Origin of the sequence: Agrobacterium sp. ST15.13.015 (assembly GCF_027871645.1) — a bacterium.
In the GTDB taxonomy this organism is placed as follows: domain Bacteria; phylum Pseudomonadota; class Alphaproteobacteria; order Rhizobiales; family Rhizobiaceae; genus Agrobacterium; species Agrobacterium leguminum.
Window position 1 is genome coordinate 167,164 of sequence record NZ_JAQAHF010000002.1, and the last position, 112,512, is coordinate 279,675.

Annotated in this window: 113 protein-coding genes and 6 tRNA genes (2 of these 119 cut by a window edge); 80 read left to right on the forward strand and 39 right to left on the reverse strand. The window is 59.4% G+C overall.

The features are described from left to right. Together PIB16_RS04020 and hemB are read right to left on the reverse strand one after the other, a co-directional pair. A protein-coding gene (locus PIB16_RS04020; protein ID WP_035217820.1) for an RDD family protein crosses the window boundary here: on the reverse strand, window positions 1-326 show its 5' portion. Its footprint begins 133 nt before the window's first position; 326 of the gene's 459 nt are visible here — the first part of the coding sequence; its start codon is at window positions 324-326; the stop codon falls past the left edge of the window. A gap of 97 nt (window positions 327-423) precedes the next feature. Further along, a complete protein-coding gene (gene hemB, locus PIB16_RS04025; RefSeq protein WP_269830780.1) occupies window positions 424-1,437 on the reverse strand; it encodes a porphobilinogen synthase in 1,014 nt (337 codons plus the stop codon). Between the two features lie 174 nt (window positions 1,438-1,611). On the opposite strand from hemB, the gene PIB16_RS04030 reads away from it, so the two are divergent. The 12 genes from PIB16_RS04030 (at window position 1,612) to PIB16_RS04085 (ending at window position 13,970) form a co-directional block, all read left to right on the forward strand. Then, complete coding sequence (locus PIB16_RS04030) at window positions 1,612-2,049, forward strand: DUF6163 family protein (protein ID WP_003496683.1); 438 nt, start codon at window positions 1,612-1,614, stop codon at window positions 2,047-2,049. A gap of 234 nt (window positions 2,050-2,283) precedes the next feature. Further along, entirely contained in the window at window positions 2,284-2,793 is a 510-nt protein-coding gene (gene ldtR, locus PIB16_RS04035) for a transcriptional regulator LdtR (protein ID WP_026363448.1), read from the forward strand. A gap of 366 nt (window positions 2,794-3,159) precedes the next feature. Further along, on the forward strand, window positions 3,160-4,491 hold the full coding sequence (locus PIB16_RS04040) for a L,D-transpeptidase family protein (protein ID WP_003520799.1): 1,332 nt from the start codon (window positions 3,160-3,162) through the stop codon (window positions 4,489-4,491). Window positions 4,492-4,689: 198 nt separating this feature from the next. Continuing rightward, complete coding sequence (glyA, locus tag PIB16_RS04045; protein ID WP_020809946.1) at window positions 4,690-5,979, forward strand: serine hydroxymethyltransferase; 1,290 nt, start codon at window positions 4,690-4,692, stop codon at window positions 5,977-5,979. 12 nt (window positions 5,980-5,991) lie between these two features. After that, a complete protein-coding gene (gene nrdR, locus PIB16_RS04050) occupies window positions 5,992-6,471 on the forward strand; it encodes a transcriptional regulator NrdR (RefSeq protein ID WP_003496675.1) in 480 nt (159 codons plus the stop codon). Between the two features lie 2 nt (window positions 6,472-6,473). Beyond that, entirely contained in the window at window positions 6,474-7,718 is a 1,245-nt protein-coding gene (gene ribD / locus PIB16_RS04055) for a bifunctional diaminohydroxyphosphoribosylaminopyrimidine deaminase/5-amino-6-(5-phosphoribosylamino)uracil reductase RibD (protein WP_271045040.1), read from the forward strand. Beyond that, window positions 7,718-8,329, forward strand: a complete 612-nt coding sequence (locus PIB16_RS04060; protein ID WP_059752541.1) for a riboflavin synthase — start codon at window positions 7,718-7,720, stop codon at window positions 8,327-8,329. The genes ribD and PIB16_RS04060 overlap by 1 nt, the downstream gene beginning before the upstream one ends. Before the next feature lie 294 nt (window positions 8,330-8,623). Beyond that, the gene (locus PIB16_RS04065) at window positions 8,624-9,256 is read left to right on the forward strand and encodes a LysE family translocator (protein WP_271045041.1); all 633 of its coding nucleotides are present in this window, start codon (window positions 8,624-8,626) and stop codon (window positions 9,254-9,256) included. A 131-nt stretch (window positions 9,257-9,387) separates the two neighbouring features. Beyond that, complete coding sequence (locus tag PIB16_RS04070; RefSeq protein WP_003520804.1) at window positions 9,388-9,867, forward strand: 6,7-dimethyl-8-ribityllumazine synthase; 480 nt, start codon at window positions 9,388-9,390, stop codon at window positions 9,865-9,867. A 4-nt stretch (window positions 9,868-9,871) separates the two neighbouring features. Continuing rightward, window positions 9,872-10,369, forward strand: coding sequence for a transcription antitermination factor NusB (nusB, locus tag PIB16_RS04075; RefSeq protein WP_004441180.1), 498 nt, complete (start codon window positions 9,872-9,874; stop codon window positions 10,367-10,369). A 20-nt stretch (window positions 10,370-10,389) separates the two neighbouring features. Continuing rightward, a complete protein-coding gene (locus PIB16_RS04080; protein WP_271045042.1) occupies window positions 10,390-11,613 on the forward strand; it encodes an MFS transporter in 1,224 nt (407 codons plus the stop codon). Window positions 11,614-11,831: 218 nt separating this feature from the next. Next, window positions 11,832-13,970 (forward strand): sodium-translocating pyrophosphatase, encoded by a 2,139-nt coding sequence (locus tag PIB16_RS04085; RefSeq protein WP_271045043.1) that lies wholly within the window; start codon window positions 11,832-11,834, stop codon window positions 13,968-13,970. 76 nt (window positions 13,971-14,046) lie between these two features. Here PIB16_RS04085 and PIB16_RS04090 read toward each other — a convergent pair whose 3' ends face one another. Further along, complete coding sequence (locus tag PIB16_RS04090) at window positions 14,047-14,577, reverse strand: outer membrane protein assembly factor BamE (RefSeq protein WP_003520808.1); 531 nt, start codon at window positions 14,575-14,577, stop codon at window positions 14,047-14,049. Window positions 14,578-14,848: 271 nt separating this feature from the next. On the opposite strand from PIB16_RS04090, the gene PIB16_RS04095 reads away from it, so the two are divergent. The 8 genes from PIB16_RS04095 (at window position 14,849) to PIB16_RS04130 (ending at window position 20,598) form a co-directional block, all read left to right on the forward strand. Then, complete coding sequence (locus tag PIB16_RS04095) at window positions 14,849-15,388, forward strand: ubiquinol-cytochrome C chaperone family protein (RefSeq protein WP_142844845.1); 540 nt, start codon at window positions 14,849-14,851, stop codon at window positions 15,386-15,388. A gap of 8 nt (window positions 15,389-15,396) precedes the next feature. Beyond that, window positions 15,397-15,960, forward strand: a complete 564-nt coding sequence (locus tag PIB16_RS04100; RefSeq protein WP_174035885.1) for a YceD family protein — start codon at window positions 15,397-15,399, stop codon at window positions 15,958-15,960. A 98-nt stretch (window positions 15,961-16,058) separates the two neighbouring features. Beyond that, entirely contained in the window at window positions 16,059-17,120 is a 1,062-nt protein-coding gene (gene plsX, locus PIB16_RS04105; RefSeq protein WP_271045044.1) for a phosphate acyltransferase PlsX, read from the forward strand. Between the two features lie 4 nt (window positions 17,121-17,124). Next, window positions 17,125-18,096: a beta-ketoacyl-ACP synthase III gene (locus PIB16_RS04110; RefSeq protein WP_271045045.1), complete on the forward strand. Its 972-nt coding sequence runs from the start codon at window positions 17,125-17,127 to the stop codon at window positions 18,094-18,096. Between the two features lie 244 nt (window positions 18,097-18,340). Further along, a complete protein-coding gene (locus PIB16_RS04115) occupies window positions 18,341-18,679 on the forward strand; it encodes an integration host factor subunit alpha (RefSeq protein ID WP_003502236.1) in 339 nt (112 codons plus the stop codon). 274 nt (window positions 18,680-18,953) lie between these two features. Then, the gene (locus tag PIB16_RS04120; RefSeq protein WP_003520813.1) at window positions 18,954-19,487 is read left to right on the forward strand and encodes a MerR family transcriptional regulator; all 534 of its coding nucleotides are present in this window, start codon (window positions 18,954-18,956) and stop codon (window positions 19,485-19,487) included. A 163-nt stretch (window positions 19,488-19,650) separates the two neighbouring features. Next, window positions 19,651-20,379, forward strand: coding sequence for a nuclease (locus PIB16_RS04125; RefSeq protein WP_125145913.1), 729 nt, complete (start codon window positions 19,651-19,653; stop codon window positions 20,377-20,379). 133 nt (window positions 20,380-20,512) lie between these two features. After that, window positions 20,513-20,598: transfer RNA gene (locus tag PIB16_RS04130), tRNA-Leu, on the forward strand. Between the two features lie 10 nt (window positions 20,599-20,608). On the opposite strand, the gene PIB16_RS04135 is transcribed toward PIB16_RS04130, so the two are convergent. Continuing rightward, window positions 20,609-21,139, reverse strand: coding sequence for a DUF4142 domain-containing protein (locus PIB16_RS04135; RefSeq protein ID WP_125145914.1), 531 nt, complete (start codon window positions 21,137-21,139; stop codon window positions 20,609-20,611). A gap of 253 nt (window positions 21,140-21,392) precedes the next feature. Between PIB16_RS04135 and PIB16_RS04140 the strand changes: the two genes are divergently transcribed. The 8 genes from PIB16_RS04140 (at window position 21,393) to PIB16_RS04175 (ending at window position 31,286) form a co-directional block, all read left to right on the forward strand. Next, window positions 21,393-23,897 (forward strand): heavy metal translocating P-type ATPase, encoded by a 2,505-nt coding sequence (locus PIB16_RS04140; protein WP_271045046.1) that lies wholly within the window; start codon window positions 21,393-21,395, stop codon window positions 23,895-23,897. Window positions 23,898-23,909: 12 nt separating this feature from the next. Continuing rightward, window positions 23,910-24,920 (forward strand): 2Fe-2S iron-sulfur cluster-binding protein, encoded by a 1,011-nt coding sequence (locus PIB16_RS04145; protein WP_142844902.1) that lies wholly within the window; start codon window positions 23,910-23,912, stop codon window positions 24,918-24,920. Window positions 24,921-24,931: 11 nt separating this feature from the next. Beyond that, complete coding sequence (gene cueR / locus PIB16_RS04150; protein ID WP_065654034.1) at window positions 24,932-25,420, forward strand: Cu(I)-responsive transcriptional regulator; 489 nt, start codon at window positions 24,932-24,934, stop codon at window positions 25,418-25,420. Window positions 25,421-25,492: 72 nt separating this feature from the next. Next, a complete protein-coding gene (locus tag PIB16_RS04155) occupies window positions 25,493-26,437 on the forward strand; it encodes an ABC transporter permease (RefSeq protein ID WP_271045047.1) in 945 nt (314 codons plus the stop codon). Further along, window positions 26,427-27,332 (forward strand): ABC transporter permease, encoded by a 906-nt coding sequence (locus PIB16_RS04160; RefSeq protein WP_271045048.1) that lies wholly within the window; start codon window positions 26,427-26,429, stop codon window positions 27,330-27,332. The genes PIB16_RS04155 and PIB16_RS04160 overlap by 11 nt, the downstream gene beginning before the upstream one ends. Before the next feature lie 139 nt (window positions 27,333-27,471). After that, a complete protein-coding gene (locus PIB16_RS04165) occupies window positions 27,472-28,539 on the forward strand; it encodes an ABC transporter ATP-binding protein (protein WP_271045049.1) in 1,068 nt (355 codons plus the stop codon). A gap of 12 nt (window positions 28,540-28,551) precedes the next feature. After that, entirely contained in the window at window positions 28,552-29,562 is a 1,011-nt protein-coding gene (locus PIB16_RS04170; RefSeq protein ID WP_078054051.1) for an ABC transporter ATP-binding protein, read from the forward strand. A 230-nt stretch (window positions 29,563-29,792) separates the two neighbouring features. Then, window positions 29,793-31,286: an ABC transporter substrate-binding protein gene (locus PIB16_RS04175; RefSeq protein ID WP_271045050.1), complete on the forward strand. Its 1,494-nt coding sequence runs from the start codon at window positions 29,793-29,795 to the stop codon at window positions 31,284-31,286. A 430-nt stretch (window positions 31,287-31,716) separates the two neighbouring features. Here the strand turns inward: PIB16_RS04175 and PIB16_RS04180 are convergent, their stop codons facing one another. Beyond that, window positions 31,717-31,971, reverse strand: a complete 255-nt coding sequence (locus tag PIB16_RS04180; protein WP_003521591.1) for a heavy-metal-associated domain-containing protein — start codon at window positions 31,969-31,971, stop codon at window positions 31,717-31,719. A 106-nt stretch (window positions 31,972-32,077) separates the two neighbouring features. Continuing rightward, complete coding sequence (locus PIB16_RS04185; RefSeq protein ID WP_271045051.1) at window positions 32,078-33,535, reverse strand: TrkH family potassium uptake protein; 1,458 nt, start codon at window positions 33,533-33,535, stop codon at window positions 32,078-32,080. An 80-nt stretch (window positions 33,536-33,615) separates the two neighbouring features. On the opposite strand from PIB16_RS04185, the gene ilvA reads away from it, so the two are divergent. From ilvA to PIB16_RS04200, 3 genes are all read left to right on the forward strand, one after another. Next, a complete protein-coding gene (gene ilvA / locus PIB16_RS04190) occupies window positions 33,616-34,890 on the forward strand; it encodes a threonine ammonia-lyase (protein WP_065654028.1) in 1,275 nt (424 codons plus the stop codon). Window positions 34,891-34,960: 70 nt separating this feature from the next. After that, window positions 34,961-35,272 carry an HlyU family transcriptional regulator gene (locus tag PIB16_RS04195; RefSeq protein ID WP_065654027.1) on the forward strand — a complete coding sequence of 104 codons (312 nt, stop codon included), beginning with the start codon at window positions 34,961-34,963 and terminating at the stop codon, window positions 35,270-35,272. Window positions 35,273-35,389: 117 nt separating this feature from the next. Continuing rightward, window positions 35,390-36,655, forward strand: a complete 1,266-nt coding sequence (locus tag PIB16_RS04200) for a GGDEF domain-containing protein (protein WP_220318390.1) — start codon at window positions 35,390-35,392, stop codon at window positions 36,653-36,655. 43 nt (window positions 36,656-36,698) lie between these two features. Here PIB16_RS04200 and PIB16_RS04205 read toward each other — a convergent pair whose 3' ends face one another. Beyond that, the gene (locus PIB16_RS04205; RefSeq protein ID WP_003521585.1) at window positions 36,699-37,316 is read right to left on the reverse strand and encodes an FMN-dependent NADH-azoreductase; all 618 of its coding nucleotides are present in this window, start codon (window positions 37,314-37,316) and stop codon (window positions 36,699-36,701) included. A 149-nt stretch (window positions 37,317-37,465) separates the two neighbouring features. On the opposite strand from PIB16_RS04205, the gene PIB16_RS04210 reads away from it, so the two are divergent. Together PIB16_RS04210 and PIB16_RS04215 are read left to right on the forward strand one after the other, a co-directional pair. Then, window positions 37,466-38,434, forward strand: coding sequence for a LysR family transcriptional regulator (locus tag PIB16_RS04210; RefSeq protein ID WP_078054048.1), 969 nt, complete (start codon window positions 37,466-37,468; stop codon window positions 38,432-38,434). Window positions 38,435-38,705: 271 nt separating this feature from the next. Next, window positions 38,706-39,248 carry a DUF2087 domain-containing protein gene (locus tag PIB16_RS04215; protein WP_271045052.1) on the forward strand — a complete coding sequence of 181 codons (543 nt, stop codon included), beginning with the start codon at window positions 38,706-38,708 and terminating at the stop codon, window positions 39,246-39,248. Between the two features lie 172 nt (window positions 39,249-39,420). On the opposite strand, the gene PIB16_RS04220 is transcribed toward PIB16_RS04215, so the two are convergent. The 3 genes from PIB16_RS04220 to PIB16_RS04230 form a co-directional block, all read right to left on the reverse strand. Further along, window positions 39,421-41,409 (reverse strand): bifunctional 2',3'-cyclic-nucleotide 2'-phosphodiesterase/3'-nucleotidase, encoded by a 1,989-nt coding sequence (locus PIB16_RS04220; RefSeq protein WP_271045053.1) that lies wholly within the window; start codon window positions 41,407-41,409, stop codon window positions 39,421-39,423. A 207-nt stretch (window positions 41,410-41,616) separates the two neighbouring features. Further along, window positions 41,617-41,952, reverse strand: coding sequence for a PilZ domain-containing protein (locus PIB16_RS04225; protein ID WP_003502271.1), 336 nt, complete (start codon window positions 41,950-41,952; stop codon window positions 41,617-41,619). Between the two features lie 97 nt (window positions 41,953-42,049). Beyond that, entirely contained in the window at window positions 42,050-42,517 is a 468-nt protein-coding gene (locus PIB16_RS04230) for a DUF1203 domain-containing protein (protein WP_271045054.1), read from the reverse strand. Between the two features lie 164 nt (window positions 42,518-42,681). Between PIB16_RS04230 and PIB16_RS04235 the strand changes: the two genes are divergently transcribed. Together PIB16_RS04235 and PIB16_RS04240 are read left to right on the forward strand one after the other, a co-directional pair. Next, a complete protein-coding gene (locus PIB16_RS04235) occupies window positions 42,682-43,569 on the forward strand; it encodes a DUF4344 domain-containing metallopeptidase (RefSeq protein WP_121490405.1) in 888 nt (295 codons plus the stop codon). A 55-nt stretch (window positions 43,570-43,624) separates the two neighbouring features. Then, complete coding sequence (locus tag PIB16_RS04240) at window positions 43,625-44,269, forward strand: dihydrofolate reductase family protein (protein WP_174013782.1); 645 nt, start codon at window positions 43,625-43,627, stop codon at window positions 44,267-44,269. A 113-nt stretch (window positions 44,270-44,382) separates the two neighbouring features. Here PIB16_RS04240 and sseA read toward each other — a convergent pair whose 3' ends face one another. The 4 genes from sseA to PIB16_RS04260 all read right to left on the reverse strand — a co-directional run bounded on the left by sseA (window position 44,383) and on the right by PIB16_RS04260 (window position 49,170). Continuing rightward, window positions 44,383-45,804, reverse strand: coding sequence for a 3-mercaptopyruvate sulfurtransferase (gene sseA / locus PIB16_RS04245; RefSeq protein WP_078054044.1), 1,422 nt, complete (start codon window positions 45,802-45,804; stop codon window positions 44,383-44,385). Between the two features lie 16 nt (window positions 45,805-45,820). After that, window positions 45,821-46,558: an alanyl-tRNA editing protein gene (locus PIB16_RS04250; protein ID WP_065654018.1), complete on the reverse strand. Its 738-nt coding sequence runs from the start codon at window positions 46,556-46,558 to the stop codon at window positions 45,821-45,823. Between the two features lie 12 nt (window positions 46,559-46,570). Further along, entirely contained in the window at window positions 46,571-47,608 is a 1,038-nt protein-coding gene (locus PIB16_RS04255) for a cysteine synthase A (protein WP_003521575.1), read from the reverse strand. Between the two features lie 122 nt (window positions 47,609-47,730). Beyond that, a complete protein-coding gene (locus PIB16_RS04260; RefSeq protein ID WP_271045055.1) occupies window positions 47,731-49,170 on the reverse strand; it encodes a cryptochrome/photolyase family protein in 1,440 nt (479 codons plus the stop codon). 188 nt (window positions 49,171-49,358) lie between these two features. On the opposite strand from PIB16_RS04260, the gene PIB16_RS04265 reads away from it, so the two are divergent. The 3 genes from PIB16_RS04265 (at window position 49,359) to PIB16_RS04275 (ending at window position 50,878) form a co-directional block, all read left to right on the forward strand. Beyond that, window positions 49,359-49,628, forward strand: coding sequence for a DUF982 domain-containing protein (locus PIB16_RS04265; protein WP_271045056.1), 270 nt, complete (start codon window positions 49,359-49,361; stop codon window positions 49,626-49,628). Window positions 49,629-49,763: 135 nt separating this feature from the next. Further along, window positions 49,764-50,321 (forward strand): methylated-DNA--[protein]-cysteine S-methyltransferase, encoded by a 558-nt coding sequence (locus PIB16_RS04270; RefSeq protein WP_125145989.1) that lies wholly within the window; start codon window positions 49,764-49,766, stop codon window positions 50,319-50,321. 113 nt (window positions 50,322-50,434) lie between these two features. Next, window positions 50,435-50,878 (forward strand): TIGR02594 family protein, encoded by a 444-nt coding sequence (locus PIB16_RS04275; protein ID WP_080817213.1) that lies wholly within the window; start codon window positions 50,435-50,437, stop codon window positions 50,876-50,878. Window positions 50,879-50,947: 69 nt separating this feature from the next. Here PIB16_RS04275 and PIB16_RS04280 read toward each other — a convergent pair whose 3' ends face one another. Then, complete coding sequence (locus tag PIB16_RS04280) at window positions 50,948-51,187, reverse strand: hypothetical protein (protein ID WP_142844860.1); 240 nt, start codon at window positions 51,185-51,187, stop codon at window positions 50,948-50,950. A gap of 170 nt (window positions 51,188-51,357) precedes the next feature. On the opposite strand from PIB16_RS04280, the gene PIB16_RS04285 reads away from it, so the two are divergent. Beyond that, complete coding sequence (locus PIB16_RS04285) at window positions 51,358-51,747, forward strand: DUF2934 domain-containing protein (RefSeq protein ID WP_080856236.1); 390 nt, start codon at window positions 51,358-51,360, stop codon at window positions 51,745-51,747. A gap of 101 nt (window positions 51,748-51,848) precedes the next feature. Here PIB16_RS04285 and PIB16_RS04290 read toward each other — a convergent pair. After that, window positions 51,849-51,923: transfer RNA gene (locus PIB16_RS04290), tRNA-Asn, on the reverse strand. 176 nt (window positions 51,924-52,099) lie between these two features. Between PIB16_RS04290 and PIB16_RS04295 the strand changes: the two genes are divergently transcribed. Further along, window positions 52,100-52,378, forward strand: coding sequence for a hypothetical protein (locus tag PIB16_RS04295; RefSeq protein ID WP_065654012.1), 279 nt, complete (start codon window positions 52,100-52,102; stop codon window positions 52,376-52,378). A gap of 3 nt (window positions 52,379-52,381) precedes the next feature. On the opposite strand, the gene PIB16_RS04300 is transcribed toward PIB16_RS04295, so the two are convergent. Then, window positions 52,382-53,026, reverse strand: coding sequence for an exopolysaccharide biosynthesis protein (locus PIB16_RS04300; protein ID WP_271045057.1), 645 nt, complete (start codon window positions 53,024-53,026; stop codon window positions 52,382-52,384). Window positions 53,027-53,537: 511 nt separating this feature from the next. Here PIB16_RS04300 and PIB16_RS04305 point away from each other — a divergent pair. From PIB16_RS04305 to PIB16_RS04335, 7 genes are all read left to right on the forward strand, one after another. Continuing rightward, entirely contained in the window at window positions 53,538-54,125 is a 588-nt protein-coding gene (locus PIB16_RS04305; RefSeq protein ID WP_059752579.1) for a YqaA family protein, read from the forward strand. 138 nt (window positions 54,126-54,263) lie between these two features. Then, entirely contained in the window at window positions 54,264-54,818 is a 555-nt protein-coding gene (locus tag PIB16_RS04310) for a dual specificity protein phosphatase family protein (RefSeq protein WP_271045058.1), read from the forward strand. Between the two features lie 298 nt (window positions 54,819-55,116). Next, a complete protein-coding gene (locus PIB16_RS04315) occupies window positions 55,117-56,229 on the forward strand; it encodes an ABC transporter substrate-binding protein (protein ID WP_271045059.1) in 1,113 nt (370 codons plus the stop codon). Window positions 56,230-56,341: 112 nt separating this feature from the next. Next, window positions 56,342-57,394, forward strand: coding sequence for a FecCD family ABC transporter permease (locus PIB16_RS04320; protein WP_078054036.1), 1,053 nt, complete (start codon window positions 56,342-56,344; stop codon window positions 57,392-57,394). Next, window positions 57,391-58,212: an ABC transporter ATP-binding protein gene (locus PIB16_RS04325; protein ID WP_271045060.1), complete on the forward strand. Its 822-nt coding sequence runs from the start codon at window positions 57,391-57,393 to the stop codon at window positions 58,210-58,212. The genes PIB16_RS04320 and PIB16_RS04325 overlap by 4 nt, the downstream gene beginning before the upstream one ends. Beyond that, the gene (locus PIB16_RS04330) at window positions 58,209-58,664 is read left to right on the forward strand and encodes a pseudoazurin (RefSeq protein ID WP_271045061.1); all 456 of its coding nucleotides are present in this window, start codon (window positions 58,209-58,211) and stop codon (window positions 58,662-58,664) included. The genes PIB16_RS04325 and PIB16_RS04330 overlap by 4 nt, the downstream gene beginning before the upstream one ends. Window positions 58,665-58,737: 73 nt before the next feature. Then, window positions 58,738-59,235, forward strand: a complete 498-nt coding sequence (locus PIB16_RS04335; RefSeq protein ID WP_271045062.1) for a ferritin — start codon at window positions 58,738-58,740, stop codon at window positions 59,233-59,235. A gap of 69 nt (window positions 59,236-59,304) precedes the next feature. On the opposite strand, the gene PIB16_RS04340 is transcribed toward PIB16_RS04335, so the two are convergent. From PIB16_RS04340 to PIB16_RS04350, 3 genes are all read right to left on the reverse strand, one after another. Further along, window positions 59,305-59,508 (reverse strand): hypothetical protein, encoded by a 204-nt coding sequence (locus PIB16_RS04340; RefSeq protein WP_271045063.1) that lies wholly within the window; start codon window positions 59,506-59,508, stop codon window positions 59,305-59,307. A 103-nt stretch (window positions 59,509-59,611) separates the two neighbouring features. Continuing rightward, complete coding sequence (locus PIB16_RS04345) at window positions 59,612-59,872, reverse strand: hypothetical protein (protein ID WP_065654007.1); 261 nt, start codon at window positions 59,870-59,872, stop codon at window positions 59,612-59,614. 138 nt (window positions 59,873-60,010) lie between these two features. Continuing rightward, a tRNA-Pro gene (locus PIB16_RS04350) sits at window positions 60,011-60,087 on the reverse strand. A gap of 218 nt (window positions 60,088-60,305) precedes the next feature. Here PIB16_RS04350 and PIB16_RS04355 point away from each other — a divergent pair. After that, window positions 60,306-60,842: a DUF1269 domain-containing protein gene (locus PIB16_RS04355; RefSeq protein ID WP_080856241.1), complete on the forward strand. Its 537-nt coding sequence runs from the start codon at window positions 60,306-60,308 to the stop codon at window positions 60,840-60,842. Window positions 60,843-60,909: 67 nt separating this feature from the next. Here the strand turns inward: PIB16_RS04355 and PIB16_RS04360 are convergent, their stop codons facing one another. The 6 genes from PIB16_RS04360 to uppC form a co-directional block, all read right to left on the reverse strand. After that, entirely contained in the window at window positions 60,910-61,560 is a 651-nt protein-coding gene (locus PIB16_RS04360; protein WP_271045064.1) for a hypothetical protein, read from the reverse strand. 172 nt (window positions 61,561-61,732) lie between these two features. Then, on the reverse strand, window positions 61,733-61,882 hold the full coding sequence (locus PIB16_RS04365; protein WP_104679367.1) for a hypothetical protein: 150 nt from the start codon (window positions 61,880-61,882) through the stop codon (window positions 61,733-61,735). Window positions 61,883-61,961: 79 nt separating this feature from the next. Beyond that, complete coding sequence (gene uppF, locus PIB16_RS04370; RefSeq protein WP_059752598.1) at window positions 61,962-63,203, reverse strand: polysaccharide biosynthesis O-antigen ligase family protein UppF; 1,242 nt, start codon at window positions 63,201-63,203, stop codon at window positions 61,962-61,964. After that, window positions 63,200-64,753, reverse strand: coding sequence for a polysaccharide biosynthesis glycosyltransferase UppE (gene uppE, locus PIB16_RS04375; RefSeq protein WP_271045065.1), 1,554 nt, complete (start codon window positions 64,751-64,753; stop codon window positions 63,200-63,202). The genes uppF and uppE overlap by 4 nt, the downstream gene beginning before the upstream one ends. 224 nt (window positions 64,754-64,977) lie before the next feature. Next, a complete protein-coding gene (gene uppD / locus PIB16_RS04380; protein ID WP_161987838.1) occupies window positions 64,978-66,120 on the reverse strand; it encodes a polysaccharide biosynthesis type 4 glycosyltransferase UppD in 1,143 nt (380 codons plus the stop codon). 16 nt (window positions 66,121-66,136) lie between these two features. Beyond that, window positions 66,137-66,709: a polysaccharide export protein UppC gene (gene uppC / locus PIB16_RS04385; RefSeq protein WP_003502309.1), complete on the reverse strand. Its 573-nt coding sequence runs from the start codon at window positions 66,707-66,709 to the stop codon at window positions 66,137-66,139. 210 nt (window positions 66,710-66,919) lie between these two features. Here uppC and uppB point away from each other — a divergent pair, with 210 nt between their 5' ends. Next, window positions 66,920-69,175, forward strand: coding sequence for a polysaccharide biosynthesis protein UppB (uppB, locus tag PIB16_RS04390; protein WP_271045066.1), 2,256 nt, complete (start codon window positions 66,920-66,922; stop codon window positions 69,173-69,175). A gap of 18 nt (window positions 69,176-69,193) precedes the next feature. Here uppB and uppA read toward each other — a convergent pair whose 3' ends face one another. Together uppA and PIB16_RS04400 are read right to left on the reverse strand one after the other, a co-directional pair. Then, window positions 69,194-70,420: a polysaccharide biosynthesis GNAT family N-acetyltransferase UppA gene (gene uppA / locus PIB16_RS04395; protein WP_271045067.1), complete on the reverse strand. Its 1,227-nt coding sequence runs from the start codon at window positions 70,418-70,420 to the stop codon at window positions 69,194-69,196. A 97-nt stretch (window positions 70,421-70,517) separates the two neighbouring features. Continuing rightward, window positions 70,518-70,730 carry a DUF2842 domain-containing protein gene (locus tag PIB16_RS04400; RefSeq protein ID WP_271045068.1) on the reverse strand — a complete coding sequence of 71 codons (213 nt, stop codon included), beginning with the start codon at window positions 70,728-70,730 and terminating at the stop codon, window positions 70,518-70,520. 143 nt (window positions 70,731-70,873) lie between these two features. Between PIB16_RS04400 and PIB16_RS04405 the strand changes: the two genes are divergently transcribed. Then, complete coding sequence (locus PIB16_RS04405) at window positions 70,874-71,977, forward strand: COX15/CtaA family protein (RefSeq protein WP_271045122.1); 1,104 nt, start codon at window positions 70,874-70,876, stop codon at window positions 71,975-71,977. Between the two features lie 6 nt (window positions 71,978-71,983). On the opposite strand, the gene PIB16_RS04410 is transcribed toward PIB16_RS04405, so the two are convergent. From PIB16_RS04410 to PIB16_RS04445, 8 genes are all read right to left on the reverse strand, one after another. Then, window positions 71,984-72,826, reverse strand: coding sequence for an aminoglycoside phosphotransferase family protein (locus PIB16_RS04410; RefSeq protein ID WP_271045069.1), 843 nt, complete (start codon window positions 72,824-72,826; stop codon window positions 71,984-71,986). 10 nt (window positions 72,827-72,836) lie between these two features. Beyond that, window positions 72,837-73,769 carry an N-acetyl-gamma-glutamyl-phosphate reductase gene (gene argC / locus PIB16_RS04415; protein ID WP_271045070.1) on the reverse strand — a complete coding sequence of 311 codons (933 nt, stop codon included), beginning with the start codon at window positions 73,767-73,769 and terminating at the stop codon, window positions 72,837-72,839. 70 nt (window positions 73,770-73,839) lie between these two features. Continuing rightward, window positions 73,840-74,793, reverse strand: coding sequence for an agmatinase (speB, locus tag PIB16_RS04420; RefSeq protein WP_003521541.1), 954 nt, complete (start codon window positions 74,791-74,793; stop codon window positions 73,840-73,842). Next, window positions 74,793-75,086: an XRE family transcriptional regulator gene (locus PIB16_RS04425; protein WP_271045071.1), complete on the reverse strand. Its 294-nt coding sequence runs from the start codon at window positions 75,084-75,086 to the stop codon at window positions 74,793-74,795. The genes speB and PIB16_RS04425 overlap by 1 nt, the downstream gene beginning before the upstream one ends. A 28-nt stretch (window positions 75,087-75,114) precedes the next feature. Continuing rightward, window positions 75,115-75,480: a type II toxin-antitoxin system RelE/ParE family toxin gene (locus tag PIB16_RS04430; RefSeq protein WP_020811160.1), complete on the reverse strand. Its 366-nt coding sequence runs from the start codon at window positions 75,478-75,480 to the stop codon at window positions 75,115-75,117. Between the two features lie 117 nt (window positions 75,481-75,597). After that, window positions 75,598-76,065: a 30S ribosomal protein S9 gene (rpsI, locus tag PIB16_RS04435; RefSeq protein ID WP_271045072.1), complete on the reverse strand. Its 468-nt coding sequence runs from the start codon at window positions 76,063-76,065 to the stop codon at window positions 75,598-75,600. Between the two features lie 3 nt (window positions 76,066-76,068). Next, the gene (gene rplM / locus PIB16_RS04440; protein ID WP_003502335.1) at window positions 76,069-76,533 is read right to left on the reverse strand and encodes a 50S ribosomal protein L13; all 465 of its coding nucleotides are present in this window, start codon (window positions 76,531-76,533) and stop codon (window positions 76,069-76,071) included. 252 nt (window positions 76,534-76,785) lie between these two features. Continuing rightward, entirely contained in the window at window positions 76,786-77,622 is an 837-nt protein-coding gene (locus PIB16_RS04445; RefSeq protein WP_080856254.1) for an EamA family transporter, read from the reverse strand. Window positions 77,623-78,528: 906 nt separating this feature from the next. Between PIB16_RS04445 and PIB16_RS04450 the strand changes: the two genes are divergently transcribed. From PIB16_RS04450 to PIB16_RS04465, 4 genes are all read left to right on the forward strand, one after another. Continuing rightward, window positions 78,529-78,963: a CoA-binding protein gene (locus PIB16_RS04450; protein WP_125145969.1), complete on the forward strand. Its 435-nt coding sequence runs from the start codon at window positions 78,529-78,531 to the stop codon at window positions 78,961-78,963. Window positions 78,964-79,037: 74 nt separating this feature from the next. After that, window positions 79,038-80,321: an O-acetylhomoserine aminocarboxypropyltransferase gene (locus PIB16_RS04455; protein WP_142844873.1), complete on the forward strand. Its 1,284-nt coding sequence runs from the start codon at window positions 79,038-79,040 to the stop codon at window positions 80,319-80,321. Between the two features lie 153 nt (window positions 80,322-80,474). Further along, entirely contained in the window at window positions 80,475-80,987 is a 513-nt protein-coding gene (locus PIB16_RS04460) for a hypothetical protein (RefSeq protein ID WP_271045073.1), read from the forward strand. A 114-nt stretch (window positions 80,988-81,101) separates the two neighbouring features. Further along, the gene (locus tag PIB16_RS04465; protein ID WP_059752625.1) at window positions 81,102-81,443 is read left to right on the forward strand and encodes a cupin domain-containing protein; all 342 of its coding nucleotides are present in this window, start codon (window positions 81,102-81,104) and stop codon (window positions 81,441-81,443) included. 38 nt (window positions 81,444-81,481) lie between these two features. On the opposite strand, the gene PIB16_RS04470 is transcribed toward PIB16_RS04465, so the two are convergent. Then, window positions 81,482-82,735 carry a cytochrome P450 gene (locus PIB16_RS04470; protein WP_271045074.1) on the reverse strand — a complete coding sequence of 418 codons (1,254 nt, stop codon included), beginning with the start codon at window positions 82,733-82,735 and terminating at the stop codon, window positions 81,482-81,484. A gap of 83 nt (window positions 82,736-82,818) precedes the next feature. Beyond that, on the reverse strand, window positions 82,819-84,066 hold the full coding sequence (locus tag PIB16_RS04475) for a GGDEF domain-containing protein (RefSeq protein ID WP_065653992.1): 1,248 nt from the start codon (window positions 84,064-84,066) through the stop codon (window positions 82,819-82,821). Window positions 84,067-84,516: 450 nt separating this feature from the next. On the opposite strand from PIB16_RS04475, the gene clpP reads away from it, so the two are divergent. From clpP to PIB16_RS04500, 5 genes are all read left to right on the forward strand, one after another. Beyond that, on the forward strand, window positions 84,517-85,149 hold the full coding sequence (gene clpP / locus PIB16_RS04480; protein ID WP_003521529.1) for an ATP-dependent Clp endopeptidase proteolytic subunit ClpP: 633 nt from the start codon (window positions 84,517-84,519) through the stop codon (window positions 85,147-85,149). Between the two features lie 293 nt (window positions 85,150-85,442). Beyond that, on the forward strand, window positions 85,443-86,720 hold the full coding sequence (gene clpX, locus PIB16_RS04485) for an ATP-dependent Clp protease ATP-binding subunit ClpX (protein WP_059752638.1): 1,278 nt from the start codon (window positions 85,443-85,445) through the stop codon (window positions 86,718-86,720). Window positions 86,721-87,134: 414 nt separating this feature from the next. Next, window positions 87,135-89,552 carry an endopeptidase La gene (gene lon / locus PIB16_RS04490; RefSeq protein WP_078054020.1) on the forward strand — a complete coding sequence of 806 codons (2,418 nt, stop codon included), beginning with the start codon at window positions 87,135-87,137 and terminating at the stop codon, window positions 89,550-89,552. A gap of 288 nt (window positions 89,553-89,840) precedes the next feature. Continuing rightward, a complete protein-coding gene (hupB, locus tag PIB16_RS04495) occupies window positions 89,841-90,116 on the forward strand; it encodes a DNA-binding protein HupB (protein WP_003502360.1) in 276 nt (91 codons plus the stop codon). 353 nt (window positions 90,117-90,469) lie between these two features. Next, entirely contained in the window at window positions 90,470-92,668 is a 2,199-nt protein-coding gene (locus PIB16_RS04500; protein ID WP_271045075.1) for an esterase-like activity of phytase family protein, read from the forward strand. 662 nt (window positions 92,669-93,330) lie between these two features. Here the strand turns inward: PIB16_RS04500 and PIB16_RS04505 are convergent. After that, window positions 93,331-93,406 (reverse strand) — tRNA-Val (locus PIB16_RS04505). Window positions 93,407-93,447: 41 nt separating this feature from the next. Between PIB16_RS04505 and PIB16_RS04510 the strand changes: the two genes are divergently transcribed. The 21 genes from PIB16_RS04510 to PIB16_RS04610 all read left to right on the forward strand — a co-directional run. Beyond that, a complete protein-coding gene (locus PIB16_RS04510; protein ID WP_271045076.1) occupies window positions 93,448-93,753 on the forward strand; it encodes a hypothetical protein in 306 nt (101 codons plus the stop codon). 98 nt (window positions 93,754-93,851) lie between these two features. Beyond that, window positions 93,852-93,928 (forward strand) — tRNA-Asp (locus PIB16_RS04515). Between the two features lie 39 nt (window positions 93,929-93,967). Beyond that, window positions 93,968-94,044, forward strand: a tRNA-Asp gene (locus tag PIB16_RS04520). A 436-nt stretch (window positions 94,045-94,480) separates the two neighbouring features. Then, a complete protein-coding gene (locus tag PIB16_RS04525) occupies window positions 94,481-94,846 on the forward strand; it encodes an NADH-quinone oxidoreductase subunit A (RefSeq protein ID WP_003496469.1) in 366 nt (121 codons plus the stop codon). After that, the gene (locus PIB16_RS04530) at window positions 94,837-95,421 is read left to right on the forward strand and encodes a NuoB/complex I 20 kDa subunit family protein (protein ID WP_003521524.1); all 585 of its coding nucleotides are present in this window, start codon (window positions 94,837-94,839) and stop codon (window positions 95,419-95,421) included. Before PIB16_RS04525 ends, PIB16_RS04530 begins: the two co-directional genes overlap by 10 nt. A gap of 20 nt (window positions 95,422-95,441) precedes the next feature. Further along, window positions 95,442-96,044 (forward strand): NADH-quinone oxidoreductase subunit C, encoded by a 603-nt coding sequence (locus tag PIB16_RS04535; protein ID WP_003496465.1) that lies wholly within the window; start codon window positions 95,442-95,444, stop codon window positions 96,042-96,044. Then, the gene (locus tag PIB16_RS04540; RefSeq protein ID WP_271045077.1) at window positions 96,041-96,469 is read left to right on the forward strand and encodes a GFA family protein; all 429 of its coding nucleotides are present in this window, start codon (window positions 96,041-96,043) and stop codon (window positions 96,467-96,469) included. The genes PIB16_RS04535 and PIB16_RS04540 overlap by 4 nt, the downstream gene beginning before the upstream one ends. 1 nt (window position 96,470) lies before the next feature. After that, window positions 96,471-97,661: an NADH-quinone oxidoreductase subunit D gene (locus tag PIB16_RS04545; protein WP_003496461.1), complete on the forward strand. Its 1,191-nt coding sequence runs from the start codon at window positions 96,471-96,473 to the stop codon at window positions 97,659-97,661. Further along, on the forward strand, window positions 97,661-97,921 hold the full coding sequence (locus tag PIB16_RS04550) for a hypothetical protein (protein ID WP_065653988.1): 261 nt from the start codon (window positions 97,661-97,663) through the stop codon (window positions 97,919-97,921). The genes PIB16_RS04545 and PIB16_RS04550 overlap by 1 nt, the downstream gene beginning before the upstream one ends. Before the next feature lie 16 nt (window positions 97,922-97,937). Further along, a complete protein-coding gene (locus tag PIB16_RS04555; protein WP_271045078.1) occupies window positions 97,938-99,035 on the forward strand; it encodes an NADH-quinone oxidoreductase subunit E in 1,098 nt (365 codons plus the stop codon). A 10-nt stretch (window positions 99,036-99,045) separates the two neighbouring features. Continuing rightward, the gene (gene nuoF, locus PIB16_RS04560; protein ID WP_020012329.1) at window positions 99,046-100,350 is read left to right on the forward strand and encodes an NADH-quinone oxidoreductase subunit NuoF; all 1,305 of its coding nucleotides are present in this window, start codon (window positions 99,046-99,048) and stop codon (window positions 100,348-100,350) included. 149 nt (window positions 100,351-100,499) lie between these two features. Further along, on the forward strand, window positions 100,500-102,581 hold the full coding sequence (gene nuoG, locus PIB16_RS04565; protein ID WP_125145962.1) for an NADH-quinone oxidoreductase subunit NuoG: 2,082 nt from the start codon (window positions 100,500-100,502) through the stop codon (window positions 102,579-102,581). 13 nt (window positions 102,582-102,594) lie between these two features. Continuing rightward, complete coding sequence (nuoH, locus tag PIB16_RS04570) at window positions 102,595-103,641, forward strand: NADH-quinone oxidoreductase subunit NuoH (protein WP_003521518.1); 1,047 nt, start codon at window positions 102,595-102,597, stop codon at window positions 103,639-103,641. A gap of 36 nt (window positions 103,642-103,677) precedes the next feature. Next, complete coding sequence (gene nuoI, locus PIB16_RS04575) at window positions 103,678-104,169, forward strand: NADH-quinone oxidoreductase subunit NuoI (protein WP_003496449.1); 492 nt, start codon at window positions 103,678-103,680, stop codon at window positions 104,167-104,169. A gap of 136 nt (window positions 104,170-104,305) precedes the next feature. Beyond that, window positions 104,306-104,920 carry an NADH-quinone oxidoreductase subunit J gene (locus tag PIB16_RS04580; RefSeq protein WP_003521517.1) on the forward strand — a complete coding sequence of 205 codons (615 nt, stop codon included), beginning with the start codon at window positions 104,306-104,308 and terminating at the stop codon, window positions 104,918-104,920. Between the two features lie 28 nt (window positions 104,921-104,948). Continuing rightward, window positions 104,949-105,257 carry an NADH-quinone oxidoreductase subunit NuoK gene (gene nuoK, locus PIB16_RS04585; protein WP_003521516.1) on the forward strand — a complete coding sequence of 103 codons (309 nt, stop codon included), beginning with the start codon at window positions 104,949-104,951 and terminating at the stop codon, window positions 105,255-105,257. Between the two features lie 7 nt (window positions 105,258-105,264). After that, a complete protein-coding gene (gene nuoL / locus PIB16_RS04590; protein ID WP_065115441.1) occupies window positions 105,265-107,262 on the forward strand; it encodes an NADH-quinone oxidoreductase subunit L in 1,998 nt (665 codons plus the stop codon). After that, entirely contained in the window at window positions 107,262-108,773 is a 1,512-nt protein-coding gene (locus tag PIB16_RS04595) for an NADH-quinone oxidoreductase subunit M (RefSeq protein WP_142844881.1), read from the forward strand. The genes nuoL and PIB16_RS04595 overlap by 1 nt, the downstream gene beginning before the upstream one ends. A gap of 18 nt (window positions 108,774-108,791) precedes the next feature. After that, window positions 108,792-110,234 (forward strand): NADH-quinone oxidoreductase subunit NuoN, encoded by a 1,443-nt coding sequence (gene nuoN, locus PIB16_RS04600; protein WP_078054275.1) that lies wholly within the window; start codon window positions 108,792-108,794, stop codon window positions 110,232-110,234. Window positions 110,235-110,260: 26 nt separating this feature from the next. Further along, a complete protein-coding gene (locus PIB16_RS04605) occupies window positions 110,261-111,001 on the forward strand; it encodes a biotin--[acetyl-CoA-carboxylase] ligase (RefSeq protein WP_065653982.1) in 741 nt (246 codons plus the stop codon). A gap of 201 nt (window positions 111,002-111,202) precedes the next feature. Further along, on the forward strand, window positions 111,203-112,512 hold the 5' portion of the coding sequence (locus PIB16_RS04610; RefSeq protein ID WP_003521510.1) for a ribonuclease J. The gene runs 358 nt beyond the window's last position; the window shows 1,310 of its 1,668 coding nt (coding positions 1-1,310); its start codon is at window positions 111,203-111,205; the stop codon falls past the right edge of the window.

The window sequence follows — 112,512 nt, forward strand, 5'->3', positions numbered from 1 at the left end:
GTCGACAGCAGGAAATCGATTCGCCGCCCGTCCATCCGCGCCATGGCGATCCCCATCGCCCGCATGCCGGGGGTCGCCTGCGAGGGGCCGCCGAGTGTCATGCCGAAATAAAGCACCGCAACGATGACGAACAGCGCCGGATAGAGGAAGAAGCCGAGGCCGAGGGTAATCACGCCGAGGAAGAAGACGATGACCGCGGCCGGAATGCACAGCAGGAGAACGATCGCATAATCGATCAGGAACGCGAAGACCCGCCGGCTCAGGACGCCGCTATAGGCGCGCCAGTCATCCGGTGCGGCATAGGTGGGGTTCTGGTCGAGGCTCATCGGTCGTTTTCTCCTGAGAAGGCATGACAGCGCGGCATGAGTGCCGTGTCAGCAGACAATATGGGAAGAAAACGACCGAATACAATAAGTGCGGGTCTTAGCCCTTTGCCAGTTTACGTGCGGCCTCGATAGCGAAATAGGTGAGAACGCCATCGCAACCGGCACGCTTGAAACAGAGAAGCGTTTCCATCATCACGCGTTCGCCATCGATCCAGCCGTTCATCGCGGCTGCCTTGATCTGGGTATATTCGCCGGACACCTGATAGGCGAAGGTCGGCAGGCCGAAATTCTCCTTCAGCCGCCAGCAGATGTCGAGATAGGGCAGGCCGGGCTTGACCATCAGCATGTCGGCCCCTTCCTCCACGTCGAGGGCGGCATCGCGGATCGCCTCCATGCCGTTGGCAGGGCTGATGTAATAGCTGTTCTTGTCGCCTTTCAGCAGTCCGGCCGTGGAGATGGCCTCGCGATAGGGACCGTAATAACCGGAAGAGAATTTCGTCGCATAGGACATGATGCCGACATTCTGGTGCCCGGCGGCATCGAGACCCCGACGGATGGCGCCGATACGGCCATCCATCATTTCCGATGGAGAAATAATGTCCGATCCCGCTTCCGCCTGAAGGATCGCCGCCTTGACGACCTGTTCTACCGTCTCGTCATTGACGATCTCGTCGCCGCGCAGAATGCCGTCATGACCGTGGCTGGTGAAGGGATCGAGCGCGACATCGGTGATCATGCCGATATTGGGAACGGCTTTCTTGACCGCGATAGTCGCCTGATTGATGAGATTATTCGCCTCGAGCGCGTTGGAACCGGTCTCGTCACGCAGCTCCATTTCGATGTTCGGGAAGGTCGCGATTGCCGGAATGCCGAGATCGGCGGCTTCTTTCGCGGCTTCGACCAGTTTGTCGACGCTCATCCGGTTGACGCCCGGCATCGCCGGAATGGGATCGAGAATATTGCTGCCCGGCACAATGAAGACCGGCCAGATGAGATCGTCGACGGTGAGGCGGCTTTCCTGCACCAGACGGCGCGTCCAATCCGCCTTGCGATTGCGCCGCATGCGACGATGGCCGGTGATCTCGTCGACCAGATGCGTTTTGTCCTGCATGTAAGAATGTCCTTCGATCAAATTTGGAAAGCTGCATAGCATGAAGCTTGGCCCATGCGAATGCGACAATCTTCCCTCATCGGCGTCCTGCGATGACGATGATGCTTTGACAAGGCAGGCGGCGGGATTCAATATGGGCTGGTCGCCCGTTCGTCGAGACCGTATCTTCCGGCCATGGAACCTGATTCTCAACCTCTGCCGAAACGCCCGCTTACCGAAATCCTCTTTCTGGTCTTCATGAGGCTGGTCGCGGTTTCCTGTTTCTGGTTCGGCCTGCAATATTGGGCGATGCTGACGGGCTATTCGCTTGGGGGCCATGGGCGGTTCGATATGCTGAACCTGCCCTGGCGCGTGGCCGGTAGTGCGCTGGCCGTTATTTTCCCTGTTGCAGCACTCGGTCTATGGCTCGGGGCCTCCTGGGGCGCGGTCATGTGGGTCATGGGCGCGGGTGCGCAGATCGCCATGTATAAGGTGTGGCCGCATATCTTCGGCGCCAACACGCTCGTACCCGTCATGCACGGCCTTGTGGCAACCATTTATATACTATTCCTGGTCGCTTTCTGGCTGGATCAGCGCCAGAATGAAGAACGCGCAAGAATTGATTTACCATAAGAATAAAGCAATTCGGCCTGATTTTGGGCCGCATTTCATAGCTAAGTCATTGATTTATAATAGATGACCTTGGACCATTCCCGCTTCGCCACAAGTTGGGCCCTCCGGGGAAAATGCAGGTAACCATTTGTTAATCGTAGCTTTTAAGTAGAATTTTATGCGCATTGATTAGGTTCTCACTCAAGGCGGGAGACAAACAAACACACCGCCAAACAAAACAGTGAGGCAGTCATGATCAATAGCAAAGTTAAGCCCCAGGCCGTTGTTGCCGATGCACATGAAGATACCATCCGCTCGCTCTACATGGAGTCGCTGCACCTGGTGGAACGTCTCCACCGCCGCCTCCTCGATGTCATCAAGGATGAATTCGACCGTCAGGGTCGCGATGACGTCAACGCCGTTCAGGCCCTGCTGCTGTTCAACATCGGCAATTCCGAACTGACGGCCGGCGAGCTTCGTTCGCGTGGTTATTACCTCGGCTCGAACGTCTCCTACAACGTCAAGAAGCTGGTCGATCTCGGTCTCATCAACCACCAGCGCTCGCGTGTCGACCGCCGCTCGGTCCGCATCAGCCTGACCGAAAAGGGCCAGGAAATCGCCGAAACGGTTGCCCGCCTTTATGAACGCCACGTCGGCTCGATCGAAAAGGTCGGTGGCATCGGCACCGGCGAGTTCTCCGAAATGAACAAGCTGCTGCAGCGCCTCGATCGCTTCTGGAACGACTCGATCGCTTACCGCCTGTAATATCGCGACGATTTCACTGTTTAAGCCGGGAGCATCCTTTTGCTCCCGGCTTGCGGATTCCGCGTCTGACGTTTTTGCGTGTCAAGCCCAGCCCTTCTTTGAGCCTTCGCCCTGTTTCTCAGGCGAACAAAGCTTCGTGAGAATAGGGCCGTGACACGAATCGGCCATATTGATATGGGACCGGCAAGGGCGAAGGAGCCGGCTGTTTCTCCTGCTGTCGCGGCAAGTCCCGACTGTTCTGCCAGACAATAGCGCCCAGCGGATGGGTGTTGAGTATCACCAGCCGGCAGACACGTTGTACGTGTTTGTTAATCATATTGATTTAGGCATTGTTGAGAATGCCGAAGAGAGTGGCTGGTAGGTAGAATGACAAAGAAATCCGTTTCCGATTCCGTATCGCGCCGCGCGCTTCTGCGTTCGGCCGTTTCCGTTGGCGCCGCCGCGCTTGCCGCGCCGGCCTTTGCGCAGAACGCGCTCAACGATCTCATGGGCTCTTCGCGTCGCGGCAACTGGGATGACCAGTTCGACGCCAATACGTCGCGTTCGGCCGTGGGCGTCGTTTCCAACAATCCGGTTCTCGGACGCGAAGCGCCGGTCTACATGCAGCAGGCGATCATGCAATATCAGCAGATCGTGCAGAATGGCGGCTGGCCGGAAGTGCCGGCATCCCAGCAGCGTCTCCAGATCGGTGTCTCCGATCCTTCCGTACAGGCGCTTCGCCAGCGACTGATGGTGTCCGGCGACCTGCCGCGCGAAGCCGGCATTTCCAGCGCCTTCGATAGCTACGTCGATGGCGCGCTGAAGCGTTTCCAGGCCCGTCATGGCCTTCCGGCCGATGGCGTCAGCGGCGAATACACCACGAAGGCGCTCAATGTTTCCGCGCAGATCCGTCTGGCACAGCTGCAGACCAACCTCGTTCGCATCCAGTCCATGTCCGGCGATCTCGGCCAGCGTCACCTGATGGTGAATATCCCGGCTGCCGCTATCGAAGCCGTTGAAAATGAACGCGTCGTGCTGCGCAACACGGCCGTCGTCGGCCGCGCCAGCCGCCCGACGCATGTGATCAATTCCAAGATTTACGAAGTCATCCTCAACCCTTACTGGACCGCGCCGCGCTCGATCGTCGAAAAGGACATCGTGCCGCTGATGCAGAAGGACCCGACCTATCTGGAGCGGAACAACATCCGCCTCATCGACGGCAAGGGACAGGAAGTTTCGCCGACCGCAGTCGACTGGTTCGCGCCCAAGGCGCCGAACCTGATGTTCCGTCAGGACCCCGGCAAGATCAACGCCATGTCGTCCACGAAGATCAACTTCCACAATCCGAACAACGAATATATGCACGACACGCCGCAGCAGGGCCTGTTCAACAAGCTGATGCGTTTCGAATCCTCCGGCTGCGTGCGCGTGCAGAACGTGCGCGACCTGACGAGCTGGCTGCTGCGCGACACGCCCGGCTGGTCGCGTCAGGAAATGGAACGCGTCATCGCCACCCGCGTCAACACGCCGATCAAGCTGGCGCAGGAAATCCCGGTCTATTTCGTCTACATCACCGCCTGGTCGGCGAAGGACGGCGTGGTGCAGTTCCGCGACGACATCTATGAAAAGGATGGCAACGCCGAACTGGCGCTCAACACCACGAGCGGCATGGAACAGCCCGCCGGCCCGGTGGATGACGATCTGTTGCCGCGCAACTGATCCGGCATCGCCGCCATTTCATTCCATCACCATGAGCCGCACCTTCGGGTGCGGCTTTTTTCTTGGCGATTTTCTGAAAACATCTGTCGTTTTTTGTCGCAACGTCGCAGTTTGACGGGCAAATCTCGCTGCCCGTATTGCTCTTGTCGGGGCAGGGCGCTAAGACGCCATCGCATTACTGTTTCAGGAGCCTTCACCATGTCGAACACAGATGCTTTCTTCTCCCGTCCGCTTGCCGATGTCGATCCGGAAATTTTCGGCGCGATCGAGAAGGAACTGGGTCGCCAGCGCCACGAGATCGAACTGATCGCCTCGGAAAACATCGTTTCCCGCGCCGTGCTCGAAGCGCAGGGTTCGATCATGACCAACAAATATGCGGAAGGTTATCCGGGCAAGCGTTATTACGGCGGCTGCCAGTTCGTCGACATCGCTGAAGAACTCGCCATCGAACGCGCCAAGAAGCTGTTCGGCGTCAACTTCGCCAACGTCCAGCCGAACTCCGGTTCGCAGATGAACCAGGCCGTGTTCCTAGCGCTCCTGCAGCCGGGCGATACCTTCATGGGCCTCGATCTGAACTCGGGAGGCCACCTGACGCATGGTTCGCCGGTCAACATGTCCGGCAAGTGGTTCAACGTGGTCTCCTACGGCGTGCGTGAAGGCGACAACCTGCTCGACATGGACGAGGTGGAGCGCAAGGCCAAGGAACACAAGCCGAAGCTCATTCTCGCCGGCGGCACCGCCTATTCGCGTGTATGGGACTGGAAGCGCTTCCGCGAAATCGCCGATGAAGTTGGCGCCTACCTGATGGTCGACATGGCCCACATCGCCGGTCTCGTCGCCGGTGGCCAGCATCCGTCGCCGTTCCCGCACTGCCATGTCGCCACCACCACCACGCACAAATCGTTGCGCGGCCCGCGCGGCGGCATGATCCTCACCAATGACGAGGATCTGGCCAAGAAGTTCAACTCGGCCGTTTTCCCCGGTCTGCAGGGCGGCCCGCTGATGCACGTCATCGCCGCCAAGGCGGTCGCCTTCGGCGAAGCGCTGAAGCCCGAGTTCAAGGACTATGCCGCTCAGGTCGTCAAGAACGCCAAGGCGCTGGCTGAAACGCTGGTCGAAGGCGGTCTGGATGTCGTCTCCGGCGGCACCGACAACCACCTGATGCTGGTCGATCTTCGCAAGAAAAACGCCACCGGTAAGCGCGCGGAAGCAGCGCTCGGCCGCGCTTACATCACCTGCAACAAGAACGGCATTCCTTTCGATCCGGAAAAGCCCTTCGTCACTTCCGGTGTCCGTCTCGGCACGCCGGCCGGCACGACGCGCGGTTTCAAGGAAGCGGAATTCCGCGAAATCGGCAAGCTGATCGTCGAGGTTCTCGATGGTCTGAAGGTTGCCAATTCGGATGAGGGCAATGCCGCCGTCGAGGCTGCGGTGCGTGAAAAGGTCGTCGGCCTGACGGACCGTTTCCCGATGTATCCGTACATGTAAGGAAAGAACACGATGCGCTGCCCATTCTGCGGTTCCGAAGACACACAGGTCAAGGACTCGCGCCCGGCGGAGGACAACACCTCCATCCGCCGGCGGCGCATCTGCCCCGATTGCGGCGGCCGCTTCACGACCTATGAGCGCGTGCAGTTGCGCGAGCTGATGGTCATCAAGAAAAGCGGCCGCAAGCTGCCCTTCGACCGGGAAAAGCTGGTGCGATCCTTCGAGATTGCGCTGCGCAAGCGCCCGGTCGATCGCGACCGGATCGAGCGTGCCGTCTCCGGCATCGTTCGCCGCCTGGAAAGTTCGGGCGAGACGGAAATTCCCTCGGAAGAAATCGGCCTGCAGGTTCTCGAAGCGCTGAAGAGCCTCGATGACGTGGCCTTCGTGCGTTACGCCTCGGTCTATCGCGATTTCAGCCATGCCGAGGATTTCGAAAACGTGATTGCCGAAATCAACGCCAAGATCGCCCGCGATACGGACGCCGGAGTCTAGCCGTGACCACCCGTGCCGATGACGAAAGATTCATGGCCCGGGCAATCGAGGTTTCTCTCCGCCATCAGGGTCAGACGCTTACCAATCCCTCCGTCGGCTGCGTGCTCGTCAAAGACGGAAAAATCATCGCCGAAGCCGTGACCGCCATTGGCGGCCGCCCCCATGCCGAACGGCAGGCGCTGGAAATCGCCGGGGAAGCGGCGCGCGGCGCCACCGCCTATGTGACGCTCGAACCCTGCTCGCACTGGGGCAAAACCCCGCCCTGCGCCAATGCCCTGGTGGAATACGGCGTCGCCCGCGTCGTGGTGGCGGTGGATGACCCGGACGAGCGTGTTTCAGGCCGTGGTTATACGATTTTACGGGATGCCGGTATTGTCGTGGAAACCGGCCTGTTGCGGGATGAGGGTAAGAGGGCGCTGGCCGGTTACCTCACGCGTCAGGTGAAAAAACGCCCGCATGTGATTCTGAAGCTTGCCGTTTCCGCCGATGGCATGATCGGCAGGAAAGGCGAGGGGCAGGTGGCGATTACCGGTCCCGAGGCTCGCCATGCCGTGCATGAGCTTAGGGCGCGTTGTGATTGCATCCTCGTCGGTATCAGGACCGCCATTGCGGATGATCCTGAGCTGACGGTGCGAATAGCCGGTCTCGGGGATCGTTCGCCGGTTCGCATCGTGCTGGATCGGCAGTTTGAGTTGCCGCTGACATCGAAGCTGGTGAAGACAGCGCGGGAGGTGCCGGTGATCGTTGCGGCGTTACCCCCCTCTGCCCTGCCGGGCATCTCCCCCTCAAGGGGGGAGATCGGCAAGGGGCTGGCCGCTCGCTCAAATTTCGACTCCACCTCTCATTCGTCAACCTTCAAGGTCAGGCAAGGCAGCGCCCCATCGATCTCCCCCCTTGAGGGGGAGATGCCCGGCAGGGCAGAGGGGGGTAGCCCCGAACACCGCCGCCAACTCCTCACCGACGCCGGCGTCCAGATTCTCGAAGCCCCAACGCTCGAAAACCTCCTCCACATCCTCGCCGAAAGCGGCATGTCGGAACTTCTGGTCGAAGGCGGTGCCTTTGCCGCAAAATCATTCCTTGAAGCGGGGCTGGTGGACCGTATCATGCTGTTCGAAAGCCCGGTGGTGATCGGTGAGGGCGGCATTGAAACGCCGCTCAACCGTGCCGATATTCCGGGCGACTATGCTCTGGTAAGCGAGACCGCCTACGGGCCGGATCGCTGCTTCGATTATGAAAGGCCGATTTGATGTTTACCGGAATTGTCACCGACGTCGGAACCGTGTCCGAGCTGGAAGCCCTGGCCGAGGGCGTGCGTCTGCGGGTGGCGACAAATTACGACCCCAAAACCATCGATATGGGCGCGTCCATCTCCCATGGCGGCGTCTGCCTGACGGTGACGAGACTGCCGGAAGATGGCAGCAATGAGCGCTGGTACGAGGTCGAGGCCTGGGAAGAGGCGCTGCGCCTGACGACGATTGCCGGCTGGCAAAAGGGTACCCACGTCAATCTGGAGCGGGCGCTCAAGATCGGCGATGAGCTTGGCGGCCACATCGTTTCCGGCCATGTCGATGGCAGGGCGGAAATCCTTTCGGTGGAGCCGGAAGGTGAGGCGGTGCGCATTCGCCTGCGCGCGCCGGAGCATCTGGCGAAATTCGTGGCCCCCAAGGGTTCCGTGGCGCTCGACGGCACTTCGCTCACCGTCAACGCCGTCGAAGGCACGGATTTCGACGTGCTGCTGATCCGCCACACGCTGACTGTCACCACCTGGGGCGAACGCCAGCCGGGCGATTTCGTGAATTTCGAAGTCGATACCATGGCGCGTTATGCCGCTAGGCTTGCGGAATTTCCGTCAGCGTAATGTGACGAGCTTCGGAGAGGAGACGCACCGACGCCTCCTCCGTCATTCCGGCCTTGAGCCGGAATCCAGCCAGGCCAAGTCTTTGGGATGAAAGAACTTTTCCCGCCGCGCAGACGCGCGTTGTCTGGATTCCGGCTCAAGGCCGGAATGACGGAAAGGGAGTGGCCAACACCTGAAATCGCGGCATATTGCAATTGTTCTCATGCACCGCTTCCGATGAAGCTGGAAACGCTATAGGACTTTTTAGGCCGTTTGATATCGACCGCGAGCCAAACGGGGTAGGGGAAATACATCATGCCGTCCTTCGAACTGCTGACAGCCTTTTTTATAACCACCGCCTTGTTCGCCTATATCCCCGGTCCGGCCATGCTTTATGCGGCGGCGCAGACCATGGCGCGCGGACGGTTTGCCGGGCTGATGGCGGTGCTTGGAATCCATGTCGGCTGCTATTTCCACATCTTTGCCTCTGCGGCAGGGCTTTCGGTGCTGTTTCAGGCCGTGCCGTGGCTTTATCTCGCCGTGAAGCTCTGCGGCGCGCTGTATCTTGTGTGGCTCGGCTTCTCGATGCTGCGCAGCAAGCTCGAAGGCGAGGCGGTCAATCTGACCATCGAGCCGAAATCGGCGCGCCGCGCCTTTATCGACAGCATCATCGTCGATGTTCTCAATCCGAAGACAGCACTGTTCTTTCTGGCCTTCCTGCCGCAATTCGTGGACCCTGCGGCAGCCTTTCCGGTCTGGCTGCAATTGCTGATCCTCGGCATTGCCGTCAATTTCATTTTCTCCTCGGCCGATCTCGTCGGGGTGCTTCTCGCGGGCGCCATGGTTGGGCGTTTGAAGCGTTCCGGCACGGTGCAGGTGCTCGCCCGTCGCGTTGCCGGAACGGTGCTGATGGGGCTTGGCGTCCATCTCGCCTTCCAGAAAACCTGATTGTCGCGGAGCCGGGCCGGGTGGTGTAAAACCCGGCCAAATGCCTTGCAGACGCGGCCCCTTGCGCCGCTGACACATGAAATTACTTGCCAAAAATGGCCAGCCGTGGTTTGACCGCCGCAAAAGCCGGTATGATCCGGCATCAAGCTTTTCAGGAAAATATCATGTCCAAACCCCATCTTCTTATCGTGGAAGCACGTTTTTACGACGATATGGCGGATGCCCTTCTCGAAGGCGCGAAATTCGCGCTCGATGAAGCCGGCGCCACCTATGACGTCATCACCGTTCCCGGTGCGCTGGAAATCCCCGCCGCCATCGCCATGGCGCTTGACGGTGCTGACAATGACGGCACGGAATATGACGGTTTCGTTGCGCTTGGCATGGTAATCCGTGGCGAGACCTACCACTTCGACATCGTTTCCAACGAATCCTCCCGCGCCCTGATGGATCTCGCCGTCAGCGAATCGCTGCCGATCGGCAACGGCATCCTCACCGTCGAGAATGACGAGCAGGCATGGGCACGTGTGCGTCGTTCCGACAAGGACAAGGGCGGTTTTGCAGCGCGTGCGGCGCTGACGATGATCGAGCTGAAGAAAAAACTGGGTGGCTGAACGTATGTCGAATGTTGAAAATGGCGGCGAACCGCGCCAGCCTTCGGTAAAGCCCGCCAACCAGCGCGGCGCGGCCCGCCTTGCGGCCGTGCAGGCGCTTTACCAGATGGATGTCGGCGGAACCGGCGTCATGGAAGTCGTGGCCGAATACGAGGCGCACCGTCTCGGGCAGGAAGTCGACGGCGATACCTATCTGAAGGCCGACCCGTCCTGGTTCCGTTCCATCGTTTCCGGCGTCGTCCGCGATCAGACGAAGATCGACCCGCTGGTGCGCTCCGCCCTTCTGGAAGACTGGCCGCTGTCGCGCCTCGATGCCACCGTGCGCGCCATCCTGCGTGCCGGCACTTTCGAGATTCTCGAGCGCAAGGACGTGCCGGTCGCCGTCATCGTCACGGAATATGTTGAAATCGCCCGTGCTTTCTTTGAGCATGACGAGCCCAAGCTGGTGAATGCGGTGCTTGACCGCATTGCCAAGCAGGTGCGCGGCGAGGCAAAACGCTGAAATAAAAAGGTGAGGAAGAGATGAGCGCGGTTTCCGTCCCCGGACTTGAAGTTCAACTGGACGAGGCGAAGCGCAACGTCTTTCTCCTCACCATCGCGCAGGCGATCATGGGATCGGCTGCGCCCTTAAGCTTTTCGGTCGGCGCACTTGCCGGCTATCAGCTGCTCGGCGCGGATAAGTCGCTGGCGACCGCGCCTCTCACCGGCTTCAATATCGGCGTTGCGCTTGGCGCGATCTGCGTGGCGGCCGCATCCCGCTTCCTTGGCCGCAAGGCAGGCTTCATGGTCGGCGCGCTGATGTGCTCCATCGGCGGCGGCATTGCCGCCGTGGCGCTCTTCCGTTCGGATTTCTGGTTGTTTGCCGTCGGCCTGCTGCTGATCGGCATTTCCGGCGGTTTTACGCAAAAAATCCGTTTCGCCGCAGCCGACGCCTCTCCATCCTTTTACAAGCATAAGGCGATCTCCTGGATTTTGGCCGGCGGCATCATTTCCGCCATTGTCGGGCCGCAACTCGCCATCTTCGGCAAGGATTTGCTTGCGCCGGTCACCTTTGCCGGCGCTTTTCTGGCGCTCGTTCCGCTCGGCCTCGTTTCGATCGCCATTCTGGCGTTTCTGAAACTGCCCGACCCCAAGGCTGCGGCCGCCCATGTCGAATCCGTAAGGCCGCTGTCGGAAATCGTCCGCACGCAGCGCTTCGTCACCGGCATGATCTGCGGCATCGGTTCCTATGCCCTGATGACCTTCATGATGACCGGCGCACCGCTCGCCATGGTGGTCGGCTGCGGTTTCCCCACCGAACTCGCCACGCTCGGCATCCAGTGGCACGTGCTCGCCATGTTCGGCCCGAGCTTCTTCACCGGAATGCTGATTTCCCGATTCGGTGCGGAAAAAATCGTGGCAGTCGGCCTGATCGTGCTGATGGCCTGCGCCATCGTTGCCCATATGGGCATAGAGCTGTGGAATTTCTGGGCGGCGCTCATCCTGCTCGGCCTCGGCTGGAATCTCGGTTTTATCGGCGCAACCGCCATCATCACCTCCAGTTACCGCCCGCATGAGGCGGACAAGGTGCAGGGTTTCCACGATATCGTGCTGTTTGGCACCGTGGCGCTGTCATCCTTCTCTTCCGGCAAGGTGTTTACGGCCTGGGGCTGGTCGGTGATGAACCTCGTCATCTGGCCGGTTGCCGGGCTTTGCCTTCTGCTTGTCCTGTCGCTCGTCCTGACAAGCCGCAAAAAAGCAGCCTGAGTCGCGCGCCGCACTCTACTCCTTTCAAGTTTCAGGCAAATTTGTGGGCTTGACGCGGCACCTCGCGCCAACGCAATCTCCGCTCCGAGGACATTTTTCCTTGGGAGGGGAACAAATGCCCAAGACGGGATTTGGGACAGGCCGTCCGCATCTCCCTGCACAAGGTTTCGCCACGCCGGGGAGGGAGTGAGACCCGGCCTTTTGGGAGGTAAGTGCGCATGACCGTAATACCCATAGTAATTTTATGCGGTGTCCTGTCCGTGGTTTACGCGGTATGGGCCACCAAAAGCGTTCTCGATGCCGATCAGGGCAACGAGCGTATGCGTGAAATAGCAGGTTTTATCCGTGAAGGTGCGCAGGCTTATCTCACCCGTCAATATCTCACCATCGCCATCGTCGGACTGATAGTCGCCATTCTGGCCTGGTATCTTCTGTCATCCATGGCAGCCATCGGCTTCCTCGTCGGCGCGGTGCTTTCAGGCGTCGCCGGCTTCGTCGGCATGCATGTCTCCGTGCGCGCCAATCTGCGCACCGCGCAGGCCGCCTCGCACAGCCTTTCTGCCGGTCTTGATATCGCTTTCAAGTCGGGCGCCATCACCGGCATGCTGGTGGCGGGTCTCGCGCTTCTCGGCGTCTCCATCTATTATTTCATCCTCACTTCGGTGATGGGCCATCCGGCCGGATCGCGTGAGGTGATCGATGCGCTGGTGTCGCTCGGCTTCGGCGCATCGCTGATTTCCATCTTCGCCCGCCTCGGCGGCGGCATCTTCACCAAGGGTGCCGATGTCGGCGGCGATCTCGTGGGCAAGGTGGAGGCCGGCATTCCCGAGGACGACCCGCGCAACCCCGCAACCATTGCCGACAATGTCGGCGACAATGTCGGCGATTGCGCCGGCATGGCGGCTGACCTCTTCGAGACCTATGCCGTCTCTGTCGTCGCGACCATGGTTCTCGCCGCAATCTTCTTTGCCGGAACGCCGATACTGGAAAGCGCCATGGTCTATCCGCTGGCGATCTGCGGCGCCTGCATCCTGACCTCGATTGCCGGCACCTTCTTCGTGAAGCTCGGCACCAACAATTCAATCATGGGGGCGCTCTACAAGGGCCTCATCGCCACCGGCGTCTTCTCGGTTGCCGGTCTTGCAGTCGCCACTCATGCGACGGTCGGCTGGGGAGTGGTGGGCACGGTGGCCGGCATGGAAATCACCGGCACCAATCTCTTCTTCTGCGGATTGGTCGGTCTTGTCGTGACGGCGCTGATCGTCGTCATCACCGAATATTATACCGGCACCAACAAGCGGCCGGTCAACTCCATCGCCCAGGCGTCTGTCACCGGTCATGGCACCAATGTCATCCAGGGCCTTGCGGTTTCGCTGGAATCGACGGCGCTGCCGGCCATCGTCATCGTCGGCGGCATCATCGGCACCTACCAGCTCGGCGGCCTGTTCGGCACCGGCATCGCGGTCACCGCCATGCTCGGCCTTGCCGGCATGATCGTGGCGCTCGACGCCTTCGGCCCGGTCACGGACAATGCCGGCGGTATCGCCGAAATGGCCGGTCTCGATCCTGACGTTCGCAAGGCGACCGATGCGCTGGACGCCGTCGGCAACACCACCAAGGCCGTCACCAAGGGTTATGCCATCGGTTCGGCCGGTCTCGGCGCACTGGTGCTGTTCGCCGCCTATGCCAATGACCTTTCCTATTTCGCCGCCAATGGCGATACCTATCCCTACTTCAAGGACATTGGCGAGATTTCCTTCAGCCTCGCCAATCCTTACGTGGTTGCCGGCCTGCTGTTCGGCGGCCTCATCCCCTATCTCTTCGGCGGTATCGCCATGACGGCGGTGGGCAAGGCGGCAAGCTCGATTGTCGAGGAAGTGCGCCGCCAGTTCCGCGAAAAGCCCGGCATCATGGCCGGAACGGAAAAGCCTGATTACGGCAAGGCCGTGGACCTGCTGACACGGGCGGCGATCAAGGAAATGGTCATCCCGTCGCTCCTGCCGGTTCTGGCGCCGCTCTTCGTTTATTTCGGCGTGCTGGCCATTTCCGGCTCCAAGGCGTCGGCCTTCGCGGCCCTTGGCGCATCGCTGCTCGGCGTCATCATCAACGGCCTCTTCGTGGCGATTTCCATGACCTCCGGTGGCGGTGCGTGGGACAATGCCAAGAAGAGCTTCGAAGACGGTTTCATCGACAAGGACGGCGTGCGCCACGTCAAGGGTTCGGACGCCCACAAGGCGTCGGTGACGGGCGATACGGTCGGCGATCCCTACAAGGATACCGCCGGTCCGGCCGTCAACCCGGCGATCAAGATCACCAATATCGTGGCGCTGCTGCTGCTGGCGGTTCTTGCCCACTGAGGGCTTGGGTTCCGACAAATGAAAAAGGCCCGGGGAGCGATCCCCGGGCCTTTGAATTTTCCGTTTCTTCTTCCGATCAGGGGGTGTTGTTGCCCTGACCGAGAATGCTCTTGGCGATATTGGCGCCCGAGGTGCCGCCGGAAAGCAGCTGCTGCAGGAAGGTGAGGTCCTTGCCGCCCGTCGGCGTGGTGCGCGAAATCGTGTCGAAGACCTTGCCGTCTTGCAGCGTATAGTTGGCCTTGCGCTCGATCACGCCGTCCTTGTTGAAGTAGATCGCGAGAATGTTCTGCTCGACCAGCGCCGGCTTCATGAAGGCCGCGCGGCGCACGCGCTTCTGCGAGATGTAATAGAAAACCTCGTTGCCGAAGGTCGCGGTGGTGGAGGGCGTGCCCATGGTCAGCAGAACCTGCTCGCGGCTCGAACCTTCCGGGATCAGCTGAAGCGACTGCTCGTCCATGACGTAGCCGTTATGGAACACATCGGTCGTGCTGCTGCAGGCGGAAAGCAGGCCGGATGCGAGCACGATTGCGATGGCGGTCTTGCTCAGAACATTGCCGTGACTTGCGGATTTCTGCTTGCTCAACTGCTTTTCCCCGACTGCGATCATGAATGGCACCTTCCGGCATTGCGTGGTGCACAGTGTCTGTGCACATGATTGTGTCAATCCGGGGACGGAAAATCCCGGTCACTCCCCAAATTCAATGCTTTCCCGGTCTTTTGGAACTCCTCCGGTTCTCTTCGACTGTTTCAGGCGAAAGACGAACGTGACCGCGACAGCATTGCAATTCGTGGATGCTTCGGTAAACCAGCTTTGACGATCATGCAACAAGTGCGATGGGCGGTAAGCGAATTCACCCGTCCCGTTCGGAAAAAAAACGATGATATTCGGGCTGTTCAAGAAGAAAAACAACAATCGCGCCATTGTCGACCGGCAATATGCGACTTTGACCGCCGCTGCCCGCACGCCCGCTTTCTATCTCGATCTCGGTGTTCCCGATACGGTCATGGGCCGCTTCGAGATGCTGTCGGTCATCATGATTCTCTATTTCCGCCGCACCAAATCCTCCGATGTCAGCGGGCAGGAAATTGCCCAGGAGATCGTCGACGCCTTTTTTCAGGACCTCGATCATTCCATCCGCGAACTGGGAATCGGCGATCAGGGCGTGCCGAAGCGCATGAAGAAATTCGCCGGCATGTTTTATGGGCGGCTCGAATCCTATGCGGCGGCGCTGGATGCTTCCGACCGCGTTGCCCTTGCCGCGGCGCTCCGGCGCAATATATATCCGCAGGTAGATGAGAAGGCGCCCGATATGGAGGGGCTGGCAGCCTGGATGATGGACGCATCCACGCAACTTGCCGCCCAGTCCGAAGACACAATAGCAACCGGAAGCCTGACGCTGCCCTTGCCTGGACGATGAGGTTCACGATGAACGCGCGACACCCTGCAAATGACGACCTGCCTTTTTCCTATCCCGTAAAGGTAGGCCATATTTCCGCCAATCCGGTCAGGATTGGTCTCGAAGCCAGTGCCGAGGAACTGAAGGCGCTGGCGAAATTCTGGAATGTGGTTTCCGTCGAATATCTGAAGGCGGAGCTGCAGGTTTCCCGCTGGAAGAAGGATGGCGTGAAGATCAAGGGCGAAGTGCATGCGGCGGTAACGCAATCCTGCGTCGTCACGCTGGAGCCGGTCTCGAGCAAGATCGACGAGCCAGTCGAGCAGATTTTCGTTCCGGAAGGTTCGAAACTGGCGCGGATGGTGACCAATGAGGAAGGCGAGATCGTGCTCGACCCCGACGGCCCGGATATTCCCGACCAGTTCACCGGCGACAGCATCGATGTCGGCGCGGTGGTTGCCGAATTTGCGGCGCTCGCGATCGATCCCTATCCGCGCAAAGCGGATGCGGAATTTGCCGAAGCGGCCGAAAAAGAGCCTGAAGAAGAAAAGCGCCCGTCGCCTTTTGCCGTGCTCAAAGATTGGAAAAAAGACTGAATGGCCCCGTTGGGCTGAAATAATTTTATTGTAACGAAGGCCGGAAAAGGTATTTTCGCGCAAAACCGCTGATTGGCGGGAAGAAGGATAAGGGACGAGTGATCAGAATTGCAATTGACGTCATGGGTGGCGATTTCGGCCCAGATGTTGCCATGCCCGGTGCCGCCAAGGCACTTGAACGGCACAACGATGTAACTTTTCTGCTCTACGGGCAGAAGAGCAAATGCGACCCCATTCTGGCACAATATCCCGCGCTTCGGGAAAAGTCGGTCTTTCACGATTGTGAAGTCTCGGTCAGCATGGACGAGAAGCCGAGCCAGGCGCTGCGCCGTGGCCGCTACGTCTCCAGCATGTGGCGCGCCATCGAAGCCGTGAAGCTCGGCGAGGCGGATGTCGCCGTTTCCGCCGGCAATACCGGCGCGCTGATGGCCATGGCGAAATTCTGTTTGCGCACCATGGCGCGGGTGGAACGCCCGGCAATCGCCGGCATCTGGCCGACGCTGAAGGGCGAAAGCATCGTGCTCGACATCGGCGCGACCATAGGCGCCGATTCCCAGCAGCTGCTGGATTTCGCCCTGATGGGCGGCGCCATGGCCCGTGCGCTTTTCGATATCGACCGTCCGACCGTCGGCCTGCTCAATGTCGGCGTCGAGGAGGTCAAGGGTCAGGAAGAGGTTCGCGAGGCCGGGCGTCTCATCCGCGAGGCCGATCTCGCCACCATCGATTATCGCGGTTTCGTCGAAGGCGACGATATCGGCAAGGGCACTGTGGATGTGGTGGTGACCGAAGGTTTCACCGGCAACATCGCACTCAAGGCCGCCGAAGGCACCGCCCGCCAGATCACCACGCTGCTGCGCGAGGCGATCTCCCGCAGCTTCTTCGCCAAGATCGGTTATATTCTGGCGAAAAGCGCCTTCGACGTACTCAGGGAAAAGATGGACCCGCGCAAGGTCAATGGCGGCGTGTTTCTGGGCCTGAACGGCATTGTCATCAAGAGCCATGGCGGCACGGATGCCATTGGTTTTGCCTCCGCCGTCGATGTCGGCTACGACATGGTCCACAACGGCCTGACGGCCAAGATTGAAAATGATCTGAAGATTTACCACGCAAGACGGCTTCCGCCCCCGGCGCCCGAAGCTCTCGTGGCTGACGAGGAATAAGGGAATGATCCGCTCTATAGTTCGTGGTTTCGGGGCAGCGCTTCCGAAGCGTGTCATGACCAACAGCGAAATTGAAGGGGTCGTCGAGACTTCCGACGAATGGATCGTGCAGCGCACGGGCATCAAGCAGCGCTATATCGCCGGCGAAGGTGAAACCACCGCGTCGCTCGGCGAAGCGGCAGCGCGCGCCGCGCTCGACAATGCCGGCCTGACGCCCGACGATATCGACCTCATCATTCTGGCCACCTCGACCCCGGATAACACCTTTCCGGCAACGGCGGTGAACATCCAGAACCGCCTTGGCATGACCCATGGTTTCGCCTTCGACATGCAGGCCGTCTGCTCTGGTTTCGTTTATGCAGTATCGACCGCCGATCTCTATATTCGCGGCGGCATGGCCAAGCGCGTTCTGGTGATCGGCTCCGAAACCTTCTCGCGCATCCTCGATTGGAAGGACCGCGCCACCTGCGTTCTCTTCGGCGACGGCGCCGGCGCGCTGGTTCTGGAGGCCGGCGAAGGCGAGGGCACTTCTGCCGATCGCGGCATTCTGACGGCGCAGCTTCGCTCCGACGGCTCGCACAAGGAAAAGCTCTATGTCGATGGCGGACCTTCCACCACAGGCACCGTCGGTCATCTGCGCATGGAAGGCCGGGAAGTGTTCAAGCACGCCGTCGGCATGATCACCGACGTCATCGAACAGGCCTTCGAGGCAACGGGCACGACGTCCGACGATCTCGACTGGCTGGTTCCGCATCAGGCGAACAAGCGCATCATCGACGGCTCTGCGAAGAAGCTCAACATCGATCCGGAGAAGGTCGTGATAACCGTCGATCAGCACGGCAATACCTCGGCCGCCTCCATTCCGCTGGCGCTCGCCGTTGCCGCTGGTGACGGACGCATCAAGAAGGGCGATCTGGTCATGCTGGAGGCCATGGGCGGCGGCTTCACCTGGGGCGCGGTGCTGCTGCGCTGGTAAAGGCCTGATTTCCGCATTTGCCGGGGCGCTGGCGCGAAATCGGTTGTGATTTTCGCGCTCACGCCCCGATCGGAAGCGCCGGAGCGGCCGGAGCCTGTGTCAAAACCGTATCACTCGCTCTAAGCCCTTGCACTGATTGCCGAAAGCCTCAAATGAATCTGGAACAATCCCTTGACCGGTCGCCACAAGGGAAATAATCTCGGCGGCTCCTAGAGAAGAGTTCAGACACGGTTTGCGGGGAAAAATGGCCGGGAAGACAGTGACACGCGCAGATCTTGCAGAATCTGTGTTTCGTAAAGTCGGGCTGTCCCGCACCGAATCCGCCGAACTGGTCGAAACGATCATTGACGAAATATGCAACGCGATCACCCGCGGCGAAGTCGTCAAGCTCTCTTCCTTCGCGACATTCCAGATCCGGGAAAAGAACGAGCGTATCGGCCGCAACCCGAAGACGGGTGAGGAAGTGCCGATTTCCCCACGTCGCGTCATGACCTTCAAGGCCTCGAACGTGCTGAAGCAGCGCATCTTGAAGGCCCATACGGCACGCAAGGCCAAGCAGAAGGGCCAGAAGGCCGGGGCGTAATCCCTCTCTCAAGGTCTAAGCAACACGCCTTTTTTGCCGTATCGCAAGCCTTTTTCCCCATTCTTCTTGTGAACATACTTGAATTTCAACGTGCAAGCCGTTGAAATCCGGTCGACTCACATCATAATCAATTTTAGTGATTTGTATCTCGCCGCAACGGCGTCGGCGCGGGGTCGTAACCGACTTTGCGCGGTGTTTGACCGGCGGGAGAAAAGCGTTCTCGTTCAGTGTCCGGCCGGATGCATGGCGCTCCGGTTCGGATGGGAGTGGAAATTTGGATAAAAGCCCCGACGCGTTTCGGACGATCAGTGAAGTGGCGGATGAGCTGAACCTGCCGCAGCATGTGCTGCGTTTCTGGGAAACACGCTTTCCGCAGATCAAGCCGATGAAACGGGGCGGGGGCCGCCGTTATTACCGTCCTGACGATATCGATCTCCTGAAGGGCATTCGTCACCTTCTTTATGACCACGGCTACACCATCAAGGGCGTACAGAAGCTGCTGAAAGCCAATGGCAACCGCTTCGTGGCGGCCATCGCCTCCGGTGATCTTGCGACCATGGAAGCCATCATGGCGGCGAGCGGTGAAAAGGAAGTCGCCGAACCGCGCGTCGTCGATACCGATGGGGACGAGGTCGTCGGCCGTCCGAAGGCCAAGCCAAGCGGCCGTTTTTTCGGCTTCGGCGGTGGCGGCGGCGATGCGGAAATATCGGTCGGCAAGTCGAGCATCGGCAAGGATGATCAGGCGCTTTTGCAGGAAGCCCTGTTCGATCTCCTCGAATGCAAGCGCCTTCTCGATCAGGTTCGCTGAGGGTTTATCCACAGCTCATTTGCGTGCTTTCCATTCGGGAAATCGAGAAAACAAGGGGTTAGGTCGTTTTCCCGATTCTCCGAAAAACGAAAACACCCGGCAATGCCAACCTTTCGGAAACTCCTTTGCCCGATAATGCGGCTCCGTAAGAAGGAGTCCGATCGTGAGCAATCGAAAATCGACAGCACGACGCCGCACGGCGAAGAAATCGGGTGGCGGCAGCGTTTGGCCCTGGGTGCTGATGCTGGGCGTCGTTGCCGGCGGTATTCAGGCTTACGAACATCGCGACAGTCTTTTGCCGCAGCGGCATGTTGCAAAGGCGACATCTCCGGCCACGAGTTCTTCGAAAGTAGCGACGGCGGCCAAGCGCGATTCCGTCACGCCGGAGAAAGTGGCGTCCATTCGCCCCGCATCGCCGGCTCTGCCCGGCAACGGCCCGGTGCCGCCGCGCCCGATCGCCATGCCATCCGCCTCGCAGCCGAGCCAGGTTGCCGCTATCCTGCCGGAAACGCGCCCTTCGGTCGAAAAAATCTCGCTCGGTGAAAAAAGCGGTACTTTTGCCTTTTGCGGTCGTTCCGGCCTCAACAATTGCGTGGCTGATGGCAACACGTTCTGGATGAAGGGTGTGAAGATGCAGATCGCCGGCATCGACGTTCCGCAAATCGACCGAGCGCGCTGTATGGAAGAACGCCAGCGTGGTTTCATTGCAAAGGTCAGGCTTCGCGATATGCTGAACGCCGGCGCCTTCGATGTGGCGTCGTCCACTGCTGCAGACGGACAAGCCACGGAACGCAAACGGCTTTCGCGTTCGGGCGTATCCTTCGCCGATCAGCTAATACGGGAGGGGCTGGCGCATCCGATCTCCGCAAAAAATCAGTCCTGGTGTGGCTAAGGCCCCGTTGACCGAAACCGCCCGGCCTGTGTAGATGAGGCTCCGTCGCGTTTGGGATCGGCCGTTGGGCCGACTGCCGTGGAGACGACGGATTTTTTACAGCGCTTGCCTGCAAGGTGTAAGGCGCGGTAATGCGGACGTGGCGAAATCGGTAGACGCAGCAGACTTAAAATCTGCCGACCATTGGTCTTGCGGGTTCAAGTCCCGCCGTCCGCACCACCTCTCATCCTTACTTCTTATCCAGACCTTGGGCCATTTCCAGGTGGTGTTGCAGTGCCGGCAGGGTTTTTGCCGCCCATGCCTTTAGCTCGACATTTTCGCCGCCGTCAGCGTATCGTTTGAAAAGATCCACCGCATCCTCGTGCGCATCGACCTGATCATCGACGTATTCCTCGTTGAATTCCGCGCCGTTGAGTTTGGCCAGATCGTCGATTTCTTCCTTGTGATCGTCAGTCAGAGCGGTCGTGGGCGTTCCCGTTACTTTGTCGCCGGAGAGAAGAGCCTTTAAGTCCGCGCTGGTCTTTTCATGTTCGGTGATCATCTGCTGCGCGAAAGCCTTGATAGCCTCATCGCCTTTGGTCAGTGCAAGCTTGCTCGATTCGATTTCAAAGAGATCGCTTGCGGAAACCTGCAGGATGAAGTCTTCGGTTTTGGGCGCAACGCCGAGCGCGGAATTAACGCCCGTGGACTCCGTTGCGGACTGTGCCATGGCGGTGCTGGCGACCAGCGCGAGCGCTAACGAGAAAATGGTGTTCTTCATCAATCTGCCTCCTGATGGTTAGAGGCATTTCCAACCGAGGTGCGGAAGGATTGTTCCCGCATGGCGCTAAAGAAACCTTCCGTCGCAGCCGTTTCTCTTTGGAATACTTCCATTTTTCCATCATTGCGGGCAGGAAAACGCCCGTTCACGTGCGCTGCATCGTCACCTGAAAATCATCAAAAAGAACCTATTGACCTTGCCACGATGGGAAGCCCTATCTTTTTTTTAACACAAGAAAAGAGGGGTCATACGCATGTCACAAATGGAGATCCGGGCGAGTCATCAGATTGCGATCGATGGCATGACATGCGCCTCCTGTGTCGGCCGCGTTGAAAAGGCGATTGCCAAGGTCCCGGGCGTTCTGAAAGCTTCGGTCAATCTGGCAACGGAACGTGCCGACATTTCCTTTTCCGGGCCGCCGGATGTGCCGGCCGTTATCGAGGCGGTGCGGCAGGCCGGTTACAGCGTCGAAGAGAAAACCATCGAACTCGATATTGAGGGCATGACCTGCGCCTCCTGCGTCGGACGTGTCGAAAAGGCGTTGAAGGCCGTTTCCGGTGTTTCCGGTGCAAGCGTCAATCTGGCGACGGAACGCGCCACCGTCCGCGTCGCCGGCAACGCCGCCTCTGCGGCCAATCTGGCGGACGCCATCCAGCGGGCGGGCTATAAGGCGAACGAGGTTGTTGCCGACAAAGCCAGAGATGGAGAGCAGGACAAGCGCGAGGCGGAACTGCGCAGCCTCAAAATCAGCCTCGCCGTCGCCGTTGTTCTGACGCTACCCGTTTTCGTGCTGGAAATGGGGTCGCATCTGGTGCCTGCCATCCATGATTTCGTGATGGAAACGGTCGGCATGCAGGAAAGCTGGTATCTGCAATTTGCGCTGACGACGCTGGTTCTGTTCGGGCCCGGCCTGCGCTTCTTCAAAAAGGGCATACCCGCACTTCTGCGGTTGGCGCCGGACATGAATTCGCTCGTCGTGCTGGGCACCGCCGCTGCCTGGGGATTTTCGGTTGTCGCAACCTTCATGCCCAAAGTCCTGCCGAGCGGCACGGCCAATGTCTATTACGAGGCGGCGGCGGTCATCGTCACGCTCATCCTTCTCGGACGTTTTCTGGAAGCGCGCGCCAAAGGCCGCACCAGCGAGGCTATAAAGCGGCTGGTCGGCCTGCAGGCCAAGTCCGCCCGCGTGCTGCGCGATGGCGAAACCATCGATGTGCCGTTGCAGGATGTGCGCACCGGCGATGTGATCGTGGTTCGGCCCGGCGAGAAAGTGCCGGTCGATGGGCTGGTCCTCAGCGGCTCTTCTTATGTCGATGAATCGATGATCACGGGCGAACCGGTGCCGGTCACCAAGGCGGCGGGTTCCGAAGTCGTCGGCGGCACGGTCAACCGCAACGGTTCTTTCACCTTCCGCGCCACCAAGGTCGGCGCCGATACGCTGATCGCCCAGATCATCCGCATGGTCGAGGAGGCGCAGGCCGACAAGCTGCCCATTCAGGCGCTGGTGGACAAAGTAACCAACTGGTTCGTGCCGGCGGTGATGCTGGCAGCGCTCGCCACCTTCATCATCTGGTTCACGTTCGGGCCCGATCCGGCCTTGACCTTTGCACTCGTCAATGCGGTTGCGGTGCTCATTATCGCCTGTCCCTGCGCCATGGGCCTTGCCACGCCGACCTCGATCATGGTCGGCACCGGCCGCGCCGCCGAAATGGGCGTGCTGTTCCGCCGCGGCGATGCGCTCCAGACGCTCCGGGATGCCGATGTGATCGCCGTCGACAAGACCGGCACCCTGACGCTCGGCAAACCGAAACTGGTGCATTTTACCACGACAGAGGGCTTCGGTGCGGATGAGGTGTTGCGCCTCGTCGCCTCGCTGGAGAGCCATTCCGAACATCCGATTGCCGAAGCGATCGTCGAGGCTGCAAAACATGGCGGCCTGACGCTTGCCGATGCGGAAGGCTTCGAGGCGACCCCCGGTTTTGGTGTTGCGGCAACGGTTGACGGCCGAAGGGTGGAAGCGGGCGCGGACCGGTTCATGGCCAAGCTCGGTTACGATGTCGCGATGTTCGCAGACGATGCCGAGCGGCTGGGCAGGGAAGGGCAGTCGCCGCTCTACGCCGCCGTCGATGGCAGGCTGGCCGCGATCGTCGCGGTTGCCGATCCAGTCAAGCAGACGACCCCGGAGGCGATTGCGGCGCTGCATGCGCTCGGCCTCAAGGTCACGATGATCACGGGTGACAATCGCCGCACCGCTGAAGCCATCGCCCGTCGGCTCGGCATTGACGAGGTGGTGGCGGAAGTTCTGCCCGACGGCAAGGTGGAGGCCGTCAAGAGGCTTGCTGCCGGCGGGCGACGTGTCGCCTTTGTCGGCGATGGCATCAACGATGCGCCGGCGCTGGCCGCCGCTGATGTCGGCCTTGCCATCGGCACGGGCACGGATGTCGCCATTGAAAGCGCCGATGTGGTGCTGATGTCCGGCGATTTGCGCGGCGTCGCCAACGCCATCGCGCTCTCCAAGGCCACGATCCGCAATATCGGCCAGAATCTGTTCTGGGCCTTTGCTTACAATGCCGCTCTCGTTCCCGTGGCGGCCGGAATATTGTATCCTGTCAACGGCGTTCTGCTGTCGCCTGTCCTTGCCGCCGGAGCCATGGCGCTTTCCAGCGTCTTCGTATTGACGAACGCGCTGCGCCTGAAAAGCTTCCGCGCGCCGCTGGTGGACAGATCGTCCGGCATGCAGCTCGCAGCGGCCGAATAGGAGGCGGACATGATGACGCCCGGCAACACAATCTATCTGCCGCAGATCGGACGCAGCATCATGGCGGCGCAGGGTGAGACCGTGCTTCAGGCCGCACTGGCCGCAGGGGTTACTTATCCGCATGGTTGTCGCATGGGCCGCTGCGGCGCCTGCAAGTCGCATCTCATTTCCGGCGAAATCGATCTCCTCAAGCATACGCCCTTCTCCTTGACCGAAGAGGAAAAAGCCGATGGCCTGACGCTTGCCTGCCGGGCCGTGCCGTTGAGCGACATGACCATCAGCTGGCTCGACGGGGCGGATGAGATCGCCGATATTCCGACCGGCCGCTTTAAGGGCGTGGTTGCGGAAGTGGTGGATGCCACGCACGATATCAAGCTCATCCGCATCCGGCTTGACGATCGCGGGCAGTTTACCTTCAAACCCGGACAATATGTGCGGCTGCTTTATCCCGACTGTTCGCCGCGCGATTATTCCATTGCCAGCAGGGTGGATGAGGAACTGATTGAATTCCACATCCGGCATGTTCCCGGCGGCATGACGAGCGGCCGCATCTTCTCGCTCGCAAGCGCGGGTGACCCCGTCACGATAGTCGGGCCTTTCGGCTCTTCGTTCCTGCGGGAAAAACATTGCGGGCCGATCCTCGGCATTGCTGGCGGTTCGGGGCTCGCTCCGGTCAAGGCAGTTGTCGAGGCGGCGCTCGCAACAGGCCGCGAACGACCGGTTCATGTCTATTTCGGCGCGCGCGCCGAGCGTGATCTCTATATGCTCGACCGCTTCGGCGATCTTGCCGCCCGGCATGGCAATCTGAGTTTCGTTCCGGTTCTCTCGCATGAGGAACATGCCGATATCCGGTGCGGTTATGTCGGTGCGGCCGTGGCGGATGATTTCGACGATCTCGATGGCTGGAAAGCCTATATTGCAGGCCCGCCGGCCATGATCGAGGCGACGGTGCCACAGCTTCTGGCGCGCGGCATGCGCACCGCCGACATTCATGCAGACGTGTTTTTCACCCCGGAAAGATAGGAGCAGGATCGATGAATATTGGCACAGCCGCCACCGCATCCGGTGTTTCTGCGAAGATGATCAGGCATTACGAGACAATCGGCCTGATCAAATCGGCAAACCGCACGGAGTCCGGATACAGGGTCTATACGGCCAATGATCTGGAAACGCTGCGTTTCATCCGGCGCGGACGCGATCTCGGTTTTTCCATCGAAAAGATCAGGCAGCTGATGACGCTCTGGCGCGATCCGGGCGGCGCCTCATGCGATGTCAAACGCATCGTCATGGAACATGTCGTCGATCTGGAAGCGAAGATGCATACGCTTCGCGAGATGGCCGACACGCTGCGAAATCTCGCAAACTATTGCCCTGACAACGGAGAGCCGGATTGCCCGATCATTCATGATCTCGCCCATGCCGAGGATATCGATTTTACGACCGTGGCCATCGTGCCCAAGCGCACCGGAATGCTGAAGGGCACTTCCGGTCCGGTGATGGATCTACAGCGCCCGGTGAAATAAGCGGCCGTTTTCCTTTGGGAAACGGGCGTGGATTGCAGTGCAGACGCCAATTGTGGTGAAGGAGACCAAGCCATGTGGATACAGATAATACAGCGCTTCCTTATTCTGTGCCTGATGCTGGCGATCGTGTCCGTCATCGCGTTTCTTCTGCCCTATATGGCGGGCGGCGATCCGGCCCGCACCATTCTCATGTCGCGCATGCGAGATACGGCGCTCGATCCGCATGCGGTCGAGGCGCTCAGGGTCAGCCTCGGACTGGACCGCCCGCTCTATGTGCAATATTTCGCCTGGTCGTCGGGCGCGCTGCGGGGCGATCTCGGATTTTCCTTCACCAGCAGCCAGCCGGTCGCCGCCGAGCTTTTGCGGTCGCTCTGGGTGTCGGTGACGCTGGCGCTGACGGCGCTGGCGGTCGCGGTGGCTGTCGCCCTGCCGCTCGGCACTCTGGCGGCGATGCGTCCCGGCGGTCGGCTGGACAATTTCGCGACGCTGATGATCCAGACCTTCGTTGCAACGCCCGAATACTGGTTTGCGCCGATGTCGGCGCTGGTCTTCGCGCTCTATCTCGGCTGGCTGCCCTCGGCCGGATGGGATAGCTGGCGTTCGCTGGTGCTTCCTGCGCTGACCCTGACGCTGCGGCCGCTTGCCTATTTCACCCAGGTGACGCGTGCGGCAATGGCCGAAGTTCTGCGCGCGCCCTATATCACGGCGGCCCGCAGCCGCGGTCTCGGCATGCATGGCACGGTCATGCGCCACGGCATCCGCAACGGCTCGCTGCCGGTGGTCACCTTCTTCGCCCTGTGGCTTGCCGGCCTGCTTGGCGGATCTGTGGTCGTGGAAGTGATCTTCGCCATTCCCGGCATGGGCCGGCTTCTCTACGACGCCGTGGTCAATCGCGATATTCCGATGCTGCAGGGCGGTTTCATCTGCATCGTGGCGCTCTCCATCCTGATCAATACCCTCGCCGACAGCTTTTATGTCCTGATCAATCCAGCAATGCGAGCTCACCATGACCATTAGCCACTTCCCGAGCGCGTCTGCCGCCGCCATGCCGATGACCACGCCCAAGCGCCCTTCGAACCTCGCCCGCTTCACGGATTTCATCCGCCGCCGGCACTGGACCTTCTATGCGGGATCGGCGATTTTTCTCGTCATCATCCTGCTGCTGGTGATCGCGCCGTGGATTTCGCCCTATGATCCGGCAAAGCAGAGCCTTCGGCTCAGGCTGAATGCGCCGGGCGCCGCCTATTGGCTTGGGACGGACCATCTCGGGCGCGATGTCTTGAGCCGGCTGTTGATCGGCGGCCGCTTCACGGTCACGATTGCCGCCATCACCGTCATTCTGTCGGTGGTGATCGGAACCTTCATCGGCATCATCAGCGGCCGCAGCCGCGGCATCGTCGACGAAGTGCTGATGCGCATCGTGGACCTGCTCATCGCCATACCGGACGTGGTGATCGCGATTTTCCTCGTCGCAATCTTCGGTCCGGGATATGGCACGCTGATCGCATCGCTGACCATCGTTGGCTGGACACCTTTTGCGCGGCTGGCGCGGGGGCTGACGCTGTCGATCAATTCCCGCGAATATATCCGCGCGGCAGAGGTGCTCGGCTGCACACGGCGCTTCATCATCTTCCGGCATATCATTCCCAACACGATCTGGCCCATCGCGGCCGTGGCGTTCCTGCGCTTTGGCCACAAGCTGATAACGGTGGGCGGATTGTCGTTTCTGGGCCTTGGCGTACAGCCGCCGGCCGCCGACTGGGCGCTGATGCTGGCCGATGCGCAGGCTTATGCGGAACGGATGCCCGTTCTCGTCATTGCACCGGGTCTGGCGATTTTCCTGGCGGCGCTCAGCGTGACGTGGATCGGCCATGGCCTGAACCTGGAAACGAAGAAAACCAACGGTCATTGACGCCTGCCAACGGGCAATGGTCGATTTGACGATTGTCAAACATAGATGACGCAACGGAACCGGAAGGAGAGTAATATCGTCTGAAGCCGCATGAAGAATACGCAATGCCTCCGATTCAATAAAAATAAGGGGAACTCTTATGAATATCGAAGGACAAACGCTTGCCAATACGGCCATATCCCCTGAATGCGCACCGCTTCTGGAGATAGAGGACCTGCACGTTTCCGTGCCGGCGCAAAATGGCCGCAAGTTTGTTATTTCGGGCCTGACGCTTTCCGTCAACGCCGGAGAAGTCGTCGCTCTCGTCGGCGAATCTGGGTCGGGCAAGAGCATGACGGCGCTGTCACTGATGCGGCTTTTGCCGCATGGCGCGGAAATCAATTCCGGCCGCATTTCCTTTGCCGGTCGCGATATTCTCGCTCTTTCATCCTCCGAACTCGATGCGCTGCGCGGCGCAGATATCAGCATGCTGTTCCAGCAGCCGCAGGCCATGCTCGACCCGACCAGCCGGGTGAGGACGCAGGTGGCCGAGCCGCTCTGGATCCACCGTAAAATGAGCCGGCACGCCGCACTTAACCGGGTCGTCGGCCTTCTGTCGGATGTCGGCATTCCCGATCCATCGGCGCGGGCGCAGTGCTTCGCGCACGAGCTTTCCGGCGGCATGGCGCAACGTGTGATGATTGCGGCCGCACTCTCCGGCAATCCGCAGCTTCTGATCGCCGACGAACCGACGACGGCGCTTGATGTCACCGTTCAGGCACAAATCCTGCGACTGCTCGACGACGAGCGCCGCAAGCGCCGGCTTGCCACGCTGCTCATCACTCATGACCTCTCGGTCGTCGCCGCCTTCGCGGACCGGATCGCGGTCATGTATGCCGGCCGCATCGTCGAGGAGGGGCCGACCCAGGCGATCCTCAAGGCGCCGCAGCACCCCTATACCAGGGCGCTCATCAGCTGTTCGCTTTTGACCACCGACAGCGAGGGGCAGCTGCTGACGATCCCCGGCTCCAGTGCGCAGGCCCATGACATGTCCTGCGGCTGCCGGTTTCATCCGCGCTGCGCGCTTGCCAATTCGGCAGGCATGAGAGGCCGCTGCATGGCCTCGGAACCGGATCTGAATGCCTTGCCCGAAGGACGCAAGGCGCGGTGCTGGGCGGTCGGCCACGACCATGCCAACCACGATCATGCCAGTCACACGGTCTGCTGAGGGAGGGCGACGATGCTAGCGACAGCGACGACACAGACCCCGCCATCGGCGGAAAACGGCAAGCGACCCTTCGTGGTCGCGAAAAACCTTTGCAAATATTATCCCATATCGGGTCTCGGTCACCGTGTGGTGAAATCCGTCGACGATGTTTCCCTGACGATCGGCGAGGGGGAAGTGCTTGGTCTCGTCGGTGAATCCGGATGCGGCAAAAGCACGGTTGCCGGGCTGATTACGCGGCTGACCCACGCAACGAAAGGCGAGGTCAGCATTGGGCAGAACGATATGCTGCACATGCAGGGCGAGGCGCTTCGGCGTATGCGCCGGGTCGTGCAACTGGTGTTTCAGGACCCTTATTCCGCACTCGATCCCCGCATGCGTATCGGCCAGAGCATGGAAGCGCCGCTTGCCCAGCATGGCATCGGCACGCGCGAGGAGCGCACGGCCCGGGTTTTCCGGATGCTGGAAGAGGTCGGCCTCGACGGCTCTTTTTACGATCGGTATCCGAGCCAGTGTTCCGGCGGCCAGTTGCAGCGCGTCGTCATCGGCCGCGCGCTGCTTCTCAATCCGAGCTTCCTTGTCTGCGACGAACCGACATCGGCGCTCGACGCCTCAATGCGCACGCAGATCCTGAACCTTCTGATGGACATGAAGCGCCGTCACGGTTTGACGGTTCTGATGATTTCCCACGATCTGCGCGTAGTGCGTTATCTCTGCGATCGCATCGCGGTGATGTATCTCGGACGTGTCGTTGAAATCGCCGACCGGGAGGAGCTTTTCCGGGCGCCGAAGCACCCCTATACCAAGGCTCTCATAGCATCGTCGATGCTGGACGAGACGGGGTTATATGCACCGGAGATGCTTCTGGACGGCGATCTGCCGAGCCCTCTCAATCCTCCGAACGGCTGCAAATTCCACACCCGCTGCAAATATGCGACCGAGATATGCGGCGAGGTGGAACCCGTTCTGGAAGGCGTTTCCGGCGAGCATTTCGCGCGCTGCCATCGCTGGCGGGAATGGGGCTGACGGACAACGCAGTTACAGTTTTCTGTTGCCGTAAAAACAGATGAATTGTGTGTTTACGGATTAATATCGGAATAAAATTCCGAGTACAAAACGTAAAATAGATAATATTCGAATGGATAATCGAGAGATATCCATAGGGTATTCTTATTGACTTTGTAGTGATTGAGTGAAATTTCGTGAAAATATACGAATTGTGAGCGTTGTCATCAAAAATAAAAGGGGAATCTTCTATGATGAAGCACGCACTTTTGGCGTCATGCGCCATTGTGGTTTCGTTTGGAACGCATGCGGCAGAGGCCGCCACGATTACCTACGACGATAATTTCGGTGTGAAGACCGGCTGGCAGATGGCTTCCGACGACGCCTATCTCGGCTCGCGTGCGGGTTGTTTCGAAAGCTTGGTGCGTGTCGGTTATGACATGAAGCTGGAGCCAAGCCTTGCCGAGTCCTGGAAGCAGTCTGATCCCAAGGTGTGGGAATTCAAGCTGCGCAAGGGCGTCAAGTTCCAGAACGGCGAACCGCTCGATGCCAAGGCCGCGGTCAATGCACTCAGCAATCTCCTGAAAGCACCCGTGCCCGCCCGTGCCTTCTCTCCGAAGCTGATTGCCGCCGTCGAAGCTGGCGGCGATGATGTGGTGAAGATTACGACGATCGAACCCTCCGTGCTGCTGCCGGCGCAAATGGCAAGCCCCGCCACCTCCATCCTCGCTCCATCCGCCTATAAGGACGGCAAGGTCGATCCGATCGGAACCTGCACCGGACCTTTCAAGATCACCGAGGTCGATCCCAGCCAGCATATGGTTCTGACGGCCAATCACGACTATTGGGACGGCATGCCGAAACTTTCCGGCGGCCGTGTCAATTTCGTGCCCGATGCCGACACACGCGCCACCCAGGTCCGAACCGGGGAAGCGCAGGTTTCGCGGCTCGTGCCGCCATGGACGGTCAAGACTATCGAATCCACCGATGGCGTCAAGGTTGCGCCAATCCCGTCGCCGCGTATCACCGAGTTGCTGCTGAACAATTCAAAGCCGCCTTTCAACAATATCAAGGTGCGCCAGGCGATCCAGGCCGCCATCGATACGGGTGGTATCGCCGAGAGTATCTATGAAGGCGTGGTCAAGGGCGCGACCATGCCTTTTGCGGCCGGCGAACCGTGGGCTGCAAAGGAAACCAAACCCGCTTATGACGTGGAAAAAGCCAAGGACCTTCTGAAAGAGGCCGGCGTTGCACCCGGCAGCCTGAAGGTGACGCTCCTTGCCTATACCGCAAAGACCGAACTCAAGGACGTCGCGGCGATCATCCAGGCGCAGTTGCAGGAAATCGGCATCAAGGTCGATGTTCGCGTTGCCGATTACAGCGCCATTGAGCCCGACATGCTGGCCGGCAACTTCGACATGGCGCTGCTGTCTCGCGGTTACGCCACCGATGTCGCCGAACCGGCCGGTTTCCTGAATGCCGACTATACCTGCGGCGGCAGCTACAATATCTCGCACTATTGCAATGCGGAGACGGACAAGCTGATCAAATCCGCCTATTCGGCGGGCGAACCCACCAAGCGTTACGCCATTTACGGCGAAGCGGCGAAGAAGATTTATGACGAAGCCGTCTCCGTCTTCCTCATCCATGAGACCGTGTTCGATGCCTATTCGGCAAAGCTCGAAAACTACAAGCCGCATCCGCTGAACTATTTTGTCATGACCAAGGATCTGGCGACGAAGTAAGTTGGTGCGATGGTGCTGATTGAGAGGGACCCGGCTCGCAAGAGCCGGGTCTTTCTTGCGATAAGGCCCTTGAACCTCTCCTCCGTCATTCCGGCCCTGAGCCGGAATCCAGCCAGCCCAAGTCCTTGGGCTGAAAGGAATCTTCCCGCCGTACATACGCACGTCGGCTGGTTCCGGCTCAAGGTCGAAATGACGGAGGAGGGGAACAGACAGGTTCACAAGGCCGGTGTGACGGCATGTGGATGATTCGCTTCATTAAATTGGAAAAATCTCCTCCGTCATCCCTGATTGAAAGGGATAGGGCGTTCGCCATCGGGGAGGAAAGAGGGACGGATGCCGTCCAAAACCCGTCACATAATGCAGCGTGAAGCGGGGCAGATGGGGCGATCCGGCGGCCGCAGCGATGAAGCGCCGCCGGTATCTCTTCGGATCAGGCGCGTGCTTCGGGCGTATAGCCTGCAGCGGTGATGATTTCGGCAATACGTGCTGCATCGGAGACGCCGCCAACCACAACCGTGCGGCTTGCCGGATCGGCATGCACGGCAGCGCCGGGAACGGTCTTTTCGATCGCGCCCTTGATCACTCCGGCGCAGTGACCGCAGGTCATGTCTTCAACGTGAAAAGAAAGGTCTGCATCAACCGGTGCCGTGGTGGTTTCGGCATGATGCTGGTGAGCGGTGCACATAGGCGGTTCTCCATGGTTTGGAATTCTAACAGGAGGAGCCTGGACTATTCCAACGTGGGAAGGTCAAGCGCTTTATTCGCCGGCGCTCAACAAGTATGCCACGACATCAGCTGCGCCAGAAGATCGGCATCAGCAGCACCAGAACCGTCAGGATTTCCAGACGTCCGAGCAGCATCAGGACCGAGAGGAGATAAAGCGCGGGATCGCTGATTGTGGAGAAATTGCCTGCCGGGCCGATGATCGGGCCGATGCCGGGTCCGACATTGGCGAGCGAGGTCGCAACGGCCGAGGTGGCAGTCAGGAAATCGTAACCCATAAGGCTCATGGCAAGGCTGCCGGCGATCCACAGCGCGATGAAGCAGCTGACGAACAGGAAGATCGTCCGGATCGTATCGGGATCGACCACCTGGTGGCCGTAACGCACCGAATAGACCGCGTTCGGATAGATCAGCTTCTTCAGCCCGGCGCGCACCACGTTGAACATGATGAGAAAACGATAGGCCTTGATACCGCCCGCCGTCGAGCCGGAACAGCCACCCATGAAGGTGGCGAAAAAGGCGACGACGACGACGAAAGGCCCCCAGAGCGTATAGTCGTCGCTGGCAAAGCCGCCGGTCGAAAGGATCGAGGTCATATTGAAGAAGGAATGGCTGAGCGCGTCATCCAGCGGCACACCGTTCCTGAAATGATGGTAGACGCCAACCGCAATCGAGATTGCACAGAGATAACCGAGGAAAACGGCGATCTGCGGGTCGCGCAGAGTCTCCAGCCGGCGGCGCACCGCAAGCAGGATCATGACGGAGAAGGGCAGGCTGCCGAAGATCAGAAAGATGGTGGCGATCCACAGCAGCGCCGTATTGTTGAAATAGGCAAAAGACGCGTCATGGGTGGAAAAACCGCCGGTCGCGACCGTCGACATGGCATGGTTCAGCGCATCGAAATGCGACATGCCGGCAAAATCGTAAGCGATGGTACAGGCAAGCGTCATGATGATGTAAATGGCCACAAAAGCCCGGGTGAAGCTCGCGAGCCGCGCAAAAGGCCGGTCGTTGCCGGTGTCGGAAGATTCCATGCGGAAGAAGGTCATGCCGCCGACACGCAGCAGCGGCAGGATGAAGAGGCCCAGCGCCACGATACCGATACCGCCAAGCCAGCATAGCAGCGAACGCCACAGAAGGATGCCCTGCGGCGCGTTGTCGAGACCGGCAATGGCTGTAGACCCCGTCGTCGTAATCGCGGAAACGGATTCGAACAGCGCCTGGCCGAGCGTCAGGTTGAGTTCGGACAGGTAAAGCGGAACCGCGCCGACAATGGAAAACACCAGCCAGAGCAAGTTGACGAGCAGAAAGCCGAAACGTTTGTTGAAGGCCGCAATCGGACCGCGCGTCGCCAGCGCACAGGCAAGCGCAAAGCCCCCGCACATGAAACCCGACAGCGCAAACACCATCCAGTCGTCATTGCCGTAATAAAGATCGGTGAGCGCCGGCAGGAACATGGCCGTCGCCATGTAAAGCCCGAAGATGGACGCCACATATATGACCGAGCGCAGAAGGTTGCTGTTCAAGAAATGAAACCCGGAGTTTGTTGCCGCGCTGAAATGAGTCTTTGTCTCGGACGTCTTCCTATGGCATAGCGGGTGCCATTATGAATTTCAATGGATTGACTATCGTGGACAAGCAGCTTGTGGAAGCAGCGCGGCGAGAAGTGCGGGAAATATTCCCGGAAACGCCGTTGCAGTTGAATGAACATCTCAGCCGTCGATATGGCGCGTCGATTTGGCTGAAGCGTGAGGATCTGTCCCCGGTTCGTTCCTACAAGATTAGAGGCGCATTCAACTTCCTGCGCAAGGCGGTGGCCAAGGCCGGCAAAGGCAAGGTTTTCGTCTGCGCTTCGGCCGGAAACCATGCGCAGGGCTTTGCTTTCGCCTGCCGTCATTTCGGTGTTCAAGGCGTTGTTTTCATGCCGGTGACGACACCGCAGCAGAAGATCGAAAAGACCCGCATCTTCGGCGGCGAATTCATCAGCATCCGTCTGGTGGGCGATATATTCGACCAGTGTTATGCCGCCGCCCGCAAATATGTTGAGGACAATGACGGCTACATGGTGCCGCCCTTCGACCATGAGGACATCATCGAAGGCCAGGCGACGGTCGCCGCCGAAATCATGGATCAGCTTCCGGAAGGCACGAAGCCGGATATCGTCGTCATGCCCGTTGGCGGCGGCGGTCTTTCTGCCGGTCTATCGGGCTTTCTGGCCGGCACGGTCCGCAAGGAGAACTTCGTGTTCTGCGAGCCGGAAGGGGCGCCGAGCCTGAAGAAAAGCCTTGAACGCGGCGAACCGGTGACGCTGAACAAGGTCGATAATTTCGTCGACGGCGCTGCCGTCGCCCGCATCGGCGACCTGAACTTCAAGGCCCTGAAGGATTTTCCGGCCGAGCAGGTCATGCTCATCCCGGAAAACGCCATCTGCGTGACGATCATCGAGATGCTGAATCTCGAAGGCGTGGTGCTGGAGCCGGCCGGCGCGCTGGCAATTACCGCGCTGGAAAAGCTCGGCCGCGAGAGGCTGGAAGGCAAGACGGTCATCGCCGTGGTTTCCGGTGGCAACTTCGATTTCGAGCGCCTGCCGGATGTGAAGGAACGCGCCATGCGTTATACGGGCGTGAAGAAATACTTCATTCTGCGCCTGCCGCAGCGCCCCGGCGCGCTGCGCGATTTCCTCAACCTGCTCGGCCCGGACGACGATATCGCCCGTTTCGAATATCTGAAAAAATCGGCCCGCAATTTCGGTTCGATCCTGATCGGTATCGAAACCAGCGCTAAGGAGAATTTCGCCGGCCTGCTGGAACGTTTCGAAGCCGCCGGTCTCGGTTATGAGGACATCACCGAAAACGACATCCTGTCGAACTTGATCATCTGATCGGAAGAGGCAGGGAAGGGCGGATCGCCTCCGCCCTTCAAAACTGACACAGATTGAGGGAGTGAAAGCCATGGCATCGTTTTTTTCCAAAATCCTCTCGGCCTTCGGCTCCGGCCAGCCGTCCTCCGACGCGCCGCAGAAGGTCGCCCAGGCGGAGCCGCATGCGCATGGCGACTATCTGATCTATGCGACGCCGATCAAGGAAGGCGGCCAGTTCCGCCTGGCGGGCCGCATCGAAAAAAAGGCTGGCGATGAAGTGCTGGTGCATGAATTCGTGCGCGCCGACGTCTTCACCAGCATGGACGATGCGGTTGAGTTCACGATCCGCAAGGCAAAGCTCATCATCGACCAGAACGGCGCTTCGCTTTTCCCAGGAAAATGATGACGCTTTCTTGCCTCGGATATTAAGATTCCGTTGTTTGCTTCGGCCTATCCTCCTCAAAATGTGAAGCCGCGCGCCACTGACGCCGCGCGGCGCGTATAGGTAAGGCATGCGCCGATGCAATGGGCAAATCTCGCCCTCTTTCTGACGGAAGCCGTCGTCTATTTCTCGGTAATGACGGCCTTCCTTCATTACCGGCATATTCTCGGCATCGGTGTTTTTCTCACCGCGCTGGGAGTCATGCATTTTCTGGAAACCTACCTGGCGGCCGTCTTTTACGTGCAGCTGCCTTTCGGCGTGGCGTCGCCCGGCTCCTCGATTCTTTTTGCCGGCAAGCTGATGATGATCCTCATGCTCTATATGCGGGAGGACGCGGCGGTCGTTCGACAGCCGATCTACGGCCTGTTTCTCGGCAATATAGTGACCGTCATCATGGCGCAGATCATCCGTTTCCATCAGACGGTGGCGATCGTTCCCGGGCAGTCGGTCAGCACCGCATTTCTGGATGACATGGGCGTGTTGATGGTCTGGGGAACCAGCCTGCTTTATATAGACGCGATCGCCATCATCCTGTTTTACGAAAAACTGGGGCGTTATCTGCAGCGCCATATCGTACTGCGCTTTGCGATCTGCGGTGTCGTTATCCTGAGCTTCGATCAGGCGGGTTTTTATGGGGCGCTGCGATTGTTGTTCAACGCCCCTCTCGATGTCTTTTACGACGGCTGGAAGGCGAAGATGGCGGCAGTCGGCATCTATTCGCTGCTGTTTGCCACCTATCTCTGGCTGACATCGGCCAAGGGCCGCTTTCTGACACGCCGCAGCGTTGCCGATGTCTTTAACGATCTCACCTTCAGGGAACGTTACGAGGAGCTTCTGTCCCGCTCCGGACGCGATATGTTGACGGGCGTATCGGACCGCGCCCGCATGGAGCTCGATGCGCCCTCCGTCGTCGTTGAATGCCTGGAGAAAAAGCGGCCGGTCAGCGTGCTGATCGTCGATATCGATCATTTCAAGACCGTCAACGATACGTTCGGGCACCTGCAGGGCGATGAGATCTTGCGGGAATTCGCCGCCGTCCTGAAGCGCGCCGTGCAGCCGCTGGGACATCTCTACCGCTTCGGCGGCGAGGAATTCGTTGTCCTCCTGCCGGCAATGGCGCATGAAACGGCGCTGGCATTTTCGAACAATCTTCGGGCAGCGATCCTTGCGGACCTGCAGCGGCCGGACGGTTCGCCGCTGACCGTCAGTATCGGCGTCGCCACCGCTTTCGAGGATGGACAGCTTTTCCGCGCGCTCCTATCGGAGGCCGATGCGCGGCTCTATGCGGCAAAAAATAACGGCCGGGACCAGGTCCACGGCCGTTACGGAATGTGGGTCGGCTGATACCGGCAACCCTGGCCGGCATCGCCCAGACATTCGATGTGCCTCAGGCGGCCTGCGCCAGCTCGGCAACCTTGGCTTCAGCGGCAGCCACAGCCTTTTCGACGGCTTCCGGACCGAATGCCAGGCCTTCGACATAGATGACTTCCACATCGGTCATGCCCATGAAGCCGAGAACGGTCTTCAGGTAAGGAACGGCATGGTTCATCGATACCGCCGGGCCTTCGGAGTAAACGCCGGCAGCGGCCAGTACGATGTAGACCTTCTTGCCAGTGGCGAGGCCGACCGGGCCGGTTTCGGTGTATTTGAAGGTCTGGCCGGCGCGGGCGACATTGTCGATCCACGACTTCAGGCCGGAATAAATGTTGAAATTGATAAGGCCGGTGCCGATGACGACGGTGTCGGCGGCGAGAAGCTCGGTCACCAGCTTGTCGGAATAATCGGCGGCAACCGCTTCTTCGGCGGTGCGCTGGTCGGGCGCCTTGCGGATGGCGGCGGTCTTGACGGTGTCGAGATGCGGGATCGGGTCAGCAGCGAGATCGCGGTGGACAAGGGTGTTGGAAGCCGACTTGGCCTTCAGCTTGTTTGCGAGTTCACCGGCAAACTTGTTGGAAACCGATTCGTCGCCACGCGGGCTGGAGGTGATGAGAAGAATGTTGGACATGGTCTTTCCTTGCATATGCGATGAATTGACGGGCGCCTTGGGAGGGCGGGAGAGCACGATGCCCTTCCTTTGCGCTCTATATGAAAAATTACTGCCATCAAGAAAACTGTGATAATGTGGAAGCAATCTATCGATGAAATGGATGGGACATGGACGCGAACCCGACCCTCGATCAATTGCAGGTGTTTTTGACGGTTGCCGAGACCGGCAGTTTTTCCGCCGCGTCACGGGCGCTCAATCGCGCCCAGTCGGTGGTCAGCTACACCATCGCCAATCTCGAGGCGCAGCTTGAAGTGACGCTGTTCGAGCGCAGCGGCGTGCGCCAGCCGAAGCTGACGGATGAAGGCCGCGCCATGCTGGAGGATGCAAGGCGCATCGTCGCCGGACTGCAGGAGATGCGCGCCCGCGCCAAGGGGCTGAAGCAGGGGCTTGAGGCGGAACTCTCGGTCGCCATCAGCACCATGGTGCCGGCGGAGGCCATGGTGGCCGTGCTGCGGGATTTTCGCCAGCAATTCCCAACCGTCACCCTCAGCCTCAATGTCGGCGAGCTGGGCATGGTCATGGAGATGGTGCTCTCCCGCAAGGCAGGTGTTGGCATTGGCGGGGCGATGCTGCGCCAGGATGATGAACTCGTCGTCGAAAAGGTCGGCCATTCCTTCATGTTGCCGGTCGTCGCGTCGGATCACCCGCTGGCGCAGATCGAGCGGCCGCTGGGCCTTGCCGATGTGCGCGAGGAGGTTCAGCTTGTCGTAACCGATGCATCCGGCCTGACCAAGGGCCGCGATTTCAATGTGCTTTCTTACAAGACATGGCGGGTCAGCGACATCGCCACAAAATACCAGCTCATCAAGGGCGGTCTGGGCTGGGGCGGCCTGCCCGCATCGATCGTTCGTAACGACATCACCAATGGCAGCCTCAAGGCGCTTGAACTCGAGGCCTATGAACAGGGCGAATATCCGCTCTTTGCGCTGCGGCGGGTCGATTCACCCGCCGGCCCCGCCGGCCAATGGCTTGCCGAAGCATTTCAGCAACGCCTCTCTGCCTGCCCGAACCACAAGGATTTCAACGGGATGCTTGCGGCACACAAGCAGAGAACCATTTCTGTCGCCGCTGAGTGACATTGTCTAACTATGTCTGGACCGAGCGGGGCCACCTTTTCCCGGCGGGGAGAAGAGACGCGCGGCAACCTCGGCGCTATGCCAGCAAGGCCAATTGACGCGGGCGGGTCGCCTGCCTATACCTAAACCACGGTCAGCAGTTCACCGAGGCATCGCCGTCCCGCAAGGGAAGCTAAACCTGCATTTTTAAAGTTTGGCAGCACTTATCCCGTGCCATGTCGGAAGCCGGCGATCAGCGACACCTTTTCGGAATGGCACTTGAGGGTAAGTCATGCCACGTTCGATCCTTTCCATTGATATCGCAGACCTCTCGACTTTCGCCAAATCCGTCCGCGAACAGATCGGCAGGCTGGACCGAAAGCCAAGCCATGTAGAGATGCTCAATCTTCTGAGCCGGGCTGCCGGGTTCCGAAATTTCCAGCATTTGCGAGCCTCGCGCGAGCCATCCGATGACAGCGGACCATCCCGGCCAGAGATGCTGCCGGCAGCCAATGAGGGCAGGGTGCTGAAGACCGTTCGTGTCTTCGACGCTGCCGGCCGGCTGATGCAATGGCCGGCCCGCCGCGCGCAGCAGGAACTGTGCCTCTGGTATCTATGGGCGAAAATTCCCGCCGGGCGGGGCTTTTCCGAGCGCGAATTCAGCAGCTTTCTGGATAGTCTGCACCTGTTCGGGGATGCGGCCATGCTGAGGCGCGACATGGTCGGCCTGAGGCTTATCCGCCGCAACCGCGATGGCAGCGATTATCGGCGCATAGAGCAGAAACCGCCATTGGAACTGCCGCTTCTGCTGCGAGCGCTCGGTGGACGCGATTGAGGGGATAGCCCTCGGTAGTGCCGATAGTTTCGACCAAACTCGGCGTTATCCTCGGGCTTGTCCCGAGGATCTGCTACGGATTGATTTAATTCGACGTGGTTAGATCCTTGGGACAAGCCCAAGGATGACGGCAGAGCTTCACCCTGCCGCCAACAGCCGAAAGGCCGCAGCCTCAAAGAACCAGACGGAACTTCGCGAAACCTTCCGCGCCGTCGCCGGCATCCTCGATCTTTGCGCCCTTGATATCGGCCGCATAGTGGCGGCCCTTGGGGCCGGTCTCAAAGATCGCCGTGGTATCGGCCACCGGCGCGAAGGACCAGTTGGCATCCGCAGACGGGTTGATGGTGCCCTGATCGATGATATAGCGCACGATCACGTCGCGGTTGGTATCGGGGGCCACGAAGATCACCTTGTCGCCGGCGATATCGGGGAATTTGCCGCCGCCGCTGGCCCGGTAATTATTGGTCGCCACCACGAATTTCTGCTCGGGATCGATCGGTTTGCCTTCAAATTGCAGGTTGACGATGCGGTTGCTGTCCGGGTTGATGGCCTTGCCATCCTTGTCGAATTTCGCCGGTTTGGAAATGTCGATCTGATAGGTCACGCCGTCGATGACATCGAAATTATAGGACGGGAAATCCGCATTCAGCAGCGGCGCATCCTTTGCGCCGGCCTCGACCGTATTGAACATGCCGGCCGACATTTCCAGCCAGTTCTTCACCTGCGCGCCGTTGATCAGCACCGCCTGCACCGTGTTGGGGTAGAGGTAAAGATCGGCGACGTTCTTGATGGCGATGTCACCGGCGGGGACATCGGTATAATAATCCGCACCGCCGCGACCGCCGGACTTGAAGGGGGCTGCCGCCGAAAGCACGGGCAGATCCTTGTATTGCCCTTCCTTCAGCATGTCCTTGATGTACCAGGTCTGGGCATTGGAGACGATCTGTACGGAAGGATCGTCGGCCACCAGCGCGAAATAGGAATAGAGCGGCGCGGAGGTCTTGCCGACGGGACGGCGCACATAGGCAAGGGCCGCCTCGTGATCGGTCTTGGCGGCGGCGAGGACTTCCGCCTTGTCCGTGAAATCGGCGACGACCTTGCGGTTTTCGTCGCGGTGGTAGATCGGCCGGGCTTCGGAGGTGAAGTCGACGATCTTCCAGCTCTTGCCGTCCTTTTCAAGGAGCAGGTCGATGAGGCCCATATGCGAGCCCCAGAAACCGGCCATTACCGCCGGCTTGCCCATGAGCGTGCCCTTGACGGCATCCGCACCCTCAATGCCGTCCCAGGTCTTCGGACCGGGGAAGACCAGATGCTGGTGGCCGGTGAAGATCGCGTCGATGCCTTCGACACCCGCCAGATAAAGCGAGGCGTTTTCCATGCGCTCGGTCTGGCCCTTGCCGTCGATACCGGAATGGGAAAGGGCGATGACGATATCCGCACCTTCCTCCTTCATGACCGGAACCCAGGCTTTCGCCGCCTCGACGATATCGCGCGTCTGCGCCTTGCCCTCGAGGTTCTTGGAATCCCACATCATGATCTGCGGCGGCACGAAGCCGATGATGCCGACCTTGACCGGGCTCGTCACGCCGCCGCCGTCGCGGATCTGCTTTTCCAGAATGACATAGGGCTTGAAAAACAGCTCGTCGTTCTTCGGATCGGAAGCAAGCTGGCCCTTGGTGAGGTTGGCGCAGATGTAAGGGAAGCCCGCACCCGCCAGCGTGTTCGACATATAGTCGAGACCATAATTGAATTCGTGGTTGCCGAGCGTACCGCAATCGTAACCCAGCACGTTCATGGCGTTGATCACGGGGTGCTTGTCGCCGGCCTTCATGCCGCGCTCATAGGCGATATAGTCGCCGAGCGGGTTGCCCTGCAGGAAATCGCCATTGTCCACCAGCATCGAGTTTCCGGCTTCGGCGCGGATGGTGTCTATGATCGAGGCGGTGCGCGCCAGTCCCATCGTGTCGTTCGGCTTGTCGGCGTAATAATCATAGGGAAAGACGTGAACATGGATATCGGTCGTTTCCATGATACGCAGATGCGCCTGGTTGGCCGCCGCACGCGCAGCAAAAGGGTGCAGCATCACCAGCGCCGAGGAGGCTGCGATGCCGCCCAGAAGCGAACGCCGGGTAATGGGGTGGAGAGCGAGAAGCGACGACATGGGAACTCCTTCGGATGAAGCTTGCTCTGTCTTGAAAAATGACAGGGTAGAAGCAATCGCAGAGGAGTCCATCACCAAAATGACAGGCCCGTGACAGATGGGGCGGTTTTCAACCGTTTGATAAATTTTTTATCGCGGGCGTGCGGCGCAGGTGTCGCCGCACCGGAGAATGCGCATCCAACGTTCTTTGCATTGCTGCGCTTTAGATCAGCGGGCCAGCGTCGGTTTCACTTCTTCGTGGAAGAAGCGGAAATAGGAGGAAAGCTGCGCCAGCGTGTTGGTGGAAAGCTTGAGCTGCAGGCCGAGGCGGTTCATGTGCTGCCATTGCACGACGCCCTCGATGAAGCCGAGATCCTCACTCTGCACCTTGACCCGGCTGCCCTTGGCGGCGGCGAAAGGTCCATCCAGCTCGAGCGCCATTCCGGTGGCGGAAAGATCGACCACACGCCCTCTGGTCGACTGGCTGAAATAATGCACGGTCGCAAAAATCCTGGTCTTGCTGCGGGGCGCGGTCCGGGTCGCCATGTTAAGGTTGTTTGTCATTTTGCTGCTCAAATCAATTGTTTCCGATACCTGCATCATGGCGCGAAAAACTTGAGAGCCGTTTAGTTCTTCTCTTAAAATTGCATGTAATTGCCGATTATGCTGTGTCGATACGGCACTGATAGCAATTATTGCGGGCGGAGCGCACATGCACATAAGCGACATCCGCGCGCTCCAGAAGGTGCCGCGCGCGCGAAACGATCTCGCCTGTGGCCGTCACCGCGCCGGTGCCGTAGACGATGCGGCCATCGGCTCCATAACCGCGCACGATATAATCGGGGCTGTCCAGCATCGGCGGAATGGCCTGCGTCTGCGGATAGCGCTCACAGGCGTCGGCATGCAGAAACACCGGGCCTGTTTCCGCATAGGGCTGCAGCGAGGGAAAGGGCCGGTAGGCGAGGATCAGCATCCCTTCGCCTTCCCCGATCTGGGAAAGGCAGTGGCGGCAGGGCATGCCGCCGGGAGAAACGGCTCTCTCCGGCGGATTGCCATAGGCGTCGGCGGCTCCCGCCCGGTAGGCTTCGGCTTCCTTAGCCGGCATTGCAGTGAAAACGAGATCGGTCATGACGGAGACCTCCTGGGTTGGGTTCGGCGTTGCTTCTTTGCAGCTATGGTCCCGAAACGGATCACTATCCACCCGATTCTTGACAGGCGATGCAACCAGCCCATTGCGTGACTCGTTAGCTTCGGGAATCAGTGACGCTCCTCGTTCCCGGAAGGTCTGATTTTATGTTCCGTCGTTTTCTGGCCGCCGTTCCGCTGGCTTTCGTTTCGTTGACGGCTCCGTTTGAGGCCGAGGCGCAGGTCGCTTCCGGACTCGATGGCCTGTCCGACGAACAGCTTCAGCAGGCGGTCAATTTCGTTATCGGCAATGCGATCTTCTCGCTTTATCACGAGGGTGCGCGCATGCTGATCTCGGATTTCGGAACGGCGGACACGGCAAGTGTGCAGGCGCCGGCCGATCAACTGGCTGGCACGCTCATCCTCCAGGCCAACGAGGAATGGCTCGACACCGCGCTCGTCAATGCCACGGACAGCTGGTATCTGGCGCGTGAGGCGGAGACCTTGCCTGAGCACGAAGCCCCGGTCTTCTCCGCGCTGGTGCCTGACAGGAGCCGCGATCGCAACATGGCCTGCCTGATGGTCGGCCGTGACAAGGACGGTTATGGCGATCTGGCCGCCATGATGGGGCTCAACAATGCCGAATTCGACAAGTGCGCCGCCGCCTATCCGGGCGTCGCTTCGGCCTGGGAGAATTTTCTGAGCCCCCACCGCAGTCAGACGCCTTCCAGATTCTCCGTCAGCTACGTGCCGCCGCGCGACCCGGAGCTTGAGCCCTACGCCATCATGATCAAGGAATCGAAGGTTCTCGATCTCATCAGCCGCAGTTTTAGCGGCTATGGCTTGAAGGGGGACGTCAAACTGACGGCCAAGTCCTGCGGTCGTCCCGACGTCTACTGGTCGGCGGAAAAGCGCGAGATCACCTATTGCTATGAACTCGGCAAGTTCCAGGCGGAACTGATTGCCGATCACCTGTTAAACACCGTCACGGAAGACAAGGGCGCTGCCGGCGGGCAAATCCCGACGGCCGCCGCTAATCTGGAACGGGAAATCTGAGGCCGGATTGCCGAAACGCTGGCAATCTGGCTTCCCGATATGGGAGGAGAGTGCCGTGCCAAAGGTTGTCGTTCGCAATTTCGCCATCTCGCTTGACGGATACGGCGCGGGCCCAGACCAGAGCCTGCAGAACCCGCTGGGTGTGAACGGCGAAGAGCTGCACCAATGGGCTTTCAAGACCCGCACCTTTCATCGCATGTTCGGTAAGGACGGCGGCTCGACCGGGACGGACGAGGAATTTTCCGAAAAGAGCTTCGAAAATATCGGCGCCTGGATTTTAGGGCGCAACATGTTCGGGCCGGTGCGCGGCGCGTGGCCGGATGAAAACTGGAAGGGCTGGTGGGGCGAAGAGCCGCCATATCACGTTCCCGTTTTCGTCCTGACGCACCATGCGCGCCCGTCCTTCGAGATGAAGGGCGGCACCGTGTTCCATTTCGTGACCGACGGTATCGAGGCGGCGCTCGACCTGGCGCTGAAGGCGGCAAATGGAAGGGATGTCCGCATCGGCGGCGGCGTTTCCACCATCCGGCAATATATGGCGGCGGGCATGATCGATGAGCTGCATCTGGCGCTGGCGCCGGTTTTTCTCGGCAACGGTGAACATTTGTTCGAGGGGATGGACCTGCCCGCGCTCGGTTACCGCTGTACCGGGACCGTTGCGGGCGAGGGCGCTACCCATCTGATTATCGACAGGGCGTGAATGCTGCGCCGTTAAAGGTATCTCCACCAACATTGCGCAGCGGTTCCTGCGCTGACATTTCCCTCACTCACTCCTTATCGGAGAATGGCAAGCCTTGCTCTCAAGGGCGCTACTCAGTTGCGCAGCGATATCTCCAGAAGCTCGGTATCGGCAAGCGGCTCCACCCAGGCCTCATAGGTGCCGACGGGCGAAAAGCCCATCATCTGGTAAAGCTGCAGCGCGCGCGGATGGTCGAGCGTGTTGGTGGTCACCGTCACCCGTTGCGGATTGTCCTGCCAGGCGGCGTAAAGCGCCTGCAACAGGAACCACTTGCCGACGCCTGCACCGATCGCCTCTTCGAGCAGCCCGAAATAGGAAAGCTCGGTCACCTCGTCGCTCGCCTTGTTCAGTTCGAAGAAACCGGCGGGCGCACCGTTCATATAAAGAACCGTAACGCTGTTTTTCGGATCGCGCAGAATGGCGGAAAGCTCCGCATCGCTCATGCGCATGCGCTTTTGCCAGTGCCAGCGTTTCCCCACCCGCCAGTAGAGATAGCGGTAGAAATGCAGGGGAATATTGTTGACCCGCATCAGCGCCGTCTGGATGTTGACCGGGATCGGCAGGCTGACCTTGGGCGGAGCCGTCATTTCCAGCTGCGTCACATGCGCCTTCAGCGGTCCGTGCGACAATGTGGGGATTGCGTCTGCCGGACCGGTAACCACCGGCGTATCCTGCAATCCGCCCCATTCCGACCATGAGCCGTCGTAAAGCGAATTATCCTTGTGACCGAGCGATTCCAGCGCAAGCGTAATAACGGCGGCGGTGACGCCCGAGCCGCAACTGGTGACGACGGGCTTCGAAAGATCGATGCCGGCATCGGTCACCATCTTGCGGATGGCGGTGAGGTCCTTGAAGTGGCCGTTTTCGGAAAAGGCTGTCGCGGGCAGGCTGCGCGCGCCGGGCATGTGGCCGGAGCGCATGCCAGCACGCGGCTCGGCCTCGTCGCCGGTAAAGCGTCCGGCGCCACGGGCGTCGGCAATCTGTTTTTCGCCGCTGTCGACAATGCCGCGCATGGCGTCAAGCGAGGTTACGCGCTTCTCGTTGAAATCAGGCGTAAAGGTTGCCGGTTCGATTTCCGGCGTACCGGTTTCGAGCGGCCGGCCTTCGCGTTTCCAGCCATCGAGGCCGCCATCCAGCACATAGGCCTTGCGCACGCCCATCACCCGCAGCATCCACCACACGCGCGGCGCGGAAAAGAAGCCGGGGCCATCGTAAACCACGATCGTATCGGTGTCGCTGAGGCCAAGCGCGCCGGCCTGCTCCGCGAAGAATTCCGGCGAGGGCAGGGAATGCGGCAGGCCGGTGGTATGATCGGCGATCTTGTCCTGATCGAAGAATACCGCACCGGGCAGGTGACCCGCCGCATATTCTTCCGCACCGTTGCGCTTGTGCGCCGGCAGATACCAGGAGGCATCAACGACACGAAACCCGGCCGTGCCGAGCTGCTTTTCCACCCAGTCCGCCGAAACGACGAAACGGCTCTTATCCGTGCTCACGATGTTTCTCCCAATCTCAGGCAACAGCTTCAGGCGCGCCGAAACGAATGCGGAATCGCCTGTTCTCCTTGCCCTTCTTTTCTATCTTGGCAATGTGAATATCGCCTACTTCCTGCGTTTCGGAAACATGGGTACCGCCGCAGGGCTGGCTGTCGATGCTGGAGTTTTCGCCGATGCAGACGAGGCTGACCCGGCCAAGGCCCATTGGCGGGCGCACATTCTTGGATTTGACGATGCCCGGATTGGCCTGCAGCTCCTCGTCGGTGATCCATTGCAGGAAGACGGGATGGTTGGCCTTCACCAGCTCCATAAGCTTTGCCGTGACTTCGTCCTTGTCGATGGTTTCCGACATGTCGAAATCGACACGCGATTCATCCTCGCCGACGGCGGCTCCGGTGATCGGCCATTGGCAGACGACGGAGAGCAGATGGCAGGCGGTGTGCATCCGCATCAGCTTGTAGCGACGCGGCCAGTCCACATGCAGGGTGAGTTTTTCGCCGACTTCAGGAGAAGGCTGGCCTTCGAGCGGCACATGGATGATCACGCTCTTGTCGGCGCCGTTTTTGGTGATACCGAGTTCGATGCGCGAACCATCGGCCCGCTCGAGAAAGCCGCTATCGCCCGGTTGGCCGCCGGAGGTGGCGTAAAAGCATGTCTGGTCCAGTTCTATGCCGCCATCCTCATGCACCGCCGTGACGATCGCTTCTGCGGTGGAAAGATAAAAATCGTCACGGAACAGGGCATTCACAGGCATTTCGGCATGTCCTCAAACGGTTTCGTACGGAACCGCAATCTCGCTTTTCGTCGCCAGCCACTGTGGGATCGGAAGTCCCTTGGAACGCAGGAAATCCGGATTGAAAAGCTTCGACTGATAACGATTGCCGTAGTCGCACAGTATCGTCACGATTGTATGCCCCGGACCGAGCTCGCGGGCAAGGCGGATTGCGCCGGCAATGTTGATGCCGGAGGAGCCGCCAAGGCAAAGCCCTTCCTTCGTCACCAGATCGAACAGCACCGGCAGCGCTTCCGCATCCGAAATGCGATAGGAGAAGTCAGGCGTAAAACCTTCCAGATTGGCGGTGATGCGCCCCTGTCCGATGCCTTCGGTGATGGACGAGCCTTCGGATTTCAGCACGCCGTGCTTGTAAAATTCATAAAGCGCGGCGCCCTCGGGATCGGCAAGGCCGATCTTGATGTCGGGGTTGAAGTCGCGCAGGCCATCGGCCACGCCCGCAAGCGTTCCGCCGGAACCGACCGAGCAGATGAAGCCATCGACCTTGCCGTCCGTCTGGTCCCAGATTTCGGGGGCCGTCGTTTCGATATGGGCCTGACGGTTGGCGATGTTGTCGAACTGGTTGGCCCAGATCGCGCCGTTTTCATCCGTCGCGGCAAGCTGTTTTGCCAGCCGGCCGGAAACCTTCACGTAATTGTTCGGGTTGGAATAGGGGGCGGCCGGAACCTCGACCAGCTTGGCGCCGAGAAGTTTCAGCGCGTCTTTCTTTTCCTGGCTCTGCGTCTCGGGAATGACGATGACCGTCTTGTAACCGAGTGCATTGGCGACCAGCGACAGACCGATGCCGGTATTGCCCGCAGTACCCTCCACAATGGTGCCGCCCGGTCGCAGCTGACCGCGCCGCTCGGCATCGCGGATAATGTAGAGTGCGGCGCGATCCTTCACCGATTGCCCGGGATTGAGGAATTCCGCCTTGCCGAGGATTTCACACCCCGTCGCTTCAGAGGCGGCTTTCAGACGAATGAGCGGCGTGTTGCCGATAGCACTGAGCGCAGAGGAGTGAATGGTCATGATTGAGCCTTCTTGTCTGAGCGGAAATTAGGTGCCGTTATGTCCCGTTACAACCGCTTCAAGGCAAGAAATTATCTTCCCGGCTTTGGCTTAGCCACGCAAAATTTTGCCGATACCCAATTTTATGCGTTCTTCTTGACGTCGGCATAGGCCGCAAGCGCTCTTTCCCGTGCTTTTCCATGGTCGACAATCGGCAGCGGATAGGTCTTGCCAAGCTCGATGCCCGCTTTCTTCAGCACCTCTTTCGGCGCTTCGAACGGCTTGTGGATGTATTTTCGCTCAAGCTTTTCCAGCTCCGGCACGAAGTGGCGCACATAATCGCCATCGGAGTCGAATTTTTCGCCCTGCAATATGGGGTTGAAGATGCGGAAAAATGGCGAGGCGTCCGCGCCCGATCCCGCCACCCATTGCCAGTTGGCGGCGTTGGAGGCCGGGTCTGCATCGACAAGCGTGTCGCGGAACCATTTCTCGCCCTTCCGCCAGTCGATCAGCAGATGTTTGATGAGGAAGGACGCCACGATCATACGCACCCGGTTATGCATGGTGCCGTGTTTCCACAATTGCCGCATGCCGGCATCGACGATCGGATATCCCGTCATCCCGCGGGTCCACGTCGTGAAGGATTTTTCATCGTCTCGCCAGCGGAAGGCGTCGAAACTGTCGTTCCAATTCTTCTCGTCGAGTTCGGGAAAATGAAACAGCAGGTGATAGCAGAATTCCCGCCAGACGATTTCCTTGCGAAAACGGCTGATATCGTTGGAGGCGACATGGCGGGAAAGCCCCTTCGTCGCGTGCCAGACGGTAGAAGGCGATATTTCGCCGGACGCCAGATGCGGAGAAAGCAGAGAGGTTGCGTGCTTTGCCGGAAAGTCGCGGCCTTCTTCATAACCCTTCAAAGCGCCATCGATGAAATCGTCGAGTTTCTCCCGCGCCCCGCCTTCGCCGGGAGACCAGATGTCGCTGAAGTGTTTCGCCCAGTCGGGCTTGGTGGGTAACAGTTTCCAATCGCCAGGCTTTTCCGATTTTGGCCACGTCTTCGGAGCCTTCAGACCCTTCGGCGCATCCGCCGGCGCATGTGGCTCCTCGCCGCCCTCCAGCGCCCGCCAGAAGGGCGTATAGACCCGGTAGGGACCGCCGGATTTCGTCTGTAGCCTCGATGGTTCATGCAGCAGATGGCCGGAAAAGCTGCGGACCGTCAGGCCGTCATCCCGAAGCCTCTGTTTCAGCGCTTTGTCCGTCGCCATACCGGCAGGATCGTATCGGCGGTTCCAGAATACCGCCTCCGCACCGGTTTCGGATATCAGATGGCGCAATGTCTCGCCGGCGTCGCCGCTGAGAAGCACGAGTCGGCTGCCGATTTTTTCTAGTCCGGCGGTAAGGGACGTGAGGGAGTGGTGAAGCCACCATTCCTGGGCGCCGCCCAGCGGGCCGCATGATTTTTCCCTGATATAGACGGGGATGACGGGGCCGCCATGCTCCACGGCGGCAAGCAAAGCGAGGTTGTCCGAAAGGCGCAGGTCCTTGCGGAACCAGACGATGGCGGGGGAGGCTGTTGTCGGCATGAAAGGACCCGGTTCACTTCCGCTTGAACGAGTGTTGAAACGCTTTGTTCCGCAAATCGGCTAGAATGGAAAGATGGAGGGCATGGTTTTTCGAGGGTTATTTTTTCGCCCTTGAACCCGCTGATAAAGGGAACCAACTGGAGGAGCCGGCGTTTGTCGCGGGTTAATAGAGCATGGAAGTGCAATCAATGTTGCTGAATGACGTTAAGTGGGAAAAGCCCGTTACCATCTCCCTTGAAAACGGTGCTCCCCGTATTTTCAATGGCGTTTACGAAGCCTTCGATTTTCTCCAGCACGAATGGCCAGAGCGTGGCGACAAGGTGTATGAACAGGCGCTGCGCCTGTGCCGCGCCTCGCTGATGGGCGACGTGGCGGGGGAAATTGCCCGCACGGCCTTCGTTGCCGCCAGCCGGCAGGCACGGTGCCTTGTGGAAGAGCCGGGCAAAATCGCGTCCTGAACGGATTTTCGGAACTGATGTGCATAAGGCCACCCGCCAAAAACGGGTGGCCTTGTTTGTTGAGGAGCAGGAAACGGGTTGTTTCGAATGCGGGATATGGCATCGTGCATGCAAAAATGCGGATGAGCGACGGCAATGAGCAACCACTACGGCTATATTGTTTTTCCCACAGCCCTCGGCCATTGCGGCCTTGCATGGGCGGGCCGGGGCATTGTGCGTTTGCAATTGCCCGGCTCTGACGCCGGCGAGACCGAAAAACTTCTCCAGAAGCGCCTGCCATCCGCCTCCATCGCCGTTCCCGACACACGCATGCGTGAGGTGATTGCGATGATCACCCGTTATTTCGGCGGCGAGGAGATCGATTTTACCGCCGTTGAACTCGATCTCGCCGGGCAAGAGCGTTTTTTCCTCGATGTTTACGCCGTTGCGCGGCAGATCGGCTGGGGCGACACGACGACCTATGGCGGCATCGTAAAAACGCTAGGCCTCGGTATGGAAAAGGCCCGCGATGTCGGTCAGGCCATGGCGAAAAATCCGGTGCCGTTGATCATTCCCTGCCATCGGGTTCTCGCCGCCGGCGGCAGGCTTGGAGGCTTCTCCGCACCGGGCGGAACCACCACCAAATTGCGTATGCTGGATCTCGAAAATGCCGGCCGCAGCCGCACCGATGAGGCGCAGGGCAGCCTGTTTTGAAGCAATGACAGATCAGCGCACATGAATAGGCGTCTGATTTCTGCCCATTTCTCGTCAAATTGTCGCTAAATTGTCACAATACACGGGCGCCCTCTAACATAAGGGCGAGACGTTTGAGAGTATCCGCGTTAATTCTATCGGTTGCCTTGTCTTTTACAGTCGTTGCATCGGCCTCTGCCGGCATGCTGAACCAGGCAGAAAAATACACCGGGCTGCATGAGTCCAAGAACAACAAGAGCCTCAAGAACATTCTTGGCGCAAATCCCCGCAGCACCCCATGGTGCGGCCTTTTCCTGCATGCGGTCGCCAGCAAGGCAGGCCGGCAATCTCCCAAATCCTATGGATTTGCGAAGTCCTGGACATCCTTCGGTTATGCCGTGCCGGTCAGTCAGGCGAAGCCCGGCGATGTCGTCGTCATTCGCAATGGCCGCGGTTACCACGCCGGCATATTGAAAAGCATGAGCGGCAAGACTGCCCAAATCCTCGGCGGCAACCAGTCCGGCAGGGTGCAGGTGTCGAACTTCAACCGCAAGGCCATCGTTTCGGTCCGCCGATAAATCCTCTGACATTTTTGACGGCATTTTTCGATAAAGGCGGGCTTTGACCCGCCTTTTCCGTCTTTGGGCCTAGGGCTGCTCTCTGGTGCCAGGCGCTGCGTCGCGCTGATCGTCGTCCTCAAGGTCTGTGGCGACGATGAAGGCGTCTTCGTGCTGCCTTGCGGCCTGCCGGCGCGCACGCAGGCTCACGCTCTCGTCCGGGTAAATCTCGACCTCTTTGGCTTTCAGTTCGCTGTCTGTTTCAAACCGCGCGACATCGTCGTCCTCAATATCAAGTGGTTCGGTTTTCGGCTTCTGCGGGGTGGTCATGAAGCGATCTCCTGCTGGTTTCTGCAGGTCAAACGATCGGCGGCCGATGACGGTTCCGTTTCTCGCGGAAATGCTTATTCGTCGCAGGTCAAAGCGGAACTAACTCTGGCTTTTTTTGTTTTTTCAATGGCACAATCAAAACCGGTGCAACGTAAACAGGGAGGTCCGTTATGAGCCATGACCGCGAAGCCGCAATCCGTGAAAAAGCGCGCGCAATATGGGAGAGGGAAGGAAGACCCGACGGGCACCATGAACGACACTGGATCGAGGCGGAACGGGAGCTTTCCGCAGATGCGGAAGCGGCGAAGTCCAAAAGCGGAAATGGCGTGAAGAAGTCTGCTGCCGCGAAGGCGCCTGCGAAGAAGACACCAGCGAAAAAGGCAACTCCGGCAAATGCCAAATCACCCGCGGTAAAATCGCTTGAGAAAGAGCGGAAATCTACGGATAAAAACAAGGAAGACGATCTCACCGAGAGCCTTGAGGAGAGTTTTCCGGCAAGCGATCCTCCGGCGCTGACCAACGCCACGAAGGCGACGAAACGGGCGGTCAAAAAGAGCTGATCGTTTGGCGGTAGGATGATCGGGAAGTCACGACAATCCCCAAGAAGAATGGGGCGAATTGCAGCTGCACTTCGCTCTTCAAAACGTGTTGTTGAGAGAAATGGCTCCCCGGGCCGGATTCGAACCGGCGACCTGTCGATTAACAGTCGAATGCTCTACCGCTGAGCTACCAGGGAACGTCCACCGCTTGGCGCGGTGTGAGCGGGGTAATACAAATGCTTTTCCGATTTGCCAAGCGGTTTTTTCAAAAAAAACGCATTCCTCTTGTTTTATCCCTCCAGAGTCCCGATTTTCCGGGCTTATCGCCGGTGAAAAAATTATCCACAGGCCAGATGCAAAAGGGCAGGATGGAATGAAATTCGGTATCGACCACAGAACGCACCGCCTCCATGTCGGAAAATGGAGCTTTGCCATGCCGCGTTCGCGTGTCGGCAGGATTGCGACCGGCTCGGCGCTGGTGGTGGGCGGAACGCTGGGTTTCCTGCCCGTGCTCGGCTTCTGGATGGTTCCGCTTGGTCTCGTCGTGCTTTCCCACGATCTGCCCGCGGTTCGCCGCCAGCGGCGACGGCTGGCGGTCTGGTGGGCATCGCGGCAGAACCGCCGCGACACCCGCAAGGGCGACCGGCAATAGGTCTTATGTGCCGATGGAACTGCTGATGCCCTGGCCGGCCCAGAAGGCCGCATAGGCGAGCGCTGCGAAATAAATCGCCGTCAGCCCCAGAAACAGGTAGCCGCCGAGCACGGTGACGCCATCCCTCTGAATCATCCCTGCCGAAAAAAGCAGGATCGCAACGCCTGGAAGGGTGTTGGAGAAGGGAATGAAGCCGAGCGGCATCATCAGCAATACGCCCGCCGTCATCAGCGCAAGTCCGTTTACGCGGTTGGCGATGATGCCGGTCGTCAGCGCGGGAATGCGCGGGCGGATGAAACCGTCGAGCTTGGAGACAATGGCGACGCCTTTTTGAAGGGCGGGAACGAGCTTTGCCGTCTCCATCTGCCGGTCGAGGATTTTTGCCGGCAGCCATGGCAGGCGGTTGAGGGTGATTGCCAGGCTGACAAGAATGATCGCCGCACCAAAGACCGTGCTGACGCCGGGAATGGAAACCGGGATGAGAAAGGGCAGGGAGGCGATTGCGCAGATGAGCAAAAGGCCCTGTTCGCCGATCGCTTCCATCAACTCGCGCAACGTGATCGTCTGACCCTGCAGCTTTCCTATCAGCTTCTCAAGCGTCGTGCTCAGCTTTTCAGACGTATCAGTAAATGCGAATTCGTTCGTCATGCGGCTTCCCGGAAGTTGTTTAACTCCGGGATTGATAACATCCATCCGGCCCGATGCCTATCGCCGATAGAAAAGGAGCCTCATCTCATTTGGTCGCGCGGTTCGCCTGGATTAGTGTGAAACCCAGCTGCTGTAGGCGCCGGCAAGAAGAACTACCAGCAGAATGACAAGTATGACCGGATTGATCGATGTAACGAAGTTTACATAGTCCATGATAACTTCCTCCTCTTTCCTCCACCTCTTATTCTACAGCAAAAAGGCGAGTTCATCTACCGCAGGGTGAAATTTCGCATTGCAACAACCGGCTTGCGGTGAGGGCTGGAAATGCTCGTCTTTATGATTTTTTGCGATGCAAAAATAAAATTTCCAACATTTGCCATTCTCTTGCGTTGTCTCTAATCCTCATTCGGGGCCGGTCTCTCCGGCCCGTCGGCAACCGCATGAATCACCGCCGATATGCCTTTGCTCCCGCCTGCCTTCACTCCGCAACACTCTTCCCCGGGGACACGACATGCTGAAAAACATCTATGCCTGGACGATGGCGCTCGCCGCGCGCAAAACCGCCGTGTGGTGGCTGGCAATCGTGGCTTTCGTGGAAAGCTCCATCTTCGTCGTGCCTGCCGATGTGCTTTTCCTGCCCATGGTGCTGGCCAGGCCGAAAAAGGCGATGTTTTATGCGCTCGTGGCAACTGTCGCCTCGGTTCTCGGCGGCATCGCCGGCTGGTTCCTCGGTCATTATGCCTTTGAAAGCATCGCCCGACCCATTCTCGAATTCTACGGCAAGCTCGACAGCTTCGAGCATCTGAAGAACTCCGTTGACTACGAAACCATCGTTCTCCTGCTGGTGACATCGGGGCTCGCGCATCTGCCGCCGATCAAGGTCGTGACTATCCTCTCCGGCGCGGCCAATATCAGCCTTGGTCTGTTCATTCTTTCGGCCGTCGTCACGCGCGGCGCGCGCTTTTTCATCCTTGCCGGATTGCTGCAGAAATACGGGGAATCGGTGCGTCATTTCATCGAAAAACGCCTTGGCGCCATCACCGCGGCAGCCGCCGCCGCGCTCATCGCGGTCTATGCGGTTTACGTTTTCGTGCGTTGATCAAGCGCAAATTTTCTACTCTTACAATACTGTCGCATAACTTTCAGCTTACTGTCAGAATCCGTCTGTATCGGTTCTCTCGTCGAATGAGGGAACCGTTTTATTATGCGAAGATTTTGGAAGTGCTCCTTTTGGGGCATGGGTATTGCTGTGCTTGCCGCAGGCGGTTACCTCTACGCCATTCAGCTCCTGGGCAATTTTCACGAGGTTGTCGCGGGGCAGCTTTATCGCTCCAACCAGCCGAGCAATGAGCAGCTCGTCCGCTATACCAAAGACCATGGTATCAGGACGGTCATCAATCTGCGCGGTGCGAACGAATCCAAGGCCTGGTATCGCGATGAGGTCGAAACCGCCCGCGAACTGGGACTTAATCATATCGATTTCGGCATGTCGGCAAGCCAGGAGCTTGACATGAACAGGGTCAACGAGCTGGTCGCCATCATGCGCGATGCGCCTAAGCCCATTCTCATTCATTGCAAGGCCGGTGCGGACAGGACAGGCCTCGCCACCGCGCTCTATCTCAGCCGCGTGGCAAAGCTTGATGAGGAACAGGCGGAAAGCCAGCTTTCCTTCCGCTTCGGCCATATCGGCATTCCCTATCTCTCGGAAACCTACGCCATGGACCGGACCTGGGAGAACGCGGAAAAGATGCCTGTCATCGACGATTTCGCCATCGCCTCCAACGAGTTCTGAAGTCGGCTCGGGCGCATTTCCCACAGGGCACACTTCAATGATCTGAACGGGATCTTGCGTCCTGTCTCGATGTCGTAGGTTATCGGGACGGGCGCAACCCAGAGATCTTGGCCGGCTGAGGGCGCGGGCTGCGCAGCATCTATTGCCGTCGCCCAGCGCAATATTTCTCCGACATGCATATCTACCGGAAATGACAATTTTCATTTTTATATTAGCAACTTATGCGATCTTGCAATTTAAGTTGACTCGCGGTGTCACCTTTTATACAGCGGCATTGTTTCAACTTCTGGATCGCATCATGACCCGCAAAACATTTATCGGCGGCCTTGCCGCATCGTTCTTATCCGTTTTCTTTATTGCACCTTCCGCCACTGCCGCAGAGAAGACCATCACCGACGTCATCGGACGCGAGGTGAAGGTTGATCTTCCTGCAAAACGCGTCGTTCTCGGTTTCTATTTCGAGGACTACATGGCGGTGGGTGGCGAAAAGGCCTATGATTCCGTTGTCGGCATTTCCCGCGAAGCGTGGGAAGGCTGGGTTCCCGCCAACTGGAAAATGCATCTCGCTCACCGCGCCTCGCTTGCAGATATTGCCGATGTCGGCGAAGTCGAAGCCCAGACCTTCTCGGTCGAAAAAGTTCTGAGCCTCAATCCTGATCTGGTGATCCTGGCGGATTGGCAATACAAGGCGCTCGGTCTCGATGCCGACCGTCTGGAAGAAGAGGGCATTCCCGTCGTTGTCGTCGACTACAACGCCCAGACGGTCGAGCGCCACGTCGCCTCCACCCGGCTTTTCGGCGAACTCACCGGCCAGCAGCAGCGCGGCAAGGAAATTGCGGAATTCTACGCCGGTTCTCTGAAGGATGTCGCCGAACGGGTGGCGAAATCCGGTCAGCCGAAACCGAAGGTCTATGTCGAATTCGGCAATAAGGGACCGGCCGAATATTCCTTCACCTATGGCAAGAACATGTGGGGCGCCATGTCCACCGCCGCTGGCGGCGACAATATCGCAGCACCTTTCGTCGAGTGGTGGGGACCGATCAATCCCGAGCAGGTTCTGGCTTCGAAGCCCGACGCCATCTTTATTTCCGGCCGTGAAAACAACAAGAACCCCGCGGCGCTGCCGATGGGGCAGGCGGTGAAGGCAGCGGATGCCCGCGAAAAGCTTAAGGCCTTCGAAACCCGTCAGGGCTGGAGTGAAGTGCCGGCCATCAAGAACGGTCAACTGTTCGGTGTCTATCAGGGGGCGTCGCGCACACTCTCCGATTTCGCCATGGTGCAATATATCGCCAAGCAGCTTTATCCCGAGCAGTTCAAGGATGTCGATCCGATCGCCAACTATCGCGGCTATTACAGGAAGTACCTCCCGGTCACGCCTGAAGGCACCTTTGCCATCGCCGTCAAGGATTGATGGTTCTGTGGCCGGCGGCGGAAAAGCATATTTGCTTGCCGCTGAAGGTTAAATTCCGCGGACGCCACGGCACGGCGTCCGTTTTTCACCGTCTTTTTCAAACAGGTTTTCCATGACAATTGCCGCCCGCAATGCCGAAGCCATCGGTGCGCACCGGCTGCGTGAACGTCGTCGCTGGCGCGTCGTCTTGGTCTTTTTCGTGCTGATGGCGGTGAGCCTCGTTCTCGATATCGCCACCGGTCCCTCGCTGCTGTCGCCCGCTGAAGTGGTGAAGTCGCTGACCGGCCTTGGCGAACGGGCGGCGATGACCGATTCCATCGTGCGCGGCCTTCGCCTGCCCATGGCGCTGATGGCGCTCGCCGTTGGAGCGGCGCTCGGCGCCGGCGGCGCGCAGATGCAGACCTTGCTGAATAATCCCATGGCGAGCCCCTATACGCTCGGCATGGCGGCTGCGGCGGGCTTTGGCGCCGCGCTGGTGCTTTCGCTCGGCGGTCTCGGGCTGGATGCCATGATTGCCGTTCCGCTCGGCGCTTTCGTCTTTTCCATGCTCGCCGCGCTCTTTCTCTTCATGCTGGCCTCCATGCGGCAGATGACGGCCGAAACCATCATTCTCGGCGGCATCGCGCTTCTTTTCCTGTTTCAGTCGCTGCTGTCGCTCATCCAGTTCCTGTCCTCGCCGGAACTGTCGCAGCAGATTCTTTTCTGGCTGTTTGGCAGCCTGACCAAGGCGACCTGGCCGACGCTCGGCCTGACAGCCGCCGTCACCGCCTTCTGCTGCGCCCTGCTCATGGCGGATTGCTGGAAACTGACGGCGCTGAGGATGGGGGAAATGCGGGCAGCCAGCCTCGGCATCAATGTGCGCCTGCTGCGCATGAAGGTTCTCATCATCGTCGCCATCATGACAGCGACGGCAACGAGTTTTGTCGGGGTCATCGGTTTCATCGGGCTGGTCGCGCCGCATATCGCCCGTATGACGGTGGGCGAGGATCAGCGCTTCTTTTTGCCGATGTCGGTACTGAGCGGCGCGCTGATGCTTTCGGCAGCCTCGATTCTCTCCAAATCGATCATTCCCGGCGCTCTGTTCCCGGTCGGCATCGTAACCGCCATTGTCGGCGTGCCGTTTCTCCTGTGGCTGATTTTCGCTCCGAAGAGGCGCGGCCGATGATGGTTCTGGATAATATTTCCGTCGAACGGGGCGGGCAGGTTATTGTGAGAGACCTCTCGGCACGCCTGGAGCCCGGGCAAATCCACGCCGTCATCGGCCCGAACGGCACAGGTAAGACGACGCTTCTCAGAGCGATCTTCGGCGACCTGCCGCTCGCCAGCGGCGCGATCAGCCTCGGTGATCGTCGCCTTCAGGCCGGGGAAAGGGCAGGGCGGCACAGAAGCGAATGGCGGGATCGTTTCGCCTATATGCCGCAGGATACGGCCGCCGATATAGCGCTCAGTGTGCTGGAGGTGGTGGCGCTCGGCCGCTTCGGCCGGCTTTCGCTTCATATCGACGACGAAACGCTCGATCTGGCGATGACACGCCTGCATCAGGCCGGAATAGCTCATCTGGCGGGCAGGGAGATTGCCTCGCTCAGCGGCGGGCAACGGCAGATGGCGCTTTTTGCGCAGGTTCTGATGCGTGAACCGCGGGCGATGCTGCTCGATGAGCCTGTCAGCGCGCTGGACCTCAAGCATCAGGTGGCGCTTCTCGATCTGGTGCGGCGGGAAACCCGCGCCAATGGCCGGGTGACGCTTGTTGTGCTGCATGATCTCAATCTCGCCTGCCAATATGCCGACAACCTGCTGGTGATTTCGGATGGCGCGCTGAAGGCGACCGGCGCACCGGGCGATATCGTCACGCCGAAGCTCATTTCCGAGACCTATGGCGTTGCCGTGGAGGTGTTGCGCGACCGGCGCGGCAATCCCGTCATCCAGCCGGCGGGCGACCCACCGCTCGAACATTTCAAAACCCTTGAAGGAATAATTGCATGAAACGATTTTTGATGACGCTTGCCACGGCTTTGGCCGTAATCCTGCCCGTCACGCCATCCCTTGCCGCAGAACACAAGATCCTGATGCTCAATTACGGCAAGGATGGCGGCATGGTCTTCGAGCCTTCCTATGTGAAGGCGGAGCCGGGCGACACCATTACCTTCGTGCCGCAAAATTCCAGCCACTATGTGCAGTCCTATGCGGTTCCGGAAGGCGTTAGCCCCTGGAAAAGCAAGCTCGATGAGGCCTTCACCGTCACTGTCGAGAAGGAGGGCGTCTATCTCTATTATTGCCCGCCGCATCTGATGATGGCGATGATCGGCATCATTCAGGTCGGCAAGCCCGTCAATCTCGAAGCCGTCAGACAAAAGACCGAGAAGCTGCGGCCCAAGCTCGTCATGAAGAGCGAAAGGCTGGAGACGGCGCTCGGGCAGGTGACGCCCGCACAATAACGCCCCGCCTTTCAGGCCGCGCCAATCCGCACCGCAAATCCGCTTCTTCAACCCCGAAACCAAGGATGAAACCATGGCAAACAAAGTTATCGAAACGACGCTAAACGATCTCCTCAATGGCGAGCTGCGCGCCCACCACGCCTATCTTCAGGCGGCCGCATGGGCGGCGGAACGCAATCTCGACGGTTGCTATAAATTCCTGCTCGGCCACGCGGCGGAAGAGCTGGAGCACATGCACCGCATCTTCGGCTTTCTGAACGATCTTGGCGCACGCGTCACCTTTTCCGAACTGCCGGCGCCGCAGGTCACGGCAAACGACATCAAAGGGCTGTTCACCATCGTGACGGAGCACGAGTCCCGCGTCACCGCCGCCATCAACGCGGCAGTCGATCTTGCCCGCGCGGAAAAAGACCACGCCACAACCTCATTCCTGCAATGGTTCGTGGATGAGCAGCATGAGGAAGACAGCCTTTGCCGCACCATACTCGGCAAGATCGAGCTGATCGGCGACGGCCCCAACGCGCTTTACCTGATCGACCGCGAAATCGGTCAGCTGGCGGACAAGGGCTGATTGCTGCGCCAGTTTTCTTGCGCTCCACAAGCTGCATCGAACACGGCTTGTGGAGTGGAGGCCGTTGGCTCAATCGCGTCCGATATCCGGCGTCCATCCACGCGTGTATCCCTTTCCCATGATGGCGACCGCCAGGGAAAGCTGTTCCTGCAGATGCTCGATTTCGCCGAGAAGAGCTTCGACAGCCGCCTTCGCATCGCCGTCGTGACACTGGATGACATATCCGGCTATGTCGTCAGGCCGTATGGGGGTGATTTTTTCAGTGTCGGACATAGTGGATGACCTCTCTTTTGTTCACTAAATGTTCTAATTTTAGCAGAGAGTCAACAACGCAATGGGCGTCGCCCTTTACAGTCCGGCATTGCGGAATTGAACGTTAGTGAACAGACGGTTCTTCGCCATCCAGAAAGCTGCGAATCCCGTCCTTCTCACACGTTGCCAGGAATTCTTCCCAGGCGTCTTTGTCGGTCGCGAAGGGTTCGTCCCAGGTGGTGACATCGTCGTGCTCGCTGATGACCTCGAGCGTCCAATCCTGCTGTGTGCCAGCGGGCCGGTAGATATCAACCAGAACCGTGATGCCGTCGTCTTCAAACTCGCCCGAGAATTCTGAGTGTTCTATCTTCGTTTTTTTGGCCATCTCGGCACACCTCATTCTCAGGCCTGGACAAACGTATGGCCCAATCCGGGCTTTTAAATTCGCGCATGGCGCAGGTTACCAGATAGCTGAAACAAATATAGCCAGCTCTGGGGGAACTGGCTATCTATCTGATTTTAATGGTCGGAGCGGCGGGATTCGAACCCACGACCCCTTGACCCCCAGTCAAGTGCGCTACCGGGCTGCGCTACGCTCCGGACCTGAAAGCCGTTTATATATAAGCCTGTTAGGGCGCAAGCGGAAAATGGTCTTTTCATAAAAAAAGGAGCAAACGGTGTGGATGGCGTAGAGAGGGCTAAGCAGCCCGGATGGGCGGCCGTCAAACGCATGACACATCCCCTTTCCATCATTGCCGGAACAAGCCGCCCGCTTCGGCGTTCAATCGCAGCGGAAGTGAAACTCAGGGAGACGAACTATGTCCGAACTCGTCGTTGTTGGTTTTGACGGAACGGAAGTGGCCGACAGGGTGCTTCTGAAGCTTGCAGGCCTGAAAAAGGAATATCTGGTCGATCTGGAAGATGCCGTGGTTGTCGTTCGCGATGAAGATGGCAAGGTGCATCTGAAACAAAGCGTCAATCTGACGGCGATCGGCGCAAGCTCCGGTTTCCTGTCCGGCGGTCTCTGGGGCGGCCTCGTCGGCCTGCTTTTCCTCAATCCACTGGCGGGATTTGCCATCGGCGGCGCCATTGGTGCCGGCACGGGCGCTCTTGCGGGTTCGCTGACGGATTTCGGCATCGATGACGATTTCATCAAATCGCTCGGCGAGACCATTCCCAACGGTTCTTCGGCGCTGTTCGTGCTGATCCGCAAGGTGCAGCCGGAAAAGGTGCTGGCGGAATTCGAAGGCCTGCGCGGACGGGTCATCAAGACGTCGCTGTCGCCGGCGCAGGAAGCGCAGTTGCAAAAGGCGCTTTCCGGCGGAGCCGAAACGGCTGCCGCGCCTGCCGTCTGAGCAGACGATGAAAGCGAGGCTGCGGCAGGTTCCATGTCGCGGCCATCCGCTCGGGCATCGGGGATGCTTATACGGTCAAAGCGCCGTTTTTCGCCTGCGGCCAGGTGAGATAATAATAGCGGCTGCCGACACTGCCGAAAAACGCGTTGTCGCCGGAAACGGTATCGACATAGGCGCCGGTCTCGCTTCTTGCATAGGCCGAGCCGTCGCGTTTGAGATGGTCTTTCAGAAAGTCGCTCCATCCCGTCATGGCGATATCCGTGGCCGGTCTGGAGGTGGTTTCTGTATAGGAGGCCACATCCCAGGCCTTTATTTGCGCACCCTCGGCGGGGTCGGAGACGGTCAGCGTGCCGGCCGTCAAAGCCTCCAGCATGGCCTTGGCCTGCGAAGCCTTGTCCGGATCTGCGGTCAGTTCATCCAGCGTCTCCTTCAGCTCCTTCATGAAATCGGCCTTGGTAATATCGCCGGAAGAAAGCTGGGTATCCGTGTCGTCGGTCTGCGTATCCTCGTTCGAGGTCTGGGCATATTGCGCCAGAAGCTGCGTGAGCCGCGTGTTGGTGGAGGACGAGGAGGAGGTGTCCAGCCCGTAGGAATCGAGGATAGACGTCCGCGTCGAGGAGGAGGATGTGACGGCGGAATTGTCTTCCTGCTCCTTGATGGCCTTGAGGGCCAGTCTGGTGGCGGTGAGGCGTGTGGACAGGTCGATGGAGGAGACCATTGCGCTAGCTGTTTCCTTGATCGGGCGATACGCATCATTCGTACCGAACCGGCTAGGCGGGCATCGATCCCGCCTTTCGTCTCCTCTCATAAGAAGACCGGGCGAATCCCGGCCGTTTTCGGCTTGGGATGCACCCGGTCTTAATGGCCGGACTTTGCGCGACGCTTACGGATCAGTTCTCCTGAACGGAGACGCCGTTCGGGCCGATATTCATCTCGATCCCCTTCGGCTTGCTTTCCTCGTGCCAGACATAGACGCCGAGGCCTGCGATGACCACGATGAGCGCGCCGATGATGAGATAGAGATTATTGGTCTGCGTCATTAAGATGTCTCCCCGTTTGACAATCAGAATCCGGGGCTAAACGCATGAAATGGCGTAAGGTTCCGTAAGGGTAAGCGGTTTATGCGGCACGCGTGCGGCGGCGCAGGCTTTCGCGTTTTTCAAGCGCCATGCATCCCCACAATATGCCGAGCAGCAGGAAGAAGTGTCGCCAGTGGTCGGTATCGATGACGGCGCCGATCATTACATGCCCGACGAACGTCACCCAGGAAATGATGAGGAACGGCTGCCAGGGCCGTGGCCGCAGCAGGTGCCTGAAACCGGCGGCGATGGTCCAGCAGATCAACACGAGATAGATCACGAAACCGAACCAGCCATGCGTCGTCAGGCTCTTCAGCCAGATATTATGTTCGGCGGCGGGGAAAATATTGTCGAACACCATGGGGCCGATGCCGAGCGGGTGTTCCATGGCGAGCAGGAAGCCGAGATAGTGGCGGGCAAAACGCCCGAGATGGCCGCCGTCATAAGATTGCACCGCCGAAGCGCGGCTGGAGAACAGATCCGCCACCTGCTTGAACTGCAGCGCGATGATGACCGCCGCGACCATCAACCCGGCGGCGACGAGAAACAGCACGAGTATCTTCAGGCGAAACGCGGCCGTGCGCTCCTTCAGCAGCATCACGAAGACGAGGAGGATGGTGGCGAACAGAAACAGGCCCCAGGCCGCGCGCGAGAATGACAGGAACACAGCAAGCGACAGGATGAGCAGCCCGGCGATCCGCCAGGGCGCATGCATCGCCTTGCCGGTGAGAAGGCCGTAAATGAGGTAGAGTGAGGGCGTCACCAGAAAGGGACCGAAAACGTTCGGGTCCTGAAAGGCGCCCTTGGCGCGGTCGTAAAGGGTGAAGACCTCGAAACCCGGAATGGCGTGGAAATATCCGATGATGCCGAGCAGGGCGGTGATTAGCGCCGCCGCAAGCCAGGCCCGGAAAATCAAAAGCAGCCGCTGGTATTTGTCCTCTATGATCGCCGCATAAAAAACCGAGGTCAGCGCCAGAAAGGTCGAGACGGCGAGATAAAGCGGTCCCTCATCCAGATCGGCCATGGTGGTGAGCGAAAGATAACCGCCGACATTGAAGGCCAGCAGCAGGCACAGAAGCAGGATGACGGTGCGCGAAAGGCGAAGGCCGAGCAGGAACCACAGGGCCACCTGTCCCACCATCATCAGCTCATAGGGCGCCGGCTCGGAAATGACGAAACCGGAAAGAAACACGCCGAACGCGATGAAGAACGAACCGACGAGCCGCATGGCGGCCAGCGGCGCGTCGAAATCCGGTGCGTGCTGGTAGCCGGTGTGGGTCAATAGGCGTTTTCCGATTTCAGCAGCCGTATCGGCGTGAGGAACAGGATCTTCAGATCGAGGAACAGCGACCAGTTCTCGATGTAATAGAGATCGTATTCGGTGCGGAACTTGATCTTGTCGCCATGGTCGATCTCGCCGCGCCAGCCGTTGATCTGCGCCCAGCCGGTAACACCGGGCTTGACCTTGTGGCGCGCGAAATAGTGCTCCACCACCTCGGTATATTTCAGGTCGCCCGTCTGGGCATGAACGGCATGCGGGCGCGGCCCGACGAGAGAAAGATCGCCATAAAGAACGTTGAAAAGCTGCGGCAGCTCGTCCATCGAGGATTTGCGCAGGAAGCGGCCGACGGGCGTGACGCGCGGGTCGTTCTTCGTCACGGCCTTTTTCGCGGTCGGATCACTGAGTTCCGTATACATGGAACGGAACTTCCAGACGTTGATGGTCTCATTGTTGAAGCCGTGGCGCTTCTGCTTGAAGAGGACCGGGCCTTTGGACGTCGCTTTCACGGCAATTCCCGCGCCCAACATCACCGGCCATAAAAGGGCGATGCCGATGAGGCTGAAGGTGATGTCGAACACCCGCTTCGCCACCGAATCCCAGTCGCGGATCGGCTTGTCGAACACATCGAGCATCGGCACCTTGCCGACATGGGAATAGGCGCGGGGGCGGAAACGCAATTTATTGGCATGCGCCGCAATGCGGATATCGACCGGCAGCACCCACAGCTTGCGCAGAAGCTGGAGAATGCGCGCCTCTGCGCTGAGCGGCAGGGCGATGATCAGCATGTCCAGCTTCGTCAGGCGGGCAAATTCCACCAGCTCCGCAAAGGTGCCGAGCTTGGGATAGCCGGCGACAACCTCGGGAGAACGGGCGCTTTTCCGGTCATCGAAGATACCGCAGATGCGGATATCGTTATCGGACTGCTGCTCCAGCGAGCGGATAAGGTCCTTGGCGGTATCGCCGCCGCCGACGATGACGGCACGGCGTTCCATGACGCCGTTGCGGCCCCAGTGGCGAATGGCGAAGCCGAGGATCAGCCGCCCGGCGAAGATCGCCACCGCACCCGTTGCATACCAGATGCCGAAGGCCTGCCAGGAATGCAGCGCATCGGGAAAGAAGAGGAGAAGGAAACAGGCAATTCCCACGAAGGAGAGGCACACTGCGCCCTGAATGCGGGCGAACATCTTCAGCGGCGTGCGCAGCGTCGGAAGCTGATAGCAGTCACCGGCCTGCAACAGAAACACGCAGAGCGCCGCCCCCAGCACGCCGCCGCCGAAAACCGACAGAAAGGTTTCGAGACCGCGATCGGCTGCGATGCCGTTGACGATGGCGGCGATGACGACGAGCATCGTGAATTCCAGAAGCCGCAATTGCCCGATCACCATGTTGGGCGAATGGTTGCCGGCGCGAAGCTGGTTGGCGATCTGCCGTGCAAGCGGATTGAGAACGACAGTTTCGGAGGCCGAAGCCCCGCCGGCTTCATGGTCGGAGAGTTTCTTGCGCAATGACGCCAGATCGAATTGCAGCCTGTCCTTGTCAGTCTTGGTCATTGCCTTGGTCCGCACCCTCCAGCGCATCGGCCTTAAAATCGCATTGGATTTTCGACCGGAACGATGCGCAACCTCAAAGTGGTAGAGCGCCCTTCGTGCATCCGAATGGACACGTGGCGCTCTACGAGCAGAAAACTAGCCGAAACATGCTAAGAAACGTTTATGATGAGTTTCTACAGGACGGCCGGAATATACAATTAAAAATCGTGTTTTTGAAATGACTATCAGGTCGATAACAGGTCGCGATAGAGTTTCATCATCTCATCCGCCATGACCGGGGTTGAAAATTTCGCCTTGAAGCTGTCCGGGCGAGGCATGATCCGCTGCGCCCAGCCGGCATCCTCGGCATCCTTGACCATGATCAGTGCCAGCGCATCGGCGTCGCCAGCCGGCACGAGCGCCTCGCTGTCTTTTCCAAGGACTTCGGGAATGCCGCCGACATGCGAGGCGATGACCGTTTTTCCCGCCGCAAGCGCTTCGAGCACGATATAGGGCATGGCTTCGGCGCGCGACGGCACTACCACTGTCGTTGCCAGTTCGAAGGCCTGCCTGGCGGGCATGGCCGCATGCATGGAAATCCGTCGGGAAAGCCCGGCCTTGTCGATCATCGCGGCATATTTGTCCCTGTCCGGTCCGTCGCCGACGATCACGCCGGTCATCGGCTGGCCGATGCTGCGTTCCATTTTTGCAAATGCCCTGATGAAGACATCCGGTCCCTTGAGGTCGCGCAACATGCCGATATAGAGAAAACGGGCCGCATCTTCGCGGGCGGGCACGGTTTCGAACTCGCTTTCCTGCACGCCGTTATAGATCATCGCAGTGCGGGTGCGTGGCCTGCCGACCTTGGCCTCGTAAGTCGCCTGCTCGAAATTGCAGACGAAACAGAGCGCATCGGTGAAATGCTCCTGAAACCGCTCCAGCCGCAGGAAAAGCTGCCCTTTGAGGCTGTTTCTGGCGTAATGCAGGCTGCCGCCATGCGGTGAATAGAGGCGGGCTACGCGATACCTGTTCGCCCGCAGGAGTGAGCCGATCAGCCGGGCAAGAGCGCCACCCTTGGCGCTGTGCCCGTGCAGAATGTCCGGCCGCAAACTTTTGATGTGCTTGTAAGATTTCCACAGCGCCATGAAGTCGCCGGGGCTGATGGACCGACGGATGGGCAGACGGGTGAGGCCAAGCTCCAGCATCGGGGTGATCTGTGCGAAAAGCCGTTCCTCATGCGCGCCGCCGGTGGAGCTGTCGCAGACGATGCCGACCTTGTGGCCCTGTTTCACATGTTCTTCGATGAGGTCGCGCACATGGCGGAAGACACCGCCCACCGGGGAGCGGAAGCAGTGAATGATGCGCAGGGGAGGGCCGTCATCCGACACGTTCGCCACTCCGTTTTCAGAAGAAGCGTTCACGCACATAGACGGTATCGCCGGCCAGAATGGGGGCGGTGATACCGATCCGGCCGGTCATCACCTCGGCATTGATCTTGCGGGTGATGTCGACATCGGCCTGATTGGCGCGCGGGGTGAAGCCGCCGGCAATGGCGATGGCGTTTTGCACGGTCATGCCCGGCACATAAGAATATTGGCCGGGACGGCCGACTTCGCCCATGATGAAGACCGGGCGATAACGGTCGATCTCGATGGTCACGTCCGGATCGCGAAGATAACCCTGGCGCAGTTTGGCGGCGATGGCGGCTTCGAGCTGCGGCAGGGTCTTGCCGCGTGCCGGAACCTGGCCGACGAGCGGGAAAGCGACATAACCGGCCTGATCGACCGTATAGGTATTGGTCAGCCCGGCCTGCTCGAACACGTTGATGCGCAGCCTGTCGCCGCTATCGACATGATAAGGCTGCAGGGCGGCTTCGTTGAAGGACCTCGGAGCGGGTTGATATGCCGCGCAGCCGGAAAGGGCCGTCAGAACGGCGAGCGTCAGTGCGGTGACATGTCGTGATCCGGCGAGCGGCATCTCATCTGGCTCCGAGTCGAACTTTGATCATTCTTATCGTTCTGTTAGGGTTAATGTGCGGTAAACGACCGGCGCGAGCGTTGGTAATATCGGCTTTATTTCGTCGGATTCGCAGGGATTAACTGTTGTGTTACCGGCAAGACTTAAACTTCGCGAAAATTGACCATCTATATTTGAGCGCCCGAGGTTTGTCTCGGTTACGGAGCCCGCATGAACGGCGATCGCATTGACGACAGGGATGTGGATATCGATCTTGCGCAGCTTGTCGCGGCCATTTGGCAGCGCAAGGGCCGGATCGCGGCAATCACGCTTCTTGCCGGGGGCGCCGCCTTCGTGATCTCAAGCATGATGTCGCCCGCCTACAAGGGCGAGGCGCGCGTGCTGATCGAATCCCGCGCGGCCTCCTTCGGCGCCTCGCAGCAGTCCAATGCGCCCGCCGAACCCGTGCTCGATGAATTAACCGTTTCCAGCCAGGTGCAGATCCTGCAATCGGTAGACCTCATCAAGCAAGTCGCCAAAGACATGAAGCTTTACGAGCTGGATGAGTTCGATCCGGAGGCCCATCCTTCGCTCATCTCGCAGCTCCTGGTCGCCGTCGGCGTCAAGAAGGACCCGCTTCAGGTGCTGCCCGAAGAGCGGGTGCTGAGTGCCTTCCGGGAAAAGCTGCAGGTCTATCAGGTCGAAAGCTCGCGCGTCATCACGGTCGAATTTTCCTCGCAGGACCCCAAGCTGGCCGCCGCCATCCCCAATGAGATGATGAAGGCCTATATTGCCCTGCAAAGCGGCGCGAAGCTGGATACAAGCACGGAAGCGGCGCGCTGGCTGGAGCCGGAAATCGCCAATCTGCGCGAAAAGGTGCGCGAGGCCGACAGGAAGGTTGCGGATTACCGCGCCTCCTCCGATCTTCTCTCGGCGGGGCAGGGCGAAACGCTCGCCACCCGCCAGCTCAGCGATATCTCCACCGAACTCGGCCGTATCCGCGGAGAGCGCGCCAACGCGGAGGCGCGGGCGGAAGGCGTGCGCAGCGCGCTTGCAAGCGGCCGCCCGCTCGATACTTTTCCCGATGTCGTCGGTTCCCCGACGATCCAGAGGCTGAAGGAAAACGAAACGACCATCCGCAGCCAGATTTCCGATCTCTCATCCTCGCTGCTGGAAGGCCATCCGCGCATCCGCGCGCTGCGCAACCAGCTCGACGGCATACAGCGGCAGATTCAGGAAGAGACCCGCAAGGTGCTGGCAAGTCTCGAAAACGAGGCCAATGTTTCGCGCCTGCGGGAACGGCAGCTGGTCCAGCAGCTGAACATGCTGAAATCGGAAAGCGTGCGGGCGGGCGAACAGCAGGTCGGCCTCAACGATCTGGAGCGGGAAGCCTCGGCGCAAAGGCAGCTTCTGGAAACCTATCTTGCCCGTTACCGCGAAGCGACGTCGCGCGCCGGCTCGGTGGATTCCACGCCGGCCGATGCGCGCGTCATCTCGACGGCGGTGGAGCCGCGCGAACCCTATTTCCCGAAGACGGGCGCCATCACCATCGTCGTGACGCTGGCGGCGTTTCTGCTGTCCTGCATCGTCGTCATGTTGGTAGAGCTTTTCACCGGCCGGGCTTTGAAGCCGATGGGCAGGAGCCAAGTTCCGCCGCTCTCCGATCCGCCTTCTCCTTCGCGTGCTCCAGCCGATCCGGATAAGACCACGGACGTGCCGGAACAGCCTGTAGCCGCGCGCCATGAAACCATGCAGCCTGCTGCGCGGGCCATGCCGGTCGCGGCATACCAGCCCGTTGCTGAAGAGGAAGAACGGCATCTACCGGCCGTCGCCGCTGCTGCCATGCCGGCCTTGCCGGTGGAAGATGTCACGGCTGCGAGAGAGGAGGCAATCGATACCGATGACGATTTCTCCATCGACGCCGTTGCAGGTTTCCTGGCCACCCGCCTCGCCAAACCGGTCGCCGCAATCGTGTCGCCGGCCGGTGATAGCGGCTCGACCACGTCCGTCATGCTGGCGCGCGCTTTGTCCGAAATGGGTCGTTCGGTCGTTCTCGTCGACATGACGGCGTCAGCCTGTCCGACGCGGCTGATGGCGCCGGAAGCCGGGCTTCCAGGTGTCATGGACCTTCTGGCGGGCGCGGCCGCTTTCGGTGAAACCATTCACGGCGACCGCCTGTCCGACGCCCATATCGTGCCGCGCGGCAATGCGCAGCCGCGTGAGGCCATGCGCGCGATAGACCGTCTGACGATGATCCTCGGCGCGCTCTCCGACGCTTATGATACCGTCCTCGTCGAATGCGGCGCGGTGCAGATTTCGAGCCTCGGGAAAATGCTGCGCAACCTGCCGGCGGAAATCATCGTCTCGGTTCCCGGCAAGGATAGCGAATTGTTGGAAAAGACGCTCGGTGAACTGGTTGTTGAGGGCTATGAACAGGCATTGCCGATGACCGGCATGCGCAAGCCGGACCATCTGAGCGCGGCCTGAGGTGCTGCAAGACCCTGCTCAGTCGGGGGCGATGTCCATCTTCGAGCGTCCGGCGCGAAAACGCTGAATCAGCGCATAAAGCGCCGGATTGGATTTGATCAGGCTCTTCGTCCGGGCGATGGCGACATAGGCCGAGGCCGCAACACGACCCTTCAGCGTCACCGGCAGGAATATATCGTGCTGCACGGTGAAAAGCGGGCACCAGCTGCGTTTGTAGAGCTGGTCGCCGACGCCGAAATCGAAGATTGCCGCCTTTTCGCGGCATGCCCTTTCGATCATCAACCAGAACAGCAATTCACCGGGGCTGAGTTCCGAAACGGATTCATCGATCGAACCGAACTGGCAGATGATGTGATCCTGCTTGCGCGAAAGGCCGGCTATCGCGGCGATGACGCCCTCGCTTTCGCCATGCAGGCGAATGGCATGCAATTCCAGCAGACTGTCCGTGCCCGTCTCGGGAAAATTGGCCAGATCGTAGAAGAAATCCCGCACCGATTGATCCCGAAACACATCCGGAATGCCCTGCGAGGCGAAACGGGCGGCTTTCTGGCGGAAAAATGCCTGCAACAATTCGCATTTTTCCTGTGGCGACCGTGCGATCACATGGCTGTAACCGCCCATTTCCTCGGCCCTTCGGCTCTGGATGCGGAATTTCTTCCGTCGCCTCTTGGCGTTGACCTGTCGAAGCGTGGCCTCGAAACTTTCGAACAGGGGAAGCTGGAAGGCCGGATTCTGGTTTTCGACGGAAGCAAGATGCGAGAGGGGATTGGTCCTGTCGCGCCACGTCAGCGGTATGTTCTGCAACGCCAGAATATCGGCCCGGCCATGCAGCAGTTTCCGCGCTTCGCGGGCAATCGCCGCTGCGATTTCCTGTCCGGCCTGTTCGGCAAAGGAGGGGTCGAAAAGCCCCGTATTGATATTGTTGAAACGGCCGCCGGGAAAACGCGCCTTGCGGATACCGCCTTCCAGTACGATTTCGAGCGGTAGCAGAAAGATCGTCTTGCCGCCCTGCCGGCCGCGAAGCGTCAGGAGCGCGCTATTCTGCGTCTGCGCCCAGATAGAACACCAGCCGAAACCCTGATGCAGTGAATTGAGCGGGTCGTTTTCCAGCCGCTCCCAGTCGGCACGGATGGTGGAGGCGTCATCGACCAGATCGATCAACAGACGATCAGCACTCCGCCGCTCGTTTTGCACGGCGGCTGGTGCTTGCTCATCGCTGATAAAGACCGGCCCCTCAGCCGCCATCCACTCTCTCCGGTTGTTTCGGTCGGACTATATCGCTGAGCGGCAAACAATCGGTTTATAAAATTGCGACCTCAGGGTGTCATGCAATGGTCGGCGCTTAACCCTGCTTTTTGGGTCCAGCCATCCATTTGATGATCAGCATCGCCGGCAGAACCCACAAGATTCCGGTCAGCACGAAATAAGCGAGATGCACCCACCAGGGCGATTGCGCCAGCGCCGCCGATGCAATGGCCGTCGCCACCACGGCGTAAACGACGACGAGGCAGATGATGACGATGGTGCCGATGAACGATCTGAGGCGAGGGTGCATGAAGTCTTCCGTCATTGAGTATCTGCGCGGGACTATAGCGCCGCGACCGCATGCCGCAAACCCTGAGGCCTTGTTTTGTGGTGCCGGTTGGGGCTAATCAACATGACTGTATGAGGGAGACCTGAAAGATGCGTTCGAGCGGCATGACGATGGCAAATGGTTCTGCGGAAATGGTGGTGGAGGCTGCACTGCAGAAACAGGAGAAGGACCGCCGCCTGCTGCGCATCTGGCTGCGCGTCGTGCTTTTCACGCTCTTCTGTTTGGTCCTCGTCGGCGGCGCCACGCGGCTTACCGAATCCGGCCTGTCGATTACCGAATGGAAGCCGATCCACGGCGCCATTCCGCCGCTTTCAGTCGCCGAATGGGAAGAGGAATTCCAGCTCTACAAGCGCATTCCCCAATATCAGGAAATCAACAAGGGCATGTCGCTCGACGAGTTCAAGACGATTTTCTGGTGGGAATGGGCGCATCGCCTGCTTGCCCGCACCATCGGCGTCATCTTCGCTTTGCCGCTTGCCTTCTTCTGGCTCATCGGCCGCGTCGAAAAGCGCTTGCGCCTGCCGTTGGTCGGCCTTCTGGCGCTGGGCGGCTTTCAGGGCTTCATCGGCTGGTGGATGGTGTCCTCCGGCCTCGTTAACCGCACGGATGTCTCGCAATATCGCCTTGCCACGCATCTGACGATCGCCTGCCTCATCTTTGCGGGCTGCATGTGGATTTTGCGCGGGCTGTCGCATCATTCCCCCGAGGCCGCCGACGAAAAGACGGGCAGGGGTTTTGCCGCGCTGCTGACGGTGCTCTGTCTCTTCCAGATCTATCTCGGCGCATTGGTGGCGGGGCTGAATGCCGGCCTCTCCTATAATACCTGGCCGCTGATGGACGGCTCGCTGGTGCCGGGCGATCTCTTCCTGCAACAGCCCTGGTGGATCAACCTCTTCGAGAACCCCAAGACGGTGCAATTCGTCCACCGCCTCGGCGCCTATACGCTGTTTGCCGCCACGCTGTGGCATATGGTGTCTATGACGCGCGCCTTGCCTAATACACCGCATGCCCGCCGCGCGGTGCTGTTCTTCGTGCTCGTCTCCATTCAGGCGGCGCTCGGCATCACCACGCTGCTCATGCATGTGGATATTCATGTCGCGCTCGCCCATCAGGGCATGGCGCTGATCGTGCTCGGTTTCGCCGTTGCCCACTGGCGCGGATTTATCGGCGAATATCCGGCGCCTGTTGCGGTCGAAGTCAGGGACTGAGGCGGCTTAGAACTGCCCGAGCACCGTTTTGATGGTGGCCGCGACGGCGAGTTCGTTGTCGCGTTCCTCCGCATTGCCGTCCTCTTCGTGCCACGCGGCAGAAAGGCAGCCATAGGCAAAGGCATATTGCAGCAATAGCCGTTCGTCCCGTTGCAGAGCCTTCGCAAAAATCGCCGCCATGGAGGCGATGCGCGCCTCGCTGCGGGTAAGGTCGAAACGGTCGAGCGGGTTGGAGAACATGTTGGCGACATCGAGCGCCGCATCGCCGATCAGGCCGGCCGGGTCGATGATGATCCAGCCGCGTTCACTGCGCATGATGTTCTCGTGATGCAGATCGCCGTGCAGCGGCTTGATATCTCGCTGCCGGTCGATCAGTGCCTGCGCCAGCGCGGCGCCCTCGATATAGGGGCTGTCCACGCCGTCAGTACGGTCCTGTTCGGCCTTGCGGAACAGGCTCTCAAAATAGAGCGGCAGCGTCAGCAGGCTTGAAGGCGGCGGCTGCTGCGATGGCTGATGATATCTGAGCAGGACATCGGCGGCGATCTCCGTGGTGGCATTGTCATTGCCGTCGCGAAACAGCACGTCGCGCAGGGTCTCCGTGCCGGCATGTTCCATCAGCAGAATATCGTCGGAGCGGTCGAGCAGCTCCACGCAGCCGATGCCGGCGCGCCATTTAATGAAATCCGCGCCGCGAAGGCTATCCTTCAGTACTCTCTGTTTCAGAACCTTGGCGACGGCGAGGGAACCGTCGCCGCGCGTAAGCTCGTAAACCACCCCGGCCGGCGTATCGGCAATCTGTTTTGCGGCCTCGATATTCCACGAGGCCGGAAAAGATGGGGTGGTGGTCATGAGATAACTCTCATGCGGAGAGCATCAGTTCCATGTTCTGCACGGCAGCACCGGATGCGCCCTTGCCCAGATTGTCGAGCAGCGCGACGAGGTTGATGTGCTCACCGCCCGGCGTACCGAAGACGAAGAGCTTCATCGTGTCCTTGCCTGCCAGTTCCTCGGCGTCGATGCGCGCGAGCCCCTTGCTTTCGGCAAGCGGCACCACGTTGACGATGTCCTGTCCCGCATAATGGGCAGTCAGCGCCTCATGGATCGTTTCCACGGTCGCGCCTTCCTTCAGGTCGGCGGCAAACAGCGGCACCTGCACGATCATGCCCTGCGGGAAACGCCCGACGGAAGGCGAAAACAGCGGTGCGCGGTCGAGCTGGCCATGAATGGTCATTTCCGGCACGTGCTTGTGCTTGAGCGTCAGGCCATAAAGGAAATTATTGGCGCTGATCGCGTCATCGCGGCTCTGGTCTTCCATCTGGGCGATCATCTGCTTGCCGCCGCCGGTATAACCGGAAACCGCATTGACGCTGACCGGATAACCGTCGGGCAGCAGGCCTGCGGCGCGCAGCGGACGCAGAAGGGCGATCGCGCCGGTCGGGTAGCAGCCCGGATTGGCGACGAGACGGGCGGAACGAACCTTCTCGCCCTGTTCCTTGTCCATTTCGGCAAAGCCATAGGCCCAGTCCTGGTGAACGCGATAGGCGGTCGAGGTATCGATAATGCGGACATTGTTATTGCCGGCCACCATCGAGACCGCTTCCCGGGAAGCATCGTCCGGCAGGCAGAGGATCGAAATGTCGGCATTGTTGAGCATATCCTCGCGCATCGCCGCATTGCGGCGCTCGGCCTCGGGTATGGACAGCAGCTCAATATCGCGGCGACCGGCAAGGCGCGTGCGGATCTGCAGACCCGTGGTGCCGTGTTCGCCATCGATGAAGATCTTCGCTGTCATGTCCTTGTCCTGACTTTTCAAAGGGTTGCGAGGGTAATCGGAATCAGTTTGGCAGGCGCCGGCTTCTTTATCAGCCGGCCTTGGCCAGCCGTTCGGCGCGCAGGCCAAGCATATACATTGCAACGGTGGCTCCGGCAATGGCGGTAATATCGGCATGGTCGTATGCGGGCGCGACTTCCACGACGTCCGAGCCGCGAATATCGAGCTGGCCAAGCCCGCGCAGAACGGAGAGAATTTTAGCGCTGGTCGGCCCACCGGCCACCGGCGTTCCGGTTCCCGGCGCAAAGGCAGGATCGAGGCAATCGATATCGAAGGTCAGATAGGCGGGCATCCCAGCCGTGTGTTTGACGATCAGCGAGGCGATGTCGCCCGCCCGCATTTCCTCAACCTCGTAACCGTGGAGAATGCGAATGCCGAAATCGTCAGGCGCATGGGTGCGGATGCCGATCTGGATCGACCGATCAGGATCAATCAGTCCATCGCGCACGGCGCGGGCCACGAAGGAACCATGGTCGATGCGCTTGCCATCGTCGAACCAGGTGTCCTGATGCGCATCGAACTGCACCAGCGCCAGCGGTCCATGTTTGGCCACATGCGCCTTCAAAAGCGGCCATGTAATGAAGTGATCGCCGCCGAGCGTCAGCAGGTAATCCGTCTTGGAGATGATCCGGCGCGCTTCCTTTTCGATTGTATCAGGCGTTTTCCAGTGATTGCCATAGTCGAGCAGACAGTCGCCATAGTCGATGGTCGGCATATGGGCGAAAAGATCGCGCGCGAAGGGATATTGCGGGTCATTGTCGAAGATCGCCGAGGCGCGGCGGATCGCCTGCGGCCCGAAACGGGCGCCCGGCCGATTGGAGGTGGCCGCATCGAAAGGAATGCCCCAGATGGCCGTCGATACGCCCTTGAGGTTCTTGGTGTATTTGCGCCGCATGAAGGAGAGGACGCCCGCATGGGTCGGGTCGGTGGCGGCCGATGTCAGGGTCGTTGCGGTGAAGGCATGGTCGATGGTTTTGCTGGGCATTATTTATCCGCCTTTTCTGCAAGATCGGCGAAGTTGCGAATTTTGATCGCGCGGCCGTCGAAGCGCGCGACGATTTCAAGTTCGCCGCCCATCGCCTCGATGAACCGGCGTAAGGTCCCAACATACATATCAGCGCGCTTTTCCAGTTTTGCGACGGAGCTTTGGCCGATATCCAGTGCCTGCGCTATTTCGTCCTGCGAGAGTTTCAGCGCCCTGCGAACATCCGCAAGGTCCATTTCTTCTTCCAGGCGATCTGCTTCGGCTTTCGACTTAACACGCGCGTCGTCCGACATCCGGTTGCGCAACCGCGCAAAACTGTGCCTACCGCTCATTGTGTTTCTCCTTTTCAAGCTCGGCCAGATGCTCGTCATAAAGGTCGTCGGCAATCGGGATCATGCGGTCATAAAACCGTTTGTCTCCCGTCTTGTCGCCGCCAATCAAGAGGATCGCCATTCGACGGGGATCGAAGGCATAAAAAATCCGCAACGGCTTTCCGCTACTTTGGATTCGCAATTCGCGCATATGCGCGTGACGCGATCCATAAATGCCGCTCGAATAGGGGAACGGCAGTCGAGGGCCGCGTTCTTCCAGTTTCTGAACATGAGCGTCGATGCTGATGTGTTCGCTTTCTTCAAGCGTTTCCCACCATGTTCCGAATTCGTCCGTATACTCGACGACATAATTCATGAGGCAATATTATTCCCTTGAGGGAATAATTCAAGATGCCGTCGGGGACAAAATAAAAAAAAGGCGGAGCCGAGGCCCCGCCTTTCGAAGTTCTGAACGAGCCGTTCTGAGAAGCGATTAGCGCTTCGAGAACTGGAACGAACGGCGGGCCTTGGCCTTACCGTACTTCTTACGCTCGACAACGCGGCTGTCGCGGGTCAGGAAGCCACCCTTCTTCAGAACGGAGCGCAGGCTCGGTTCGAAGTAGGTGAGGGCCTTGGACAGACCGTGACGAACGGCGCCGGCCTGACCGGACAGACCACCACCGGCAACGGTGGCGATGATGTCGAACTGACCCGTGCGGGCAGCGGCGACGATCGGCTGCTGAAGGATCATCTGCAGAACCGGACGTGCGAAATACGTGGTGAAATCGCGGCCGTTGATGATGATCTTGCCAGAACCGGCCTTGACCCATACGCGGGCTACGGCGTTCTTGCGCTTGCCGGTCGCGTAGGAGCGGCCGAGGGTATCAACCTTGCGGACATGCACGGGAGCCGAAGCTTCCGATGCCGGGGCGAGGTCTTTCAGAGAGGAAAGATCGGCCATTTATCAGGCGCTCCTTACGTTCTTCTTGTTAAGCGCGGCCACGTCGAGAACGGTGGGCTGCTGTGCTTCGTGCGGATGGTTCGAGCCGGCGTAAACGCGCAGGTTCTTCATCTGGCGACGGCCGAGCGGGCCGCGCGGGATCATGCGCTCGATGGCCTTTTCAACGACGCGCTCCGGGAAGCGGCCTTCGATGATCTGGCGAGCCGTACGCTCCTTGATGCCACCCGGGTGACCGGTGTGCCAGTAGTACTTCTTGTCGGAGTACTTGTTGCCGGTGAAGGCAACCTTTTCCGCGTTGATAACGATGACGTTGTCGCCATCATCAACGTGGGGGGTGTAGGTAGCCTTGTGCTTGCCGCGCAGGCGGGTTGCAACGATGGTGGCGAGGCGACCAACAACGAGGCCTTCGGCGTCGATGATGACCCACTTCTTCTCCACCTCAGCAGGCTTCTGAACGAAAGTAGACATGAATTTCACTTTCTAATGTGGACCCGTCATCCTCTTTATGAAAGAGCATACGGGCGTTTCTTGTTGCTTGGTTTGGTTGCCGTCAAAGGCAACCGCAAATGACCCTATTCCGGCTGGAATCCGATCTGGCGCGCTTATACGGTGCGCGGGCGAAAGCGTCAATATGACGGATTCTGGAGGGTGTAAAAATAAGATAGCAAAAACAATGACTTGATAATGGGGTATTATTTTACCTCATCCAGCGCCCCCGTTTTATCCCAGTCGCATCACCAGAACGCCCGCTGCAATGATGCCTCCGGCAAGATAACGCCAGATGCTGGCACGTTCTTTCAGGATCACCACGGAGATCACCAGCGCAAAGAGAATGGAGGTTTCCCGGAGCGCCGCAACCACGGCGACGGGCGCCTTGGTCATGGCGTAGAGCGCCAGACCATAGGAGAGAATGGAGCCGCCGCCACCGATCAGGCCGCGCCACCAGTTGCGCCGGACATGGTCCGCGACCGGGCCCACGCCGCGCTGGTAGAAGGCAAAGCCGAAAAGCAGCACGGGCGGCAGAAGCGACATCCACAGCGTATAGGAGATTGCGTTGCCGGAAAGCCTTGCGCCGACACCGTCGACGAAGGTGTAGGATGCGATCACGAAGGCGTTGAGCAGGGCGACCATGATCGCCTTTCCGCCACCGCGCCGCGCCTCGAAAGCGAGCGTCAGAATGCCGCCGGAGATGACGGCGATGCCGGCAAGGGCCAGCGGGCTTAAAATCTCGCTCAGGAACAGGCTGCTCGTCGCCGCGACGATCAGGGGCGCCACGCCGCGCATGACGGGATAGACAAGGCCGATGTCGCCGATCGTATAGGCGGCGGCGACAAGCCGGAAATAGGCGAATTGCAAAACGGCCGAAGCGATCAGGAAAGGAATGGCGACCGGCGCGGGAAATGGCAGGAAAGGCAGAAACGGTAGCGAACAGGCCGCCGCGCCCGCCGCGATCAGCGAGGCGTCCAGCGATTTGTCGGATCCGGCTTTGACCAGCGCATTCCATCCGGCATGCAGCATCGCGCCCAGGAGTACCAGAAGAAGAATGTCGAATGTCACAATAGAGACTCGCTCACGGGCTACTTCGGGCAACCTACAGCATCGGCTTGAAAACCGGAATCGATTTTCGGCGAGGGCGGCAAGCCTTTGCCGATTGTTCGAGCACGCTTTTTGCGCCCGGGAAACCGCCCGCAAGCGGCATGTGGTCACCGCGGAAACTGCAACGCGCGTAAAATTTATGCTTTGTGCATGTCATGGCGCCGGGGAATGATTTTGCGCCGGCATCATATGACGTTCTGCTCATGATTTCATCCGCCAGATGGAGGCATGAGCGTCCGACGCACAGCTTCTGGTTTCGCCTCGAAGCGAATTTTCACTGAAAATACTACCAAATTTGTCAAATATTGGTGCGCAGTGCGCCGTGAAGCTTTGGGCGCAAGATGTATCAATCGGACCACGGTGCGCGTGAAAAACAATTTCATATCTTCCATGAACTGTAATCTGTAACGTTGTAGACTTCTATGTAGTTTGATTTGCAGAATAACTCTCTGAAAATTAGATATCTCTAATTTTCCTGTGAACGGAATGAAAACAAACAGGAGACGAAGAGCGCATGAATTGCACGCTAATGTTGTTTTGGCCCTTATTTGCGCCAATTCGCACCATTTTGAAAACTGGACAAAAATAGTCAGTACAACCGCCATTCCGGCGTTTGGTGAAATCATTTTGCGTGGGCGAAAACGTGCCGCTGCGCGGCGAAGTGTCTGCCGCAGCGGCAATTTTTCAGCCGGGCAGGGGTTAAAGAGAGCGAAGAACCTTCCTAGATGGAAGGGCGGACGCAACCGGTAGCGTCAGGTATGTGTCGGTAGAATTATGCAGGAGACGCTATGCTCGCGGCGCTTTTAATTGGCGCAGCTGCATTGGTATTCTTCAAACCATGCGACGCGCCAGAAGGGATAAGTTGACATGCAGCATGATAGTTACGAGCCCGACTACCTCAGAAGAATTCTGACCGATGTCAAAACCATCGCCCTGCTCGGTGCTTCGCCCAACCCGGACAGGCCGAGCCACGGCGTGATGCGCTTCCTGCTGTCCAGGGGGTATCGTGTGTTTCCGGTCAATCCCGGCCAGGCAGGCAAGGAGATATTGGGGCAGAAGGTCTATGCCAAACTCGCCGATATTCCCGAGCCGGTGGACATGATCGACGTTTTCCGGGCGCCGGAATATTTGTCGGCAATCGTCGAGGAGGCCATCTTACTGCCGGAGCGGCCAACGGTAATCTGGGGCCAGCTTTCCGTTCGCGATGACAATGCCGCCGCCAAGGCGGAAGCCTACGGTATGGAAGTCGTGATGGATCGTTGCCCTGCAATTGAGTATCCGCGTCTCAATATTGTGCGATAGTTGGTACGGATCGGACTTATCATTTGGCGGCAAGGCATTATGATCCCTCCGAAATTCCAATTGGAGGAAACATCATGCCGAGCAGCAATCCCGGGTTTTCGACGCTGGCCGTTCATGCGGGCGCGCAACCCGATCCGACCACCGGCGCGCGTGCCACGCCCATTTATCAGACCACGGCCTATGCTTTCCGCGACGCCGATCACGCCGCCGCCCTGTTCGGACTGAAAGAGTTCGGCAATATCTACACCCGCATCATGAACCCCACCCAGGCGGTTCTGGAAGAGCGCGTGGCAGCACTTGAGGGCGGCACGGCCGCGCTTGCCGTCGCGTCCGGCCATGCCGCGCAATTGCTGGTCTTCCATACGCTGCTGCAATCCGGCGACAATTTCGTCGCCGCCCGCCAGCTCTATGGCGGCTCGATCAACCAGTTCGGCCATGCCTTCAAGGGCTTCGACTGGCAGGTCCGCTGGGCCGACGCCACCGATCCGGCCAGCTTCGAGGCGCAGATCGACGAGCGCACGCGCGCCGTCTTCATCGAAAGCCTTGCCAATCCGGGCGGAAATTTCGTGGATATCGCCGCAATCGCCGATGTTGCCCATCGGCATGGCCTGCCGCTGATTGTCGACAACACCATGGCGAGCCCCTATCTGCTGCGGCCGCTGGAACACGGCGCGGATATCGTGCTGCATTCGCTGACGAAATTCCTCGGCGGCCATGGCAACTCCATGGGCGGCATCATCGTGGACGGCGGAACCTTCGACTGGTCGGCGACGGACAGATATCCGGCGCTGTCACAGCCCCGGCCGGAATATTCCGGCGTCGTGCTGCACCAGACCTTCGGCAATTTCGCCTTCGCCATCGCCTGCCGTGTGCTTGGCTTGCGTGACCTCGGCCCGGCGATCTCGCCCTTCAACGCCTTCCTCATCCTGACCGGCATCGAGACGCTGCCGCTGCGCGTTCAGCGCCATTCCGACAATGCGCTTGCCGTCGCGAAATGGCTGAAGGCGCATCCCAAGGTTGGCTGGGTGCATTATGCGGGGCTGGAAGACAGCGACAACCACGCTATCCAGCAGCATTATTCGCCAAAGGGGGCGGGCTCCGTCTTCACCTTCGGCGTCAAGGGTGGTTATGCGGCCGGCAAGGCGCTGGTGGAAGGACTGCAACTCTTCTCCCATCTCGCCAATATCGGCGACACTCGCTCTCTCGTCATCCACCCGGCCTCCACCACCCATGCGCAGCTGACACCGGAACAGCAGACGGCCGCCGGCGCCGGGCCGGATGTGGTTCGCTTGTCGGTCGGTATCGAGGACGTCAAGGACATCATCGCCGATCTCGAGCAATCGCTCGCCAAGGTCTGATGTGGTTGCTCACGCGAGTCTGGTGACCGCGTGACCCCCAGTGATATTTAAGTGTGATTGAGAGGCCGCCGGAAAACCCTGAAAACAGGGTGCTTTCGGCGGCAGCGGATTTGAGTGTAGGCCCCCGCCGTCCCATCGCGAAAGATGCGCCATATGAAAGACCGAACCGGGATGCTCCGTATTGTCGCCCTTCTCCTTGCGATCGGGGTTGCGGGTGTGGCTGACATACAGGTCGTAGCTTCGGTTTCGCCGGCAAAGGCCGAGGCGGAGTATTTCCCGACGCAGCAGGATTTTGTCGGAAAATGGAAGCTCACCGGTGCAACCAGCCGCCCGCCGCGCGATATGAGGACTGCGCCCGCCGCCCAGCAGGAAGCGGATGCGACACTGTTCCAGGAAACGGTGACGACATTTTACTCCGCGTTTGATTATCTGGAGATCACGGCGGACGGTCGCTACAATTTTCATCAACCCGGCGATCCCTCAGGTTCATGCGTCTGGTGCGGCACATGGTCCTTTGACAAGAGTTCGCTGTGGCTGAAGCTGGATACCGCGCCCCGGCTCGATATCTACGCGAAGAACGGCGATATACAGATGACGTACACCGCTGAACCCGACAAGAAGTCGAAATACACCTGGCTGGTTTTCGGCTGGACGAAGATGGAGTAGGCGTCTCATTTCCTCGGCGGTAACGCCCAACCGGAATACCCAAGACTGTTTGACGAAGCGCTCAGAATTGAGCAAAGCTGTATGGCCAACCATATTTGACGGACAGGGGACGTCATGACGAATTTTCTGTCCTTCGATGATATCGCCGAGCTGGAATACGGTGCACCCGCCCCGGAAAGACTGATTTCCGGCGATCCCAAATTCACCACATGGAATATCGAGGAAGCTCCGGGCGGCATCTATGCCGGCATCTGGCAGTCCACGCCCGGCAAATGGCGGGTGGTCTATGACGAATGGGAATATTTCAACATTCTCGAAGGCCATTCCATCCTGACCGAAGACGGCGGTGCCCCGCGCGATCTGAGACCGGGCGACCGCGTTATCCTGCGTCCGGGCTTTACGGGCACGTGGGAGGTCGTCGAGACGACGCGGAAGGATTATGTCATCCGGCTCTGAAACCGGATGATCCTTGCGAGTGCTCTACCGGCCAAATCTCACCAGCTGAGATCGAGCCGCTCCAGACCATGGAAATGATAGACATCCTTGACCCTGGGCGGCTCGGCGATCTTCAGGCCCGGCAGGCGTTTGAAAAGCAGGGGCAGGGCAAGATTGAGCTCCAGCCTTGCCAGCGGCGCGCCGATGCAGAAATGGATGCCGGCGCCGAAGGAGACGTTGGCGCCCTCGTTGCGGTCCGGCCGGAAGGTCAGGGGATCGGAAAATTTTGCCGGATCGAGATTGGCGGCGGCGAGGATGAGGCTGACCTTGTCGCCGCGCCTGAACGCGACGCCGTCGATTTCGACGGGTTCCAGAACCCAGCGCTGGAAAATATGCACCGGCGCGCAGATGCGCAGGGTTTCTTCCACCGTGCGTTCCGTGGCGGCATCGTCGTTAAACAGCGTCTTGGGGGAGATGCCGCTTTCCAGAATGATGCGCACGGAATTGCCGATCTGGTGCACGGTCGCCTCGTGCCCGGCATTCAGCAGCACGATGGTGGTGGAGATGAGCTCGTCGTCGGTCAGATACTGACCCTTGTGCTCCGTATGGATCATGTGGCTCAGCAGATCGTCCTTCGGCTCCGCCCGCCGCTCGGCGATCACGCTGCGCACATAGTCTGAAAACTCATGCGCGGCCCTGTCGGCCAGCAGCTCATCTTCCGGCGTGCGCTTGAACATATACATGCCGACATAGGCGTGCGACCATTTCAGAAGCTGCGGCCCCATCTCCTCGGGAATGCCGATCATGCGGGCGATCATCGTCACCGGAATGATATCGGCATAGGAAGAGAGCAGTTCCGTCTCGCCCTTGCTTTCGAAGGCGTCGATCAGACGGTTGGCGAGTTCCTCGATTTCCGGCTTCATCTTGTCGACGTGCCGCGACACGAAGGCGCGGTTGATGAGCGTGCGCAGCCGCGTGTGCTCCGGCGGTTCCAGTTCCAGAAGCGAATGCTGCTCGGCAGCGTCGAAATGCTTCACATGTTCCAGCGGCTCCGCCAGGCCGATCTCTTCGCGGCTTGCCACATGCAGGATCTGCCGTCCGAAGCGGCGGTCGCGCAACAGCGCGCTCACGTGGTCGTATCCGGTGAAAAACCATTGCCGCTGTTCTTCCCAGTAGAAGGTGGGACATTCAGCGTGCAGGGCCGCATAGACCGGGTTCGGATCGCTGTAGAAAGCCGGGTCGCGGGCATCAAGGGAAATGCGGCGGGTGGCGGGATCGATTTTGAGAAACGGAAATGTCGCTGTCATGCCCATGGTCTATTCCGCGCGCGGCGCTTTGGGAAGGGAGGGAAATCCCTTCCGGATACCTCTATGCCTGTCACTGGGTGGTTACATTGTCATCGGCTGGCGATGGCGGCTATCCGGTTCAGCGCCGCGACCTGGCGGTCGGCATTGTTGTCCATCGGATTTTCGTCGCGGTCCGAGGCGGGCACGACGACATTGGCTGAATTGACATGGATGACGGTCCGGTTGCGCCCGGCCTTCTTGGCGGCATAAAGCGCGCGGTCGGCTTCCGTCATCATCGTGTTGAGGTCGGCGTCCTTGATCATGGCTTCCGATATGCCGACGCTGGTGGTCACCTCGATGGCTTCACCGCGCGAACTGATCTTCGAAAGGCGCAGATTGCTGCGGATGGCTTCCGCAAGCGTCGCCGTGCTGGAAGGGCTTTCGACTTCGGCAACCAGCGCGAATTCCTCGCCTCCCATCCTGACGAAAAGGCCGCGATCGCCGATTGCGCGCTGGGCGATATTGCAAAAATGCACGAGGACCGCATCGCCGGACTGGTGGCCGTATCTGTCGTTGATCTTCTTGAAATGGTCGATATCGAACAGCACCAGAGCCACGTAACGGCTGGAGGCCGGCGACCTTTTCTTGATACGCTCGAACTCCTCCAGCAGGCCGCGCCGGTTGAGAACGCCGGTCAGATGATCGGTCATGGCGAGGCGATGGAGGCGGCTTTCCGTATCCTCCATGATGATCTTGGCGCTGATCATGATGATGGCCGTGAAGCCGAGCATGCCGGAGAGGGCAAGCGCCGATGTCATGGGAATGGCGTTGGGGATGGCGGCATTGACGGGGATGACGATGGATGCGACGAACGCCCCGGCAAAAGCCTGCAGGATCAGGATCGCGGCCAGAACCCGGCGGCTGCGTGAGGCGCGCGCCTTGCTGGCCAGAAGGACGCCGGCGAGCATGAAATAACCCGTGGCCGCACTGGCGTGATAAAGCAGGATGCGGGCCACCATGTTTTCACGCACGGGCGGCAGGAACATTCCGGCGATCCACAGGAGAGCCGGAATGGCGACCCAGCCGCCGATTTTCCGCTGTTCGAAGCACAGCAGGCCCGCAAGCCAGAAACCGAAGGCGGAAAGTGCGAGCGTATTGCCGACCTGGATGGACAGAAAACTGGAAATATCCCCGCGAAACGCCACCATGACAGCGCCGAAGCCCGTGGCGAGGAAACCGGCGGCGAAAAAGAGATTATGCCGGCGGGAAGGGCGGTGCAGCCACAGCGTTCCCAAAAGCACGGCAAGGGTGAACGTTTCCGCCGCCCACAGTAGCGTGCTCGTCTTTGCATCCAGCATTGCAAAATCCTATCTGCGCCATAATGCGATAAAAGCGGGCTCTTTCGCACGAGGTGCGTTATGCCCGCTGGAATTGTTGAGCTGCCATTTCGCCCGGTGGGCCCATTCCCCAAAGGGAACCGGAAATTCGCTGGCCAGTATCGGCAGCAAATACTAACGAGTTCTTGCCGGTGAGAAGTTATATCTGTGCATGGCGGGCGATTTTTGCCGTCGTCGCCTGCCATAGTAAAAAAATGGTGGCAGCGGGGAAAGAGGCCCGGCTGGCGCCGCCCGGTCCGAAAGCCCTGTCAACCTCGGCCCGAAAGGCCTGCAAACGCTGTTGAGCCGTTAAGGATATGCGGCTTCGTGTCTTGAAGTACGGGGCAGGGACACTCTATGTAGGGAGTATGAAGGTTAGAAGTGATTCCGGAGCGGTTTTTCGCGAAGGGCAGAGTTTGACAAAGGACGGACATGAAAAATCCAGTTGATACCGCCATGGCTCTGGTGCCGATGGTCGTTGAGCAGACCAATCGCGGCGAACGCTCCTACGACATATTTTCCCGTCTTCTCAAGGAACGCATCATTTTCCTCACCGGCCCGGTGGAAGACCAGATGGCTTCGCTCGTCTGCGCGCAGCTGCTTTTCCTCGAGGCTGAAAACCCGAAGAAGGAAATCGCGCTCTACATCAATTCGCCGGGTGGCGTTGTGACCGCCGGCATGGCGATCTACGATACGATGCAGTTCATCCGCCCTGCGGTCTCCACGCTCTGCGTCGGCCAGGCTGCCTCCATGGGCTCGCTGCTTCTGGCTGCCGGTGAAAAGGGAATGCGTTTCGCAACCCCGAACGCCCGCATCATGGTGCACCAGCCTTCCGGCGGTTTCCAGGGGCAGGCATCGGACATCGAGCGCCACGCCCGCGACATCATCAAGATGAAGCGCCGCCTCAATGAAGTCTACGTGAAGCACACGGGCCGTACGCTCGAAGAGGTTGAAAAAACCCTCGATCGCGACCACTTCATGGATGCAGACGAGGCGAAGGACTGGGGCGTGATCGACAAGATCCTGACCTCGCGCCAGGAAATCGAAGGCGCCGCCGCGAATTGAGGCGCGCCGCTTTTTGACGTTTGTTTGAACCCGCAAAAGTAATTTCGGGGCTTTCAACCGCAACAGAAAGCGATATTAGTATATATAAAGGCTATGTTGAATTTTTATGACGTGGCCTTTGGTTTGATGGGGAATTCGTTGCAGCCGGTTGTCAGCTCATGTATCTGATACCGGTTAGTACCCCGGGAAACGAGGCGGATACGGCGATGCACCCCAAGGGCTGCCGTATCGGCGGGCGGTAAGTTGACCGCGATCCGTTTGGCGGACCTGCGGCGTGCTGGAAGGAAAGTGATATGAGCAAAGTCAGCGGCAGCAACGGCGGCGACTCTAAGAATACACTCTATTGTTCATTCTGCGGCAAGAGCCAGCACGAAGTCCGGAAACTCATTGCCGGACCGACGGTATTCATCTGCGATGAATGCGTCGAATTGTGCATGGACATCATCCGCGAGGAGAACAAGACGTCGATGGTGAAGTCGCGTGAGGGTGTTCCCACCCCGCAGGACATCATCAAGATCCTCGACGAATACGTCATCGGCCAGAAGCAGGCGAAGAAGATCCTGTCTGTTGCCGTTCACAACCACTACAAGCGCCTCGCGCACGCCTCCAAGAATGGCGATGTCGAGCTTGCGAAGTCGAACATCATGCTCGTCGGTCCGACGGGCTGCGGCAAGACCTATCTTGCCCAGACGCTCGCCCGCATCATCGACGTTCCCTTCACCATGGCGGACGCAACGACGCTGACCGAAGCCGGTTACGTCGGCGAGGACGTGGAAAACATCATCCTGAAGCTGTTGCAGGCTGCGGATTACAATGTCGAGCGCGCCCAGCGCGGTATCGTCTATATCGACGAAGTCGACAAGATTTCCCGCAAGTCGGACAACCCGTCCATCACGCGCGACGTGTCGGGCGAGGGCGTTCAGCAGGCGCTTCTGAAGATCATGGAAGGCACGGTCGCTTCCGTACCGCCTCAGGGCGGCCGCAAGCATCCGCAGCAGGAATTCCTGCAGGTGGATACGACCAACATCCTGTTCATCTGCGGCGGCGCCTTTGCCGGTCTCGACAAGATCATCTCGGCCCGTGGTGAAAAGACCTCGATCGGCTTCGGTGCGACCGTCAAGGCGGAAGATGATCGCCGCGTCGGCGAGGTTCTGCGCGAGCTGGAGCCCGAAGATCTGGTGAAGTTCGGTCTCATCCCGGAATTCATCGGCCGTCTGCCGGTTCTCGCCACGCTGGAAGACCTCGATGAGGATGCGCTGATCCAGATCCTGTCCGAGCCGAAGAACGCGCTGGTCAAGCAGTATCAGCGCCTGTTCGAGATGGAAGATGTGGAACTGACCTTCCACGAGGACGCGCTGCGCGAAATCGCCCGCAAGGCGATCACCCGCAAGACCGGCGCCCGCGGCCTGCGCTCGATCATGGAAAAAATCCTTCTGGACACCATGTTCGAACTGCCGACGCTGGAAGGCGTGCGCGAAGTGGTCATTTCCGACGAGGTCGTCAGCGGCCTTGCACGCCCGCTCTACATCTATGCGGATCGTCAGGAAGAAAAGACCAACGTTTCGGCCTGATCGGCCGGTCCGGTGCTTCGATGAAGTCAGAAGGCCCGCCTCCGTGCGGGCCTTTTCTGTTGTCGCCGGGTGTGAAACTTGCGCCTAACTTGGCGAAGCCCGATTTTGCGTTTGGAGCGGATTGCGCTTTGCTGATAAAGTCTTACAACTGATTTGCAGCGCGATATGACGGAAATGTGAATTTCGTCGGCGACCCGGTTCCTGAGCCCTCAAGGATAACCGGAAATGTCGGTAGTATTAGCCGGCGCTGGGTTTTGTTGAATTTCACGGTCCTGCCGTCGCGTAAGGCCGTCTGTTCCGGCGACTTGAAATCGGTGTTTCGAAACTCCACTTTCAGTCTCGAGAAATGAATGTGCCGGATGCCCCAAGCTGTCCGGCAAAGTGTCCCGAAAGGGACCATGGAAAGGAAATGATATGACGAACATCACGTCTGCGGCATCTGGCGGTACCTATCCGGTACTTCCCCTGCGCGACATTGTCGTTTTCCCGCATATGATCGTTCCCCTGTTCGTCGGGCGGGAAAAATCCATCCGTGCGCTCGAGGAAGTCATGGGGTCGGACAAGCAGATCATGCTTGTTACCCAGATCAACGCCAGCGATGACGATCCGGCCCCGGAGGCCATCCACAAGGTCGGCACGGTCGCCAATGTCCTGCAGCTTCTGAAGCTTCCCGACGGCACCGTGAAGGTGCTGGTGGAAGGCAAGGGCCGCGCCCAGATCGACAGCTACACCGGCCGTGAAGACTTCTATGAAGCCACTGCGACGCCGTTGCAGGAGCCTGCCGAAGATCCGGTCGAGATCGAGGCTTTGTCGCGTTCGGTCGTGTCTGAATTCGAGAGCTATGTGAAGCTCAACAAGAAGATTTCGCCCGAGGTTGTCGGCGCCGCCGGCCAGATCGACGATTATTCGAAGCTTGCCGATACGGTCGCTTCGCACCTGTCGATCAAGATTACCGAAAAGCAGGAAATGCTGGAAACCGTCAGCGTGAAGCAGCGGCTTGAAAAGGCGCTCGGCTTCATGGAAGGCGAAATTTCCGTGCTCCAGGTCGAAAAGCGCATCCGCTCGCGCGTCAAGCGCCAGATGGAGAAGACACAGCGCGAATATTACCTGAACGAACAGATGAAGGCGATCCAGAAGGAGCTCGGCGACGGCGAGGACGGCCGTGACGAGATGGCCGAGCTGGAAGAGCGCATCGCCAAGACCAAGCTTTCCAAGGAGGCCAAGGAAAAGGCCGAAGCGGAAATGAAGAAGCTGCGCCAGATGAGCCCGATGTCCGCGGAAGCGACCGTCGTGCGCAACTATCTGGACTGGCTGCTTGGTCTGCCCTGGGGCAAGAAGTCCAAGATCAAGGCGGACCTCAACAATGCCGAGAAGATCCTGGATCAGGACCACTTCGGTCTGGACAAGGTCAAGGAGCGTATCGTCGAATATCTGGCCGTGCAGGCCCGTGCGACGAAAATCCGTGGCCCGATCCTCTGCCTCGTCGGCCCGCCCGGCGTCGGCAAAACCTCGCTCGCCAAGTCGATCGCCAAGGCGACCGGCCGCGAATATGTGCGCATGGCGCTGGGTGGCGTTCGTGACGAGGCGGAAATCCGCGGTCACCGCCGTACCTATATCGGCTCCATGCCGGGCAAGATCGTCCAGTCGATGAAGAAGGCCAAGAAGGCGAACCCGCTCTTCCTGCTCGACGAAATCGACAAGATGGGCATGGATTTCCGTGGCGATCCGTCGTCGGCTCTGCTCGAGGTTCTCGATCCGGAACAGAACTCCACCTTCATGGACCATTACCTTGAAGTGGAATACGACCTGTCCGACGTGATGTTCGTGACAACGGCCAACACGCTGAACATTCCCGGCCCGCTGATGGACCGCATGGAAGTGATCCGCATCGCCGGTTACACGGAAGACGAAAAGCGCGAAATCGCCAAGCGTCACCTGTTGCCTAAGGCGATCAAGGAACATGCCCTGCGTCCGGAAGAATTCTCGGTTACCGATGACGCCCTGATGGTCGTCATCCAGCAGTACACCCGCGAGGCGGGCGTGCGCAGTTTCGAACGCGAGCTGATGAAGCTGGCGCGCAAGGCTGTCACCGAGATCATCAAGGGCAAGGTCAAGTCCGTGGAAGTCACCGCTGCCAACGTGCCGGATTATCTGGGCGTTCCGCGGTTCCGCCATGGCGAGGCCGAGCGCGAGGATCAGGTCGGCGTCGTCACGGGTCTTGCCTGGACGGAAGTTGGCGGTGAGCTGCTCACCATCGAAGGCGTGATGATGCCGGGCAAGGGTCGTATGACGGTGACCGGTAACCTCAAGGAAGTGATGAAGGAATCCATTTCGGCGGCGGCATCCTATGTCCGTTCGCGCGCCGTGGACTTCGGCATCGAGCCGCCGCGCTTCGACAAGAGCGATATCCACGTGCACGTTCCGGAAGGGGCAACCCCGAAGGACGGTCCGTCCGCCGGTGTTGCCATGGCGACCGCCATCGTCTCCATCATGACGGGTATCCCGGTCTCGAAGGATGTGGCGATGACGGGTGAGATCACGCTTCGCGGTCGCGTGCTGCCTATCGGCGGCCTGAAGGAAAAGCTGCTTGCGGCCCTTCGCGGCGGCATCAAGAAGGTGCTGATCCCGGAAGAAAACGCCAAGGATCTGGCGGAGATTCCGGACAATGTGAAGAACGAGATGGAAATCATCCCGGTGTCGCGCATGGGCGAGGTCATCAAGCACGCCCTTATCCGCCAGCCGGAGCCCATCGAGTGGGACGGCAGCATCGAGACGCCGGTGATCGCAACCGTCGAAGGCGTCGACGACGGCAGCCAGACCATCGCGCATTGATAATGCATCGTCGCGAGGGGCGGGAATCGCCTTTCGCGATGGCTGATGCATAGATTCAATGTCTTAGGTGTCGGAAGGCGCATGTGGCGTAAAGCTGCGCACAAGTGATGCGAATTTGGCACGAATATGTGGAAGGCCGGCAGAAATGTCGGCCTTTTTTGTGAAAAAAAACGCAGACCCCTTGTTTTTCAGGCGATTCCAGCGCTTTTGGGTTGCTGCGCGCGGATGCGAACGTATTCTGCGCCGGCTTAATTTGAGTCGTTTCAAACCATTGAAAGGGGTGGAAACATGAACAAGAACGAGCTCGTCTCTGCTGTTGCCGAAAAGGCTGGTCTCACGAAGGCAGATGCTGCTTCCGCTGTTGATGCTGTATTCGAAACTGTACAGAGCGAACTGAAGAACGGTGGCGACATTCGCCTGGCCGGCTTCGGCAGCTTCTCCGTCAGCCGTCGTGAAGCCTCCAAGGGCCGTAACCCTTCCACGGGTGCTGAAGTCGATATCCCGGCTCGCAACGTACCGAAGTTTTCCGCAGGCAAGGGCCTGAAGGACGCCGTCAACTCGTAAGGTTTCCGGAAAGCCGCAACGCCCGGCGGCGGGCGGGCAGCTTTTCAGGTTCACGAGGAAACATGTTTTGACGCCCTGACGCCGTCACATCGCCGCCAAAAGCGGGCGGTGTTTCGAAAAACTCTTTTCGGACAGGCCGGGTTCTCCCGGTCAAGATGTGAATGAAAGCAGGGAAGCGCCTGTGTAGCTTCCATCCGGACACACGGCGTTTTTCGACGCGGAATGTGGGCATAAACACGAAAGCCCGGCCTTCCAGGCCGGGCTTTTTGATTCAGCGGTCAGGAAGTGTCATGCCACTGTCATGTCTGTAACGCAGAAGCCTTGGGGTATTTTTGGACCCAAGGGGGATTAAAATGGCGTTCCGATTTTCTCAAATGGCTTTGACCGCCGCGCTGCTCACGTCCGCAGCCATCCCGGCCGCGGCCGAGCCGGTTTTCAACCGCATCGCATCTTTCCCGGTGGCGAAAAACCTTCCCGCGGACAAGGACGCCAAATCCGTCACCTCGGCTGAAATCATTACCGCCAGCGAAGACGGCAAGACACTGATCTATTCGGACAGCCCGCTTGGCGGCATCGGTTTCATCGACATCACCGACGCCAAGGCTCCCAAGGCCGGCGGCGCGCTGCGGCTCGAAGGCGAACCGACCTCCGTTGCCGTTGCCGGTCTCAAGGTGCTGGCCGGCGTCAATACGTCGGAAAATCGCGCGAAGCCCTCCGGCAAGCTGGTGACGGTCGATATTGCTACCAAAAAGATCGAAGCAAGCTGTGATCTCGGCGGCCAGCCCGATTCCGTCGCCGTTTCCCCAGACAAGACCTTCGCCGCCATCGCCATCGAAAACGAGCGCGATGAAGAGGTGAACGAAGGCGCCCTGCCGCAGATGCCCGCCGGTTATCTGGTGACTGTCGGCCTGAAAGACGGCGTTGCCGATTGCGCGAAGCTGAAGAAGATCGAGCTCACCGGTCTTGCCGAAATTTCTCCTGAGGATCCAGAGCCGGAATTCGTGTCAATCAACGCCAATGGCGAGATCGCGCTGACTCTTCAGGAAAACAATCATATCGTCATTCTCGACGGCAAGACCGGTACGGTGAAGACGCATTTCTCCGCCGGCAAGGTCGATCTTGAAGGCATCGATACGAAGACCGATGGCCAGTTGAAGTTCACCGACAAGCAGGAAGGCCGCAAGCGCGAGCCGGACGCCGTGAAGTGGCTGGACAACGACCGTATCGTCATCGCCAATGAGGGCGACTGGCAGGGCGGTTCGCGCGGCTTTACCATCTTCGACAAGACCGGCAAGCTCGTCTACGAATCCGGCGCCTCGCTCGAACACGCGGTTGCGGCCATCGGCCACTATCCGGAAAAGCGCTCCAAGGCAAAGGGCATCGAGCCGGAAGGTCTGGAAGCGGCGACCTTCGGCGACCAGAAATATTTCTTCGTGCTGTCGGAGCGCGCCTCTGTCGTCGCTGTCTACAAGGACACCGGCAAGGAGCCGGAACTGACGCAGCTCCTGCCTTCGGGCGTTTCGCCGGAAGGCGCTGTCGCCATCCCGTCGCGCAACCTCCTTGCCACGGCCAATGAGGTCGATCTGATCGAAGACGGCGGCGTGCGCTCGCATGTCATGCTCTATGAACGCGGTGAAGGTGAAGCAGCCTATCCGCAGCTGGTTTCCGCCACCGTCGATGGTGCACCGATCGGCTGGGGCGCTCTTTCGGGTCTGGTCGGCGATGCCGAAAAGCCCGGCATTCTCTATGCCGTCTCCGACTCGGTCTATGGCAACCAGCCGTCGATCTTTACCATCGATGCGACGAAAAAGCCCGCCACCATCACTAGCGTCCTGCGCGTCAAGCGTGACGGTATTGCCGCTCAGAAGCTCGACATCGAAGGCATCACGCTGGACGGCAAAGGCGGTTTCTGGCTGGCTTCTGAAGGCGACAGCGCCAAGCTCGTTCCGCACGCGCTCTATAACGTCAACGCCAAGGGCGAGATCAAGGCTGAGATCGCATTGCCGAAGGAACTTCTCGCCGGCGACACCCGCTTCGGTTTCGAAGGCGTGACGATGATCGGCAAGGGCGACGACGCGACGCTGTGGATGGCTGTGCAGCGTGAATGGGGCACGGACGAAAAGGGCTTCGTCAAGCTGGTCTCCTACAATCCGAAATCCAAGGAGTGGGGCGCCGTCCGTTACCCGCTCGACAAGACCGAGGCAGGCTGGGTCGGCCTCTCCGAAATCGCCGCGCAGGGCGACTATGTCTATATCGTCGAGCGCGACAACCAGATCGGCGACAAGGCCAAGATCAAGAAGCTCTACCGTGTTGCGATCGCGGACCTGAAGCCGGGCAAGATCGGCGGCGAACTGCCGCTGGTGGCCAAGCAGGAAGCCCATGACTTCCTGCCTGACCTCAAGGCCCAGACCAACGGTTATGTCGTCGACAAGCTGGAAGGCTTCACCTTCGACAAGGCGGGAACGGCCTATGCCGTGACGGACAATGACGGCGTGGACGATTCTTCCGGCGAAACGCTGTTCTTCACCGTCAATATGAAGGCGATCAACTGATCGGGCCGATTGGCACCGCAAATGAGAAAAGCCGGGCTATGCCCGGCTTTTTTGTACGGCGAGGGGCCTCTTGGCCGCGTTTCCCGATCCTGCACGATGCCTGACGATGCAAGCCGTTAAAATCGGCATTGCCGCTTCGATATCGGATTGTGAAGGATTCGTCCGGAGCCATCCGGGAAAATACTGCGGATCGATGGTAACAGATCACCGCCCCATGGAATTCTTGCTTTTGGGAGTATCTTGTTTCTCCGAGTCCTGCTGGACCCAGCGGAAAAAAATATAAACAGGCAGCGCTATAAGCGCGAGTGTTACAAACGCGTCGATCGACATGGTTTCATCCATCAGTTCAACCGTTCATCATGAAACGGTGCGCAAACAATGCCTGAAATCTCTTTAGAAAGTCTGAATCTTCCTTATTTTCCGGTATGTTGCGGGGTGATACAGGGGGTGGTCAAGTTGTCGGATTTTGGAACAGCGGTGCCGATTTGGCATGGCGCAACTGGAGAAAAGCGATTCCAGCGGTTGGGAATCGTGACGACGCTCTACCGACCGTAGTTAGGGCAGGGGGCAATGATTCCGAATACTGGAGGGCTTATCGCATAGCCAAAGCAAACACGAACAATCTCGGTCTCAGGGGGTGATATTTAAATCTTCTGGGAAAATGGTGGGCGATGAGAGACTCGAACTCCCGACATCCTCGGTGTAAACGAGGCGCTCTACCAACTGAGCTAATCGCCCTTCGCGTCTTGCGGATCATGTCCGCCGCGTCGGTGGCCGTGATGTATGCGGATCGGAAAAAAACCGCAAGGGCTTTTGTGAAGTTTTTTTGTTTTTTTTGCCGAGAGAATTTTCCGTCGCCGGGGGACGGGGGCAAAAAGCCGGGAACTGCGGGCTTTTTGCCCGAAACAGGACCCGAGGACGCCGTGATGGTCATGTGGAAATCCCGCTACGGAAGCCTCCGGCTGTGGACAAGTTTTTTGTTTTCGTTGGGAAAAGCCCGAAAAACAGGGCGTTTGCCGCAATCGCCTTCCAAGGCCTTTCGGTTTTTCCCGATCAAAATGAAGAAGCTTATTCTTTTGTCGTGAAACCTGCTTGACACCCCCGCACGAACGCCGTAGTTAGCCGCTCATCGAACAGCCGAGGCTGGTTCGAGCGGCGGGACTGGTTCCTGTCGTCAGGAGATGCGGGTGTAGCTCAGTCGGTTAGAGTGCCGGCCTGTCACGCCGGAGGTCGCGGGTTCGAGCCCCGTCACTCGCGCCATCCTGTCCCTCGGAAAACGCAGATGAATGTCTGTGGTGCGCGGGTGTAGCTCAGTCGGTTAGAGTGCCGGCCTGTCACGCCGGAGGTCGCGGGTTCGAGCCCCGTCACTCGCGCCATTTCTCTCTCCTGAAATGTCTCCTTAAAAAACAGATCGACACGCGATTTGCGCGCTCGTCTATTGACGATTCCAGCGCCTGATTCCGGGCTTTTTAAACGCGATTTTTCCTGCATTTTTTAGTCAAGTTTCGATTCCCAAATATCGTCACTTCACCGCCATCCGGACGTAAAATTCGTGTGACTTTTTTGCGGTTGCGTCGTTCAATCGATTATTATTGTATTTGAGTGGCTTAGGCCGGAATTGTGGCCCAAATTTGCGTCAATTCCGGCAATATTGTTGCCAATCAATGCGGCAGGTGTCTTGAAATGGTGCCTAAACTCTTGCAGAGAGAGCGCGGCTGCGCTAACGACTTTGGCGTTGCAACATATTGTCCGCTCTTTGAGACTTAAGGTCACAAAGGCAGGCCCGGCACCCGGCCGGGCAGGGAAGAGACCATGACTGAACTCCTCAGTTCCTACATTCCGATCGCAATATTCATCGGTATCGCTCTCGTCATCGGCCTGGCGCTTCTCATTGCGCCGTTCGCTGTCGCTTACAAGGCGCCGGACCCGGAAAAGCTTTCTGCTTTCGAGTGCGGTTTCAACGCCTTCGACGATGCCCGCATGAAATTCGATATCCGCTTTTATCTCGTGTCGATCCTGTTCATCATCTTCGACCTGGAAGTCGCCTTCCTGTTCCCATGGGCGGTGTCTTTTGGCGAGATGGGCTGGTTCGGTTTCTGGTCGATGATGGTGTTCCTTCTCGTTCTCACCATCGGCTTTATCTATGAGTGGAAGAAGGGAGCGCTGGAATGGGCATGAGCCAGAACAACACCACGCTCGTTGCGCCGCAGCCGAAGGGGATCATCGATCCCTCCACCGGCAAGCCGGTTGGCAGCAACGATGCCTACTTCACGGAAATCAATGACGAGCTGGCCGACAAGGGTTTTCTCGTCACCTCGACCGACGAGCTGATCACCTGGGCCCGCACCGGCTCCCTGATGTGGATGCAGTTCGGCCTTGCCTGCTGCGCCGTCGAAGGCCTGATGCAGGCGTCCGGCCCGCGTTACGACATGGAGCGCTTCGGCGTCGCCCCGCGCGCCTCACCGCGCCAGTCGGACGTCATGATCGTCGCCGGCACGCTGACCAACAAGATGGCGCCCGCTCTGCGCAAGGTCTATGACCAGATGCCCGAGCCGCGTTACGTCATCTCCATGGGCTCCTGTGCCAATGGCGGCGGCTATTACCATTATTCCTACGCTGTCGTGCGCGGCTGCGACCGCGTCGTGCCGGTGGATATCTACGTTCCGGGCTGTCCCCCCACGGCGGAGGCGCTGCTTTACGGCGTGCTTCTGCTGCAGAAGAAGATTCGTCGTACCGGTACGATCGAGCGCTAAGGGCAAAGGACGGATTAAGAATGAGCGAAGCTCTCAACGATCTTGCTGCTTACGTTAAGGAAGCGCGCGGTTCCCTCGTGGTGTCGGCTGATATCGCCTATGGCGAGCTGACGCTGAACACGACGCCTGAAAGCGTGATCGCGCTTTTGACCTTCCTGCGTGACGACGTGCAGTGCGGTTTCGTCAACATCATCGATATTTGCGGTGTCGACTGGCCGCAGCGCGAAAAGCGTTTCGACGTTGTCTATCATCTGTTGTCGCCGCGCCAGAACCTGCGCGTACGCGTCAAGCTGCAGGTGGCGGAAGACGAGGGCGTACCGTCTTCGACCTCGGTTTATATGGGTGCCGAATGGTTCGAGCGCGAAGCCTGGGACATGTATGGCATTCCGTTCGAAGGCCATAAGGATCTCCGCCGCATCCTCACGGACTACGGTTTCGAAGGCCATCCGCTGCGCAAGGATTTTCCGGTTACCGGCTTTGTGGAAGTGCGTTACGATGACGTGCTGAAACGGGTTCTTTATGAACCGGTTGAACTGAAACAGGAATTCCGCAACTTCGATTTCCTCTCCCCCTGGGAAGGGACCGAATATGTTCTCCCGGGTGACGAAAAGGCCAAGCAATGAGCCAAGCCCCCGCGACAGAGCATGGACAATGTCTTTGCGGCGCCGTCGGCCTCAATGCCGTCATCGGTGCCCGCGAATTCGGCGTTTGCCATTGCTCCATGTGCCGCCGCTGGTCCGGCGGTGCCTTTCTGGCTGTCGAATGCGCTGATATCTCCGTTGAGAACGAAGAGAACCTCGGCGTCTATTCCTCGTCGGAATGGGGTGAGCGCTGCTTCTGCAAGAATTGCGGCAGCACGCTGATGTGGCGCTCGAAGGACGGCAAGCATTTCGCCGTTTCGCTGCAGGCTTTCGATAACCCTTCCAGTTTCAAGTTCGCGTCGCAGATTTTCACGGATGAGAAGCCTTCGAGCTATTCTTTCGCGGAAATCACGCAGAACATGACCGGCCCCGAATTCATCGCCATGATCACCTCGGCGGAGCACTAGAATGACTGAGCATAACGTCCGCAATTTCACGATCAACTTCGGTCCGGAACATCCGTCCGCGCACGGCGTGCTGCGTCTGGTTCTGGAACTGGATGGCGAAATCGTCGAACGCGTCGATCCGCATATCGGTCTCCTGCATCGCGGCACCGAAAAGCTGATCGAGACCAAGACCTATCTGCAGGCCGTTCCTTATTTCGACCGCCTCGACTACGTCGCGCCGATGAACCAGGAACACGCTTTCGCGCTCGCCGTCGAAAAGCTGCTCGGTCTCGAAATCCCGATGCGCGGTCAGTTGATCCGCGTTCTCTATTCGGAAATCGGCCGCATCCTGTCGCATATCATGAACGTGACGACACAGGCTATGGACGTCGGCGCGATGACGCCGCCGGTCTGGGGCTTCGAAGAACGCGAAAAGCTGATGGTGTTCTATGAGCGCGCCTGCGGCGCCCGCATGCACTCGGCTTACGTCCGTCCGGGCGGCGTGCATCAGGACCTGCCGCCGGAACTGGTGGATGATATCGGCAAGTGGTGCGATCCGTTCCTCACCGTTCTCGACAATATCGAGGGCCTTTTGACCGACAACCGCATCTACAAGCAGCGTAACGTCGATATCGGCGTCGTCTCGCTTGAAGACGCCTTCGCCTGGGGTTTCACGGGCGTGATGGTGCGCGGCTCGGGCGCTGCCTGGGATTTGCGCCGCGCGCAGCCCTATGAGTGCTATTCCGATCTCGAATTCGACATTCCCGTCGGCAAGAACGGCGATTGCTATGATCGTTACCTGATCCGCATGCAGGAAATGCGCGAATCCGTAAAGATCATGAAGCAGTGCGTCGACCTTCTCTCCGGCAAGCACCGCATCGGTCCGGTCTCCTCGCTTGATGGCAAGGTAGTTCCGCCGAAGCGTGGCGAGATGAAGCGTTCGATGGAAGCGCTGATCCACCACTTCAAGCTCTACACCGAAGGTTACCACGTTCCCGCCGGCGAAGTTTACGCCGCCGTCGAAGCGCCGAAGGGCGAGTTCGGCGTTTACGTGGTCGCAGACGGTTCGAACAAGCCCTATCGCTGCAAGATCCGCGCGCCGGGCTACGCACACCTGCAGGCCATGGATTTCCTGTGCAAGGGCCATCAGCTTGCTGACGTTACAGCCGTGCTCGGCTCCCTCGACATCGTGTTCGGGGAGGTCGACCGCTGATGCGTCTGCCGCTGGCCATACCGGCTTTTCTCGCTGCGATGTCTGCCTCCGCTCTCGCCCAGACGGCGACGGACGAGGGCGGCATATCGCTGTCGAGCGGCGGCTCTTCGACCATCAAGCAGCTTCTGTCGTCGGGATACGAGATCAAGGCCTCGGTTCCCAATGGCAGCAAGTTCATCGTGTTCATGCAGAAAGACAAGGCGGCTTACGCCTGCGAATTCGTCACGGTGGCGAGATCGCGTTGTGAGACGTTAAACTGAAAAGGCGTGAGGAAGTATGTCCGTTCGTCGACTAGCCGAAGATCAGTTCCAGCCCGTGGCGTTTGCCTTCAATGCGGAAAATACCGCATGGGCTGAAAAGACGATCAAGAAATATCCCGAGGGACGCCAGCAATCGGCGGTCATCCCGCTGCTCATGCGTGCGCAGGAGCAGGACGGCTGGGTTACCCGCGCCGCCATCGAGAAAATCGCCGACATGCTGGATATGGCCTATATCCGCGTCATGGAAGTGGCGACCTTCTATACCCAGTTCCAGCTGAAGCCGGTCGGCACGCGCGCCCACGTTCAGGTTTGCGGCACCACGCCCTGCATGCTGCGCGGCTCGGAAGCGCTGATGGATGTCTGCCGCAAGAAGATCCACCACGATCCGCTGCACACCAATGAGAGCGGCACGCTCTCCTGGGAAGAAGTGGAATGTCAGGGCGCCTGCGTCAACGCGCCGATGGTCATCATCTTCAAGGACGCCTATGAGGACCTGACGCCCGAGCGTCTGGAAGAGATCATCGATACGTTCGAGGCAGGCAAGGGCGACACCGTCAAGACCGGCCCGCAGATCGACCGTCACCAGTCGGTCCCGGTCGGCGGCCTCACGACGCTGACGGAAGAGATCAAGCCGGATCGCTCCAATCTCGACAAGCCGGCCGAAGTGGCTGCGGACGCCGCACCGGTTCCGCCCTCCAACGCCGCCAAGCCGAAGACGGACGCGCCTGAAACCGATCCGAAGCTGAAGACGCCGGTGACCGCGCCCAAGGCTGCCGAAGCCAATGTGAAAACCGCCGAAAAGGAAGCTTCGGGATCTGCGAAGCCGTCGCTCGATTCCCAGGATCGTCCGGCAGGCATCGAAAAGCCCGCAACGCCCGACGACCTGAAGCTGATTTCCGGTGTAGGCCCCAAGATTGAGGGTACGCTGAACGAGCTCGGCATCTTCACCTATGCGCAGATCGCCGGCTGGAAGCAGGCCGAATGCGACTGGGTCGATGGTTATCTGAATTTCAAGGGCCGTATCGGCCGTGATGACTGGGTCAAGCAGGCCGAGGCGCTCGCCAAGGGTGGCGAAGCCGAGTATATCAAGGTCTTCGGCAAGAAGCCGCGGTAAGAGGTGAAGCATGTTAAAAGATCAGGATCGCATCTTTACCAATCTCTACGGCCTCAAGGACAAGTCCCTGAAAGGCGTGAGAGCGCGCGGCCATTGGGACGGCACCAAGCAGATCATCGAAAAGGGCCGTGACTGGATCATCAACGAGATGAAGGCTTCCGGCCTTCGCGGTCGCGGCGGCGCTGGCTTCCCGACGGGTCTCAAATGGTCATTCATGCCGAAGGAAAATGACGGCCGCCCGCATTACCTCGTCGTCAACGCCGACGAATCCGAGCCCGGCACCTGCAAGGACCGCGAAATCCTGCGCAACGATCCGCATACGCTGATCGAAGGTTGCGTGATCGCCGGTTTCGCCATGGGCGCGCATACCGCCTATATCTACGTTCGCGGCGAATACATGCGCGAGCGTGAGGCGCTGCAGGCAGCCATCGACGAATGCTATGATGCCGGCCTGCTCGGCAAGAACAACAAGAACGGCTGGGATTTCGACATCTACGTCCATCACGGCGCAGGTGCCTATATCTGCGGCGAAGAGACGGCTCTGCTCGAAAGCCTTGAAGGCAAGAAGGGCCAGCCGCGCCTCAAGCCGCCGTTCCCGGCCAATATGGGTCTTTACGGCTGCCCGACGACCGTCAACAACGTTGAATCCATCGCCGTTGCGCCGACCATCCTGCGCCGTGGCGCTGCATGGTTCTCGTCCATCGGCCGTCCGAACAATGTCGGCACCAAGCTGTTCATGGTCTCCGGCCATGTCGAGCGTCCCTGCACCTTCGAAGACGCGCTGGGCCTGTCCTTCCGCGAGCTGATCGAACACCATTGCGGTGGCATTCGCGGCGGCTGGGACAATCTGCTCGGCGTCATCCCCGGCGGCGCATCCTGCCCCATCGTTCGCGGTGAGGACATGAAGGACGCCATCATGGATTTCGACGGCATGCGCGAAGTGAAGTCTTCCTTCGGCACCGGCGGCATGATCGTCATGGACAAGTCCACCGACGTCATCAAGGCGATTGCCCGCATCGCGGCCTTCTTCAAGCATGAAAGCTGCGGCCAGTGCACGCCGTGCCGTGAAGGCACGGGTTGGATGTGGCGCGTGCTGGAACGCATGGTCAAGGGCAATGCCCAGAAGCGCGAAATCGACATGCTGTTTGAAGTGACGAAGCAGATCGAAGGCCACACCATCTGTGCGCTCGGCGACGCCGCCGCATGGCCGGTACAGGCGCTGATCCGCAATTTCCGTCCGGAAATCGAAAAGCGCATCGACCAATATACTTACAGGGCCATGGATGATGGCGCTGTTCTGGAAGCCGCTGAATAAGCATTGAGGCTTCAGGCGGAGCCGGAATTTTCCGGCCTCGCGACACCATGAAACGTCTGGCAGACGATACGAGTGCCGGGCGTGATTAAGGATTTGTTGCGGACCGTGTGAGACATGGGACGAACAGGCAACAGGACGTAAGTAGAACCATGGCAAAGCTCAAGGTTGACGGTAAAGAGATCGAGGTTCCGGATCATTTCACGCTGTTGCAGGCGTGCGAGGAGGCTGGCGCCGAAGTTCCGCGCTTTTGTTTTCATGAGCGCTTGTCGGTCGCGGGTAACTGCCGCATGTGTCTCATCGAGGTGAAGGGCGGACCGCCCAAGCCCGCCGCTTCCTGCGCCATGGGCGTTCGCGACGTTCGCGGCGGCCCGAACGGCGAATTGCCGGAAATTTTCACCAACACGCCAATGGTCAAGAAGGCCCGCGAAGGCGTGATGGAATTCCTGCTCATCAACCACCCGCTCGATTGCCCGATCTGCGACCAGGGCGGCGAATGCGACCTGCAGGACCAGGCCATGGCCTTCGGTATCGCCGGTTCGCGTTATGCGGAAAACAAGCGTGCGGTTGAAGACAAGTACATCGGACCGCTCGTCAAGACGGTCATGAACCGCTGCATCCACTGCACGCGCTGCGTCCGTTTCACCACGGAAGTGGCCGGCATTGCCGAACTCGGTCTCATCGGCCGCGGCGAAGATGCCGAAATCACCACCTATCTCGAGCAGGCGATGACCTCGGAGCTTCAGGGCAACGTTGTTGACCTCTGCCCGGTCGGCGCGCTCACCTCCAAGCCTTTCGCCTTCACCGCCCGCCCGTGGGAACTGAACAAGACCGAAACCATCGACGTGATGGACGCTCTCGGTTCGGCCATTCGCGTCGATACCCGTGGCCGCGAAGTCATGCGCGTCATGCCGCGCGTCAACGAGGCGATCAACGAAGAGTGGATTTCCGACAAGAGCCGCTTCATCTGGGACGGCCTGAAGACGCAGCGCCTCGACCGGCCTTACGTCCGCAAGGATGGTCGCCTTCAGCCCGCAACCTGGGGCGAAGCCTTCGGCGCGATCAAGCAGGCTGTTGCCGCAACGTCCGGCAACAAGATCGGCGCGATTGCCGGCGATCTGTCGTCCGTCGAAGAAATGTTCGCGCTGAAGTCGCTTCTCGCGTCGCTCGGCTCGGCCAATGTCGATTGCCGTCAGGATGGCGCAGCGCTTGACCCGTCGCTCGGCCGCGCCAGCTACATCTTCAATTCCACCATTGAAGGTATCGAGCAGGCCGACGCCCTGCTGATCGTCGGTTCCAACCCGCGCTACGAAGCGGCCGTGCTCAATGCCCGCATCCGCAAGCGCTGGCGTCGCGGCGGTTTCCCGATCGGCGTAATCGGCGAAGCTGGCGAACTGCGCTACAATTACGAATATCTCGGTTCCGGCGCTGAAACGCTCTCCGATCTGGCCAATGGCTCGCACAGCTTCATCGACAAGCTGAAATCCGCCAAGAACCCGCTGATCATCATCGGCCAGGGTGCTCTGGCGCGCGCCGATGGCGCAGCCGTACTGGCTGCCGCCGCCAAGCTCGCTACCTCGGTAGGTGCTGTCACCGAAGAGTGGAACGGATTCTCTGTCCTGCACACCGCCGCTTCCCGCGTCGGCGGTCTCGACATCGGCTTCGTGCCGGGCGAGGGCGGTGTTGCCGCCGCTGACATGGTCGCCTCCATGGACGTTCTCTTCCTGCTCGGCGCCGATGAACTCGACCTGTCGAACAAGGGCGCCAAGTTCACCGTCTATATCGGCAGCCATGGCGACCAGGGCGCGATGAATGCCGACGTCATCCTTCCGGGTGCGGCCTATACCGAAAAATCCGGTATCTGGGTCAACACCGAAGGCCGTGTGCAGGTGGGCAACCGCGCCGGTTTCGCACCGGGCGAAGCCCGCGAAGACTGGGCGATCCTGCGTGCGTTGTCCGATGTTCTCGGCAAGAAGCTGCCGTTCGATTCGCTGTCGGCGCTCCGCGGCCAGCTCTATGTAGCGCATCCGCATCTGGCGGAAACGGACGAGATCGTCGCCGGCAACGGCAAAGATATCGAAGCGCTGGCTGGCAAAAGCGGCTCGCTCAACAAGTCGGCGTTTGCCTCGCCGGTTAAAGACTTTTATTTGACGAACCCGATTGCGCGCGCATCCGCCGTCATGGCCGAGTGCTCCGCATTGGCCCGCAACAATTTCCAGGCTGCGGCAGAGTAAGGGTAGGGGATTTATGGAACAGTTTTTCTGGAGCTACGTCTGGCCCGCGCTGATCATGGTCGGCCAGTCCCTGCTGCTTCTCGTTTGCCTTCTGGTGTCCATCGCGTTCCTGCTGCTTGCCGACCGCAAGGTGTGGGCGGCGGTACAGCTGCGCCGTGGTCCGAACGTCGTTGGTCCCTTCGGTCTCTTCCAGTCCTTCGCCGACCTTCTGAAGTTCATTCTGAAGGAGCCTGTCATTCCGGCCGGCGCCAACAAGGCCGTTTTCCTTCTGGCGCCGCTGGTAGCGGTGACGCTGGCGCTCGCCACCTATGCCGTCATTCCCTTCAACGAAGGCTGGGTTGTCGCCAATATCAATGTCGGCATTCTCTATATCTTCGCGATTTCTTCGCTTGAAGTATACGGCATCATCATGGGCGGCTGGGCTTCGAACTCGAAGTACCCGTTCCTCGGCGCGCTGCGTTCGGCCGCGCAGATGGTGTCCTACGAAGTGTCGATCGGCCTCGTCATCGTCACCGTTCTGCTCTGCGTCGGTTCGCTGAACCTGACGGACATCGTGCTTGCCCAGAAGACCGGCCTCGGAACCATGCTCGGCCTCCCGGCCTCGTTCCTTGACTGGCACTGGCTGTCGCTGTTCCCGATGTTCATCGTGTTCTTCATTTCGGGCCTTGCCGAAACCAACCGTCCGCCCTTCGATCTTCCGGAAGCGGAATCGGAACTGGTCGCCGGTCACATGGTCGAATACGGCTCCACGCCTTACATGATGTTCATGCTCGGCGAATATGCTGCAATCGTCCTGATCTGCTGCCTGACGACGATCCTGTTCATGGGCGGCTGGCTGCCGATCGTGGATGTGTGGTTCCTCAACTGGGTTCCGGGCATTGTCTGGTTCGCATTGAAGGGCTGCATGGTCTTCTTCATGATCGCGCTGACCAAGGCTTTCGTTCCGCGTTACCGTTATGACCAGCTCATGCGTCTCGGCTGGAAGGTGTTCCTGCCGCTGTCGCTCGCCATGGTCGTTATTGTTGCATTCGTATTGAAGCTGACGGGATGGGCCGGTTGATGTCCGTACTCCTCGCTCAGAAATCTGGAGACTGAGATGGCAAGCCTCTCCCAAGCCGTCAATTCACTGTTCCTGAAGGAGTTCGTGGGCGCGATCCTGCTCACGATGCGCCACTTCTTCAAACAGAAGGCAACGGTGAACTATCCTTTCGAAAAGGGCCCGGTCTCTCCGCGTTTCCGCGGCGAGCACGCGCTGCGCCGTTATCCGAACGGTGAAGAGCGCTGCATCGCCTGCAAGCTGTGTGAAGCGATCTGTCCCGCTCAGGCGATCACCATCGAAGCCGGCCCGCGCCGCAATGACGGCACCCGCCGCACGGTGCGTTACGATATCGACATGGTGAAGTGCATCTATTGCGGTTTCTGCCAGGAAGCCTGCCCGGTGGATGCCATCGTCGAAGGCCCGAACTTCGAATTCGCGACGGAAACCCGGGAGGAGCTTTATTTCGACAAGCAGAAGCTTCTCGACAATGGCGACCGCTGGGAGCGTGAAATCGCACGCAACCTCGCACTGGATGCGCCTTACCGTTAAGGCGCAACCGTCTTTCCGGGGGAAGCCCCGGAGAGCGATGAAAAGTAAAATGCCTGCGCGGTTTTCGCCGGCGGGGACGAAACGGGTGAGGGGCCTTCGAGCCATCTTTGCCCGATGAGGACAAGAAGGCACCAACATGGGTCTGCACGCTGTATTCTTTTATATATTCGCTTTCGTCGCCGTGGCGTCTGCGTTCATGGTCATCGCATCGAAGAACCCAGTTCATTCGGTGCTCTTCCTGATTTTGACCTTCTTCAACGCAGCCGCGCTGTTCCTGCTGACGGGCGCCGAATTCCTCGGCATGATCCTGCTGGTGGTTTATGTCGGCGCCGTGGCGGTGCTCTTCCTCTTCGTCGTCATGATGCTGGATGTGGATTTCGCAGAACTCCGTTCGGGCGTGTTGCAATATGCCCCGGTCGGTGCGCTGATCGGTGTCATCCTTGCGGCGGAACTGATCGTCGTGGTCGGCGGCAGCATGCTGAACCCGATTGCGGCCAAGTCCATTACCATGCCGATCCCGCCTGTCACCGAACGCACCAATACGGCCGCACTCGGCGACGTGCTCTATACCAATTACGTCTACTTCTTCCAGCTCGCCGGCCTCGTGCTGCTGGTGGCCATGATCGGCGCCATCGTGCTGACGCTGCGTCATCGCACCGACATCAAGCGGCAGGATATCTCCACGCAGGTCGGCCGCGACCCGAAGACCGCCGTCACCACGGTCAAGGTCAAGCCGGGCCAGGGCATCTGAGGCGCGAACGGATCCAAGGAAACAGAATATGGAAATCGGTCTTTCCCACTACCTGACGGTCAGCGCGATCCTCTTCACGATCGGTGTCTTCGGCATCTTCCTTAACCGGAAGAACGTCATCGTCATCCTCATGTCGATCGAACTCATCCTGCTTGCGGTCAACATCAACATGGTGGCCTTCTCGGCCTTCCTGAACGATATCGTCGGCCAGGTCTTCGCTTTGTTCATTCTGACCGTCGCAGCCGCCGAAGCGGCCATCGGTCTTGCAATACTCGTTGTCTTCTACCGCAACCGCGGATCGATCGCCGTCGAAGACGTCAATATGATGAAGGGCTGATAAGGCTATGATCTACAAGGCTATCGTCTTTCTTCCACTGATCGGCTTCCTGATCGCCGGCCTGTTCGGCCGCTCCATCGGCGCCAAGGCCTCGGAATATGTCACCACCGGTCTGATGATCGTGGTCGCTATCCTGTCGTGGATCGTCTTCTTCACCGTGGCGCTCGCCCATGGCGAGCCGGGAGAGGTGATCAAGGTCACCGTGCTGCGCTGGATCCAGTCCGGCGGCATCGACGTCGAATGGGCGTTCCGCATCGATACGCTGACGGCTGTCATGTTCGTCGTCGTCAACACCGTCTCGACGCTCGTGCACCTCTATTCGATCGGATATATGCATCACGATCCGCATCGTCCGCGCTTCTTCGCCTATCTGTCGCTCTTCACCTTCGCCATGCTGATGCTGGTGACCTCCGACAACCTGCTGCAGATGTTCTTCGGCTGGGAAGGCGTGGGTCTGGCGTCCTATCTGCTGATCGGCTTCTGGTTCAAGAAGCCATCCGCCTCGGCTGCCGCCATGAAGGCCTTCATCGTCAACCGCGTTGGTGACTTCGGCTTCATCCTCGGCATTGGCGGCGTGTTCGTGCTGTTCGGCTCGATCAATTTCGAGACGATCTTTGCTGCGGCCGCAACCTATCTGCCGGCAGAAGGCGCTGCCTCCTCGGAAACCGTCATCAACCTGTTCGGCATGCATCTGGACAAGGCAAATGCGATGACGGGCGTCTGCCTTCTGCTCTTCATGGGCGCCATGGGTAAATCGGCGCAGTTCCTGCTGCACACCTGGCTGCCGGACGCGATGGAAGGCCCGACCCCGGTGTCTGCCCTCATTCACGCCGCAACCATGGTTACCGCCGGCGTCTTCCTTGTCGCCCGCATGTCGCCGCTGTTCGAACTGTCGCATGATGCCTTGACCGTCGTGACGCTGATCGGCGCGATCACCGCCTTCTTTGCCGCGACCGTCGGTCTCGTGCAGAACGACATCAAGCGCGTGATTGCCTATTCGACCTGCTCGCAGCTCGGTTACATGTTCGTGGCGCTCGGCGTCGGCGCTTATGGTGCCGCCGTGTTCCACCTCTTCACGCACGCCTTCTTCAAGGCCCTGCTGTTCTTGTGCGCCGGTTCGGTCATCCATGCCGTCGATGGCGAGCAGGACATGCGTTACATGGGCGGCCTGCGCAAGCATATCCCCATCACCTTCTGGACCATGACTGTCGGCACGCTGGCGCTGACCGGCGTTGGTATCCCGGGCACGATGATCGGTTTTGCCGGCTTCTTCTCGAAGGACGTCATCATCGAATCCGCTTACGCGTCCCATTCGGTGCTGTCCGGTTTCGCCTTCACGCTTTTGGTCATCGCCGCGCTGTTCACCAGCTTCTATTCCTGGCGTCTGGCCTTCATGACCTTCTTCGGCAAGCCGCGCGCTTCCGCCGACGTCATGCACCATGTGCATGAATCGCCGATGGTCATGCTGATCCCGCTCTTCATCCTCACCGTCGGCGCGATCTTTGCCGGTGTTGCCTTCGAAGGTTATTTCTTCGGTCATGAATATGCCGAATTCTGGAAGGGTGCCCTGTTCACGCTTCCGGAAAACGAAATCCTCGAGGAATTCCACCACGTGCCGCTGTGGGTGAAGTGGAGCCCGTTTTTCGCGATGGCGCTTGGTTTCGTGACCGCATGGTACATGTACATCAAGTCGCCGGAGACGCCGAAGCGTCTGGCCGAGACCCATCGCGGCCTCTACCAGTTCCTCTTGAACAAGTGGTATTTCGACGAACTCTACGACTTCCTCTTCGTACGTTCCGCAAAGGCGCTCGGCCGCTTCCTGTGGAAGAAGGGCGACGTCGCCGTCATCGACCACTATGGACCGAACGGCATTGCAGCGCGTGTGGTTGACGTGACCAACCGCATGGTCCGCCTGCAATCCGGTTATCTTTATCATTATGCCTTTGCGATGCTGATCGGCATCGCGGCGCTTGTCACCTGGATGATGCTCGGGAGTGCCCTCTGATGACCGATTGGCCCATTCTTTCAACGGTCACCTTTCTGCCGCTCGTCGGCGTGGTGCTCCTGCTTCTGACGAATGAGAACGGCCCCTATGGTCGCCGCAACATTCTCAATGTCTCGCTGCTGACGACGGTCTTCACCTTCATCGTGTCGCTGTTCATCTGGATCGGTTTCGACAATTCGAACCCCGGTTTCCAGATGGTCGAGAAGCATCAATGGTTCGGCAACATCGCCGCCTACCATCTGGGTGTCGACGGCATCTCCATGCTCTTCGTCATCCTCACCACTTTCCTCATGCCTTTCTGCGTGCTGGCAAGCTGGGATTCGATCGAGAAGCGCATCAAGGAATACATGATCGCCTTCCTGCTCTTGGAAGTCGTCATGATCGGCGTTTTCGTGGCGCTGGATACGGTTCTCTTCTACGTCTTCTTCGAAGCGACGCTGATCCCGATGTTCATCATCATCGGTGTGTGGGGCGGCAAGGATCGCGTTTACGCCTCCTACAAGTTCTTCCTCTACACGCTGCTCGGTTCGGTTCTGACCATGCTCGCCATCATGGCCATGTACTGGCAGGCCGGCACCACCGACATGACAGAACTCTTGAAATACGGCTTCCCGGCCGGCATGCAGACCTGGCTGTGGCTCGCCTGTTTCGCCGCCTTCTCGGTCAAGATGCCGATGTGGCCGGTGCACACCTGGCTGCCGGACGCCCACGTTCAGGCCCCGACCGCAGGTTCGGTCATCCTGGCTGGCGTCATGCTGAAGCTCGGCGGTTACGGTTTCATCCGCTTCTCGCTGTCGATGTTCCCGCTGGCTTCGGATTATTTCGCCCCCTTCGTCTTCACGCTGTCGGTTCTCGCCATCATCTACACCTCGCTGGTGGCGATGATGCAGGACGACATCAAGAAGCTGATCGCCTATTCCTCCGTCGCCCACATGGGTTACGTGACCATGGGTATCTTCGCCGCCAACGTTCAGGGCGTGCAGGGCGCAATCTTCCAGATGCTGTCGCACGGCATCGTGTCGGGCGCGCTCTTCCTCTGCGTCGGCGTTGTCTACGACCGTCTCCACACCCGCGAAATCGCGGCCTATGGCGGCCTCGTCAACAACATGCCGAAATATGCCGTCGCCTTCATGATCTTCACCATGGCCAATGTCGGTCTGCCCGGCACCTCCGGCTTCGTCGGTGAGTTCCTGACGCTGATCGGCGTCTTCCGCGCCAACACGCTGGTCGCACTGTTTGCGGCAACCGGCGTCATCCTCTCGGCCGCCTATGCGCTGTGGCTCTATCGCCGCGTGATCTTCGGTGCGCTTGAGAAGGAAAGCCTGAAGTCGATGCTCGATCTGTCGACCCGCGAAAAGGTCATCCTTTATCCGCTGGTTGTGCTGACGATCTTCTTCGGCGTCTATCCGGCACCGGTGTTCGATGCGACAGCCGCATCGGTCGATCTTCTGGTAAACAACTATTCGGCTGCACTGCAGGCGGCGCAAAATGTTGCGCTCTCTATGAATTGACGACAGGACCCGTTGGACATGACCGCTGAAATCCTTTTTGCCAGTCTGCACATTGCGACGCCCGAGCTGATCCTTGCGGTCGGCGCGCTGGCGCTGCTCATGATTGGCGTCTTCTCGGGCGACAAGTCGACAACGACGGTCACCGGCCTTGCCGTTGCCCTCCTGCTCGTCGTCGGTCTCTGGATCATCTTTGCCCCCGCTTCGGGCGTGGCCTTCGGCGGTGTCTACATCGCCGATGCCTTCGGCAACTTCATGAAGGTACTGGCGCTGATCGGCTCCATCACCGCCATGATCCTGGCCGTCGGTCAGGGCCGTTTCGAACCCATCGGCCGTTTCGAATATCCGGTGCTGCTGGTTCTTGCGACGCTGGGCATCCTGCTGATGATCTCGGCCAACAACCTGATCTCGCTCTACATGGCGCTGGAACTGCAGTCGCTGGCGCTCTACGTGGTCTGCGCCATCAACCGTGAAAGCCTGCGCTCCACGGAAGCGGGCCTGAAGTATTTCGTGCTCGGCGCGCTGTCTTCCGGCATGCTGCTTTACGGCATGTCGCTGGTCTACGGCTTCACCGGCAATACCGGCTTTACCGAAATCGCCCAGGTTCTGGCCTCGGAAACCCGTTCGCTCGGTCTCGTTTTCGGCCTGGTCTTCGTTCTCGCCGGTCTCGCCTTCAAGATTTCGGCCGTGCCGTTCCACATGTGGACGCCGGACGTTTATGAAGGTGCGCCGACCCCGGTAACGGCGTTCCTGTCGGCTGCGCCGAAGATCGGCGCCATGGCGATCCTCGTTCGCATCGTCATCGAGGCGTTCCAGCCGGTCTTCGCCGACTGGCAGCAGATCGTCGTGTTCATCTCCATCGCCTCCATGCTGCTCGGCTCCTTTGCCGCAATCGGCCAGAAGAACATCAAGCGCCTGATGGCTTATTCCTCCATCGGTCACATGGGTTATGCGCTGGTCGGTCTCGCTGCGGGCACCGAAGCCGGTGTTGCCGGCGTCATCCTCTACATGACCGTTTATATGGTCATGACGCTCGGCACCTTCGCCTGCATTCTCTCCATGCGCCGCAAGGAAATCGGCAATGTCGAGACTGTCGAGGATCTGGCCGGTCTTTCGTCCTCCAACCCCTTCATGGCGGTTGTGCTGACGATCCTGATGTTCTCGCTTGCCGGCATTCCGCCGCTCGCCGGCTTCTTCGGCAAGTATTATGTCTTCCTCGCAGCCATCGAGGCGAAGCTCTATCCGCTCGCCATCATCGGTGTCATCGGCTCGGTTGTCGGCGCTTATTATTATATCCGCGTCGTCAAGGTCATGTGGTTCGATGAAGCCAAGGACAAGTTCGAGCGTCCTTCGGGCGAACTCAAAGTGGTTTATGCGCTTTCGGCCTTCTTCACCGTGGCCTTCATCGTCTTCGGCGGTGCACTCGGCAACGCGGTCACTGCTGCGGCGAAGACCTTCTTTTGAGCAGCACACACAAGCATACGGGCCGGATGTCCATCGATGACTTCCGGCACGAGGCGATGGCGGAAACGCCATCGACCAATCTGGAATGTTTCACCCAGGCAAGGGCGGGCGATGGCGGCAATCTGTGGATCACCGCCATCCGCCAGACCGGCGGACGCGGCCGTCGCGGCCGGCCATGGGTCTCCGAACCCGGCAATCTCTACGCCTCGCTTCTTCTGATCGATCCCGCTCCGATGGACCGTATAGGGTCCCTGCCGCTTGCCTTCGCGCTGGCTGTTTATCGCGCCATCCGCGCGGTGCTGCCGACGGGTGGTGAGCCGCTCGAAATCAAATGGCCGAACGACGTGCTGATCGGACGCCGCAAGACCTGCGGCATTCTCATGGAGGCGGAGCTGCTGCCGGATGGCCGACGCGCCATCGTCATCGGCATCGGCATCAATATCGCCCATAAACCGGAAAATCCGCTTTACCCCGTCACCATGCTTTCCGAACATGGTGCGTCCTGCTCGCCCGACGAGTTGTTCGCCCATCTTTTCCGTGAGACGGCGGAGGTGCTGGGGGATTGGGACGAGGGCAGGGGCGTTGCCGGCATCATGGCTGGCTGGCGTGCCGCCGCCTGTGGTATCGGCGAACATATCACCGTCAACTTCCCAGACCGTTCGATTGGCGGGCGTTTCGTCGGGATTGATGATAATGGTTATCTGCTGCTGGATGAGGATGAGGGCGCAAGGCGCTCGATTGCCGCCGGCGACGTGTTTTTCGGATGAGGTGAACGGCGCGACCCGAAGGCCCGCGCCGAACCGCTTTCGACGGGTTGGAGCTTTCCTGCGGCTCATGAAAAGCAGGGTGAAAAACCGGTTCCGCATCGGCCCGGTCGATCAGATGGTTCAACAGGTCCGATGCTTAAGAGCGGCGGGCGCGGCCAATTGCCGTCGCCTGCATGCTTTCGTGAATGGATAAGAAAAACAATGGCTAAACAGGACGAACTGGTCTTTGTGCCGCTTGGCGGCGTGGGTGAAATCGGCATGAATCTGGCGCTTTATGGCTACGGGCCGGAGAGCAAGCGCCAATGGATCATGGTGGATTGCGGCGTGACCTTCGCCGGCCCGGACCTGCCGGGCGTCGATCTGGTACTGCCGGACATCAGCTATATCGCCGAGCAGAAAAAGAACCTCAAGGGCATCATCATCACCCACGCCCATGAAGACCATTATGGCGCGCTTAACGATCTCTGGCCCGGCCTCAACGTGCCGGTCTATGCTTCGCCTTTCACCGCCGGCATGCTGGAAGCCAAGCGCGCCTATGAGGGCACGCGTGCCGAAATTCCGGTGACGATCTTCAAGGCGGGCGACCGCATCAATGTCGGCCCGTTCGAAATCGAGGCGGTCGGCGTCAACCACTCCATTCCGGAGCCGATGTCGCTGGTCATCCGCACGCCGCTCGGCAATGTCATCCACACCGGCGACTGGAAAATCGACGAAGCCCCGTCGCTCGGTCCGTTGACGGATGAAGCCCGCTTCCGCGCCATCGGCGAAGAGGGCGTACTGGCGCTGATGTGCGACAGCACCAATTCGGTGCGCGATGGCGTATCGCCCTCCGAACACGAGGTTTCCGAAGGCCTGCGGCAGATCATCGAAAACGCCGAGGGTCGTGTGGCCGTCACCACCTTCTCCTCCAATGTCGGTCGCATCCGCTCGATTGCGCAGGCCGCGGAAGCAGCCGGCCGCGAGGTGCTGCTGCTTGGCTCGTCGCTGAAGCGCGTCGTCAACGTCTCGCAGGATCTCGGCATCATGGAAGGCATCAAGCCATTCCTCGCCGAAGACGAATATGGCTATATTCCGCGCGACCGGGTGGTGCTGATCCTGACCGGTTCGCAGGGCGAGCCGCGCGCCGCACTCGCCAAGCTTTCGCGTGACGAGATGCGCAATGTGGCGCTGGCTTCCGGCGATACGGTGGTGTTTTCCTCGCGCGCCATCCCCGGCAACGAGAAGGCGATCATCGATATCAAGAACGGCCTCATCGAGCAGGGCGTCCATATCGTCACCGACAATGAGGCGCTGGTGCATGTCTCAGGCCATCCGCGCCGCAACGAACTTCTGAAAATGTATGAATGGACGAAGCCGCAGATCGTCGTGCCCGTCCATGGCGAGGCGGCACATCTGGTGGCGCAAAAGGAACTGGCCGAACAGGCCGGCATTTCGCAGGTGCCGAAGGTGCGCAACGGCAATGTTCTGCGCCTTGCGCCGGGTCCTGCGGAAGTCATCGACGACGTGCCGCA

Coding starts and splice junctions, on each gene's coding strand:
- PIB16_RS04460 (WP_271045073.1), top strand. CDS start 80,475: ATGAAAGACCGAACCGGGATGCTCCGTATTGTCGCCCTTCTCCTTGCG.
- PIB16_RS04330 (WP_271045061.1), top strand. CDS start 58,209: ATGAAACGATTTTTGATGACGCTTGCCACGGCTTTGGCCGTAATCCTG.
- rpsI (WP_271045072.1), bottom strand. CDS start 76,065: ATGGCCGATCTTTCCTCTCTGAAAGACCTCGCCCCGGCATCGGAAGCT.
- PIB16_RS04180 (WP_003521591.1), bottom strand. CDS start 31,971: ATGTGCACCGCTCACCAGCATCATGCCGAAACCACCACGGCACCGGTT.
- PIB16_RS04360 (WP_271045064.1), bottom strand. CDS start 61,560: ATGGTCTCCTCCATCGACCTGTCCACACGCCTCACCGCCACCAGACTG.
- PIB16_RS04315 (WP_271045059.1), top strand. CDS start 55,117: ATGACCCGCAAAACATTTATCGGCGGCCTTGCCGCATCGTTCTTATCC.
- PIB16_RS04595 (WP_142844881.1), top strand. CDS start 107,262: ATGACCGATTGGCCCATTCTTTCAACGGTCACCTTTCTGCCGCTCGTC.
- clpP (WP_003521529.1), top strand. CDS start 84,517: ATGAAAAATCCAGTTGATACCGCCATGGCTCTGGTGCCGATGGTCGTT.
- PIB16_RS04285 (WP_080856236.1), top strand. CDS start 51,358: ATGAGCCATGACCGCGAAGCCGCAATCCGTGAAAAAGCGCGCGCAATA.
- PIB16_RS04155 (WP_271045047.1), top strand. CDS start 25,493: ATGTGGATACAGATAATACAGCGCTTCCTTATTCTGTGCCTGATGCTG.
- PIB16_RS04100 (WP_174035885.1), top strand. CDS start 15,397: ATGAACGCGCGACACCCTGCAAATGACGACCTGCCTTTTTCCTATCCC.
- cueR (WP_065654034.1), top strand. CDS start 24,932: ATGAATATTGGCACAGCCGCCACCGCATCCGGTGTTTCTGCGAAGATG.
- PIB16_RS04410 (WP_271045069.1), bottom strand. CDS start 72,826: ATGACCACCACCCCATCTTTTCCGGCCTCGTGGAATATCGAGGCCGCA.
- PIB16_RS04165 (WP_271045049.1), top strand. CDS start 27,472: ATGAATATCGAAGGACAAACGCTTGCCAATACGGCCATATCCCCTGAA.
- PIB16_RS04470 (WP_271045074.1), bottom strand. CDS start 82,735: ATGGGCATGACAGCGACATTTCCGTTTCTCAAAATCGATCCCGCCACC.
- PIB16_RS04510 (WP_271045076.1), top strand. CDS start 93,448: ATGTATGCGGATCGGAAAAAAACCGCAAGGGCTTTTGTGAAGTTTTTT.
- nuoF (WP_020012329.1), top strand. CDS start 99,046: ATGTTAAAAGATCAGGATCGCATCTTTACCAATCTCTACGGCCTCAAG.
- PIB16_RS04265 (WP_271045056.1), top strand. CDS start 49,359: ATGTTGCTGAATGACGTTAAGTGGGAAAAGCCCGTTACCATCTCCCTT.
- PIB16_RS04175 (WP_271045050.1), top strand. CDS start 29,793: ATGATGAAGCACGCACTTTTGGCGTCATGCGCCATTGTGGTTTCGTTT.
- PIB16_RS04310 (WP_271045058.1), top strand. CDS start 54,264: ATGGGTATTGCTGTGCTTGCCGCAGGCGGTTACCTCTACGCCATTCAG.
- PIB16_RS04540 (WP_271045077.1), top strand. CDS start 96,041: ATGAGCCAAGCCCCCGCGACAGAGCATGGACAATGTCTTTGCGGCGCC.
- PIB16_RS04060 (WP_059752541.1), top strand. CDS start 7,718: ATGTTTACCGGAATTGTCACCGACGTCGGAACCGTGTCCGAGCTGGAA.
- PIB16_RS04145 (WP_142844902.1), top strand. CDS start 23,910: ATGACGCCCGGCAACACAATCTATCTGCCGCAGATCGGACGCAGCATC.
- PIB16_RS04530 (WP_003521524.1), top strand. CDS start 94,837: ATGGGCATGAGCCAGAACAACACCACGCTCGTTGCGCCGCAGCCGAAG.
- speB (WP_003521541.1), bottom strand. CDS start 74,793: ATGCCCAGCAAAACCATCGACCATGCCTTCACCGCAACGACCCTGACA.
- PIB16_RS04210 (WP_078054048.1), top strand. CDS start 37,466: ATGGACGCGAACCCGACCCTCGATCAATTGCAGGTGTTTTTGACGGTT.
- uppA (WP_271045067.1), bottom strand. CDS start 70,420: ATGGCGGCTGAGGGGCCGGTCTTTATCAGCGATGAGCAAGCACCAGCC.
- PIB16_RS04200 (WP_220318390.1), top strand. CDS start 35,390: ATGCAATGGGCAAATCTCGCCCTCTTTCTGACGGAAGCCGTCGTCTAT.
- PIB16_RS04030 (WP_003496683.1), top strand. CDS start 1,612: ATGGAACCTGATTCTCAACCTCTGCCGAAACGCCCGCTTACCGAAATC.
- PIB16_RS04550 (WP_065653988.1), top strand. CDS start 97,661: ATGCGTCTGCCGCTGGCCATACCGGCTTTTCTCGCTGCGATGTCTGCC.
- PIB16_RS04215 (WP_271045052.1), top strand. CDS start 38,706: ATGCCACGTTCGATCCTTTCCATTGATATCGCAGACCTCTCGACTTTC.
- PIB16_RS04140 (WP_271045046.1), top strand. CDS start 21,393: ATGTCACAAATGGAGATCCGGGCGAGTCATCAGATTGCGATCGATGGC.
- PIB16_RS04225 (WP_003502271.1), bottom strand. CDS start 41,952: ATGACAAACAACCTTAACATGGCGACCCGGACCGCGCCCCGCAGCAAG.
- nuoK (WP_003521516.1), top strand. CDS start 104,949: ATGGAAATCGGTCTTTCCCACTACCTGACGGTCAGCGCGATCCTCTTC.
- PIB16_RS04555 (WP_271045078.1), top strand. CDS start 97,938: ATGTCCGTTCGTCGACTAGCCGAAGATCAGTTCCAGCCCGTGGCGTTT.
- PIB16_RS04085 (WP_271045043.1), top strand. CDS start 11,832: ATGACCGTAATACCCATAGTAATTTTATGCGGTGTCCTGTCCGTGGTT.
- nuoG (WP_125145962.1), top strand. CDS start 100,500: ATGGCAAAGCTCAAGGTTGACGGTAAAGAGATCGAGGTTCCGGATCAT.
- PIB16_RS04230 (WP_271045054.1), bottom strand. CDS start 42,517: ATGACCGATCTCGTTTTCACTGCAATGCCGGCTAAGGAAGCCGAAGCC.
- PIB16_RS04300 (WP_271045057.1), bottom strand. CDS start 53,026: ATGACGAACGAATTCGCATTTACTGATACGTCTGAAAAGCTGAGCACG.
- PIB16_RS04110 (WP_271045045.1), top strand. CDS start 17,125: ATGATCCGCTCTATAGTTCGTGGTTTCGGGGCAGCGCTTCCGAAGCGT.
- PIB16_RS04250 (WP_065654018.1), bottom strand. CDS start 46,558: ATGCCTGTGAATGCCCTGTTCCGTGACGATTTTTATCTTTCCACCGCA.
- nuoN (WP_078054275.1), top strand. CDS start 108,792: ATGACCGCTGAAATCCTTTTTGCCAGTCTGCACATTGCGACGCCCGAG.
- nusB (WP_004441180.1), top strand. CDS start 9,872: ATGTCGAATGTTGAAAATGGCGGCGAACCGCGCCAGCCTTCGGTAAAG.
- PIB16_RS04260 (WP_271045055.1), bottom strand. CDS start 49,170: ATGCCGACAACAGCCTCCCCCGCCATCGTCTGGTTCCGCAAGGACCTG.
- rplM (WP_003502335.1), bottom strand. CDS start 76,533: ATGTCTACTTTCGTTCAGAAGCCTGCTGAGGTGGAGAAGAAGTGGGTC.
- PIB16_RS04430 (WP_020811160.1), bottom strand. CDS start 75,480: ATGAATTATGTCGTCGAGTATACGGACGAATTCGGAACATGGTGGGAA.
- PIB16_RS04340 (WP_271045063.1), bottom strand. CDS start 59,508: ATGTCCGACACTGAAAAAATCACCCCCATACGGCCTGACGACATAGCC.
- PIB16_RS04425 (WP_271045071.1), bottom strand. CDS start 75,086: ATGTCGGACGACGCGCGTGTTAAGTCGAAAGCCGAAGCAGATCGCCTG.
- PIB16_RS04095 (WP_142844845.1), top strand. CDS start 14,849: ATGATATTCGGGCTGTTCAAGAAGAAAAACAACAATCGCGCCATTGTC.
- PIB16_RS04170 (WP_078054051.1), top strand. CDS start 28,552: ATGCTAGCGACAGCGACGACACAGACCCCGCCATCGGCGGAAAACGGC.
- PIB16_RS04080 (WP_271045042.1), top strand. CDS start 10,390: ATGAGCGCGGTTTCCGTCCCCGGACTTGAAGTTCAACTGGACGAGGCG.
- PIB16_RS04455 (WP_142844873.1), top strand. CDS start 79,038: ATGCCGAGCAGCAATCCCGGGTTTTCGACGCTGGCCGTTCATGCGGGC.
- nrdR (WP_003496675.1), top strand. CDS start 5,992: ATGCGCTGCCCATTCTGCGGTTCCGAAGACACACAGGTCAAGGACTCG.
- PIB16_RS04405 (WP_271045122.1), top strand. CDS start 70,874: ATGACGATGGCAAATGGTTCTGCGGAAATGGTGGTGGAGGCTGCACTG.
- PIB16_RS04465 (WP_059752625.1), top strand. CDS start 81,102: ATGACGAATTTTCTGTCCTTCGATGATATCGCCGAGCTGGAATACGGT.
- PIB16_RS04320 (WP_078054036.1), top strand. CDS start 56,342: ATGACAATTGCCGCCCGCAATGCCGAAGCCATCGGTGCGCACCGGCTG.
- PIB16_RS04335 (WP_271045062.1), top strand. CDS start 58,738: ATGGCAAACAAAGTTATCGAAACGACGCTAAACGATCTCCTCAATGGC.
- lon (WP_078054020.1), top strand. CDS start 87,135: ATGACGAACATCACGTCTGCGGCATCTGGCGGTACCTATCCGGTACTT.
- PIB16_RS04475 (WP_065653992.1), bottom strand. CDS start 84,066: ATGCTGGATGCAAAGACGAGCACGCTACTGTGGGCGGCGGAAACGTTC.
- PIB16_RS04525 (WP_003496469.1), top strand. CDS start 94,481: ATGACTGAACTCCTCAGTTCCTACATTCCGATCGCAATATTCATCGGT.
- PIB16_RS04115 (WP_003502236.1), top strand. CDS start 18,341: ATGGCCGGGAAGACAGTGACACGCGCAGATCTTGCAGAATCTGTGTTT.
- PIB16_RS04605 (WP_065653982.1), top strand. CDS start 110,261: ATGTCCATCGATGACTTCCGGCACGAGGCGATGGCGGAAACGCCATCG.
- PIB16_RS04545 (WP_003496461.1), top strand. CDS start 96,471: ATGACTGAGCATAACGTCCGCAATTTCACGATCAACTTCGGTCCGGAA.
- hupB (WP_003502360.1), top strand. CDS start 89,841: ATGAACAAGAACGAGCTCGTCTCTGCTGTTGCCGAAAAGGCTGGTCTC.
- uppE (WP_271045065.1), bottom strand. CDS start 64,753: ATGACCAAGACTGACAAGGACAGGCTGCAATTCGATCTGGCGTCATTG.
- glyA (WP_020809946.1), top strand. CDS start 4,690: ATGTCGAACACAGATGCTTTCTTCTCCCGTCCGCTTGCCGATGTCGAT.
- PIB16_RS04195 (WP_065654027.1), top strand. CDS start 34,961: ATGGCATCGTTTTTTTCCAAAATCCTCTCGGCCTTCGGCTCCGGCCAG.
- PIB16_RS04235 (WP_121490405.1), top strand. CDS start 42,682: ATGTTCCGTCGTTTTCTGGCCGCCGTTCCGCTGGCTTTCGTTTCGTTG.
- uppB (WP_271045066.1), top strand. CDS start 66,920: ATGAACGGCGATCGCATTGACGACAGGGATGTGGATATCGATCTTGCG.
- PIB16_RS04270 (WP_125145989.1), top strand. CDS start 49,764: ATGAGCAACCACTACGGCTATATTGTTTTTCCCACAGCCCTCGGCCAT.
- PIB16_RS04535 (WP_003496465.1), top strand. CDS start 95,442: ATGAGCGAAGCTCTCAACGATCTTGCTGCTTACGTTAAGGAAGCGCGC.
- PIB16_RS04355 (WP_080856241.1), top strand. CDS start 60,306: ATGTCCGAACTCGTCGTTGTTGGTTTTGACGGAACGGAAGTGGCCGAC.
- PIB16_RS04090 (WP_003520808.1), bottom strand. CDS start 14,577: ATGATCGCAGTCGGGGAAAAGCAGTTGAGCAAGCAGAAATCCGCAAGT.
- PIB16_RS04365 (WP_104679367.1), bottom strand. CDS start 61,882: ATGACGCAGACCAATAATCTCTATCTCATCATCGGCGCGCTCATCGTG.
- PIB16_RS04345 (WP_065654007.1), bottom strand. CDS start 59,872: ATGGCCAAAAAAACGAAGATAGAACACTCAGAATTCTCGGGCGAGTTT.
- ilvA (WP_065654028.1), top strand. CDS start 33,616: ATGAATTTCAATGGATTGACTATCGTGGACAAGCAGCTTGTGGAAGCA.
- PIB16_RS04450 (WP_125145969.1), top strand. CDS start 78,529: ATGCAGCATGATAGTTACGAGCCCGACTACCTCAGAAGAATTCTGACC.
- PIB16_RS04305 (WP_059752579.1), top strand. CDS start 53,538: ATGCTGAAAAACATCTATGCCTGGACGATGGCGCTCGCCGCGCGCAAA.
- PIB16_RS04400 (WP_271045068.1), bottom strand. CDS start 70,730: ATGCACCCTCGCCTCAGATCGTTCATCGGCACCATCGTCATCATCTGC.
- PIB16_RS04325 (WP_271045060.1), top strand. CDS start 57,391: ATGATGGTTCTGGATAATATTTCCGTCGAACGGGGCGGGCAGGTTATT.
- argC (WP_271045070.1), bottom strand. CDS start 73,769: ATGACAGCGAAGATCTTCATCGATGGCGAACACGGCACCACGGGTCTG.
- PIB16_RS04040 (WP_003520799.1), top strand. CDS start 3,160: ATGACAAAGAAATCCGTTTCCGATTCCGTATCGCGCCGCGCGCTTCTG.
- PIB16_RS04220 (WP_271045053.1), bottom strand. CDS start 41,409: ATGTCGTCGCTTCTCGCTCTCCACCCCATTACCCGGCGTTCGCTTCTG.
- PIB16_RS04500 (WP_271045075.1), top strand. CDS start 90,470: ATGGCGTTCCGATTTTCTCAAATGGCTTTGACCGCCGCGCTGCTCACG.
- PIB16_RS04070 (WP_003520804.1), top strand. CDS start 9,388: ATGATCCGGCATCAAGCTTTTCAGGAAAATATCATGTCCAAACCCCAT.
- uppC (WP_003502309.1), bottom strand. CDS start 66,709: ATGCCGCTCGCCGGATCACGACATGTCACCGCACTGACGCTCGCCGTT.
- PIB16_RS04160 (WP_271045048.1), top strand. CDS start 26,427: ATGACCATTAGCCACTTCCCGAGCGCGTCTGCCGCCGCCATGCCGATG.
- PIB16_RS04255 (WP_003521575.1), bottom strand. CDS start 47,608: ATGACCATTCACTCCTCTGCGCTCAGTGCTATCGGCAACACGCCGCTC.
- PIB16_RS04280 (WP_142844860.1), bottom strand. CDS start 51,187: ATGACCACCCCGCAGAAGCCGAAAACCGAACCACTTGATATTGAGGAC.
- nuoL (WP_065115441.1), top strand. CDS start 105,265: ATGATCTACAAGGCTATCGTCTTTCTTCCACTGATCGGCTTCCTGATC.
- PIB16_RS04295 (WP_065654012.1), top strand. CDS start 52,100: ATGAAATTCGGTATCGACCACAGAACGCACCGCCTCCATGTCGGAAAA.
- hemB (WP_269830780.1), bottom strand. CDS start 1,437: ATGCAGGACAAAACGCATCTGGTCGACGAGATCACCGGCCATCGTCGC.
- PIB16_RS04205 (WP_003521585.1), bottom strand. CDS start 37,316: ATGTCCAACATTCTTCTCATCACCTCCAGCCCGCGTGGCGACGAATCG.
- clpX (WP_059752638.1), top strand. CDS start 85,443: ATGAGCAAAGTCAGCGGCAGCAACGGCGGCGACTCTAAGAATACACTC.
- PIB16_RS04580 (WP_003521517.1), top strand. CDS start 104,306: ATGGGTCTGCACGCTGTATTCTTTTATATATTCGCTTTCGTCGCCGTG.
- nuoH (WP_003521518.1), top strand. CDS start 102,595: ATGGAACAGTTTTTCTGGAGCTACGTCTGGCCCGCGCTGATCATGGTC.
- PIB16_RS04065 (WP_271045041.1), top strand. CDS start 8,624: ATGCCGTCCTTCGAACTGCTGACAGCCTTTTTTATAACCACCGCCTTG.
- nuoI (WP_003496449.1), top strand. CDS start 103,678: ATGGCAAGCCTCTCCCAAGCCGTCAATTCACTGTTCCTGAAGGAGTTC.
- PIB16_RS04135 (WP_125145914.1), bottom strand. CDS start 21,139: ATGAAGAACACCATTTTCTCGTTAGCGCTCGCGCTGGTCGCCAGCACC.